Here is a 114031-nt window from a genome sequence, read left to right on the forward strand (position 1 = left end):
GGGCGCCCCGATCGGCTGGCTCGCCACCAGCGCCCCGTCCTCCAGCTCCTCCCAACCCAGGCCGCCCCACGGGCTGTTGACCGGTCTGGGGTTGCCCGACCAGTGCACCTCCACGGTGAAGGCCGCTCCCGGCCGCACCGGCTTGGCGGGCCGGACGCGCAGCCTGCCGCCGCGGTGCGTGTAGTGCGGCTGCCGCCCGTCCACCCGCACCCGGCCGATCCTGAAGTCGGCGAGATTGAGCACGAACTCGGTGAGCGGCGAACGGCCCGCTATGGCGTTGATCCGGGCCGTCCCCGACAGCCGGTTCGGGCCCGGACGGTAGTCCAGCGCGAGCTCGTACCGGTGCACCCGGTACCGCGCGTCACCGTTGTCCGGGAAGTAGGGGTCGGACCCCGCCGCCTGCTGAACCGCCACTGCCTCTTCTGCTCCCTGCGCCGTACTGCCACTCAGAGTGTCGCCCATGGGCTCCGAGTGGCCCGCGCTCAGGGACGCCATGCCTCGATCGGATTGCCGAGCCAACGGGTGTCGTCCGGAACGGACTCCGCGGCCATGACGAGCGACGCGGGACCCAGGGTGGTACGGGCCCCGATCATGCTGCCGGGCAGCACGATCCCGCCAGGACCCAGCGTCGCGCCCTCACGGAGGACCACAGTATCCGTCCGCAAGATCCGGTCGTGGAAGAGGTGCGTCTGGAGCACACAGCCCCGGTTCACCGTCGCCGCGTCCTCCAGCGTCACCAGATCCGTCTCCGGCAGCCAGTAGCTCTCCACCCAGACACCCTTGCCGATCCGCGCCCCGAGCCCCCGCAGCCACGCCGTCATCAGCGGCGTCCCCGGCACCGAACCCGCCAGCCACGGCACCGCCACGACCTCGACGAACGTGTCCGCGAGCTCGTTGCGCCACACGAAGGAGCTCCACAGCGGATGCTCCCCGCTGCGGTGCCGCCCCACGAGCAGCCACTTCGCGACGATCGACAGCAGCGCCGCCGCCGCGCCCGCCGCGAGCAGCACCAGGCCCGACAGGGCCCAGGCCCACCCGCCCAGCGCGCACAGCGCCGCCACCGTCAGCACCCCGAGCGCCGCCGAGCAGAACACCGGCACGATCCGGCACAGCTCCACCAGGCCGCGCGCCCACAGCAGCCGCGCCGGCGGGTCGTACGTCCGGCTCTGGTCACCGTCGGCCGCACTGCGCGGCAGCCGCACCGGCGGCAGCCCCAGATACGAGCTGCCCTTCTTCGCCTTCTTCGGCGTCGCCGACAGCACCCCCACCAGACCCCCGTCCGGCACGGACCGCCCCGGCGCGGTCATCCCCGAGTTCCCGAGGAACGCCCGCCGCCCGATCTCGGCCCGCCCGATCCGCATCCAGCCGCCGCCCAGCTCGTACGGCGCGGTCAGCGTGTCGTCCGCCAGGAACGCCCCCTCACCGACCGTCGTCAGGCTCGGCAGCGCGAGCACGGTCGACACCTCGGCCCCGCGCCCGATCCGCATCCCGAGCAGCCGCAGCCACACCGGCGTGACCAGCCCGGCGTACAGCGGGAACAGCGTCTCGCGCGACCGGTCCATCAGCTGCGTCACCGTCCACGCCTGCCACCCGACCCGGCTGTGCGTCGGATGCGTCCCCTCCCGCAGCCCGAGGCTCAGCAGCCGTACGGCGACCAGGATCAGCAGCGCGTACGCCGCCCCGAAGGCCAGCGTCGCCGGTACGAGAGCCGACGCGGCCCCCGTGAGCGGCGCGTCCGGCGTGAAGAACACCCGGCCCACCCCGAACGCCGCCGCCCCCGCCAGCACCGGCAGCGCGCTCAGCCCGAAGCCGGTCACGCCGTACATCACCCGCCAGTAGGTGCCCTTGCGCGGCCGCTCCTTCGGCCAGTTCCGCTTGGCCTTGCCCAGCTTCACCGCGGGTGCGCCCGCCCATCGCTGGCCCGTCGGGATCTGTCCGGCGACCGCCGAACCCGGCGCGACCTCGGCCCGCTTGCCGACCCGCGCGCCCGGGAAGAGGATGCTGCGGGTCCCGACGACCGCGTGCGCGCCCACCTTGACCGCCCCGACCTCCAGCCGGTCGCCGTCCAGCCACCAGCCGGAGAGGTCCACCTCGGACTCCACGGCAGCGCCCCGGCCCAGCTTGAGCATGCCGGTCACCGGCGGCAGCGAGTGCAGATCGACGTCCGGGCCGATCCGGGCGCCCAGCGCCCGGGCGTACCGCTCCAGCCACGCCCCGGTCAGTCCACTCGCCCCGCTGAACTCGGCCAGCCGCTCCGCGGTCCACAGCCGCAGATGCACACTCCCGCCGCGCGCGTACCGCCCCGGCTTGAGCCCCCTGAGCAGCAGCCGCGCCCCGCCCGCGGCGATCGCGAGCCGCCCCGGCGGACTGAAGAGCACGAGCGCCAGGACCCCGACCAGCCACCAGGGCGCCGTCGGCAGCCAGGCGTACGGCAGTACGTTGCCCAGCGCGGCCGGTACCACTGTCCAGCGCAGCCCCAGCAGCGTGAACAGCGGCACCAGCAGCAGCAGTTGCAGCGCCTTCGCGCGCACCGGAACCGGCTCCACGAACCGCGTGCCGCCGTCGTCCTGCGCCGACTTCTCCAGGCGCCGGGCCAACTTCCGCAGCACCGGCTGCTGGTAGATGTCCAGGACGGCCGCGCTCGGGTAACGGGTGCGCAGGCGCGTGGTCAGCTGCGCGGCGGCGAGACTGCTGCCGCCGATCGCGAAGAAGTCGTCGGACGCGCTCGTGACCGGGATACCGAGGATCTCCGCCCACTGCTCGGCGAGCCAGGCCTCGGTGCCGTACAACTGCTCGGCCGGACCTGCGGTCTCCAGATTCTTCAGTGGCCACGGCAGCGCGTTGCGGTCCACCTTGCCGCTCGTCCGCGTCGGCAGCTCGTCGACCGGCGCGAGCAACGGCACCAGCGCGGCGGGCAGTTCGGCCCGCAGCTTCTCCACGGCCGTCGCCTGGTCCCAGCCGTCCTGCGTGACGACATAGCCGACCAGCAACTGATTACCGCTGCGCGCGGTCCGTACGGCGGCCGCGGCACCGGCGACACCCGGCAACGCCTGGAGCGCGGCGTCGACCTCACCGAGCTCGATCCGCCGCCCGCCGAGCTTGATCTGCTCGTCGGCCCGCCCGAGGAACACCAGCCCCTCGGGTTCCGCCTGCACCAGATCCCCGCTGCGGTACGCGCGTTCCCAGCCGAGCGACTCCAGCGGCGCGTACTTCTCCGCGTCCTTCTCGGCGTCCAGATAGCGGGCGAGCCCAACCCCGCCGATCACCAACTGCCCACTGGCGCCCATGGGGACGGGCTCCCCGGCCTCATCGACGACCGCCAACTCCCAGCCGCGCAACGGCAGTCCGATCCGGATCGGCTCCTCGCCGGTCATCAGCGCGGCGCAGGCCACGACGGTCGCCTCGGTCGGCCCGTAGGTGTTCCACACCTCGCGCCCCTCGGTCACCAGCCGCTGCGTCAGCTCGGGCGGGCAGGCCTCACCGCCGAAGATCAGCAGCCGTACGTCGTTGAGGGTCTCCGGCTCCCACAGCGCGGCGAGCGTGGGCACCGTGGAGACGACCGTGATCTCCTGCTCGACCAGCCAGGGCCCGAGATCGGCTCCGCTCCTGACCTGCGCACGCGGCACCGGCACCAGACAGGCCCCGTACCGCCACGCCAGCCACATCTCCTCGCAGGACGCGTCGAAGGCGACCGACAGGCCCGCCATGACCCTGTCACCCGGACCGATGGGCTCGTCGGTGAGGAACAGCGCCGCCTCGGCGTCCACGAACGCGGCGGCGCTGCGATGACTGACGGCGACACCCTTGGGCTTCCCGGTGGACCCGGAGGTGAAGATGATCCACGCGTCGTGCTCGACCCCGGGCCGCGCGGCGGGTGTCTCTCCGCGCCCGGTGACCGTCAGCTCGTGCCGCGCCCCGATGACGGCCCGTACCTCCGCCTCCCCGAACACCAGCTCGGCCCGCTCGTCGGGATCCTCGGCGTCCACCGGCACATAGGCGGCACCGGCGGCCAGTACGGCGAGAACGGCGACGTAGAGATCATTGGTCCCGGACGGAACCCGTACCCCCACCCGGTCCCCGAGCCCGACCCCGGCCTCCGCGAGCCGGCGCCGCAGCCGCTCCACCTCGACGGCCAGCGCACGGTAGGTGAGACAGGTCGTGCCGTCGTCCAGGGCGGGCTCGTCGGGACAGGCGCGCACCGACGCGTCGAAGATGTCGACGAGCGTGCGCGGAGAGGCCGCAGGCCCCCCGGAGAGACGTGCCGTGTCCCCGAACCGCTCGCGGATCTCCTCGTCGAGCAGGCCGAGAGCACTGCTCTCGTGAATGGCTGCCATCGGTCCTCGCGTCTCGATCCGGAGAGCCCTCCGGGCGCTGGCGGGCCCGCAGGTCTGCCTGGGGTTGTCCGGGGCCAGCTCGTAACAAGCCGGAAATTTTAGTACGACGCTAGGTCCGGGCTCCTGGGGCAGCCACCGGAGAGGCCCGTCCGGGTGGCTACCCGAACGGGCCTCACACCGTCTGACCTGCGGAACCCGGCGGTGGACGAGACATGCCCCACATCACCCAAGAGCTCCGAGAACAGGCGGAGTTGGTGCTTTTGTTTACTGGGCGTACGTCTCGAATTCGGCGACCTGTGGGGTGCCGTTCGCACTGCTGATCACGAAGGTGAGCTTCTTCAGCGAGGTCGAGGCGAAGGAGATCGTGCCCGCGCCCGTGCCCGAGGTCAGCACCGCGCCGGTGTCGCCGTTGAGGACCTGCCAGGAGCCGATGCGGCCGGCAGCGGCCGAGGTCTCCTTGATGACGGCCTTCGAGACGGTGGTGGCCGAGCCCCACTTGATGGAGACGCTGCCGGTCGAGCCGCTCGGCGACCAGTAGGTGCTCGTGTCACCGTCACGGACGTTGCCGTAGCTGGTGCCGTCGGCCTTGCTGGAGCCGTCGGAGCCCGCGCCGATGCTGAGGTTGGTGCCGGTGGGCGCGGTGGCGGTCGCGGTGGGCGTCGCCGTGGGCGTCGTCGTGGCGGTGGGCGTGGGGGTCGTCGCCGTGCAACTGCCGTCCGACACCGCGAGGCCCTTGCCCGCGCCCGCCGTCTTGGCCACGATCGCGGGGACGCAGGACGCCTGGTCCAGCGTGTAGGCGTACGGGATGCTCACCGAGGTGTTGGACACCGGGTTCGGGCCCGCCGGGTTGTTCTCGTCCCCGGGCGAGGACCAGGTCACGTTGTCGAAGACATTGCCGCTGACCTGCCAGTACCCGGCGAGGTCGGTGTAGAAGGTGCCGAGGACGTCCTTGGAGTCCTCGAAGTAGTTGTTGTCCACCTTCGCCTTCGCGCCGGCCCGCGAGTTGATGCCGGACTCGTTCAGGCTCACGTAGTGGTTGTTGTACATGTGCGCCGTACCGCCGCGCAGCAGCGGCGCACGGGAGTCGATGTTCTCGTACAGGTTGTGGTGGAACGTGACATAGCTGCTGGTGAGATCGCTGTCGCTGGAGTTGATGAGCCCACCGCGGCCCGAGTTGCGCAGCGTGCTGTACGACAGCGTGACGTACTGGGTGTTGGCCTTCAGGTCGAACAGGCCGTCGTAGCCCTCCGATTCGCCGCCGGAGGCGAGGAGCGAGACGTGGTCGACCCAGACGTTGCGGACATCGCTCTCCATGCCGATGGCGTCACCGCCGTTGGAGGTGGGCGAGCCCGACTTCTTGACGTTCTGGACGGTCACGTTCTGGATGATGATGTTGCTGGACTCCCGGACGTGGATGCCCAGTTGGTCGAAGACGGCGCCGCTGCCCACGCCGACCAGCGTGACGTTGCTGATCTGCTTCAGCTCGATCACCCCGTCCGCGGTGTTGCAGCTGCCGCCGGAGACCTTGCTGGTGTTGGCGTGGTTGATGGTGCCCTCGACCTGGATGGTGATCGGGGTGCTGCTGCTGGCCCGGCCGCACAGGGCCTGGTGGATCTGGGTGCCGGTGGTGGCCTTGACGGTCGTCCCGCCCGCCCCGCCGGTGGTCCCGCCGTTCTGTGTCGCGTAGCCGGTGGCGCCCGGGGTGGCCGCGGAGGCCTCCGGCATCACCAAGGCAGTGCCGGCCGCGGCCACCAGGCCGAGCCCTGCCATCGCGGCGTACAGCTTCGGGGAACGTGCACGTGCTCGTCTCATCCGCTTCATCCCTGTTCGTCCCTGAAGGGGGGTGCTGGATGGTGCTGTGTGTCAGGGACTGGTCACCGCGGACGGCGCGGAGGTTGCCGACCTGGCGGCGGAGATTTCACGAAGGTTGCGAGAAAAGCAAAAAACCCCTGATCAACAGGGGTTTCAGCTGGTGTCCGAGGGGGGACTTGAACCCCCACGCCCGATAAAGGGCACTAGCACCTCAAGCTAGCGCGTCTGCCATTCCGCCACCCGGACAAGGTGTCTGTCGTGCGGGGTTTCCCTCGCGGCGACAGAGGAAACATTACCAGGCTTTCGAGGTGCCCCGATCACCCCCTCGCTCCCGCGTGAACGGCGTGTGACGGACCGGGTCCGGTCTTGGGCGAAGCCGGTCGGAGAGAGAGGATGAGGGGAACCACCAGCAGGTACAGCGGGAGGAAGCAGCGTGAGCGGGACGGACACGACCAGGCACGTCACCGGCGAGGACGAGGTCGTGGACCTCTGCCGCGAGCTGATCCAGATCGACACCAGCAACTACGGCGACCACTCGGGGCCGGGCGAGCGCAAGGCGGCCGAGTACGTCGCCGAGAAGCTCGCCGAGGTGGGCCTCGACCCGCAGATCTTCGAATCGCACCAGGGGCGCGCCTCCACGGTCGCCCGCATCGAGGGCGAGGACCCCTCCAAGCCCGCGCTGCTCATCCACGGCCACACCGACGTCGTACCGGCCAACGCGGCGGACTGGACCCACCACCCGTTCTCCGGTGAGGTCGCGGACGGGTGCGTATGGGGGCGGGGCGCCGTCGACATGAAGGACATGGACGCGATGACCCTCGCGGTCGTCCGCGACCGGCTGCGCAGCGGGCGCAAGCCCCCGCGCGACATCGTCCTCGCCTTCCTCGCCGACGAGGAGGCCGGCGGCACGTACGGCGCCCGGTACCTCGTCGACAAGCACCCCGACCTGTTCGAGGGCGTCACCGAGGCGATCGGGGAGGTCGGCGGGTTCTCCTTCACCGTCAACGAGAACCTGCGGCTCTATCTGGTCGAGACCGCCCAGAAGGGCATGCACTGGATGCGGCTCACCGTGGACGGCACCGCCGGCCACGGCTCGATGACCAACACCGACAACGCCATCACCGAGCTGTGCGAGGCCGTCGGCCGACTCGGGCGGCACAAGTGGCCGGTGCGGGTCACCAAGACCGTGCGGTCCTTCCTCGACGAGCTCTCCGACGCCCTCGGCACCGAGCTCGACCCCGAGAACATGGACGAGACCCTCGCCAAGCTCGGCGGCATCGCCAAGATGGTCGGCGCGACGCTCCAGAACTCGGCGGCGCCGACCATGCTCGGCGCCGGCTACAAGGTCAACGTCATCCCCGGCCAGGCCACCGCCCATGTCGACGGTCGCTTCCTGCCCGGCTACGAGGAGGAGTTCCTCGCCGACCTCGACCGCATCCTCGGCCCGCGCGTGCGCCGCGAGGACGTGCACGGCGACAAGGCGCTGGAGACCGACTTCGACGGCCGGCTCGTCGACGCCATGCAGACCGCGCTGAGCGCCGAGGACCCGATCGCGAAGGCCGTGCCCTACATGCTCTCGGGCGGCACCGACGCCAAGTCCTTCGACGACCTCGGCATCCGCTGCTTCGGCTTCGCGCCGTTGCAGCTGCCGCCGGAGCTCGACTTCGCGGGCATGTTCCACGGCATCGACGAGCGGGTGCCCGTGGAGGGGCTGAAGTTCGGCGTGCGGGTGCTGGACCGTTTCATCGACGCGTCCTGAACTTGACGTTGCTTATCGGGCGCGCGTACGAGTGCGACTGAGAAGGGTGAATGCGCTCATAAGCTCGTAGCTCCATTACTCCCTCCTCGTTACAGGTGATGCGATCGGCAACACGAGATCGCTTTTGCCAACAAGGAGGAATAATGATCAAGAAGGTCGTCGCCGCTGCGGCTGCCACCGGTGGCCTCGTTCTCGCCGGCGCGGGCCTGGCTGTCGCCGACGCGGGTGCCCAGGGTGCTGCCGTGCACTCCCCGGGTGTCCTGTCCGGCAACGTCGTCCAGGTGCCCGTGCACATCCCGGTGAACGTGTGCGGCAACACGATCTCCGTGATCGGCGTGCTGAACCCCGCCTTCGGCAACACCTGCATCAACAAGTGACGCCGATCCACTGAGGGTCAATTTCACGTCCGTCGGCCTCGGAGCGCGCGCCATGCGCTCCGGGGCCGACCGGTCTTTTCACGAGGATCGCAGGTCGGAAACGAAGGCAGGGGGAATTCAGGAAATGCGACAGGTCACCCGCAAAGGCCTGATGACGGTGGCGGCCGCCACGGGCGTGATCGCCGCGGCCGGGGGCGCCGCCCACGCCGACTCGGGGGCGAGCGGCTCAGCTTCCCACTCACCCGGCGTGCTGTCGGGCAACACGGTGCAGGCGCCGGTGCACGCGCCGGTGAACGTGTGCGGCAACACGGTCGACGTCGTCGGGGTGCTCAACCCGGCGGCCGGCAACAGGTGCGCCAACCAGAGCGGCTCGTCCGGCTCCGGTGGACACGGCTCCGGTGGGTACGGGGACTCCGGTGGGCACGGCGGACATGGGGGACACGGAGGCTCCGGGGGCGGTTCGTCGTCCGGCGGGCACGCCTCGGACTCGCCGGGCGTCGGCTCCGGCAACCATGTCGAGGCGCCGATCGACGTGCCGGTCAACGTCTGCGGCAACAGCGTCGACGTCATCGGGGTCGGCAACTCCACCACGGGCAACGAGTGCGGCAACGGTGGCGGCTACGGCGGTGATCACGGGGGTGGTCACGGGGGTGGCCACCCGGGCACGCCGCCCGGTGGGGGCGGGGACCACCAGACGCCGCCTCCCGGCACGCCTGGGAACCCTGGCACGCCTGAGAACCCCGGTACCCCTGGGAACCCCGGTACCCCTGGGAACCCCGGTACCCCTGGGAACCCTGGTACTCCCGGCACCCCTGGTAATCCCGGGAACCCGGTGGAACCTGGACTGCCCGGCACCCCGGGCACGCCGCCCGCCACGGGTGTCGAGACGCCGGGTGGCGGACCCTCGGGCGGCAGCCACCCGGGGACACAGACCGTCACCCAGCCCCTCGGTTCCGCCCAGCTCGCCCACACGGGCAGCGACCTCCCGCTGGGTCTCACCCTGCCGGTCGGCGCGGGCGCGCTGCTGGCGGGCGCGGTGCTCTACCGCAAGGCACGCGCCGCGGCGTGATGGATCACACACAGAACGGAGCGGGCCCCGCAGCTGCGGGGCCCGCTCCGTTTCCCTGGCCTCACCTCACCAAGTGGCACGCACCTGGCGGATGATCCTGCGGCGCAGCCGCACCCTGCGGCTTCCGTCACGCAGCAGGCTCAGGCGGTCCAACTCCCAGTGTCCGTACTCGGCATGGTCCGTCAGCAGACGTGTGGCGTCCTTGCGGGAGACCCCGCGCGGTACGTACACGTCGACAAATTCGTATTCCGGCATCGCATCTATTGTGCGGGCTGGGGCTCGGTACGGATAGCGTCTGCACTATGTCTGATGCTGTGCAGCCCACCGCTGCCGAGGTACGTGCCGCCGCCGAGGCGGTCAAGACCGCGCTCGACCGCCACCTGGCCGCGGTCGAACGCCGGTCGGGGGAGGACGACCAGGCCGTCTACGAGGCGTTCAACGAACTCGCCGCGGCCGCCGAGGCGTACGACGAGCTGCTCTACGACCGTTATGACGAGGTGACGCCCTTCGAGATCCCCGGCGGGGAGGAAGAACTGCCTCCGTACGCGGGCCCCGAGGAACCCAACGCGCTGAGTGTGCTGATCCGCCGTGACTACGCGGTCGCGGAGCCGCAGCGGCTGCTGGCGCAGGCCCAGCGCATCGAGGCGGCGGACTCCGACGCGGAGGCCTCCGGCACGGTGCACGGGGCGCTGGGGTTGCTGTTCGGTGAGTACGAGCCGGACGAGATCGCGTCGCGGCACAAGGAGTTCGGCCTTGAGGAGGGCGACTCCACGCTCTGGGTGACGGCGGCGGACGAAGCGGCCGATCCCGGGGAGTGGCTGGAGGAGCCGTTCGAGGGTGTGGATCCGCAGCAGGTGGTGTGCCGGTTCGATGTGAGCGCGGTCTTCGACGAGGAGATCGACGACGAGCTGGACGAGCTCGATACGGATCTGGATGAGGACGAGGATCTGGAGCGGCACGCTTAGCTGCGCTGCGCTGCGCTGCGCTGCGCTGGGCTTGAGCGGCGGCGGTCACGGAGGTTCGGCTTCCGTGACCGCCGCAGTTCTTTTGCACGGATCGACGTGGGGGCTTCGGTCGGTGCGTGACTGCGGGGCGGTGGGGGCTCGTCGCGCAGTGCCCCGCGCCCCTAGGTGGGTTGGCCCAGCTGTGGGCTGATCAGTACCGGCAATCGGGTCGTGCGGGGCTTCGGCTGGATTTCGGCTACTGCCCTCGGGAGGGCCTGTTCCGCGCCGTGGACCACCGACAGGTGGCGGGACGCTCTGCCGAAGGCCGTGTAGACCCAGGGGCGGGTGAGGGACTGCGCCGCGTCGCCCGGGAGGACCACGACCACCGCCGGCCAGCGGCCCGCCGCTGCCTGGTGTGCCGTGAGGGCCCAGCCGTGCCGCAGGGACTGTTCCACTCGATCCTTGGGTACGACGAAGTCCTCGCCGGCGCAGGTCAGATGCAGGCCCTCGGCGTCGGCCTTCACCACCTGGCCCGGCACGGTGCGGCCCGGTGCGGGGGAGTAGGCGACGCGGTCGCCGGGGTCGAAGCCGCCGAAGCGGCCGGGGCCCGGGTTGAGGCGTTCCTTGAGAGCCGCGTTGAGAGTGCGGGTGCCCGCCGCGCCGCCGTGGCCCGGCGTGATGACCTGGGTGTCCTCCGGCGGGACGCCGATCGCCCGGGGCACGGAGTCGGCGACCAACTGCACCGTCCGGTGCACGGCCTCGCCCGCGTCCCGCACCGGCACGATCACGATCTCCTTGCCGGGCGCCTCGACCTGGTTCAGCTCGCCGATGCCGATACCGGAGACCAGCTCACCGAGCGGCCCGGGGTCGGGGAGCCGGGAGGCGACCTGGGGACAGACCCGCGCGGCCAGCAGATCGGCGAAGACCCGGCCCGGACCCGCCGACCACAGCACCGTCGGATCGCCGGCCAGCAGCAGCCGCGCCCCGTCCGGCAACGACTCCGTGAGCAGCGCCGCCGTCTCCACGTCCAGCTGGGGTGCGTCCAGGACGACGAGGAGGTCCAGGTCCAGGGCGCCGTCGCTGTCCCGGCCGGGGCCCTCGGCGCCGGAGAGCAGGCCGCCGACCGTGACGACGGTGGTCCTCTCGGCCTCGGACACCAGGGCCGCGAAACGGTCGCGCCCCAGGGAGCCGTGGGCCGCCGCCCAGGCGCGCAGGCCGAGCCGCTGCGCCGCCCGCAGCAGTGCCGCCGGCTCTGCCAGGGACGCCTCGCCGCCGGTGTGCAGGACCAGGCCGTGGCCCCCGACCGCGCGGATCAGCTCACCGGCCGAACCCGGCGCGGAGGCGGCGGCATGCTCCCAGTCCTCGGCCGAACCGTCCTGCTTCGGCGCCGAGTTGATCAGCCGGCCCAGGCCGTCGGCGAGGCTCTCCTCGGCCAGCGCGTACCGCTCCAGACCGACCAGGATCCGCACCGGCCGCTCCTCGTCCTCCCCTTCGGGCTCCGGGGCCCGGGGGTCCAGGGCGTCCTGGAACACCAGCGCCTCGCCCTCCGCGAGGGTGTTCTGTACGGCGGCGTCGGCGTCCGGCACGCCCTGCTTGCCCAGCGCGGCGACGAGCGTGGGCAGTTCGAGCGCCGTGTGCCCGGCCAGCGCGGCCTGCTCCAGGAGCCAGACGGTCACGGCACGGCCGCGGCGCTCGTCGTCCGGGCCGCACTCGGCGCCGAGCAGTGCCCGCGCGAACCCGTCGGCCTGCTCCGGCCGTACGCCGGTGACGCGCAGCAACTGCCAGGGGTCGGCGCGCAACTGCTCGGCCGCGCCCTCTCCGAGGCCGGCGGCGACCTGCGGGACGAGTGCTTCAGGGGCGCCGCCCTCGGCCAGTACGCTCCGCACGGACTCGACGGTCCGGGCGGCGGGGGCCGTGGGCGCGTCCGCCGCGACGGGCCGGGGGCGGCGCACGGGTTCCGGGGCGGGCCTGCGGGGGGCCTGGGGTTCGCTGAAGACCGCCGCCACCGGCTTGGCGCCGCTCTCCACCGCCCGCACGGCGGCGAGCAGATCGGCGGCCTTCCCGCTGAGCTTCGCCCCGGCCTCGACGGGCCCCTGCTTCTCGGCCTTGCGCCGCTCGATCCGCTCCCGTTCGAGCTTCTGCGCCGCGAGCTCGGCCTCGGCCTCGGACAGCTGGGGAGCGGGCTCGCCCGCGCCCTGCTCACCGTCGGCCGTGGAGGCCTCGGCGGCTGCTTCGTCGGCGCCCTCGGCCGAGTCGCCCTCGGCGCCTTCGGACGCGGTGTCCTCAGCGGGCTCCGGCGTGCTCGGCTCGGTCTCCTCCGTGGGCCCCGGCTCCGTGCTCACAGCGTGCTCCAGTCGTGATCGGGATAGCGGTGCACGGGCGCCGACACATCGTCGAGCGCCCGGCAGATCTCGTCAGGAAGACTAAGGGCCTCCACTGACAATGCCGCCGTGAGCTGCTGCGCGTTGCGCGCGCCGACGATCGGCGCGGTCACCCCGGGCCGGTCGCGGACCCAGGCGAGGGCCACCTGGAGCGGGGTCACCGCGAGCCCGTCGGCCGCGGTCTGCACGGCGTCCACGATGCGGCTCGCCGTGTCGTCGAGGTACGGCTCGACGAACGGCGCCAGATGTTCGGAGGCGCCCCGCGAGTCGAAGGGCGTGGCGTCCCCCCGGTACTTGCCCGTCAACACCCCCCGGCCCAGCGGCGAGGAGGGCAGCAGGCCGATGCCCAGGTCCAGCGCGGCCGGCAGCACCTCGCGCTCCACGCCCCGTTGGAGCAGGGAGTACTCCAGCTGCGTGGCGGCCAGCCGGGTCCGGGTGCCCGGTGCCGCCAGTTGCCAGGTCGCGGCCTTGGCGAGCTGCCAGCCGCAGAAGTTGGAGACGGCGGCATAGCGCGCCCGCCCGCTGCCGACCGCCAGGTCGAGCGCCTGGAGGGTCTCCTCCAGCGGGGTGTCGGGGTCATGGGCGTGTACGTGCCACACGTCGACGTAGTCCGTGCCGAGCCGGGCCAGCGAGGCGTCGAGCGCGGAGAGCAGATGCCCGCGCGAGCCGTCGACGCGGCGGTCCGGGTCCGGGACGCTGCCCGCCTTGGTGGAGATGACCAGGTCCCGGCGCGGGACCAGCCCTTCTATGAGGCGTCCGAGCAGATACTCCGCCTCCCCGTCGCCGTACACGTCGGCCGTGTCGACGAGGCTGCCGCCGGCTTCCCAGAACGTCTTCAAGAGGTCCGCGGCGTCGTGCTCGTCGGTGTCCCTGCCCCACGTGAGGGTGCCGAGTCCGATACGGGACACACGCAGGCCGGTACGGCCGAGATGCCTCTGCTCCATGAGCGCCGACATTACTGGCCTGAACCAGTGGTGTGGGGGCCTGTGGACAACCAGTTTCCGTGATCGCCACGGGCGTTGTTGTGGGCGGAAGAACACGACCGCGAACTGCCCCGATCCATGACCCCGCGCTAAGGTCGGCCCACAAGGGACGTTACTGATCGGTAAGGGGAATCGGCCATGCAACTCGGCATCAACCTCGGTTACTGGGGCGCCGGAATGGACGCGGACAATCTCGCCGTCGCCCAGGAGGCCGACCGCCTCGGCTACGCCGTCTGCTGGGCCGCCGAGGCCTACGGCTCCGACGCGCCCACCGTGCTCAGCTGGGTCGCGGCGCAGACCGAGCGCATCGACGTCGGCTCGGCCATCTTCCAGATCCCGGCCCGCCAGCCGGCGATGACCGCGATGACCGCCGCCACCCTCGACTCGCTCTCCGGCGGCCGCTTCCGCCTCGGCCTCGGCGTCTCGGGCCCGCAGGTCTCCGAGGGCTGGTACGGCGTCAAGTTCGACAAGCCGCTGGCCCGCACGCGTGAGTACGTCGACATCGTGCGCAAGGCGATGACCCGCGAGCGGCTGTCGTACGAGGGCGCGCACTGGACGCTGCCGCTGCCCGGCGGCCCGGGCAAGCCCCTCAAGCTGACCGTGCACCCGGAGCGTGAGCACATCCCGCTCTACATCGCCGCGATCGGCCCCAAGAACCTGGAGCAGACCGGTGAGATCGCCGACGGCGCCCTGCTGATCTTCCCCTCCGCCGCACACCTGGAGGAGACCACGATCAAGTACCTGCGGGCCGGGCGGGAGAAGGCGGGCAAGACCCTCGAGGGCTTCGACGTCCACCCGACGGTGCCGCTCGCCCTGGGCGAGGACAAGGACGTGACGGCCCTCGCCGACACCTTCCGCCCCTACACCGCGCTCTACGTCGGCGGCATGGGCAGCGCCAAGCAGAACTTCTACAACCAGCTCGCCCAGCGCATGGGCTTCGAGGCGGCCGCCGCCGAGGTCCAGGAGAAGTACCTGGCGGGCGACAAGCAGGGCGCCGCGGCCGCGATCCCGCACGACCTGATCGACCAGACGACGCTGCTCGGCTCGGTGGACCGTATCGCGGACCGGATGAAGGAGTACGCCGCGGCCGGTGTCACCTCGATGAGCCTCGCCCCCGCCGGGTTCACGCTCGACGAGCGGATCGCCGCCCTCCGCGCCGGGGCCGAGGCCCTGGAGTCGGCCGGACTCGCGTAACACCGGCAGCAGGAGGCCGGAAAGTTTCTGCGGCCGTGGTGGGGGCTCGGGGGTCTTCCCCGCCACGGCCGTCACGCAGAACAACGCGCGCGTGCCCGCCGGGTTACGCCCCCGACGTGACCCCGTGGGTCCTCCTTTTGGCGGAGTTGTCCGACACAGCTGTTGCAGCACCTCTCTCGCCGCATTTGACTCGTTCTTCGCGGAGTGCCGCGGAGCCCCGCAGAGAGGTGCCCACGATGCTTTCGGCCAAGAGTCTGTTCACCGAGATCCTCGACAACGACGATTCCTTCCGCCTGTTCTGTTCCATCGCCGCCAGCGGCGAGTCCCAGGGCGGCTGGGAGAACGCCCGCATCGCCGCGCTCGTCCCGGAGAGCGAGCGCGAACTCGCCCCCAAGATCACCCGGCACGGCGCCGACGAGGACAAACACGGCCGGATCTTCAACGCCCTGATGAAGAAGCGCGGCCTCGACCCCGCCCCGGTGCCCCCCGAGACCGACTACACGATGCTCCTGGAGCAGCACGGCATCGGTCTCGCCCACGACAAGCTCAAGGCCGACCAGCCGCTGACCGTGCGGGACATCGTCACCTACCTCGCCCACAGCCGCGTCACCGAGCAGCGCGCCTCCGAGCAGATGGAGCTGCTGCGCAAGCACTTCGCCGACCACCCCGAACTCGGCCGCGCGGTGAAGATGATCTCCAACGACGAGGACAACCACCTCGCCTACTGCCACGAGGAGCTGCTGCGCTTCGCGCGCGCGGGCCACGGCCGGGACATCCAGCGCATCCTCAGGGAGTGCGCCCTCGCCGAGATCCGCGTCTACCGGGACGTCAGCCTCGCCGTCATGGCCCACATGGGCCGCATCCTGGGCTGGACCAGGGCCAGATCGGCGGTCCTCGCCGCGGGCATCCACGCCGTGTACGCCTACGAACGGGCCGCGGGCTGGCGCCGGATGGTGTCCCTGAAGATGCCCGAACGGCGCGACGCGCTCGGCGGCCCGGCCACCGCGGCCCCCGAGTTCGCCTGACCCCGAGAATCTAGAGCCAGCCGCGGCGTTTGAACGTCCGGTACAGCAGGACCTCCAGGGCGGCCATCAGCGCGATCACCGCCGGATACGACCACACCCAGTGCAGCTCCGGCATGTGGTCGAAGTTCATGCCGTAGATCCCCGCGATCATCGTGGGGATCGCGGCCATGGCCGCCCACGCGGAGATCTTCCGCATGTCGTCGTTCTGCCGGACGCTCATCTGCGCCAGATGCGCCGACAGGATGTCCGACACCAGCCGGTCCAGGCCCTCCACGGACTCGTTCACGCGCGTGAGGTGGTCGTTGACGTCCCGGAAGAAGGGCCGCGCCTTCTCGCTGACGAACGGCACCGAGCCACCGAACTGGCCGAGCCCCGCCAGCCGGGTCAGCGGCAGCGCCAAGGGGCCGGTCGCCCGGCGGAACTCCAGGATCTGCCGCTTGAAGGTGTAGATCCGCGACGCCGTGTGCCGCGAGCCGCCGCCCCCGTCCGGCGAGAACACCTCCGCCTCCAGCTCCTCCAGGTCCGTCTGGAGCTCGGTCGCGACCTCCACATAGTGGTCGACGACGGCGTCCGAGACCGCGTAGAGCACCGCTGTGGGGCCCTTGTGCAGCATGTCGGGCTCCTGCTCCAGACGGCGCCGTACGGCCTTCAGCGGGGCGCCCTCGCCGTGCCGGACGGTCACCACGAAGGAGTCACCGAGGAACAGCATGACCTCGCCGCTGGACACCCGGTCGCTCCTGGGCTCGTACACCACCGGCTTCAGGACGAGGAACAGCGAGTCGTCGTAGACCTCCAGCTTGGGCCGCTGATGGGCCTTCAGGGCATCCTCGACGGCCAGCGGGTGGAGCCCGAACTCCTCGGTCACGAGAGCGAACTCCCGCTCCGACGGCTCGTGCAGCCCGATCCAGACGAACCCGCCCGCGGCCCGCGCCTCGGCGAGGGCGTCGGACAGGTCGTCGGGGCCCTCGGTGCGGTGCCCGTCGCGGTAGACGGCACAGTCCACGATCACGGTGCGTATTCTCCCGTCACTCGCCCGCCGGCGCACACGCGCGTGCGCCTACCCTGGGCCGCATGCCCACGCTGATCCTCGTCCGGCACGGACGATCCACCGCCAACACCGAGGGACTGCTCGCCGGGTGGACACCCGGTGTCGCCCTGGACGAGCGCGGCCGGACGCAGGCCGCCGCGCTGCCCGAGCGGCTCGCCGCGCTGCCCCTCGCCGAGATCGTCAGCAGCCCTCTCCAACGCTGCCAGGAGACCCTCCAGCCCCTCCTGGACGCCAGGCCCGGACTCACCGCGCACACCGACGAGCGGATCGGCGAGTGCCATTACGGCGACTGGTCCGGCCGCAAGCTCGCCGAGCTCAGCGGCGAGCCCCTGATGGAGGTCGTCCAGGCCCACCCCTCGGCGGCCGCGTTCCCCGGCGGCGAGTCGATGCGCGCGATGCAGACCCGCGCCGCCGAGGCCGTACGGGAGTGGAACGCGCGCGTGGAGCGCGACCACGGCGCCGACGCCCTCTACCTCATGTGCTCGCACGGCGACATCATCAAGTCGCTCGTGGCGGACGCGCTCGGACTTCATCTCGACCTCTTCCAGCGGATCTCCGTGGAACCGTGTTCCATCACCGCGATCCGTTACACCCGTCTGCGCCCATTTCTCGTACGCCTCGGCGACACCGGTGATTTCGCGTCCCTGGCGCCGCGCGAGGTGCCCCCCGCGGACGACGCCCCGGTCGGGGGTGGTGCGGGCGCACCGTGATCGTCGGGCGCAGTAGGGTGAAGCGGTCGCAAGCGCGGCGCACCCATCCACGACTCCAGGAGACAGGACGTGTCCCGTCAGGTGTTCCTCTACGACCCCCCGGACCGCTTCGTGGCCGGTACGGTCGGGCTGCCCGGACGCCGTACGTTCTTCCTCCAGGCCACGTCCGGCTCCCGGGTGACCAGTGTGGCCCTGGAGAAGACCCAGGTCGCCGCCCTCGCCGAACGCATGGACGAACTGCTCGACGAGGTCGTGCGGCGCAGCGGCGGCAACGCCTCCGTGCCGGCCATGGCGCCCACCGAGATCTCCGACACCGCCCCGCTGGACGCCCCCGTCGAGGAGGAGTTCCGCGTCGGCACCATGGCGCTGGCCTGGGACGGTGAGGAACAGCGCATGATCGTCGAGGCCCAGGCCCTCGTGGAGCTCGACGCCGACTCCGAGGAGGACCTCGCCGAGGCCGAGGAACGCCTCCTCCAGGACGAGGAGAACGGCCCCCCGATGCTGCGGGTCCGGCTCACCGGCGTACAGGCCAGGGCCTTCGCCAAGCGGGCCCTGGACGTCGTCAACGCCGGACGGCCGCCCTGCCCGCTGTGCAGTCTCCCGCTCGACCCGGAAGGACACGTATGTCCGCGCCAGAACGGATACCGCCGCGGAGCGTGACCACGGCAGAACTGCTCACCGTCGGTGAGCTGACGGTGCGCGGACAGATCCGGGACGCCTCCAACGCGGTGCTGCACTGCTCCGTGGCGCACGACGGCCAGGAGGCCCTCTGCGTCTACAAGCCCGTCCGCGGCGAGCGCCCCCTGTGGGACTTCCCGGACGGCACCCTCGCCCAGCGCGAGGTCGCCGCCTACGAGGTGTCCGAGGCGACCGGCTGGGACCTCGTACCGCCCACCGTGCTGCGCGACGGGCCCTTCGGCGAGGGCATGGTCCAGCTGTGGATCGAGGGCGCGCCCGGCGCCGAGCTGCTCGCCCTGGTCGACGGCGAGGAACCCGAGCCCGGCTGGAAGGCCATCGGCTTCGCCGAGGTCGACGAAGGCAGGACCGCGCTCCTCGTGCACGCAGACGACGAACGGCTGCGGCGGCTCGCCGTCCTCGACGCCGTCATCAACAACGCGGACCGCAAGGGCGGCCATCTGCTGCCCGCGGGCGACCGCCTCTACGGCATCGACCACGGCGTCACCTTCAACGTCGACAACAAGCTCCGCACCCTCCTGTGGGGCTGGGCGGGCGAGCCCCTGACGGGGGAGGCGGTCGACGTCCTCAAGGGCCTCAAGGAGGCGCTCGGCGCCGAGGGAGCCCTGGCCGCGCGTCTCGCCGTACTCATCACCCCCGCCGAACTCGACGCCACGCGCGCGCGGGTCGACGACCTGCTCGCCACCGGCAAGCACCCGGAGCCGAGCGGCGAGTGGCCGGCCATTCCCTGGCCGCCGGTCTAGCAGCACACTGGACGGCAGTCCACAAGAACGCCTTACCGGCCATCTGGCCCGGTCCGGTTCGTATACGGAACATCCGTCCGGTTAGGCTCATGACATGCATGCCTGGCCCGCTTCCGAGGTCCCCGCCCTGCCTGGTCAGGGCCGCGACCTGAGGATCCACGACACCGCGACCGGCGGTCTGGTCCCCCTCGACCCCGGTCCCGTCGCCCGTATCTACGTCTGCGGCATCACGCCGTACGACGCCACCCACATGGGGCACGCGGCGACGTACAACGCGTTCGACCTCGTGCAGCGCGTGTGGCTCGACACCAAGCGCCAGGTTCACTACGTCCAGAACGTCACCGACGTCGACGACCCGCTGCTGGAGCGCGCCGAGCGGGACGCCGTCGACTGGGTCGCCCTCGCCGAGAAGGAGACGGCCCTCTTCCGCGAGGACATGACGGCCCTGCGGATGCTCCCGCCGAAGCACTACATCGGTGCCGTCGAGGCGATACCCGGGATCGTTCCGCTGGTGGAACGGCTGCGGGACGCGGGCGCCGCCTACGAGCTCGAAGGCGACATCTACTTCTCCGTCGAGTCCGACCCGAACTTCGGCAAGGTCTCGAACCTCGACGCCGCGGCCATGCGGCTGCTGTCCGCCGAGCGCGGCGGCGACCCGGACCGGGCGGGCAAGAAGAACCCGCTCGACCCGATGCTGTGGATGGCCGCCCGACCGGGCGAGCCGAGCTGGGACGGCGGCTCGCTCGGCCGCGGGCGCCCCGGCTGGCACATCGAGTGCGTCGCCATCGCCCTGGACCACCTCGGCATGACCTTCGACGTCCAGGGCGGCGGCTCCGACCTCGCCTTCCCGCACCACGAGATGGGCGCCTCCCACGCCCAGGTGCTGACCGGCGAGTTCCCCATGGCCAAGGCGTACGTCCACGCCGGCATGGTCGCCCTGCACGGCGAGAAGATGTCCAAGTCCAAGGGCAACCTGGTCTTCGTCTCCGCGCTGCGCCGCGACGGCGTCGACCCGGCCGCCATCCGGCTCGCCCTGCTCGCCCACCACTACCGCGCCGACTGGGAGTGGACCGACCAGGTGCTGACGGACGCCGTCGCCCGTCTCGGCCGCTGGCGCGCCGCCGTCTCGCGGCCCGACGGCCCGTCCGCCGAGGCCCTCGTCGAGGAGCTCCGCGAGGCCCTCGCGAACGACCTCGACGCGCCGGCCGCGCTCGCCGCGGTCGACCGCTGGGCCGCCCTCCAGGAGGAGTCGGGCGGCACGGACGAGAGCGCCCCGGGCGTCGTCTCGCGCGCGGTGGACGCGCTGCTGGGCGTCGCGCTGTAGGCAGCCGCAGGCATCGGGAAGGGCGTTTCCTCCGGCCAGGAGGAAGCGCCCTTCGTGTCACACGCGACGTCGATCCCCTGGCCAGGACGTGCAGTCCCGCCTGACATGTTCGTCACGTCACAATCCGGCCGAAGCCTGCGGGGGTGACGGTCATGTGATGGGGTGGGAGCGTCTGTTGACCCGTTCGGCCGGCCATCGCCGGCCCCCTGGCAGAAGGACGCACAGTGGCACCCACAGCACGTTCCTTCGCACGTAGAAGACTTCTCACCGGAGCCGCGGCGCTGACCGGAGCGGCGCTCCTCGGCGGCACCGCGGCCGGTACGGCGCACGCGGCCGGAACGGCGAAACCCGCCTGGCCCGACCAGTTCCCGCTGCCCGACGGCTTCCAGCCCGAGGGCATCACCATCGGCAGCAAGCCCTTCGCCTACTTCGGCTCCCTGGCCAACGGCGACATCTACCGCGCGAGCCTCGCCACCGGCCGCGGCTCCGTCGTCAGCAAGGGCCTCGGCACCGGGCATCCCACCGTCGGCCTCAAGACCGGTCACGGCAGGCTGTTCCTCGCCGGCGGCGACAGCGGTGAGATCCGCACGGTGGACCTCCGCTCGGGCGCGATCGAGAAGGTGTACGCCACCGGCGGCACGTTCGTGAACGACGTGATCCTCACTCCCGGCGCGGCCTGGTTCACCGACTCCTTCAAGGCCCAGCTCTACCGCGTGGCCCTCAAGAAGCACGGCGGGCCCGGAGCCCTGACGGCCCTGCCCCTGTCCGGTGACTGGGTCCAGGGCACCGACTTCACCGCCAACGGCATCGAGCGCACCCCCGACGGCCGCGCCCTGCTCGTGGTGAACTGCTTCGCCGACGGCGGCACCCTCATGCGGGTCGACCCGCATACCGGAGCCGCGACCGCCGTCGACCTCGGCGGTGCCAAACTCCCCAACGGGGACGGCATGTTGCTGCTCGGCCGGACCTTCTACGTCGTCCAGCAGGCGCAGAACGCCATCGACGTCTTCCACCTGAACGCGGCCGGCACCAAGGGCACGGCGATCACCCGGATCACCGACCCGCGCTTCCGCATCCCGACGACCGCGGCGGCCTGGGGCGACCGGATCTATCTGCCCAACGCCCGCTTCGACGTGGAACAGCCCACACCGGACACCGACTACGACGCGGTGGCCGTACCGCAGGTGTGACGCCCTCCCCGGGACATGAAAAGGGCGGTGCGCGTGAAACGCACCGCCCTTCCCCGTCCCACGGCTCACTCCTCCGACGAATCCCCTGAATCCTCGCCGTCGGTTCCCGTCTCCGTACCCGGCTCAGGACCCGGTTCAGGGTCCGTGTCCGCGCTCGGTTTCGGCGGCTTCGGCGGTCTGGTACGGCCGCTGGGGCTGTCGCGCAGATACGACGTACCCTCGCCGCTCTCCGTCGCGTGCCCACCCGGCGCGCCGCCGTCCCGGCGCCGCAGATACCGCTCGAACTCGCGGGCGATCGCCTCGCCCGACGCCTCCGGCAGCTCGGCGGTGTCCCGGGCCTCCTCCAGCGTCTGGACGTACTCGGCGACCTCGCTGTCCTCGGCGGCCAGCTGGTCCACGCCCACCTGCCAGGCGCGCGCGTCCTCGGCCAGCTCACCCAGTGGGACACGGACGTCGATCAGGTCCTCGAGCCGGTTCAGCAGGGCCAGCGTGGCCTTCGGGTTGGGCGGCTGCGACACGTAGTGCGGTACGGCCGCCCACAGCGACACCGCGGGCACGCCCGCGTGCGTGCACGCCTCCTGGAGGACACCGACGATGCCCGTGGGGCCCTCGTACTTGGTCTCCTCCAGGTCCATGCGCTGGGCCAGGTCCGGGTCGGACGTGGTCCCGCTGATCGGGACCGGACGCGTGTGCGGGGTGTCACCGAGCAGGGCGCCCAGGATCACCACCAGCTCCACGCCCAACTCGTGTGCGAAGCCGAGGAGCTCGTTGCAGAACGAGCGCCAGCGCATGGACGGTTCGATACCTCGGACCAGGACCAGATCACGCGGCTTGTCACCGCCGACCCGGACCACGGAGAGCCGGGTCGTGGGCCAGGTGATCTTGCGCACTCCGGCGTCCATCCACACCGTGGGCCGGTTCACCTGGAAGTCGTAGTAGTCCTCGGCGTCCAGCGCCGCGAACACCTCGCCCTTCCACTCCCTGTCCAGATGCGCGACCGCGGTGGAGGCGGCGTCGCCGGCATCGTTCCAGCCCTCGAACGCGGCCACCATGACCGGGTCGATCAGCTCGGGAACCCCCTCGAGCTCGATCACCCAGTGCCTCCTTCCGACGTGCCCTCACGTACGCCCCAACCTTACGGCGTCCGGCGGGGGCGACCGCAGCCCCCTTGCACGGGGGAGTGAACGCATCACTGCCCCATTAGCCACCCCGGAACACCCCTCGGTGATCAGCGCCGTGTCGAATCACCCGTTTCACAGTGACGCGCGTAGCCACTGCTCCACGCTCGCGATGTGCACCGTCGCCCACGACCGCGCCGCCTCCCCGTCCCGGTCCCGCAGGGCGGCGAGGATCATGCGGTGCTCGTGCAGCGTGCGGCTGACGGCGTCCTCCTGAGTGAGGCCGCGCCAGATGCGGGCCCGGGTCGTCGGCCCCGACAGACCGTCGAGCAGCGAGCAGAGCACCGAGTTGCCCGAGCTCTGCACGATCCCCCGGTGGAAGTCCAGGTCGCAGGCGACCAGCTCCTCCACCGAAGGGTCGTCGCCGAGCTTGTCCAACTGGGCCGAGAGCGCCTTCAGTTGCTGCTCGCTGATCCGGGAGGCGGCCATCGCGGTCGCGGCCGGCTCCAGGATGCGGCGCACCGCGAGGAACTCCAGGACCGTGTCGTCGCGATGGAAGTCGACGACGAAACTCAGGGCCTCCAGAAGGAGTTGGGGGTCGAGGCTGGTCACATAGGTGCCGTCGCCCTGCCGCACGTCCAGGATCCGGATCAGCGACAGGGCGCGCACCGCCTCGCGCAGGGAGTTGCGGGACAGCCCGAGTTCGGCGGCGAGCTCGGACTCCTTCGGCAGCCGGTCGCCGGGGCGCAGGGCACCGGAGACGATCATGCCCTTGATCTTCTCGATCGCCTCGTCGGTCACTGCCATAACCGGCCTCCCAGTGGTTCACGCGCATGTCCGTCGAGACATCCGATGTCTCAGGCCATTATGGAGGCCGACAGGCCGTTCCGGAGGGGGAATTCCCCGGTCAGAGACGTCAGAAAGGTCAGAACGGTCAGACCGGTCGGACGAGCGCCTCCAGGTCGGCGATCACGGCCGCCTCGTCCAGCGTGGTCAGCACCCGGTCCCGCATCAGCACCCGCCCGTCGACCACGGTGTCCCGTACGTCCGCCGAGTGCGCGGCGTAGGCGAGCGTCGACCACGGGTCGTGCAGCGGCCGCAGATGCGGCGCGTTCAGGTCGAGGACGACGAGGTCGGCCCGCTTGCCCGCCTCCAGCGAGCCCAGCCGCTCCCCGAGCCCGAGCGCCCGCGCACCCTCGACCGTCGCCATGCGTACGGCCTGTTCGGCGCCGACCGCCGTGGGGTCGCCGCCCGCCTTGTGCACGAGCGCCGCCTGCCGCACCGCCCCCAGCACGTCCAGCGTGTTGGAGCTGACGGCCCCGTCCGTGCCGAGCCCGACGGTCACCCCGGCGCTCAGCAGCCGCGCCACCGGCGCGATCCCGCAGCCCAACTTCAGGTTGGAGATCGGACAGTGGGCGACCGAGGTGCCGGTGCGGGCCAGCGCGGCGATCTCCGGGCCGGTCAGGTCCACGGCGTGGGCGAGCAGCACGTCGTCGCCGAGCAGCCCGAGCGAGTCCAGCAACTCCACGGGCCGCTTGCCGTACTTGACCTCGACGGTGGCGACCTCGGTGGTGTTCTCGGCCGCGTGGATGTGGACGAGGGCGCCGAACTCCCGTGCCAGGGCGAAGATCTCGGTGAGCTGGTCGGGGGAGAGGGTGTACGTCGAGTGCGCGAACACCACGGGCCGGTGGCCGGGGCGGGCCGGGCCACGCGCCCGGAGGTCCCGCCGCGCCCAGTCCAGCCGGTCCTCGTACGCGATGCCGTCCGGCGGTCCGGGTACGTCCATGAAGGTCGGCCCGGTGTGCAGCCGCCAGCCCGTCTCCCGGGCCACCTGCTCGGCCGCCTCGTGGAACCAGTACATGTCGAGCGCGGAGGTCACCCCGGCCCGTACGCTCTCGGCGACCGCCAGCCGTACCGCCGCCGCCACGTTCTTCGGCCCCAGCAGCTCGGCCTCGGCGGGCAGCACCCGCTCCAGGAAGCCCTGGAGGGTGACGTCGTCGGCGAGACCGCGCATGAGGGTCATCGCGAGATGGGTGTGCGTGTTGACGAGACCGGGGAGGAAGAGGCAGCCCGACGCGTCAATGGCCTCGGCCGCTGTGAAGCGCGCTTTCAGCTCCTCGGCGGGACCGACCGCGACGATCTCACCCTCGTGGACGGCGACCGCCCCGTCCCGTACGACGGTTCCGGCGTCGTCGACGGTGAGGACGTCACCGCCGTGCACCAGCAGGTCGACGCTCACAGCCCGTACTCCTCCGACAGCACCCGCAGCGCCTCCAGCGACACCACGGCACCCCGCTCCACACCCGCCGCGACGACCTCGCGGTGCGGGTCGTAGGCGCTCTCGCCGCCCTCGTCCACCAGCTCGTCCGCGTTCGCCCCGTCGATCACCAGCACACCGCCCGCGACCAGGCCGCGCAGCGACGCCGTGACCAGCAGGGCGGAGAGCTCCATCTCGATGGCGGCGAGGCCGGCACCGTCGTAGGAGAAGAGCGGCAGCAGACCGGGCTGGAAGGCCGCCCGGGTCCAGACGACGCCTCGGTGGTGCGGGGCGTCGGCGGCGCGGGCCGCGCGCTGGAGCGCGAAGACGGCCTCGGGGGAGGAGACCGCCGGGTACTCCGGCGGCAGCAGCTGCTGGGTGACACCGTCGTCGCGGACGGCCGCCTCCGCGATCACGAGGTCGCCGTCGGCGATCCCCGGCTTCATCGCACCCGCCGTACCGAACCGCAGCAGCACCCGCACGCCCGCGTCCGCGAGCTCCTGGAACAGCAGGATCGCGCCCGGACCGCCCACGCCGTGCGAGGCGACGACGACCGGCAGGCCCTTCCAACTGCCGCTGAACACACGGTACTCGCGGTGGTAGGACACCTCCTCGGCGCCGTCGAGCAGGGCGGCGACGGCCGCGGCGCGCGCCGGGTCGCCGACGACGACGGCGTGGGCCGGCAGGCCGGTGCGGGGTATACGGGTGATGGGCAGCAGGTCCTGCGTCATGAGGCGGCTCCGGTGGGCGACGGGCGGACACGGCGACGACGGCGTGCCGTGGTGAGGAAGAGAGCGCCGAGCGTGACGACGTACGGCGCCGCGTCGGTTGCCTGTTGGGGCAGACCGAGGCCCTGGAGGCGGAAGCCGGCCGCCTCGGCGAGGCCGAAGAGCAGCGCGGCGAGCAGGACGCCGAGGGGCAGGGCGCGGCCGAGCATCACGGCGACGACGGCGATCCAGCCGCGGCCCGCGGTCATGTTCTCGGTGAACAACGTGACGTTGCCGAGCGCGAGTTGGGCCCCGGCCAGACCGCAGAGCACGCCGGAGACGAGCACGGCCGCGTACTTGTACTTGGCGGGGCTCACCCCGAGAGTGGCCGCCGCGTCCGGCGCCTCGCCGACCCCGCGCAGCCTGAGCCCCCACACATGCCGGGACAGCATCAACGCGGCCACCGCGACCGCCGCCCACGACAGATAGGCGAGCGGGCTCAGCCCGCCGATCAGCGGCAGCCCGGCGAGTGACGGGTCGTCGAAAGTGCCCTGCACACCGAAGACCGTACGGAGGAGGAAACTCGTCAGACCCACGGCGAGGAGGTTCATCGCGACGCCGAGAACGACCGCGTCCCCGCGCAGGGTCACCGTCCCCACCGCGAGGATCAGCGAGTACGCCGCCGCGGCCAGCGCCGCCGCCAGCACGCCGAGCCAGGGGCTGCCGGTGAACCAGCTCGTCGCCACCGCCGTGAAGCAGCCCATCAGCATCATGCCTTCGAGGCCGATGTTGAAGACGCCCGCACGTTCGCAGATCGCACCGCCGAGCGCGGCCAGCAGGATCGGGGTCAGCGCGCGGAGCGCCGACATCAGGAGATCGGAGTCGAAGAACATCACACCGCCTCCTTACGACGGTTGAACCACCGGCTGGGGAAGCGCAGTCGGGCCGCCAGGAACACGATCACGATCGCCTGGAGCACCTGGGTCAGCTCGCGCGGCACCTCCGTCGTCCGCTCCATCGCCAGGCCGCCGACCTGGAGGACGGCGAAGAAGAAGGACGCCACGACCGTGCCGAGCGGGGCGGCCGTCGCCAGCAGCGCGGCGGTGAGTCCCGTCCAGGTGTAGCCGGGCGCGGTCAGCGAGCCGTCCACGAAGCGGTACGGGAAGCTCAACACCCCGATGGCGCCCACGAGTCCGGCGGTCGCACCCGAGACGGACATCAACTTCAGGGTGAGACCCCGGCGTTCGACGCCCGCGTAGGCGGAGAAGCGCGCGTTGAGACCCGTCATACGGATCTCGTACCCGATCGCGGTCCGCTGGTCGGTGAACCAGTAGGCGGCCGCCGCGAGGACGACCAGAACCAGCCCCCAGGTGACCGTGGAGTCACCGAACGCGGGCAGCGCCACCCCGTCGGGCAGGGAACGGGTCTGCGGCAGGCTGGAGCCGGGCTCTTTCAGCGGGTAGCGCGCCAGATAGGAGGCGAGCGACACCGCCGGGTAGCTCAGCAGCAGGCTGCTGACCAGCAGCGGGACGCCGAAGTGGTTCTCGCACAGGGCGGCCAGAGCGGCGTACGCGGCGCCCGCCGCCATGCCCGCGAGCAGCGCGAGCACGACGGTCAGCGGGGCCGGAAGCGGGGAGTGGAGGCCGGTCACGGCCGCCGTGATGCCGCCGAGGACCATCTGCCCGTCGCCGCCGAGGTTGATCAGCCCGGCCCGCAGCGGGATCGCCAGCGCCAGCGCCATGCCGAGCACACTGGTGCCGGTCGTCAGGGTGGAGCCGATGCCGTCGGCGCCCAACGAGCCGGTGAGGACCGCCTCGTAGGACGCGATCGGGTCCGCGCCGGTCCCGACGAGGAACAGCGCGCCGATCAGCACGCCCGCGAGCACGGAGAAGGTGATGGGGGAGCGCAGGGCTCCGAGGATCCGGTTGTTCATGTCAGTCGACGGCCTCCACCGTGACGGCTTCCCTTGAGGCGCCGCCCGCCATCGCGAGGCCCAGCGTCCGTTCGTCCGCCTCGTTCTTGTCGTACGACGCCGTGATCCGGCCCTCGTACATGACCAGCACCCGGTCCGCCAGCCCCCGGATCTCGCTCAGCTCGGCCGAGACGAGGAGCACGGCGTGACCGGCGTCGCGATAGGCGATCAGCTGGTCGTGGATGTTCTGGATGGCACCGATGTCCACCCCGCGGGTCGGCTGCTCGACAAGCAACAGCGGTGCCTCGTGCGCGAGTTCACGGCCGATGAGCAGCTTCTGGAGATTGCCGCCGGACAACGCCGAGGCGGCCACCTCGGGGGACGGGGCCTTGATGCCGAAGCGCTCGATCAACCGCCGTGCGTGGGACCGGACTCCGGCCGGGGGCAGCAGGCCGCGGGACGACAGGGTCGTACGGTGATGTCCCATCGCGAGGTTCTCGGCGACGGACGCGGCAGGGGCCGTACCGACCGCGTGACGGTCCTCGGGGACGTACGCGATCCCCTTGAGGCGGCGTTCGGTGGCCGAGGCGTGGGAGATGTCCTGCTGGAGGAGCGTCACCCTGCCCGCCCTGGTCGGCCGCAGCCCGGCCAGCGCCTCGATCAGCTCGCTCTGGCCGTTGCCCGCGACGCCCGCGATGCCGACGATCTCGCCCGCCCGCACCGTGAGCGAGGCCTCGCGCACCCCGTCCGTGGTGAGTCCGGACACGGCCAGGACCACGTCACCTGGGGTGCCCTGCGCATGGATGCGGTCCAAGTCGACCGCGCGGCCGGTCATCGCGGCGGCGATCTCGTCGGCGGAGGTCTCCGCGGTGACCGGACGGGCGACCACCCGGCCGTCGCGGAGGACGGTCACTCGGTCGCTGCCTTCGAGGACCTCGCGCAGCTTGTGCGTGACGAGGATCACCGTACGGCCCTGTGCGGCCAGGGACTTGAGGACCGCGAACAGCGCGTCCGCCTCGGCGGGCGTGAGCACCGCCGTCGGCTCGTCGAGGATCAGTGTGCGGGCGCCACGGTGCAGCAGCTTCAGGATCTCGACGCGCTGGCGCAGGCCGACCGGCAGATCGCCGACGCGTGCGTCCGGGTCCACGGCCAGGCCGTGCTCCTCGGCGAGTTCACGCACCCGGCGGCGGGCCGCGGCCCGGTCCACCAGGCCGAAGCGGCGCGGCTCGGCGGCGTAGACGACGTTCTCGGCCACGCTCAGCGAGTCGAACAGCTTGAAGCTCTGGTGGACCATGCCGAGTCCGGCGGCCATCGCGTCGGCCGGGCTGGCGAAGTCCGCCTCGCGCCCGTCGACGAGGACCGAACCGGCGTCGGCGCGCGTCATGCCGTACAGGATCGACATGAGGGTGGACTTGCCCGCGCCGTTCTCGCCCATCAGGGCGTGGATCTCGCCGCGCCGGACGGTCAGGTCGACGGCGTCGTTGGCGAGCGTGCCGGGGAACCGCTTGGTGATTCCCCGGAGTTCGACGGCGACGTCCTGGGCGTCAGCTCGCGGCGGGGTCATCGACCGTCAGCTTCCCGGACACGATCTGGTCGCGCAGCTCCTTGACCTTCGCGAGGACGTCCGGGTGGTCGGCGATCACGCACTTCGACGTCTCCACGCCGTCCTCCAGGCCGGTCAGGCTGATGCCGCCCTCCTTGAGGCCGTAGGAGACGGTCGTGCCCGTCTTGCCGCCGAGCACCGACTCGATGCCCTTCTCCACGGCGATGTCCGTGCGCTTGATCACGTTGTCGACGACCGTGCCGGGCGCCGCGGTGCACTGGTTGACGTCGACGCCGTAGGCGTAGGCGCCCTTGGCCTTCGCGGCCTCGAACACGCCGTAGTTGCCCGCCGCGGCGGCCGCCATGAACTGGTCGTAGCCCTTGGCGAGCAGGGTGCCCGCCTGCTCCTTGGCGCGGGCCGAGTCGTCGAACGGGGACTGGCCGCCGACGAAACGGGTGTCCGTCGTGGTCTTCGGGGCGACCTTCTTGGCACCGGCCGCGAACGGGTCGCTGTAGCGGCGGAACTGGGGCGTGTCGAGGACGTCGACCGCGCCGACCTTGCCGGACTTGCTGAGCAGACCCGCCTCGGCGCCGGCGAGGTAGACGCCCTCGTGCTCGCGGAAGACCGCGCAACCGACGTTCTTGAAGGTCTTGGTGGTGCAGGCGTCGATGATCAGGAACTGCTGCTTCGGGTTCTTCTCGGCCTGCTGGGCGACGATGTCCGCGAACTCGAAGCCGACCAGCACGACGACATCGGGCTTGGCGTCGACCGCGGCCTGCACGTTCTGCTGCTGGGAGGCGCTGTCGGTGGACTCGTAGACCTTCTGCGTGCCGTCGTGCTTCTTCGCCGCGGACTCGATGCCGGTGACGGCGAGCTTCAGGAACTCGTTCTGGCCGACGGCGTCCGGGGTGACCAGCGTGAACGACGTGTCGCTGCCCGCGCTCGCGCCGGCGGAGTCGCTCTTCGCGGCGGCGTTGCAGGCGGTGGCCGCGGTGACCAGCAGCGCGGAGGCGGCGGCGACCTGGAGGGTACGACGGGATCTGCGAAGCATCGGGGAGACCTTCCGGATACGGCGATGCGCGCTCCGCCGGGAGCGCGTGGGGGTGGATGGGGTGACGCTGCGGGGACGGGGGTCAGCGTCGACAGCCGTCGCCGGCACACCGGCCGAAGTCGAGGAAACGGCGCTTGGTCAGCAGCACGGTCTTTCCTCCTTCGTCTCGGTCTGCGGACTGATCGCTGGACAGTAGCATCCGTTTCCGGACATCTGCTCGACTGTCTCGAACTATGGTTCGTGCAGGTCATGTACGGTGGCGGAGACCACCGGAACATCAGGAGTGTCCCGATATGCCCCAGGAATTGCGCGCGGTCGAGTGGACCGGGGAGAGCCTCGCCCTCATCGACCAGACGCTGCTGCCGCAGCGCACCGAGACGATGGATGTCCGCGATGTGGACACCTTGGTCGACGCGATTCAGCGTCTCGTGGTGCGCGGCGCGCCCGCCATCGGGGCGGCCGGCGCGTACGGAGTCGCGCTCGCGCTCATCGAGGGGCGGCGCGAGGGCTGGTCGGTGGACGAGGTCCGCGCGGCCGTCGCCCGGGTCCGCGCGGCCCGCCCCACGGCCGTCAACCTCATGGTGTGCGTGGACCGGGTCATGACCCGCTTCGAGGAGGGCCTCGACGCGGTGCTCGCGGAGGCCGCGGCAGTCCAGCGCGAGGACGTCGAGGCGAACCGCGCGATGGGCGCGCACGGCGCCGACTGGCTGCTCGACATGGTCGCCGAGGACCGGCCGTTGCGCATCCTGACCCACTGCAACACCGGCGCCCTCGCCACCGCCGGCTGGGGCACGGCCCTGGGCGTCATCCGCGAACTCCACGCGCGCGGACGCCTGGAGGTGGTGTACGCCGACGAGACCCGCCCGCTCCTCCAGGGATCCCGGCTCACCGCCTGGGAGTTGGTCCAGGAGGGCATACCGCACTACGTCCAGGCCGACGGGGCCGCCGCCGGAACCATCCTGCGCGGCGAGGTCGACGCGGCGATCGTCGGCGCGGACCGTATCGCGGCCAACGGCGACACCGCCAACAAGGTCGGCACCGTGGGCGTCGCGCTCGCCTGCGCCGACGCCGGCATCCCGTTCCTGGTGGCCGCGCCGACGACGACGGTCGACCTCGCCACCAAGACCGGCGACGACATCCACATCGAACTCCGCGGCGAGGCCGAGGTGTTGGAGTGGGGCGGGGTGCGGACGGCGCCCGCCGAGTCGCGCGGCCACAACCCCGCCTTCGACGTGACGCCGGGGCGGCTGGTGACGGGACTGGTGACGGAGCGGGGCGTCCTGGAGGTCGCCGCCGGCCAACTGCCGGGCGATCACCTCAAGTAGACGTGAGGCGCAGAAGGGGACCCCCGATCCCGGGGGTCCCCTTCTGCATGTTCTCCGTGCCGCTCAGCGCTGCGACAGCTCCAACTCCAGCAGCCACTCCACCACTTCGGTGTGGTGCCGCGCCTGACGGGGGTCGGCACCCCACACGTACAGCCCGTGCCCCGCGACCACGACGGCCGGCATCCGCGGGTTGCGCGCCTCCTCCAGTCGGTCCCCGAGCACCTTCATGTCCTGGCTGTTGGCGATGACCGGCAGTGTCACCTCGACGTCGTGCGCGGGCTGGCCGACGCCCTTGAGCATCTCCAGGTCCCGGAAGACGATCCCGCCCGGATCGCGCCGCCCCATGGCCACGGACGCCACCGTGTGGACGTGCACGACGGCCCCGGCGCCCGTCAGCGCGGCGACGCGCGCGTGCAGCTCGGCCTCGGCGGACGGCTTGCCGCCCTGGACGGCAGCGCCCTGCCCGTCCACCAACACCACGTCGGCGGGCGTCAGTTCTCCCTTGTCGTGGCCGCTCGCGGTGACCGCGAGCCGCAGCGGGTCACGGGTGAGCACCACGGACAGGTTGCCGGAGGTGCCCCGCATCCAGCCGAAGGCGGCGAAGCGGGCGGACTCGGCGGCGAGGACCGCCCCCGCCTCCTCCAGGTCGAGTGCGCTGATCTCGGCGGTCATGCGGTGCTCCTAGAAACGGTGATCCCGTCGAACGTCCCCGCCTGCGCGTGGTCGCCGACGCCTTGCTCGTAGTACGGCTCCCCGGGCCGCCGGATGCCGACCGCGTGCCAGCCGGCCGCGCGGGCCGCGTCCAGCTCGCCGGGGCGGTCGGAGAGGAAGAGGAGCCTGGAGGGCTCGACGCCGGTCGCCCGCGCGATACGGCGGTACGACTCCGGCTCCTGCTTGGGCCCCGCGTTCTCCGTGTCGTACAGCCCCGAGACGAGCGATGTGAGGTCGCCCTCCGGGCTGTTGGTGAACCACGCCCGCTGCGCGGCCACCGACCCGGACGAGTAGACGTACAACGTGACGCCCGCCGCGTGCCACGCGCGCAGGCGCGGTACGACGTCGTCGTAGAAGTGCGAGACGAGGTCGCCGCGGGCGAAGCCCTCGGACCAGATGATGCCCTGAAGGGTCTTCAGCGGGGTGGCCTTGCGGTCCTCGTCGAGCCAGGCGTTCAGGGCCTTCTCGACGGCCGTCGCGTCCGCGTCCGGGTCGCCGAGCTCCTCGCGGACCTGGGCGACGGCCCGCTGGACGTCCGGATCACCGCTCCGCTCGGAGAGCAGTGCTCCGAAACGTGAGCGGGAGTACGGGTAGAGGACGTCGACGACGAAGCCCGTGGCGCTCGTGGTGCCCTCGATGTCGAGCACCACGGCGTCCACGTCGTACAACAGGCTCATGCGGAAGCCTTGTCCGCCTCGTAACCCGCCGCGATCGTGTCGTAGTCCGGGAAGCGGGACGCGATCGGCGAGCCGGTGAAGTTGCCGATCCAGCCGTCCTCCTCGTGGAAGAAGCGGATCGCGGTGAACGACGGGTTCGTGCCCATGTCGAACCAGTGGGTGGTGCCGCGCGGGACGCCCAGCAGGTCGCCCTTCTCGCAGAAGACCGCGTGCACCTCGCCGTTCACATGGAGGTAGAAGATGCCGGAGCCGGAGACGAAGAAGCGGACCTCGTCATCGTCGTCGTGCGTGTGCTCCTGGAGGAATTTCTCGCGGGCGGCCTTGGCCTTCGCCGGGAACTCCGGGTCGTCACTGGGGTGCAGACCGAGGACGTCGACGGTGGTGAAGCCCTCCTCGGCGTTCAGCTTCTCGATCTCGGGGCCGTACGCCGCGAAGACCGTGTCGCTGTCGGCGTCGAAGGGCACGTCCTCGCGGATCGGCCACTGCTCGTAACGCACACCGAGCGGCTTGAGGGCCTCGGCGATCTCGGCGGGGTCCGAGGTACGGCGGACCTGCGTCTCGGGGCCGGACTCGGACCAGGTGGTCAGCAGCGTCATGGGAACAACTCCAGGAGTCTGGAAGGAAAGTCCGGATACCGAGACAAGCACCGGACTGGCGGGGGAGGAAGAGAGGAGGAAGAGGGAGCGGCGAAACAGGACGGGACAGCCGGTCAGCCGCGACACAGCGCGCGACAACAGCGGCGCATGCAGGGCATACGCAGCGCTTTTGCGGCTGGTGTCGTCATCGGGGCCTCACTGTGCCGGGTCGGGTGCCGGTCCCGCGATGGTAACCCGCCATGTCAGGTCAATCGGGTGTGACGTAGTCGTTGTCTCACGTGCTGAGAAACCGCTTCCGTGCCTTTGACGTATGGCTGAAATCGTTCTCATGATCTGCGTGTGAAGACGCTGCTGCTTGTACGGCGGCTGTACGTGGACCTGCTCCGGACGACCACCGCCAGCTGTCGCTGACCCCTCCCGGAGCCCCGCCCTGCCCTTTTCGCAGTGGCGCATTCCCTCCCTGCTCGCGCTCCGGGCCCGGCACCCCCTTCCTCCGCTCAGCACCACCCCGCACCTGGAGCCCCTCATGTCCCGCACCCGTCTGCCCCTCGCCGCGCTCTCCCTCGCCTCCGTGTCCGCGCTCGTGCTGTCCGGCTGCTCCCAGTCCACCGACGCCTCCAAGGACGCCGGCGACACCGCAGCCTCCGCCTCGGCCGCCACCGGCAAGAAGCCCGCCCCGTTCAGCGCGGGCGCGGTCAAGGTCGCCCTGGTCCGGCAGAGCGGCGCCGGCGACTACTTCGAGCAGTGGGGCAACGGCGCCAAGGCGCAGGCCAAGGCCCTCGGTATCGACCTGACCGTGTACGACGCCCAGGCCGACAACGCCAAGCAGGCCACCGACCTCTCCTCGGCCATCAACTCCGGCGCCAAGGCGATCATCATCGACCACGGCTTCCCGGCCACCATCCAGCCGGAGATCGACAAGGCCGTGAAGAAGGGCATCAAGGTCGTCGTCTACGACGTCGAGACGGCCACCAAGGGCGTCGTCTCCACCAAGCAGGACGACGCCAGCATGGCGCAGGCCGTCCTCGACGTGATGGCCAAGGAGGTCGGCAAGGACGCCAAGGTCGGCTACGTCAACGTCGCCGGCTACGCCGCCCTCGACAAGCGCAACACCGTCTGGGCGAAGGAACTCGCCGCGCAGGGCTGGAAGCAGGAGTTCAAGGTCGGCAAGGTCACCGACTCCACGGCCACTGACAACGTTCCCCTCGTCTCCGCCGCGCTCACCCAGCACGGCGACGTCGCCGGTGTCTTCGCCCCCTACGACGAGCTCGCCAAGGGCACCGTCCTCGCCGTGCAGAACAAGAAGCTCCAGGACAAGGTGAAGGTCTTCGGTGCGGACGTCTCCAACGCCGACATCCAGCAGATGACCGCCGCCGACAGCCCCTGGGTCGCCACGGCCGGCACCGACCCGTCCGCGGTCGGCGCCGCCGTCGTCCGCACCACCGCCCTTGAGCTGGCCGGTCAACTGAACAAGACCTCCGTCGAGTTCCCGGCCGTCGCCATCACACAGGACTTCCTGCGCGAGAAGAAGATCGCGAACATGGACCAGCTGCGCGAGGCGCTGCCCGCGCTGAACCTGGCCCAGGTCTCGACCGCGGACTGGATCTCGAATGTCGCCCACTGAGACGACCGGGACGCCGGCGGTCTCCCTGACCGACGTCAGCATGGCCTTCGGCGGCAAGACGGTCCTGGAGTCCGTCTCGCTGGACATCGCACCGGGCAGCGTCGTCGCGCTGCTCGGCGCGAACGGCGCCGGCAAGTCCACGCTGATCAAGATCCTGTCGGGCGTGCACACGGACCACGGCGGCGAGGTGCGGGTCGCCGGAGAGCCCGCGGCCCTCCAGTCACCGCTGGCCGCCCGGCAGTTGGGCATCCAGACCGTGCACCAGCGCATCGGCGAGGGCATCGTGCCCGGCCTCTCGGTCGCCGAGAACCTCGCCTTCGAGGAACTCGCCCAGCGCCGCGGCAACCCCTTCCTCAACGGCGCCAAGCTGCTGGCCCGCGCCCGCGAGATCCAGGCGGGCCTGGAACTGGGCTGGAGTGATGCCGTGCTCAAGCGGGACGTCACCGAACTCGGCATCTCCGACCGCCAGTTGCTCATCCTCGCCCGCGCCCTGGCCACCCGCCCCCGCCTCCTCATCCTCGACGAGCCGACCTCCGCGCTGTCGGCGGCCGAGGCGGAACGCCTCTTCGCCCTCGTCGAGAAGATGCGCGACGACGGCATCGCCGTCCTCTACGTCTCCCACCGCCTCGGCGAGATCGACGCCCTGGCCGACCGGCTGGTCGTCCTGCGGGACGGCCGTCTCACCGAGGACCAGGCCAAGCCCTTCGACTGGGACGCGGCCCTGCGCGCGATGCTCGCCCAGGCCCAGGAGGCGACCACGGCACGGCCGGTGCGGGAAGGGGCGCCGTCCGGTGAGGTGGTCCTCTCGCTGAGAGGGGTCCGTCTCTTCGAGGGCCGCACGCCCCTCGACCTCGACCTTCGCAGCGGCGAAGTCACCGGCGTCGTCGGACTGCTGGGCGCGGGCAAGACCGAGCTGGCCCGCGGCCTGTTCGGCGCCGAACCCTTCACCAGCGGCGCGATCGAGCTGGACGGCAAGCGGTACACGCCCCGCCGCCCCGCCGACGCGATCCGCGGCGGCATCCACCTGGTCCCCGAGGACCGGCACGCCGATGCCCTCGTCCCCGGCTGGTCGCTCGCCCAGAACATCTCGCTGCCGTTCCTGAAGTCGCTGTCCCGGCTCGGCCTCGTCAACACGGCGAAGGAGGACGCCCTCGGCCGCGACACCATCGACGCCCTCGGCGTCGTCACCCGCGACGAGCACAGCACCGTCGAGGAGCTGTCCGGCGGCAACCAGCAGAAGGTCGTCGTCGGCCGCTGGCTCGCCGAGACACCCCGCGTCCTCATCCTGGACGAGCCGTTCCGAGGCGTGGACATCGGCGCCCGCCGGGACATCGGCCGCCGTGCCCGTGCCCTGGCCGCCGAGGGCGCCGCCGTGCTCGTCCTGTCCGCGGACGTCGACGAGGTGCTGGAGGTCGCCGACCGGGTCGTCGTGCTGGCCGCCGGCGAGATCCACCTCGACGCCTACGGCGAGGACGCGGAACGCGACCGCGTGATCCAGACCATCTCGGCGTCGGTGTGACGCCCGCGCCCGCCGCCGCCGAAGGAAGCACCCCATGACCACAGCCCAGAGCACCCCGGTGAAGACGGCGACCCCGTCCGCCACGGCCACCCCCGCCGCCCGCCTGCAGAACGCCGTCATCAAGTACGGCTTCATCTTCGTGACGGTCGCGCTGTTCCTCTACTTCGCGCTCAGCGAGGGCTCGTTCCGCGAGTCGGCGACCCTCCTCGACACCCTGCGCTATGTCTCCGTGGCCGCCATCCTCGGCCTCGGCGTCACCCTCACCATGGCCGTCGGCGGAATGGACATGTCCGTCGGCGCGGTCGCGGGCCTCGGCGTCTCCGTCGCCGCGCAGACCATGGTCGTCCACAACCAGATCGGTACGGTCGCGATCATCGCGGTGCTCGCGGCCGGTGCCGTGGTGGGCCTGCTCAACGCCCTGCTGATCGTTGTACTGAAGATCCCCGACATGCTGGCGACGCTCGGCACCCTGTTCATCGTCCAGGGCCTCAAACTCGTCCTGGTCGACGGGCAGTCCATCACCCCCGGCATGACCTTGGACGACGGCACCACCGCCCCCGGCAAGTTCACCGAGGGCTTCCTGAAGATCGACCGCGGCACGGTCCTCGGCGTCCCCATCTCGGTCCTCGTCTTCGGCGGACTGACCGTCGTCGCCTGGGTCTTCCTCGCCCGCACCCGCTGGGGCCGGGTGCTGTACGCCATCGGCGCCAACCCCGAGGCGTCCCGGCTGGCCGGCATCCGCGTCGGCGCGTACCGGGCCCTCGCCTACGTCCTGTCCGGCGTCCTCGCCTCCGTCGGCGGCCTGATCCTGGCCTCCCGCATCGGCCAGGGCGACGTGTCCGCCGGCACCTCGCAGCTCCTGGAGGCCGTGGCGGTCGCGCTGGTCGGCACCTCCGTCCTGGGCCGGGGCCGCCCGAACGTGTGGGGCACGGCCCTCGGCGCGGTCCTGATCGGCATCATCACCACCGGCCTGACCATCAAGGGCCTGCCGTACTACACCCAGGACGTCGTCGAGGGCGCGGTCCTCATCCTCGCCCTGGTCTTCAGCTTCACTTTGTCCAAGCGCCGCACGGCTTAAGGAGAGTCATGGGTTACCGCATCCTGGAGACCGAGGACATCCCGGCGTACCTGCGCGAGCGCGGCCACTGGGACGAGGCCGCCGATCCGGAGGTCCGCGAGGTCTCCGACGGCAACATGAACCGCGTCTTCCTCGCCACCGCGCCCGACGGCACCCACAGCCTCGCCGTGAAGCAGGCCCTGCCGTGGGTCCGCGTGGCGGGACCGTCCTGGCCGATGAACCCGGACCGTGCCGACGCCGAGGCCCGCGCCTACGACCAGGTCGCCAAGGTCGCCCCCGACAAGATCCCGGTGATCCACGGCTACGACCCCGAGAACTACGCGCTCGTCATGGAGGACATGTCGGACCTGGAGGTCCTGCGCACGCTCCTCAACGAGGGCGCGGCGTACGGCCCGAACACCTCGGCCCGGGTGGGCGAGTTCGTGGCCCAGCTCTCCTTCGCCACCAGCGACTTCGGGATGCCCTCCGCCGAGCGAAAGGCCCTCATCGCGGCCTCGGTCAGCCCCGAGCTGTGCAAGATCACGGAAGACGTGGTCCTCTCCGAGCCGTACATCGAGCACGAGCACAACCACTGGCACGAGGGCGTCGCCGACCTGGCGGCGGAGTTCCGCGCGGACGCGCGCCTGCGCACGGAGGTCGCCGACCTCCGGCACACCTTCATGACCAGCGCCCAGGCCCTCCTCCACGGCGACCTGCACACCGGCAGCATCATGGTCGGCGACCGCGAAGGCGCCCCGGTCGTCCGGGTCTTCGACCCCGAGTTCTCCTTCGTCGGCCCGATCGGCTACGACCTCGGCCTCTACTGGGCCAACGTGCTGGTGTCCGAGGAACGGGCACGGGCCCTGGGCACGTTGTCCGACCACGCCGACCAACTCCGGCTGTCCTGGCAGGCGTTCGAGACGGAGTTCCGTCGTCTCTGGCCGACCCGCGTCGACACCTTCTTCGACGACGCCTACCTCGATCGCTTCCTGCGTCGCGTCTGGACGGAGTCCGTCGGCTACGCCGGCACGGAGATCGTCCGCCGCATCATCGGCTTCGCCCACCTGACCGACCTGACGACCCTCCCGGACCCGGCCCCGGCGTCCCGCAGGGCGCTGCTGCTGGGCCGCGAACTGATCGTGCGCCGCGCGGAGTTGCGGGACACGGCCGCCGTACGCGAGGTCGTCGCCTCACTGAGCTGACTCGGCGTCGAACGACACACCCGCCACTGACAACGCGGCATGCGAAAGGGGCGGCTCCATCGGCGTGGAGTCGCCCCTCTCGCGTACCGGCCCCATAGGGGAGGAGGGCCGGGCCTCGGTCAGGTCGGTTCCCGTCAGGAGGAACCGCGCCCTTCGAGTCGTAGCGCCTACTTCTTGTCGAGCAGGTCCTGGACCTTCGCCCGCACCTCGTCCGTGGCCAGGCCGCGGATCGTCAGCGTCGTGCGGCGGCGCAGCACGTCGTCCGGCGTCTCGGCCCACTCGGTGTCACGGGCGTACACGACCTGCGCCCAGATCTCGGGGGCGTCGGGGTGGACGCGCTCGCCCAGCTCCGGGTTCTCGTTCGCCAGGCGGGCGATGTCGAAGGCCAGGGAGCCGTAGTGGGTCGCCAGGTGCCTGGCCGTGTCGGCGGCCATGCGCGGGCCGGGGGCCGGGTTGTCGACCAGCAGCCGGTGCGCGACCGCGCGCGGGTTGGCGACACCCGGCAGCGGGAGCTTCTTGGGCAGGGACGAGATCGGTTCGAAGTCGTCGCCCAGCGGGTGACCCGGCAGGGCCTCCAGCTTCTGCATGACCGTACGGCCGATGTGCCGGAACGTCGTCCACTTGCCGCCCGCGACGGACAGCATGCCGCCCCTGCCCTCGGTGACGACGGTCTCGCGCTTGGCCTTGGCGGTGTCGCCGGGCCCGCCCGGCAGCACCCGCAGACCGGCGAAGGCGTACGTGATCAGGTCCCGGTCGAGCTGCTGGTCCCGGATGGAGAACGCGGCCTCGTCCAGGATCTGCGCGGTGTCCTTCTCGGTGACCCTGACGTCCGCCGGGTCGCCCTCGAACTCCTCGTCGGTGGTACCGAGGAGCAGCATGTCCTCCCACGGGAGAGCGAAGGTGATCCGGTACTTGTCGATGGGCGTCGCGAGCGCGGCCTTCCACGGCGCGGTCCGCTTCAGGACCAGGTGCGCGCCCTTGGAGAGACGGATGGAGGGAGCCGCGTTCGGGTCCTCCATCTTGCGCAGGTGGTCGACCCACGGGCCGGTCGCGTTCAGCACCAGACGGGCGTTGACGCCGAACTCGTCACCGGAGGTGCGGTCGCGCAGCTCGGCACCGGTGACCCGGCCCTTGGTGAAGCGCAGGCCGGTCACCTCGGCGTGGTTGAGGACGACCGCGCCCGCCTCGACGGCCGCGCGGACCGTCATCAGCGCCATACGGGCGTCGTTCATCTGGTCGTCGCCGTAGACGGCGACGGCCTTCAGGTTGTCGGTGCGCAGCTCGGGCACGTCCTGCGCCGCCTTGGCGGGGGACAGGAGGTGACCGACGCCGTCACCGAACGCGGAGAGCGCGGAGTAGGCGAAGACGCCCGCCCCGAGCTTCGCCGCGCCGTGCGGCCCGCCCTTGTACACGGGCAGGTAGAACGTGAGCGGGTTCGCCAGGTGGGGAGCCACCTGGCGAGACACCGCACGGCGCTCGAAGTGGTTCTCCGCCACCAGCTTCACCGCGCCGGTCTGCAAGTAGCGCAGACCGCCGTGGAGAAGCTTGGAGGAGGCGGAGGAGGTGGCGCCGGCGAAGTCGCCGGCGTCGACCAGAGCCACCCTCAGGCCGGACTGCGCGGCGTGCCAGGCGGTGGAGATGCCCAGGATGCCGCCGCCGATCACGAGAAGGTCGTACGACGCCTTGGCGAGCTGCTCCCGGGTCTCGGCGCGGCTCGGGTTGGAGCCGGAGGCCGGGCGCGTACCGAGGGCAGGCACGGACTGGAGGGTGGTCTGACTGGTCATTTCGGGTTCTTACTCCTCATCAGAGCGTGCTGAGCCTACGAGTGGCTCTCGTCAGCTCTCTTCGTCCTCGAGCCAGCCCATCGTCCGCTCGACGGCCTTGAGCCAGCTCTTGTACTCACGGTCGCGGGCGTCCGCGTCCATGCGGGGGGTCCACTCGGCGGCCCGGCGCCAGTTGGCACGCAGGTCGTCGGTGCTGGTCCAGAAGCCGACGGCGAGACCGGCGGCGTAGGCGGCGCCGAGGCAGGTCGTCTCGGCGACCATCGGACGGACCACGGGGGCGTCCAGGAAGTCCGAGAGGGTCTGCATCAGCAGGTTGTTGGAGGTCATGCCGCCGTCGACCTTGAGGGCCGCGAGCTCGACGCCCGAGTCCTTGGTCATGGCGTCCGTGATCTCACGGGTCTGCCAGGCGGTGGCCTCCAGGACGGCGCGGGCCAGGTGCGCCTTGGTGACGTACCGGGTCAGACCGGCGATCACACCGCGGGCGTCGGAGCGCCAGTACGGGGCGAACAGACCGGAGAAGGCCGGCACGAAGTAGGCGCCGCCGTTGTCCTCGACCGAGAGCGCGAGCGTCTCGATCTCGGCGGCGGTGGAGATGAGACCCATCTGGTCGCGCATCCACTGCACCAGCGAACCGGTGACGGCGATCGAGCCCTCGAGGGCGTAGACCGGAGCCTGGTCGCCGATGCGGTAGCCGACGGTGGTCAGCAGACCGGAGTACGAGTTGATGATCTTCTCGCCGGTGTTCATGAGCATGAACGTGCCGGTGCCGTACGTCGACTTGGCTTCGCCCTCGGCGAAACAGGTCTGGCCGAACAGGGCCGCCTGCTGGTCACCGAGTGCGGAGGCGACCGGGATGCCGCCGAGCAGCTCGCCCAGCTTGCCGCCGGTGACCTCGCCGTAGACCTCGGCGGAGGAGCGGATCTCCGGGAGCATCGACAGCGGCACGCCGATGGACTCGGCGATCTTCTCGTCCCACTCCAGCGTGTGGAGGTTCATCAGCATGGTGCGCGAGGCGTTGGTGACGTCGGTGTAGTGCTTGCCGCCGTCGACACCACCGGTCAGGTTCCAGATGACCCAGGTGTCCATGGTGCCGAAGAGGATGTCGCCGCGCTCGGCGCGCTCCCGCAGACCCTCGACGTTGTCGAGCAGCCAGCGGGCCTTCGGGCCGGCGAAGTACGAGGCGAGGGGGAGACCCGTCTCGCGGCGGAAGCGGTCCTGGCCGACGTTGCGCCCGAGCTCCTTGCACAGGGCGTCGGTGCGGGTGTCCTGCCACACGATGGCGTTGTGGACGGGCTCACCGGTGTTCTTGTCCCACAGCAGCGTGGTCTCACGCTGGTTGGTGATACCGATGGCCTTGATGTCGTCCCGGGTGATGCCGGCCTTCTGGATGGCTCCGGCGACGACTTCCTGGACGTTGGTCCAGATCTCGTTGGCGTTGTGCTCGACCCAGCCCGGCTTCGGGAAGATCTGCTCGTGCTCCTTCTGGTCGACGGAGACGATCCGGCCGTCCTTGTCGAAGACGATGCAGCGGGAAGAGGTCGTGCCCTGGTCGATAGCGGCGATGAAGGGGCCGGCGGTGTGCGCGTCGGTCACGGTGTGCTCCTGAGGTTCCGTGGATAAGCGGTCTGTCTACGGCTGCTTGCTACGAGTGCTTGTCAGAAGGTGCTGCTTCGGGAAGTGCTGCTTCGGGAAGTGCTGCCTCTAAGCGAAAGCGACGTTGTAGATGCCCGCAGCGATCGCGCCGCCGATCAGCGGACCGACGACCGGGACCCAGGCGTAGCTCCAGTCGGAGCCGCCCTTGTTGGGCAGGGGCAGGAGGGCGTGCACGATACGCGGACCGAGGTCACGGGCCGGGTTGATCGCGTAGCCGGTCGGGCCACCGAGGGACAGACCGATGGAGACGACGACCAGGGCGGTGATCAGGGCGCCCAGGGTGCCCAGACCGTTGCCGCCGTCGTTGAGGCCCTGCGTGAGGACGGCGAGCACCAGCACGATGGTGCCGATGACCTCGGTGGCGACGTTCTGGATGGCGTTCCGGATCTCCGGACCGGTGGAGAAGATGCCCAGCACGGGGCCGGCGCCCTGCTCCTGAGCCTCGACGGCCTTGGCCTTCGTGGCCTGCGCGCCCGGACCGCCGACGATCTCCTTGTCGGTGAGGTGCGCGTGGAACTGGCCGTAGTAGGCGACCCAGACCAGGGTGGCGCCGATCATGGCGCCGAGGAGCTGTCCGCCCCAGTAGGTCGGGACCTGGCTCCACTCGATGCCGTTCTTCTTCAGCGCGAGGGCGAGCGTGACGGCCGGGTTCAGATGCGCGCCGGACAGCGGCGCGGAGGTGTAGACGGCCGTGAGTACGGCGAAACCCCACCCGAAGGTGATGGCGAGCCAACCGGCGTTACGGGCCTTTGAGGCCTTCAGCGTGACGGCCGCACAGACGCCGCCGCCGAGCAGGATGAGTATGGCGGTACCGATGGTCTCGCCGATGAAGATGTCGGAGCTGGACACCCGCGACTCCTTTGTCCTTCGTCCAGGGGAAGCAGAACCCCGGGTCCCACCGGTGGTTCGCGTGCCCTCGGGGGTGAGAGCGTTGCCGGCCCTTGGCGTTGTCACACTCTAGCGCGTATTGCCGGTAGGTGTTCGACAATGCCGACCGATGGACGGGAGTCTTGCTCCGGCGTTACGTGTGCGTCAAGGGTTCTGTTATCGAAAGCACGATCGTTATTGATTGCTGTGAGCTATCGATCTCCGGATGGGACATCCGGGACCTACAGACCGATATGTCCACTTCAGGGTATGGCGAAGGCCGGGATGCCGCCCTGGCGTCCCGGCCTGCTCTTACCGAGTTCTAGAAGCGCCCCGCGCCCAGATCCCGCGACACCGCGCGGGCGCAGTCGCGTACCGCCGCGATCAGCTCGGGCCGCAGCTCGCCGTCCCGGCACAGCCGCTCCACCGCGCCCGTGATGCCGACCGCGCCCACCGGCATCCGCCGCCGGTCATGGATGGGCGCGGCCACGCCGGCCACGCCCTCCCAGGTCTCCTCCACGTCCGCCGCGTAGCCTCGGGCGCGGGAGATGTCGAGGATGTTCTCGAACGCCTCCAGCTCGCACACCGTGCGATCCGTGAACGGTTTGCGGTCCGCCTCGATGGCCTCGCTGTGCGCCACCGGGTCGTACGCCGACAGCACCTTGCCCAGCGCCGTGGAGTGCAGGGGCTGCATGGCCCCGATCTCCAGCACCTGACGGCTGTCGTCCGGCCGGAAGACGTGGTGCACGATCAGCACGCCCTGCTGGTGCAGGACCCCGAGATAGACGCTCTCGCCGCTGGAACGGGCCAGGTCGTCGGTCCACACCAGGGCCCGCGCCCGCAGCTCGTGCACATCGAGATAGGTCGTGCCCAGACGCAGCAGCTCGGCGCCCAGCTGATAACGCCCGGAGGCGTCGTCCTGCTCGACGAAGCCCTCCTGCTGCAAGGTGCGCAGAATCCCGTGCGCGGTGCCCTTGGCGAGGCCCAGGGCCGAGGCGATGTCCGACAGGCCGAGCCGCCGCTCGCCGCCCGCGAGCAGCCGCAGCATCGCGGCCGCCCGTTCGAGCGACTGGATGTTCCGTGCCATCGCCGTCCCTGCCTCCGTCCCCTTCGCCGTCGACCCGCGACGTCGCTGCCGCCGTTCGGCAATGTCGAACACTACTAGTCCATGCCGACCGACCGCCAATAGTCGGACGACACGTTTGCGCCACTCGACGCGCAGTCCTGCGTCACTCGTATCCCGCTGGTGACCTGCCCGTCATCCTCGTCCGCCCCGTGGACGCCCTGACCATCCGGGTCCGGTCCCGGCTACCCTGACGGCGTGCGCCCGCTGTGGGAAGTCCCGCGGCAGGACGCAAAGCCGACAGCCGTCGCACCCAAAGGGAGCCCTTTCATGGCCTCGTTGCCACCGTCCCCTTCCGCCGACAGCCGGACCCGTGTGTCCGCGCTCCGCGAGGCGCTCGCCACCCGTGTGGTGGTCGCCGACGGAGCCATGGGCACCATGCTCCAGGCGCAGGACCCCACGCTTGAGGACTTCGAGAACCTCGAAGGCTGTAACGAGATCCTCAACGTCACCCGCCCGGACATCGTCCGCTCCGTCCACGACGCGTACTTCGCGGTGGGCGTCGACTGCGTCGAGACCAACACCTTCGGGTCCAACCACACCGCCGCCTCCGAGTACGACATCGCGGACCGGGTCCACGAGCTGTCCGAGGCCGGCGCCCGCATCGCCCGCGAGACCGCCGACGAGTACACCGCCCGGGACGGCCGCCAGCGCTGGGTCCTCGGCTCCGTCGGCCCCGGCACCAAGCTGCCCACCCTCGGCCACATCGACTACGCCACGATCCGCGACGGCTATCAGGCCAACGTCGAGGGCCTGCTCGCCGGCGGCGCCGACGCCCTGATCGTGGAGACCACCCAGGACCTGCTCCAGACCAAGGCCTCCGTCCTCGGCGCCCGCCGCGCCATGGAGGCCACCGGCGCCGACGTACCGCTCGTCGTCTCCATGGCCTTCGAGACGACCGGCACCATGCTCCTCGGCTCCGAGATCGGGGCCGCGCTGACCGCGCTGGAGCCGCTCGGCATCGACATGATCGGCCTGAACTGCTCCACGGGACCCGCCGAGATGAGTGAGCACCTGCGCTACCTCACCCGGCACTCCCGCATCCCGCTGCTGTGCATGCCGAACGCGGGCCTGCCCATCCTCACCAAGGACGGCGCCCACTTCCCCCTCGGCCCCGAGGGCCTGGCGGACGCCCAGGAGAACTTCGTACGCGACTACGGCCTGAGCCTGATCGGCGGCTGCTGCGGCACCACCCCCGAGCATCTGCGTCAGGTCGTCGAACGCGTCCGCGACCTCACCCCCGCCGAGCGCAACCCGCGTCCCGAGCCGGGCGCGGCCTCGCTGTACCAGACGGTGCCGTTCCGTCAGGACACGGCGTACATGGCGATCGGTGAGCGGACGAATGCCAACGGGTCGAAGAAGTTCCGTGAGGCGATGCTGGAGGGTCGCTGGGACGACTGTGTGGAGATGGCCCGGGATCAGATCCGTGAGGGCGCGCACATGCTGGACCTGTGTGTGGACTATGTCGGCCGTGACGGTGTGGCGGACATGGAGGAGCTGGCCGGTCGGTTCGCGACCGCGTCGACGCTGCCGATCGTTCTGGACTCGACCGAGGTCGATGTCATCCAGGCCGGGCTGGAGAAGCTGGGCGGGCGTGCGGTCATCAACTCGGTCAACTACGAGGACGGTGACGGCCCCGAGTCGCGGTTCGCGAAGGTCACCAAGCTGGCGCAGGAGCATGGGGCGGCGCTGATCGCGCTGACGATCGATGAGGAGGGCCAGGCCCGTACCCCGGAGACGAAGGTCGCGATCGCCGAGCGGCTGATCGACGATCTGACGGGGAACTGGGGGATCCATGAGTCGGACATCCTCATCGACACCCTGACGTTCACGATCTGCACGGGTCAGGAGGAGTCGCGGGGCGACGGTATCGCGACGATCGAGGCGATCCGTGAGCTCAAGCGGCGCCGTCCGGATGTGCAGACGACGCTGGGTTTGTCGAACATCTCCTTCGGTCTGAATCCGGCGGCCCGCATCCTGCTCAACTCGGTCTTCCTGGACGAGTGTGTGAAGGCGGGGCTGGACTCGGCGATCGTGCACGCGTCGAAGATCCTGCCGATCGCGCGGTTCAGCGAGGAGGAGGTGCGGACGGCCCTCGATCTGATCTACGACCGTCGCGCCGAGGGCTATGACCCGCTCCAGAAGCTGATGGCGTTGTTCGAGGGCGCGACCGCGAAGTCGTTGAAGGCGGGCAAGGCCGAGGAGCTGGCGGCGCTGCCTTTGGAGGAGCGGCTGAAGCGGCGGATCATCGACGGCGAGAAGAACGGCCTGGAACAGGACCTTGCCGATGCTCTCCAGACCCGTCCGGCGCTGGACATCGTCAACGAGACCCTGCTGGACGGTATGAAGGTCGTCGGTGAGCTGTTCGGGTCGGGGCAGATGCAGTTGCCGTTCGTGTTGCAGTCGGCCGAGGTGATGAAGTCGGCGGTCGCCTATCTCGAACCGCACATGGAGAAGTCGGACGCGGAGGGCAAGGGCACGATCGTGCTGGCCACGGTCCGCGGGGATGTCCATGACATCGGTAAGAACCTGGTCGACATCATCTTGTCGAACAACGGCTACAACGTGGTCAACCTGGGCATCAAGCAGCCGGTCTCGGCGATTTTGGAGGCGGCTGAGGAGCACCGGGCCGATGTGATCGGTATGTCGGGGCTGCTGGTGAAGTCCACGGTGATCATGAAGGAGAACCTGGAGGAGCTCAACTCCCGTGGCATGGCCGCTAATTATCCGGTCATCCTGGGTGGTGCGGCGCTGACCCGGGCGTATGTCGAGCAGGATCTGCACGAGATCTACGAGGGTGAAGTCCGTTACGCCCGGGACGCGTTCGAGGGTCTGCGGCTGATGGACGCGCTGATCGGTGTGAAGCGGGGCGTGCCGGGCGCTGTCCTGCCGGAACTCAAGCAGCGCCGGGTGCGCGCCAGTTCCGTACAGGTCGAGGAGGAGCGCCCCGAGGAGGGGCACGTCCGCTCCGACGTCGCCACCGACAACCGCATCCCCACGCCGCCGTTCTGGGACACCCGCGTCATCAAGGGCATCCAGCTCAAGGAGTACGCCTCCTGGCTCGACGAGGGCGCCCTCTTCAAGGGACAGTGGGGGCTGAAGCAGGCGCGCACGGGCGACGGGCCCACCTACGAGGAGCTCGTCGAGACCGAGGGCCGGCCGCGGCTGCGCGGGCTGCTCGACCAGCTCCAGACGGAGAACCTGCTGGAAGCGGCCGTGGTCTACGGCTACTTCCCGTGCGTCTCCAAGGACGACGACCTGATCATCCTCGACGACCAGGGCAACGAGCGCACCCGCTTCACCTTCCCGCGGCAGCGCCGTGGCCGTCGGCTGTGTCTGGCCGACTTCTTCCGGCCGGAGGAGTCGGGGGAGACCGACGTCGTCGGCCTCCAGGTCGTCACCGTCGGCTCCCGCATCGGCGAGCGGACGGCGAAGCTCTTCGAGGCGAACGCCTACCGCGACTACCTCGAACTGCACGGCCTGTCCGTCCAGTTGGCCGAGGCCCTCGCCGAGTACTGGCACGCACGCGTGCGTTCGGAGCTGGGCTTCGCCGGCGAGGACCCCAGCGACATCGAGGACATGTTCGCCCTGAAGTACCGGGGCGCCCGCTTCTCGCTCGGCTACGGCGCCTGCCCCAACCTGGAGGACCGCGCCAAGATCGCCGACCTGCTCCAGCCCGAGCGCATCGGCGTCCACCTGTCCGAGGAGTTCCAGCTGCACCCCGAGCAGTCCACGGACGCCATCGTGATCCACCACCCGGAGGCGAAGTACTTCAACGCTCGCTAGCGGGGTCCTCGAAACCGGCATAAGCGCAGCTCAAGACCGCCCTCCGTGGTACTTGAGATGTGCCCCGGAGCACCTCGATTAAACGAGGCGCATCCTCCGGGACAGTCGTACACTGGACGGTCCATCGCAGGCCGGTTCCCTCCATGGGAACCGGCCTGATCGTCCCTCAAGGAGGTGCGCCTACATGACCAGTACGGTCCCCGCGCTCGGAACCCGTACGGCCGAAGGGTCGGCCCTGCAGGCCGTGCTCCTCGACATGGACGGCACCCTGGTGGACACCGAGGGCTTCTGGTGGGACGTCGAGGTCGAGATTTTCGCCGGTCTCGGCCACACCCTCGACGACTCCTGGCGCCATGTCGTGGTCGGCGGCCCCATGACCCGCAGCGCGGGGTTCCTCATCGAGGCCACCGGCGCCGACATCACCCTCCCCGAACTCACGGTGCTGCTCAACGACGGCTTCGAGGACCGCATCGGCCGCACCCTGCCGCTGATGCCGGGCGCCCTGCGGCTGCTGGCCGAACTCGCCGAGTACGAGATCCCCACCGCCCTGGTCTCCGCCTCCCACCGGCGCATCATCGACCGGGTCCTGACCTCTCTGGGCCCCCAGCACTTCAGCCTCACCGTCGCCGGTGACGAGGTGGCCCGCACCAAGCCGCACCCCGACCCCTATCTCTTCGCGGCCGCCGGGCTCGGCGTGGATCCGGCCAGATGCGCCGTCGTCGAGGACACCGCCACCGGCGTGGCCGCCGCCGAGGCGGCGGGCTGCCAGGTCGTGGTGGTGCCGTCCGTCGCCCCCATCGCCCCCGCCGCCCGCCGCACCGTCGTCGGCTCGCTCGAAGAGGTCGACCTGGCATTTCTGCGCGGTCTGATGACGGAAATGCGCTGAGCGTTCACCCAGCGTGCAGTGTCGATAACGAGGAAATTCCCGGGCTCGCACGCAAAGGAATTCGAATCCAGGCAGAGGTCTTGACCGGTGGCCGAATTCCGGTACGGCTACACCTTGTTGAGCATGTGACGTTCCCCACTTCACAGGAGGTCGACAGGTGGCGCGGCCTGTGCTTGCGGCCCGCAATGAGGGGATTGCGCCGTGCCCTTGTGTCCCGATTGATGGAAACCTGCACTAATCCTTCCCCTGTCGGGTTTTCGGTGTGTCCGCACCCGGTTTCGCTCCGTGATGGCACCTCAACTCCGGTGCCTGCGAACCGCCCTTCGGGCGCGGACTAATCTCGTCGCGAGAACATCACCGCACCCCCCGTGGATCCGCCGCACCACCCATGCATGCCGGATACACGGACTCGACAGCTCTGGAGAAACTCGAGCATGAACCGCAAGACTTTGGTGCTGCCGGCCGTGATCGGTCTGCTCGCCCCGGTTCTCGCCGCGTGCGGCGGATCTGACGGCGGCAGTGGCGGCGGAGACGCGATAGTCGTCGGCACCACGGACGCGGTCACTGCCTCGAAGGACGCCCCCGCCCCGCTCGACCCCGCCTACGCCTACGACGCCGGCATCTGGAACATCCTGCGCCAGACCGTGCAGACCCTGATGATCCAGCCGCGCGGCGAGGGCGAGCCCGTGCCCGAGGCCGCCGAGAGCTGCGGCTTCACCGACACCGGCAACGAGCGCTACGCCTGCAAGCTGCGCGAGGGGCTCAAGTTCGCGAACGGCGACGCCGTCACCGCCAAGGACGTCAAGTACTCCATCGACCGCGCGCGGGACATCAACGCCGAGGGCGGCCCGGTCGGACTGCTGTCCACCATCGACACCGTCGAGACCAAGGGCGACCGCGAGGTGATCTTCCACCTCAAGACGGCCGACGCCACCTTCCCGTACAAGCTGTCGACCCCCGTCGCCGGCATCGTCAGCCCCGACGACTACGAGCCCAAGAAGCTGCGCGACGGCTTCGACGTCGACGGCTCCGGCCCGTACACCATGTCGACCGAGGTCAAGGACGACCAGCTGGTCAGCGTCGTGTTCACCAAGAACCCCAACTACCAGGGGACGCTGAAGGTGAACAACGACAAGGTCGAGCTGCGCACCTACGCGGACGCCGACGCCATGGGCACCGCCCTCGAGGACGGTGACATCGACGTCATGGGCCGCACCATGTCGCCGGAGCAGATCGAGAAGCTCGGCGCGTCCTCCGACAGCGATGTCGACCTGGTCGAGATGCCCGGCCTGGAGATCCGCTACCTCGCCTTCAACACCGACGCCGCCACGGTCAAGACCAGGGCCGTGCGCCAGGCGATGGCCCAGATCGTCAACCGCAGCGAACTCGTCGCCAAGGTCTACGGCTCCGAGGCCGAGCCGCTGTACTCGCTGGTCCCGGCGAGCATCGTCGGCCACTCCAACTCGTTCTTCAACAAGTACGGCGACCCCAGCAAGACCAAGGCCGCCGCCCTGCTGACCAAGGCGAACATCACCACCCCGGTCAAGCTGACCCTGCACTACACGACCGACCACTACGGCTCGGCCACCAAGCTGGAGTTCGAGCAGCTCCAAAAGCAGCTCAACGCCAGCGGCCTGTTCGACGTCAGCATCAAGGGCGAAGCCTGGAAGACCTTCCGCCCCGCCGAGCAGAAGGGCGCGTACGACGTCTACGGCATGGGCTGGTTCCCTGACTTCCCCGACGCCGACAACTACCTCGCGCCGTTCCTCGACAAGGGCAACTTCCTCGGCTCGCCCTACGCCAACAGCGAGATCCGCAACACCCTGATCCCGGAGTCCCGCCGCCAGGCCGACCGGCTGTCCGCCTCCACCAGCCTCACCGACATCCAGGACATCGTCGCCGACGACGTCCCGGTCCTCCCGCTGTGGCAGGGCAAGCAGTACGTCGCCGCCCGCGACGACATCACCGGCACCGCGTACGCCCTCAACTCCTCCTCCACCCTTCAGCTGTGGGAGCTCGGCCGTGGCGTGAGCGGCTGATCCGTCCCCTGCCCGGGGCCCGGGACGGCCGGCCCGGGATTCGACCACCGACGACAAGGCACTCGTACGTGAACATGCGCAACCAGTGGCCAGTCCTGCCGATCATGGCGGGGCTGGCCTCCGGCCTGTTGACCGGATGCGGCACGGAGAACGGGGCATCCGGAAGCGGCGGCTCCGCCGTCGTCATGGGGATGTCCGACGACGTCCTGGCCACCGACCCGGCGTCCGGCTACGACCCCGGTTCATGGCTGCTGTTCAACAACGTCTTCCAGTCGCTGCTGAGCTTCCCCAACGGCGGCACCGAGCCGGTACCCGAACTCGCCGAGAGCTGCGCGTTCAGCGACACCAGGACCAAGGTCTACAAGTGCAAGCTGAAGGACGGCCTGAAGTTCAGCAACGGTGACTCGCTCACCTCGGAGGACGTCAAGTTCTCCTTCGACCGCATGCTGAAGATCAACGACGACGCCGGCCCCGCGATCATGTTCCCCATGCTCGACAAGGTCGAGACGCCGGACGAGAACACGGTCGTCTTCCGGCTGAACACCCCCGACGCCACCTTCCCGAGCAAGATCGCCTCCGGTGCCGGCTCCATCGTCGACCACCGGCAGTACGACGCCGGCAAGCTGCGCGAGGACGGCGAGGCCATCGGCTCCGGCCCCTACAAGCTGGACTCCTTCGGCGACAGCGAGGCCGTCTTCTCCGTCAACGAGAACTACGAGGGCAACGCCGACGTCAAGAACTCCGGCGTCACCCTCAAGTTCTTCCACGGCGACCAGGACGAGCTGAAGCAGGCCCTCACCGACGACAAGATCGACATCGCCTACCGAGGCCTCACCGCGAGCGACATCTCCGACATCGAGAACGCCGGAACCGACGCCGAGGTCGAGGTCGTCGACGGCACCAGCGCCGAGGTCCAGCACCTCGTCTTCAACATGGACGACCCGGTCACCGGCAAACTCGGCGTCCGCAAGGCCATCGCCTACCTGCTCGACCGCGACGCCCTGATGGCCCAGGTCTACCAGGGCACCGCCACCTCGCTGTACTCGATCATCCCGGCCGGTATCGCGGGCCACAACACGGCCTTCTTCGACACCTACGGCGCCCGCCCCTCCAAGGCCAAGGCCGCCGCCGCCCTCGACGCCGAAGGCATCACCGGCAAGGTCAAGCTCACCCTCTGGTCCACCCCGACCCGCTACGGCCCCTCCACCGACCAGGAACTCAAGGCGATCGCCGAACAGCTCAACAAGAGCGGCCTGTTCGACGCCGACGTCGAGTCCGTCGCCTACGACCAGTACGAGAAGGACATAGCCAAGGGCAAGTACGGCGTCTACGTGAAGGGCTGGGTCCCCGACTACCCGGACGCCGACAACTTCACCGCCCCCTTCTTCGGCGAGGGCAACGTGCTGAGCAACAACTACACCAACAGCATGATCACCGACACGCTCATCCCGCGCACCGCCGCCCAGAGCGACCGCTCCGCCACCGACGACGACTACGCCCGCCTCCAGGACACCGTCGCCGCCGAACTCCCCGTCCTGCCCCTGTGGCAGGCCAAGCAGTACGCCGTCGTCCGCGACAACGTCTACGGCCTGGAGTACTGCCTCGACGCCTCGACCGTCTTCCGCTTCTGGGAGATCAGCAAGGGCTGACCCGGCACGGCCCGGGTACGACCCCGGCACGGCAATACAAAGGGCGCCCCCTCCTCGGAGAGGGCGCCCTTCGCCGTCGTATCCATGGTTCCGCTACTGCGCGCCGGGGCGCACCAGCCCACTCTCGTACGCGTACACCGCCGCCTGCACGCGGTCCCGCAGCCCCAGCTTCGTCAGCACATGGCCCACATGCGTCTTCACGGTGGTCTCGCTGACGAACAGATCGGCGGCGATCTCCGCGTTCGACAGCCCGCGCGCCACCAGCTTCAGCACCTCGACCTCACGGTCCGTGAGCGTGTGCAGCGTGTCGGGGACCGGCTCGTCGCCCGACGGCAGATGCGTGGCGTACTTGTCGAGCAGCCGGCGCGTGATGCTCGGCGCGAGCATCGCCTCACCCGCGGCCACCACCCGGATCGCCTGCACCAGCTCATTGGCCGGGGCGTCCTTGAGCAGGAAGCCGCTGGCCCCCGCCCGCAACGCCTCCACCACATACTCGTCGAGATCGAACGTCGTCAGCACCAGTACCTTCGCCGGGCCGTCCCGCCCCGGCCCGGTGATCTGCCGTGTCGCCTCGACGCCGTCCATCCGCGGCATGCGGATGTCCATCAGCACCACGTCGGGCTGCAACGCCCGCACCTGGTCGAGCGCCTGGAGGCCGTCCCCGGCCTCCCCGACGACAGCGATGTCCTGCTCCGCTTCCAGGATCATCCGGAAGCCGGTACGCAGCAGCGGCTGGTCGTCGACCAGTAGGACGCGGATGGCCACGTGACACTCCTTCGCTAGCCCGGCCCCATTCTGCCCTGCTGGGCCTGGCCGGACTCGGCCGCCCTCACCGGCAGCGGATACGGCGGGGGAGTGCCACCGAACTCCGGGCAGTGAGCCTGGTGATCGCACCAGCCGCACAGCTTCGTCGGCCTCGGCCGCCACTCGCCCGTCTCCGTCGCCAGCCGGATCGCCTCCCACAGCGCCAGCAGCTTGCGCTCCACCCGCTCCAGATCGGCCAGAACGGGGTCGTACGTCAGGACGTCACCGCTGCCGAGATACACCAGTTGCAGCCGCCGCGGCACGACCCGCTTCAGCCGCCACACCACCAGCGCGTAGAACTTCATCTGGAACAGGGCACCCTCGGCGTACTCCGGGCGCGGCGCCTTGCCCGTCTTGTAGTCGACGATGCGCACATCCCCCGTCGGCGCCACGTCCACCCGGTCGATGATCCCGCGCAGCTTCAGCCCGGACTCCAGCTCGGCCTCGACGAACAACTCCCGCTCGGCCGGCTCCAGCCGCGTCGGATCCTCGAGACTGAACCACCGCTCCACCAGCTGCTCGGCCTCCCCGAGCCACCGCGTCAGCCGCTCACCCTCCGGATCGTCGGCGAACAGCTCCACGACCTCGGGCCTCGACTCCCGCAACCGGTCCCACTGACCGGGGATGAGCGACTTCGCCCGCGGCGGCGTCCGCTCGCCCGCCGGAGCGTCGAACAATCGCTCGAGCACCGCATGCACCAAGGTGCCCCGCGTCGCCGCCTCACTCGGCTTCTCCGGCAGCCGGTCGATCACCCGGAACCGGTACAGCAACGGGCACTGCATGAAGTCGCTCGCACGCGACGGCGACAACGACGCGGGCGCTATGGCGACACGCGCCTCGGCCGTGACCGTCACGTCCTGTGCCGTCGCCGCCTGCTCGCCCACGACCGGTGGGGCCACATCCGCGACCCCGCCGCCGGCGGCCTCGGCCGCGCCCTCGGTGCTCGTCTCCATGACCACAGACCATACGGCCCACCACTGACAGTGACCCACTCGCGGCCGCGCCCGCGCACGACAGCCACGGAAACACAGGGGGTGCCGGGGCGGAACGTGCCACGGCCGCCGCATACCATCGACCACGAGACCCTTCCGCCGGCAGGCGCGGAAGACGCTTCGAACGAGGGGACACCGTGGACGAGAGCGGCGGGAGCGGGCAGCCGCGGTCCGGCAACGACGAGCCGACCCAGCACGCAGGCCCTACGGCCCCGGCCGCCGACCCCGCGTCCCCTCCACCGCCCGCACCCGAGCAACCCCCCGCGGACGCGACGGACACCGCCGACGGCACCGGGACAGCGGACGAGGCACCCTCGAAGACCGGAACGCCGCAGCCCGACGACACGACCACCGCCCCGGACGCCACCGCCTCCCCGGCCCCTCCGACCCCGACGGACGCCTCGCCGAGCGAGGACACGGACGCCTCGCAGACCGGGCGCACGGACGCCTCGCCGAGCGAGGGGACGGCTTCCTCACCTACCGGGGGCACGGAAACTCCGGCTTCTCCGACCGGCACCCCTACCTCCCCGCCCCGCGCCACGGCTGAGCCCACCTCGGATCGCGCCGCCCCGGAGAGCACCCCGGTCGCCGAGGCGCACCGGCAGGACAAGGCGACGGAAGCCCCCGCGGCCGACGGCACGACCGACACGCCCCCGCCCGCACCCCCCACCGACGCCCACCCGGCCCCGAACAACCCCACCCCGCAGGACCACCGCACCCTCGCCCACGCCGGCACCACCAAGAGGCGCCCGCCGCGCCGCCCGCGCGAACCCGGGGGCGGCATCCTCATGGGACGCCCCTTCGGCGTACCCGTGTACGTCGCGCCCAGCTGGTTCCTCGTGGCCGCGCTCATCACCTGGGTGTTCGGCGGACAACTCGACCGCGTCCTGCCCGAACTCGGCGCCGCCCGGTACCTCGTCTCCCTCTTCTTCGCCGTCGCCTTCTACGCCTCGGTCCTCATCCACGAACTGGCCCACACGGTCGCCGCCCTCCGCTTCAAGCTGCCCGTGCGCCGCATCCAGCTCCAGTTCTTCGGCGGCGTCTCCGAGATCGAGAAAGAGGCCGAGACCCCCGGCCGGGAATTCGTACTGGCCTTCGTCGGCCCGCTGCTCTCCCTCGTCCTCGCCGGCGTCTTCTACGTCGCCCTCCAGCCCGTCGAACCCGGCACGGTCCCCGGAGTCCTGCTCGCCGGCCTGATGATCTCCAACCTCATCGTGGCCGCCTTCAACCTCCTGCCCGGCCTGCCCCTGGACGGCGGCCGCATGCTCCGGGCCGTCGTCTGGAAGATCACCGGCAGGCCCATGAGCGGCACCATCGCCGCCGCCTGGGTCGGCCGCGCCCTCGCCGTCTCCGTTCTCATCGGCCTTCCGCTGCTCACCCAGTCCGGAGCCCTCGGCTCCAACGCCGAGGACAACGTCGGCATGGACACCGTCATGGACGCCCTGCTCGCCGCCATCCTCGCCGCGATCATCTGGACCGGCGCCGGCAACAGCCTCCGCATGGCCCGCCTGCGCGAACACCTCCCCGAACTCCGCGCCCGCAACCTCACCCGCCGCGCCGTCCCCGTCGAGACCGACACCCCCCTCTCCGAGGCCCTGCGCCGCGCCAACGAAGCCGGCGCCCGCGCCCTCGTCGTCGTCGACGCCGACGGCGAGCCCCTCTCCCTCGTCCGCGAGGCCGCCATCGTCGGCGTACCCGAACACCGCCGCCCCTGGGTCGCCGTCAGCGGCCTCGCCCAGGACCTCACCGACGGCATGCGCGTCTCCGCGGAACTCGCCGGCGAAGACCTCCTCGACACCCTGCGCGCCACCCCCGCCACCGAGTACCTCGTCATCGAGGACACCGGCGAGATCTACGGCGTCCTGTCCGCGGCCGACGTCGAGCGCGCCTTCGTCAAGGCCATGGCCCGCCCCTCCTAGTGGTCGGCGGCCTCCACAAACCCCGGTAGGCTGTTCACATGTCCGAACCGACCGGTGCCGCCCGCAGGCGCGGGCCCTTCAAGGTCGGGGACCAGGTTCAGCTGACCGACCCCAAGGGCCGCCACTACACGTTCACGCTCGAGGCCGGGAAGAACTTCCACACCCACAAGGGTTCCTTCCCGCACGACGAACTGATCGGCGCTCCCGAGGGCAGCGTTGTCCGCACCACCGGGAACGTCGCCTACCTCGCGCTGCGCCCCCTGCTCCCCGACTACGTCCTGTCCATGCCCCGCGGCGCTGCCGTCGTCTACCCGAAGGACGCGGGACAGATCCTCGCCTTCGCCGACATCTTCCCCGGCGCACGCGTCGTCGAAGCCGGCGTGGGCTCCGGCTCGCTCAGCAGCTTCCTGCTGCGCGCCATCGGCGACCAGGGCATGCTGCACTCCTACGAGCGCCGCGAGGACTTCGCCGAGATCGCCCAGCAGAACGTCGAGCGCTACTTCGGCGGCCCGCACCCCGCCTGGCAGCTCACCGTCGGCGACCTCCAGGACAACCTGTCCGACACCGACGTCGACCGCGTCATCCTCGACATGCTCGCCCCCTGGGAATGCCTGGAGGCCGTCTCCAAGGCGCTCGTCCCCGGCGGCATCCTGTGCTGCTACGTCGCCACCACCACCCAGCTCGCCCGGACCGTCGAGTCCATCCGCGAGATCGGCTCCTTCAACGAGCCGACCGCCTGGGAGTCGATGATCCGCAACTGGCACATCGAGGGCCTCGCCGTCCGCCCGGACCACCGGATGATCGGCCACACCGGCTTCCTCCTCACCGCCCGCCGCCTCGCGGACGGCGTCGAGCCGCCCATGCGCCGCCGCCGCCCCGCCAAGGGCGCCTACGGCGAGGACTACGCCGGCCCCAACGCCGACGGAGGCTCCGGCCGCTGAGGCGGCCCCGTGCCGCGTACAACGCAACCGCGCCGCGGCCGAGTTCCCGACACCAGCTCCGGAACTCGGCCCCGGCGCCTTTTCGTTGCCGACACCGCGGAACCCGAGACCTCGGACGGACAAGCACTGACCCCGCCGTTCCGCTCCCCTGTGACGTGTGGCACCATGCGGGACACCCCCACCGCCACAGCCCTCTCGGGAGTCACCCCTAGTGCAGCAATCCGCGGTTCCGGAACTCGCTCACACGCACACCCGCCCCATCCACTGGGTCGCCACCGCCACGGCCGTAGCAGGCGTCGTCGCGCTCTCCTCGGTGCTCCAGCCGAACCCGGCCACCGCCGCACAGGCCGCCGGTCCGCAGACCCAGAAAGCCCCCGCGAGCGCCACCGCCCCGAACGCCGCCCGCGTCGACTTCCCGATCGACTGCGGCCCGGTCAAAGCCCTCGTGGTGAAGAAGGCCACCGGCGACCTCGACGGCGACGGCCGACCGGAGACCGTGGCCGTCGTCCACTGCGACGCCCCCATGGGCACCCCGCCCGACGGCGTCTACGTCCTGACCCAGGCCGCGGACACCAAGACCCCCCGCGTCGTGGCGACCCTGATCGACCCCAAGGACCGCACCACCGTCAAGACCCTCACCGTCTCCGACGCGACCGTCCTCGCCGACACACTCGGCTACTCCTCGGACGCCGTACCCAGTTGCTGTCCGGACGTGAAGGCCAGTGTGAAGTGGCAGTGGAAGAACGGCGCGTTCGTCCGCTCCACCCCCGCCGGCGCACAGAGCGTCTGACGCCCGCGCCCACCGGCTCAGGTCATCCCGCGTCGGGCCCGAACACCTCGACCCGGTCCGACACCCGGCGCACATGGATGCACTCGCCCGGACACTCCTTGGCCGAGTCCACCACATCCGTCAGCAGCGGCAGCGGAACCGGCGTCGTCGCGCCCTCGGCCTGAAGCAGCTCGTCGCCCGCGCCCTTCACGTACGCCAGACCGTCGATGTCCAGCTCGAACACCTCGGGCGCGTACTGGACACAGATGCCGTCGCCGGTACAGAGATCCTGGTCGATCCAGACCTCCAGAGCCTCACCGTCCACCACGGCCTCCTGCTGCACGCTCACGTCTCCCGCCACCTCCAGTGCTCAACACCCCCGACCCTACCTCCGCCGACTGACAGACCCCCGTCGAGGAGCCTGGGCCCAGGGGGTCGCCTGGAAGACACGTCGAGCACCCTTCGCAAGCACCTCGAACCCCACTCGCACACCGGTCGGACAAGCCCCCGGCCCACACCAGTGCGCCCCCCGTGCCACCGCCCCGACGGCCCACCCCGACCCCCCAATGAGCCGACCCGCCATGACGCAGCCCACCCGCCCGCACACGCTCCGTCATCACCACCCCGCCACCACCCGACCCACGCCACGCCCCCGCGGGGCGGCCGCCGAAGGCCCGATCGGCCGGAGCCACAGCCCCCCGACCGGCGGCGCTGCGAGCAACTCGCGCCCGCCATGGAACATTTCGAGCACTCCCGCCTTGGAACAGTCCGCTTCTGAATGGCGTTGACTGGGTATTCAGACGGCGTGAGGGAGAGCGCAGGGTGACCGACGACACACCTTGACACTGTTTGTGATCTAGGGGTTTCAATCGACACCCACCCAGGTAGGGTCTGGAAGCGTCCAGCTCCCCTTGGAGGAGGTGAGGACCGTGGCAGCCCACGACGACGACATGAACCGCGGCATCCGCCCGGGACGAGGGTCCGACGACCCGGCCGGGCAGATTGCCTACCTTGAGCAGGAGATCGCCGTCCTGCGACGCAAGCTCGCCGACTCTCCGCGGCACACGAGGATTCTCGAAGAGCGGATCGTCGAGTTGCAGACCAATCTGGCCGGCGTGTCCGCCCAGAACGAGCGACTCGCGAACACGCTCCGCGAGGCCCGCGACCAGATCGTGGCCCTCAAGGAAGAAGTCGACCGGCTCGCACAGCCCCCGGCCGGCTTCGGAGTGTTCCTTCAGGCCAACGAGGACGGCACCGCCGACATCTTCACCGGAGGACGCAAACTCCGGGTGAACGTCAGCCCCAGCGTCGACCTCGAAGAGCTCCGGCGCGGCCAGGAACTGATGCTCAACGAAGCGCTCAACGTGGTCGAGGCCATGGAGTTCGAGAGCGTCGGCGACATCGTCACCCTCAAGGAGATCCTTGAGGACGGCGAACGCGCCCTCGTGCAGGGGCACACCGACGAGGAGCGGGTGGTGCGGCTCGCCGAGCCACTGCTGGACATCACCATCCGCCCCGGCGACGCCCTGTTGCTCGAACCCCGTTCCGGCTACGTCTACGAAGTCGTTCCGAAGAGCGAGGTCGAAGAACTCGTCCTCGAAGAAGTCCCCGACATCGGCTACGAACAGATCGGCGGCCTCGGCGGCCAGATCGAAGCCATCCGCGACGCGGTCGAACTGCCGTACCTCTATCCGGACCTGTTCAAGGAGCACGAACTCCGCCCGCCCAAGGGCGTCCTGCTCTACGGACCCCCCGGATGCGGCAAGACGCTCATCGCCAAGGCCGTCGCCAACTCGCTGGCCAAAAAGGTCGCCGAGGTCACCGGCCAGGCCCAGGGCAAGAGCTTCTTCCTCAACATCAAGGGCCCCGAACTCCTCAACAAGTACGTCGGCGAGACCGAGCGACAGATCCGCCTCGTCTTCCAGCGTGCACGTGAGAAGGCCTCCGAAGGCACCCCCGTCATCGTCTTCTTCGACGAGATGGAATCCCTCTTCCGCACCCGCGGATCCGGCGTCAGCTCGGACGTGGAGAACACCATCGTCCCCCAGCTCCTCGCCGAGATCGACGGCGTGGAAGGCCTGCAGAACGTGGTCGTCATCGGCGCCTCCAACCGCGAGGACATGATCGACCCCGCCATCCTGCGCCCCGGCCGCCTGGACGTGAAGATCAAGATCGAACGTCCCGACGCCGAGGCCGCCAAGGACATCTTCGGCAAGTACCTCACCGAACGCCTCCCGCTCCACTCCGACGACCTCGGAGAGCACGGCGGCAGCAGGACGACCACCGTCGAAAGCATGATCCAGACGGCCGTCGAGCACATGTACGCCGAATCCGAGGAAAACCGCTTCCTGGAAGTCACTTACGCCAACGGCGACAAGGAAGTCCTCTACTTCAAGGACTTCAACTCCGGCGCCATGATCGAGAACATCGTGGGCCGCGCCAAGAAGATGGCGATCAAGGACTTCCTCGACCACAACTCGAAGGGCCTCCGCGTCTCCCACCTCCTCCAGGCGTGCGTGGACGAGTTCAAGGAGAACGAGGACCTCCCCAACACCACCAACCCCGACGACTGGGCCCGCATCTCCGGAAAGAAGGGCGAACGGATCGTCTACATCCGTACCCTCATCACCGGAAAGCAGGGCGCCGACACCGGACGCTCCATCGACACGGTGGCGAACACCGGACAGTACCTGTAAAAAACAGGGCGGCTGCGGGTGCCCTCACCGGGTACCCGCAGCCGACTGTTTTTCAGGACACCGTCCCACCAAGAGCATGCAAGGCAATGACGCAAATGATCTCCCCACCAGCGCAAAGCCGTTCTAGGCTCTTCGGTACCGCCGAGTCGCGCAGTGCGGGGACGGGCACCGCACACGCACCGGAGCGCCAGCGGTACTTGAGCGCCGCCCCCGACCGAGGGCGCCGCCGGGCAAGGAGGGCCGCATGACCGTACGGCGAGTAATGGGCATCGAGACGGAGTACGGGATCTCCGTCCCCGGCCACCCCAACGCCAATGCCATGCTCACCTCGTCCCAGATCGTCAACGCCTACGCGGCGGCGATGCACCGGGCCCGCCGGGCTCGCTGGGACTTCGAGGAGGAGAACCCGCTACGGGACGCGCGAGGCTTCGACCTCGCCCGCGAGGCCGCCGACTCCAGCCAGCTCACCGACGAGGACATCGGCCTCGCCAACGTCATCCTCACCAACGGCGCGCGCCTCTACGTCGACCACGCACACCCCGAATACAGCGCCCCCGAAGTCACCAACCCCCGCGACGCCGTCCTCTGGGACAAGGCCGGCGAACGCATCATGGCCGAGGCCGCCGAACGCGCCGCCCAGCTCCCCGGCGCCCAACCGATCCACCTCTACAAGAACAACACCGACAACAAGGGCGCCAGCTACGGCACGCACGAGAACTACCTGATGAAGCGGGAAACCCCCTTCTCGGACATCGTGCGCCACCTCACCCCCTTCTTCGTCTCCCGCCAGGTCGTCACCGGAGCGGGCCGCGTCGGCATCGGCCAGGACGGCCACGAACACGGCTTCCAGATCAGCCAGCGCGCCGACTACTTCGAGGTCGAGGTAGGCCTGGAGACGACCCTCAAGCGCCCGATCATCAACACCCGCGACGAGCCGCACGCCGACGCCGAGAAGTACCGCCGCCTGCACGTGATCATCGGCGACGCGAACCTCTCCGAGATCTCCACCTACCTGAAACTCGGTACCACGGCCCTGGTGCTGTCCATGATCGAGGACGGCTTCATCGCCGTGGACCTGGCCGTGGACCAGCCCGTCCGCACCCTCCACCAGGTCTCCCACGACCCGACCCTGCAACGGCTGGTCACCCTCCGCAGCGGCCGGACACTCACCGCGGTCCAACTCCAGATGGAGTACTTCGAGCTCTCCCGCAAATACGTGGAGGAGCGCTTCGGCGCCGACGCCGACGAACAGACCAAGGACGTCCTCGCCCGCTGGGAAGACACTCTCAACCGACTCGAGAACGACCCCATGAGCCTCGCGGGCGAACTCGACTGGGTCGCCAAGCGGGAGCTCATGGAGGGCTACCGCCGCCGGGACGGCTTGGACTGGGACGCGGCGAAGCTCCACCTCCTGGACCTCCAGTACGCCGACGTACGCGCCGAGAAGGGCCTCTACAACCGTCTCGCGGCTCGCGGCCGCATGAAGCGGCTCCTGGACGAGGCCGACGTCGAGCGCGCCCGTACCAAGCCCCCGGAGGACACCCGCGCCTACTTCCGCGGCCGCTGCCTGGAGCAGTACGCCGACGACGTCGCCGCGGCCTCCTGGGACTCGGTCATCTTCGACCTCCCGGGCCGGGACTCCCTCCAGCGGGTCCCAACCCTCGAACCACTACGCGGAACGCGAAATCACGTCAAGGAGCTCCTGGACCGCTGTCGCACGGCGGAAGACCTGGTCAGGGTCCTTTCGGGCGGCTGAGCGGGTACCCGGGCAGTGTCGGCCGGGCAGGGTGGAAATCCCCCTGTCCGGGAATCATCGAGATGGCTCCCGCACGTTGAGGAAACTGCGGGGCCGATGTCAGACCCGGCTTGTAGGGTCTGATCATCACCGATCGGCGGATAGCCGACCTGGCGACCATGTCGGGCGAAACGAGCGGGGTGAGGGTTATGGCGACCAAGGACACCGGCGGCGGCCAGCAGAAGGCGACGCGCTCCACGGAAGAGGCCGAGGAGCAGACTGCGGAAGCGCAGGGCTCCGAGGACCTCAAGGAGCGCCACGAGAAGCTGAGCGATGACGTGGACTCCGTTCTCGATGAAATCGATGACGTACTCGAGGAAAATGCCGAGGACTTCGTGCGCTCATTCGTGCAAAAAGGTGGAGAGTAAAGGTCATTTGGCTTCCTTGCCTTCGAAGTGAAGGTGGCAGGGGAGTAGGGTGGCTGACGAGTCGAACGCGAAGCAGTGCAGAAAGTGCCGGCGAGAGCTGCCGCTTGCTGCATTTGCGCGGGACAGGAATCGGCTTGATGGCCTCCAGGTGCACTGCCGGGAGTGCGTGGCGGAGTACAGCGCCGCGCACTACCGGCGGCGCCGGGAAGCCATGGGCAAGGCGGTTCGAGAGCACGTGGAAGTCCCGGCCGGGCACAAGCTCTGTCGGACATGTGGCGAGGTCAAGCCGCACAGCGAGTGGCATCGCAACGCAACAGCGTCCGACGGCCTGTCGACACGCTGCAAGGCGTGCCGGGCGGTCCAGGGAAGACAGGACCACCTGAAGCGTCAGTACGGCATGACCGAAGCCGAGCGTGACGAGATGGTCGCCCCTTAGATGGGGCTCTGTGTGATCTGTCTGAAGGCTCCGGCCGTGCATGTGGATCATTGCCACAAGACGGGTAGGGTCCGAGGCGTACTGTGCTTCAACTGCAATTCGGCCATCGGCAAGTTGGGAGACGATCCCGACGCCGTCCGTCGGGCCGCCGCTTACTTGGAAGGAATCGCGTGGAAGCCAACACTCGTATCACCGGGCGTCTACCAGCTGCCTTCCTGACGCCTGGGTCCTCGTCCTTCATGGACTTCCTCTCCGAGCACCAGCCGGAGCTGCTGCCCGGTAAGCGTCAACTCCCGCCTGTGCAGGGTGTGATCGAGGCGCCGCACGGGACGACCATCGTGGCTGTGACGTTCCCCGGGGGCGTCGTGCTCGCGGGTGACCGGCGGGCGACGATGGGGAACGTCATCGCGCAGCGGGACATCGAGAAGGTGTTCCCGGCGGACGAGTACTCGGCCGTCGGTATCGCAGGCACCGCCGGCCTCGCCGTCGAGATGGTGAAGCTCTTCCAGTTGGAGCTGGAGCACTTCGAGAAGGTCGAGGGTGCTCAGCTGTCGCTGGAGGGCAAGGCCAATCGGCTGTCGACCATGATTCGGTCCAACCTTGGTATGGCGATGCAGGGGCTGGCCGTCGTGCCGCTCTTCGCGGGGTACGACGTCGACCGGGAGCGGGGTCGGATCTTCTCGTACGACGTCACGGGTGGCCGTTCCGAGGAGCAGAACTACGCTGCGACCGGTTCGGGCTCGATCTTCGCGCGCGGTGCGATGAAGAAGCTGTTCCGTGACGATCTGAGCGAGGAGCAGGCGACCACGCTCGTGGTGCAGGCTCTGTACGACGCGGCTGACGACGACTCGGCGACCGGTGGTCCCGATGTCGCGCGCCGGATCTATCCGATCGTCACCGTGATCACCGAGGACGGTTTCCGTCGGCTCACCGACGAGGAGTCGTCCGAGATCGCCCGTTCGATCCTGGAGCGGCGTCTGGAGCAGCCGGACGGTCCGCGGGCCGCGCTGCTGTAGGCGCGGGGCGTTCTGTTCTTGTCCGGGTGATCGCAGTGACTTCTACAGAAAGGGACGGATAACCGGTGTCGACGCCGTTCTATGTCTCCCCCCAGCAGGCGATGGCCGACCGGGCGGAGTATGCCCGTAAGGGCATCGCGCGTGGTCGCAGCCTGGTTGTGCTGCAGTATGCCGACGGCATTGTGTTCGTCGGTGAGAACCCGTCCCGTGCGCTGCACAAGTTCAGCGAGATCTATGACCGGATCGGTTTCGCGGCCGCCGGTAAGTACAACGAGTACGAGAACCTGCGGATCGGCGGTGTGCGGTACGCCGATCTTCGTGGGTACACCTATGACCGTGACGACGTGACGGCGCGTGGTCTGGCGAACGTCTACGCGCAGACGCTGGGCACGATCTTCTCCTCCGCGGCCGAGAAGCCGTACGAGGTGGAGCTGGTCGTGGCGGAGGTCGGTGACACGCCTGAGGGTGACCAGATCTATCGGCTGCCGCATGACGGTTCGATCGTGGACGAGCATGGTTCGGTCGCGGTCGGTGGCAACGCTGAGCAGATCAGCAGCTATCTGGATCAGCGTCATCAGGACGGTATGAGTCTGGCCGAGGCGCTGAAGCTCGCGGTGCAGGCGCTGTCGCGGGACACGAACGGCACGGAGCGGGAGATTCCGGCGGAGCGGCTGGAGGTCGCGGTGCTGGACCGTACGCGGCCGCAGCAGCGGAAGTTCAAGCGGATCGTGGGTCGTCAGCTGGCGCGGTTGCTGGAGACCGATGGTGCGGAGACCGAGGCGGAGAGCTCCGAGGAGGAGTAGTAGTCCGGTCTCGAGGATCGGCTTCGGTTGTTCCGAGCGTTTTCCCTTCTGTGCCCCGGCCCGGGTCTCCCGGCCGGGGCACAGGGCGTTCAGAGGGTGCCGGGTGGGGCTGTGGAGGCTCGGACGACGAGTTCGACCGGGATGTCCCCGCCGTCCGGTGTGCGGCCGTCCAGGACGGACAGGAGGGCTTGCATGCCGCGTTCTCCGAAGAGTTCGGCGTCCAGTCGTACGGTCGTCAGTTCGGGGTCGAGGGCGGCGGCGAGGGCGATGTCGTCGACGCCGGTGACCGAGACGTCCTCGGGGATGCGCAGGCCCTGGCGGCGCAGGGCTTTGTAGGCGCCGGCGGCGAGTTTGTCGTCGTCGCAGACGAGGGCGGTGGGGCGGGGGCCGGGGGCCGCGAAGGCCGTCTCCGTGGCCGCCAGGGCGCCTTCGATGGACATCGGGGTGGGGGCCGTGCGCAGGGATGTTCCGGGTACGGCGTCGAGTCGTTCGGCGAGGGCGCGTGCGCGTACCTCGAAGGTCCAGGACGGGATGTCGGCGGCCAGGTGCAGGAAGTGGCGGTGGCCGAGGCCGAGGAGGTGGTCGGCGACCTGGCGGGTGCCGTCGGTGATGTCGAGGTTCACGGTGGCGGCGCCGAGGCTGCCTTCGGGGTCGCTGTCGAGCATGACGAGGGGGAGCTGGTCGCCGCGGATGGCGGTGAGGGCGTCGGCGGCCATGGAGGAGGCGAGGACGCCGTCGAGGGCGGCCTGGGCGGAGGCGAAGGGGTTTCTGGCGGGGCCGACGCCTTCGGGGGAGGGGTAGAGGACGACGCCGAAGCCGTGGGTGGCGGCGACGCGGGCGGCGCCGGTGTAGACGCCGGCGAAGAACTCGGTGGTGAGGGCGGGGACGACCAGGAGGACGGTGCGGGTGCGGCCTAGGCGGAGGTTGCGGGCGGCGAGGTTGGGGCGGTAGCCGAGGTCGCGGGCGGCTTCGCGGACGCGTTGCGCGGTCTTCTCGGAGACCCGGCCGCGCCATTTGTCGCCGAGGACGAGGGAGACCGCGGCCTGGGAGACGCCGGCGGCCTGGGCCACGTCACGGCTGGTGGGGCGGGTGCTGCCTCCTCGTGCCACCGGGTGCCTGCTCTTTCGTCTGGACTGGGGAACAGCGCACATGGTACGTATGACGACGGACGTTATACGTAACACTTCGGTGCTGTCGCCGACGGGAAGGTGGATCATGGCCGCGGGCTACGGGGAGATCCTCAGGGCGAGGCATGCGACGCGGCTGCTCGTCGGCACGCTCGTGGGGCGGCTGCCCAACGCCATCGCGGCGATCGCGATCGTGCTGTTCATCCGCGCCGAGGGGGGCAGCTACAGCCTCGCGGGCGCGCTGGCGGCGGTGTACGGCGTCGCGAACGCCGTGGGCCAGCCGGTGCTGGGGCGGCTGGTCGACCTGTACGGGCAGCCGCGGGTGCAGCTGCCCGCCGCCGTCCTGTCGGCACTGGCGATGACCGTGTTCGCGTTCACCGGTACCGAGCCGCTGGGCCTCTCCTATGCCGCCGTGGCCGCCGCCGGTCTGTTCACCCCGCCGCTGGAGGGCGGTCTGCGGGCGCTGTGGTCGACGGTCCTGCCCAAGGAGGACCAGGTGCACACCGCTTACGCCATGGACGCGGTGGCCCAGGAAGTCATGTTCACCGTGGGGCCGTTGCTGCTGACGGTGTGCGCGTCGCTGTGGTCGGCGCAGGCGGCGTTGCTGGTGCTGAACGTCCTCGGGGTGCTGGGCGCGCTCTCCGTGGTCGTGTCGCCGCCCTCGCGCGCGTGGCGGTCGGCGCCGCGGGAGGCGCACTGGCTGGGCGCGTTGCGCTCGCCGGGGCTGCTGGCGCTGCTGGCGGCCTTCCTGTTCGTGGGCGGCGCGCTCGGTTCGGTAGCGGTCACCTCCGTGTCGTACGCGGACGAGCACGGCGGTGACGCGGTGTACGGCTGGATGATGGCGGGCCTGGGGCTGGGTGCCCTGGTCGGCGGCACGGTGTACGGGGCGCGGCGGTGGACCGGTGAGCCGGCGCGTCGACTCCAGGTGCTGGTCGCTCTTCTGGCGGCGTGTCAGGTGCCGTTGACGCTGCTGCCCGGCCCGGTTCCCATGGTGCTGCTGACGGTGCTCGCCGGGCTGTTCCTGGCGCCTGCCATCGCGTGTGCGTTCGTGCTCGTGGACCGGCACGCGCCGCGCGGTACGGTCACGGAGGCGTTCTCCTGGCTCGTGACGACGTTCACGGTGGGTTCATCGGTCGGAACGGGCCTCGCGGGGCCGGTCGTGGAGCGGGGCGGGGCCCTGTGGGGATTCGCCGTGCCGGGCATCGCCGGGGGCGTGTCGTTGCTGGTTCTGCTGGCCACCGGACGGGTCCTCGCAGCTCCCGGCAGGGGGGCGGTGGTTGCGGCTTCATCGGAAAATGATCCAAACCGTGCTGCCGAACCCCGTTTCAGCACAGGGGATCGGGCGTAATGTTCACTCATGGACCGCCGCATTTTCGGGCTGGAGAACGAGTACGGCGTCACATGTACGTTCAGGGGACAGCGCCGCCTGTCTCCCGACGAGGTGGCGCGGTACCTCTTCCGCCGTGTCGTGTCATGGGGCCGCAGCAGTAACGTCTTTCTGCGAAACGGCGCCCGCCTCTATCTCGATGTCGGGTCACATCCGGAATACGCGACTCCCGAATGTGACAACGTGACGGAACTGGTCACGCACGACAAAGCAGGCGAGCGCATTCTCGAAGGACTCCTGGTGGACGCCGAACGACGCCTGCACGAGGAAGGAATCGCGGGCGACGTCTACCTCTTCAAGAACAACACCGACTCGGCTGGTAACTCCTACGGCTGCCACGAGAACTATCTCGTCGCACGTCACGGGGAGTTCTCCCGGCTCGCGGACATCCTCATTCCGTTCCTCGTCACGCGACAGCTTCTGTGTGGTGCCGGCAAGGTGCTCCAGACGCCGCGGGGCGCGGTCTACTGCGTGAGCCAGCGGGCGGAGCACATCTGGGAGGGCGTCTCCTCGGCGACGACCCGCTCGCGCCCGATCATCAACACGCGTGACGAACCGCACGCGGACGCCGAGCGGTACCGTCGTCTCCACGTCATCGTGGGCGACTCGAACATGTCCGAGACGACCATGCTGCTGAAGGTCGGCGCGACCGATCTGGTGCTGCGCATGATCGAGGCGGGCACCGTGATGCGTGATCTGACGCTGGAGAACCCGATCCGGGCGATCCGTGAGGTCAGCCATGACATCACCGGCCGGCGCAAGGTGCGTCTGGCCAGCGGCCGGGAGGCCTCCGCGCTGGAGGTGCAGCGCGAGTACTACGAGAAGGCCGTGGACTTCTGTGAGCGCCGGGGCATCCGCACCGGCACCGTGGAGCAGGTCCTGGAGCTGTGGGGCCGCACGCTGGACGCGATCGAGGCCGAGGACCTCGACCGGATCGGCACCGAGATCGACTGGGTGATGAAGTACAAGCTCATCGAGCGGTACCGGGCCAAGCACAACATGACCATGTCGCATCCGCGGGTCGCGCAGATAGACCTCGCGTATCACGACATCCACCGCCGTCGTGGGCTGTACTACCTTCTGGAGCGGAAGGGGCAAGCGGCCCGTATCTGCAACGACTTGAAGATCTTCGAGGGCAAGTCCGTGCCGCCGCAGACCACTCGGGCCCGTCTTCGCGGTGACTTCATCCGCCGGGCCCAGGAGCAGCGCCGGGACTTCACGGTCGACTGGGTCCATCTCAAGCTGAACGACCAGGCGCAGCGCACGGTGTTGTGCAAGGACCCGTTCCGTTCGGTGGACGATCGGGTGGAGAAGCTGATCGCCGGTATGTGAGTCGGGTGTTCCGGTCGGATTGCCGGAACACAACACGGGCGCCGTACGTTTTCCGTACGGCGCCCTTCTCACGCCGTAGAGTTGCGCGCACGCCATCAACAAGATCGATCGATTACGAGGCCTCCACCGTGCGCCGACGCTCACTTCTCATTGCCGTACCCGCAGGAATGGCCACGCTCGCGGCGTGCAACGACGACGAGGGGGCGAGCGAGTCCAAGGCGAGCGACAGTCCTTCCCCGTCGGCGTCGGCGACGTCCGCCGCGCCGGCGCCGAAGATCGTCGACGGTCCGCTGCCGGCGATCACGGCGGGGACCAAGTTCGGCGAGAAGCCCACGGTCGCCAAGGGCAGCGGTGACCCGTCCGACCAGGTCGCGGTGAAGACGGTGATCGCGGGCAACGGCCAGACGGTCGCGGAGAACGACTTCATCCAGGCGAACTACCTGGGTCAGATCTGGGACACGGCGAAGGTCTTCGACAACTCCTACGACCGCAAGACGCCGCTGGTGATCCAGCTCGCGCAGAGCGCGATCATCGACAGCTGGCGTTACGCGCTTGCGGGCAAGAAGGTGGGCAGCCGGGTGCTGCTGTCCACCGCGCCCACGTGGGGGTACGGCAAGGAGGGCAACTCCTCGGCGGGGATCAAGGGCACCGACACGCTGGTCTTCGTGGTCGACATCGAGGGCACGTTCAACGCGAAGAGCTCGGCCAAGGGCAAGACGGTCGCGCAGGACGACAGCGGCCTGCCGAAGGTGAGCACCAACACCGACGGCAAGGCGCCGACCATCGACGTCCCCAAGGCGGACGCGCCGAAGAAGCTGGTCGCGGAGTACGTGATCGAGGGTGACGGTGACGAGGTCAAGGCGGAGAACACCGTCCTCGTCCAGTACAAGGGCGTGCTGTGGGACACCGGCAAGGAGTTCGACTCGACGTACAGCCGCAAGGCGCTGACGTCGTTCTCGTTGCAGCAGGTCGTCAAGGGCTGGGCGCAGGGGCTGACCGGCAAGAAGGTCGGCAGCCGCGTCCTCATCGTGATTCCGCCGGACCTGGGCTACGGCGACAACCCGCCGAGCGGCAGCGGCATCTCGAAGGACTCGACGCTGGTCTTCACCGTGGACATCCTCGCGAAGATGTGAGCCCTGCCGGGGTGTAAGACTGTCCCTGTTGCCTTTCCGTGAACAAGCAGGAGCTAGTGACGTGAGCATCGACAAGCCCGAGATCGACTTCCCGGGCGGCGAGCCCCCGGCGGACCTTGAGATCAAGGACATCTGGGAGGGTGACGGCGAGGTCGCGCAGGCCGGTCAGAACGTGACCGTGCACTACGTGGGTGTCGCCTTCAGCACCGGCGAGGAGTTCGACGCCAGCTGGAACCGCGGTACGCCGTTCAAGTTCCCGCTCGGTGGCGGCCGGGTCATCAAGGGCTGGGACCAGGGCGTGCAGGGCATGAAGGTCGGTGGCCGTCGCCAGCTGACCATCCCCGCGCACCTCGCCTACGGAAACCAGAGCCCGACCCCGGCGATCAAGCCGGGCGAGACGCTGATCTTCGTGGTCGACCTGATCGCCGTCTGATCGTCCTGTCTGACGTGTGATCGTCGCACGATCGGTCTCGATCGGCTGGGGCCCATGCCTGTCCGGGCATGGGCCCTCGGCTTTTGCCTCGCCACCGCGGGGCGGTACGGTCGTCGTCGTCAAGCACATAGGGAGGCGAAGGGCGTCGATGGCCATTGCCAAGGCCGAGCGGCTGATGAACCTGGCGCTGTGTCTGCTGGGGACGCGCAGGCCGCTCAGCAAGCGTGAGCTGCGTGAGTCCATCGAGGCCTACCTCGAAGCAAGTTCCGATGACAGCTTCAACCGCATGTTCGAGCGCGACAAGGACGATCTGCGCGAACTCGGACTCGTCATCGAGACCGTGGAGAACCTCGACGGCGAGGTCGGCTATCTCGCCCGCAGGGACAGCAACCGGCTGCCGCCCATCACGCTCGACGCCGAGGAGGCCGCGGCCCTGGGCCTGGCCGCCAAGGTGTGGCAGCAGGCGCGCCTCGCGGGCGCGGCCAGCGGCGCGTTGCAGAAGCTGCGCGCGGCCGGACTGCCGGAGGACGTCGACCCGTACGAGGCGCACGGCGCCCTGGAGCCCCGTATCCCGGTGCACGAGGCCGCGTTCGAGCCGCTGATGCTGGCCTGCCGCGACCGGCGCCCGGTCGTCTTCGACTACCGCAAGGCCACCGCCGCCCACCCGGAGACCCGGCATGTGGAGCCGTGGGCCCTGGAGTGCTGGCGCGGGCACTGGTACCTGGCGGGCTGGGACCGCGACCGGGGTGCCGAGCGGGTCTTCCGGCTGTCGCGGATCACCGGCAAGGTGCGCTCGCGCGGCAGCAGCTTCACCGCGCCGGTGCCCGATGTCGTCACCGTCCGGGAGACCGTCGCGAGCTGGGCGGGGGAGACCGCCGACCGCAGCGCGCTGATCCGGCTGCGCACGGACGCCGGTTATCCGCTGCGGGCGAAGGCCACCGAGGTGCGGGAACTCGGGGACGGCTGGGACGAGTTGGAGATTCCGTACGGCCACGGCCTGGACGCCTGGCTGGTGGAGTTCGGTCCTGACGTGGTCGTCCTGGAGCCGGCCGAGCTGCGGGCCGACGTGGTGGACCGGCTGCGTGCCGTGGCCAAGGGCTGAGGGGGAGCGGGAAACAACTGTGGCAGGCAAACCGGTCAGGCCCGTCAACGCCATCGACCAGACCCGGCGGATGCTGTCGCTGGTGACCTATCTCAAGGAGCGGCCCGGCGCCCGCGTCGAGGACGTGGCCCGTGCCTTCGGGATCACCGAGGACGAGCTGGTCTCGGACCTCGACGTGCTGCCCATGTGCGGCACCAGCTTCCGTGGCGGTGACCTCCTCGACATCGACACCGACGGTGAGCGCATCTGGTGGCACAACCCGGCCGCGCTCGGTGAGGAGACCGCCGAGCCGCTGAGGCTCGCCGCCGACGAGGCCACCGCGTTGCTCGTCGCCGCCCGCGCGGTGTCCACGCTGCCCGGTCTGCGCGAGGGCGACCGGCAGGCGCTGCTGCGGGCCACCGCCAAGGTGGAGGCCGCCGCCGGTGAGCAGGCGGGGGCGAGCTCCCGGCTGTCGGTGACCTTCGAGTCGGAGGGCGGTGTCTTCGCCGACGTCGACCGCGCGATCTCCGAGCGGCGCCGGCTGTGGATCCGCTACTACTCGCCCGCCCGCGACGAGCTCAGCGAGCGCGAGATCGACCCGATCCGCCTGGTCAGCGTCGGGCACACCTACGTAGAGGCGTGGTGCCGCCGCTCCGAGGCGCGCCGCACCTTCCGGCTCGACCGGGTCGCGGAGATCAGGATCCTGGACGAGCCGTCCGCGCCGCCCGAGATCGAGCTGCGGGACCTCTCCGAGGCGCTGGTGCAGCCGGCCGCCGAGGACCCGGAGGTCGTCGTCGAGGTGGGCCCGGGCGGTCGCTGGGTCGCCGAGTACTACCCGCACGACAGTGCGGATGAGCTTTCGGACGGCGGGCTGCGTATCACCCTGCGCACCCCCGATCCGGCCTCGCTGCGTCGGCTGGCGCTGCGGCTCGGCCGGGACGGCCGCATCGTCTCGCCGAGCGGGCTTGCCGACAGTGCCCGGCAGGCGGCCCGTGAGGCGCTGGCGGCGTACGACGGGGTCGAGGTGCAGGTCGACGTACGGGTCGACGGCCAGGACGACAGGCAGGAGCAGGGGCTTTGAGCGAGTCGGCTACCTCCGGTGCGGCTACCTCCGGTGCGGCCACCTCCGGTACGGCTTCCCCCGGTGCGGTGGGGATGTCCGTGGCGGCTGCCTTCTCGGGGATGAGAAGCGTCTCCCCGATGGTGTTCCGGGCCGGCTGCCCGGACTGCCGGGGGCGCTTCGAGCTCGCCGCGAGCGCTCTGCGGCTGGCCATCGGCGCCACCAGCAAGACCACGTTCTACTCGTTCACCTGCCCGGACTGCGGGGTTTCCGTGCGCAAGCCGGCGGGGGAGCGGATCGTGGAGCTGCTCACCGGCGGCGGGGTCAGGACACTGCGCCTGCACTCCACCCTCTAGGGTCGACTCCATGTTCTGGTCGATGTTCGCCGTCGCTGTGGGCTTCCTGGGGATCGCCGTGCTCGGCGTGCTCGCCGTACGGGTCTTCCTGGAGGCGCAGCGCCTCGGACGGCAGGTGACGGACTCCGCGCAGCGCATCAGTCGGGCCGCGGCGGACCTCGAACAGGCCGCCGAGAGCACCGCCCGCTCTGTGGACGCGCTGTGAGACCTGCTGTGCAGCGCATGTGAGTCCTGCGCCGCAAGCGTTTTGGGTCACTTCGCCCTGTCACCCGGATGGCATGGGCAGGTACGCTGCTGGTCGCGGACCGGAGAACGAGGCCCGGACCGCGGACCGGGAGTACGCACGGGGATTGCCTCACGTTTACCCCTGAGCGTTACGATCGCTGACAACACGATCGTTCGGACACCTGTCCGACCGGTCGGACAGCACCCCACCCCAGCCGCCTCGGTGAGAAGGTAAAGACTTATGTTCGGAAGGCTCGGCGCCCCCGAGATCATTCTCATCCTCGTCGTCATCATCCTGCTGTTCGGCGCGAAGAAGCTTCCCGACATGGCGCGCTCGCTCGGCAAGTCCGCCCGCATCCTCAAGAGCGAGGCGAAGGCGATGAAGGACGAGGGCAAGACCACCCCCGCCCCGGCCGACCCGCCCCACACGGACGACCAGCAGGCTTCGGCGCAGCGCATCATCCAGGCGTCTCCCGGCGACGTGACCAGCTCCCGCCCGGTCACCGAGCCGACGGACACGACCAAGCGCTGACGCAGGGCCGGTGACCTCCGGCCCGCCGCACGAGATGGGAACGTGGGTTGCTGAAGTCTGCCCGCAAAGAGGAGAAGGATCCCGAGGGGCGGATGCCCCTTGCGGATCACCTTCGTGAGCTCCGCAACCGGCTTGCGAAGGCCCTGCTGGCCATCGTCGTCGTCACGATCGTCGCCGCCTTCTTCTACAACGACATCATCAACTTCCTGACGAAGCCGATCCTCGACTCGATCGGCTGCTCGCAGAGTTTTGCGGAACTCGCCAGGTCGGGGTCTTCCGACGAAGCCGCCGAGAAGTGCGCCCGGATCACCATCAACGGTCTGCTCGCGCCCTTCAACCTGGCCCTTCAGGTCTCGCTGATGGCCGGTATCGTGATCGCCTCGCCGATCTGGCTGTACCAGCTCTGGGCGTTCGTCGCCCCGGGTCTGCACCGGCACGAGAAGAAGTACGCCTACGCCTTCGTCTTCACCGGTGCCCCGCTGTTCATCGGCGGCGCCTACTTCGCGTACTCGGTGCTCCCCACCACCGCGAAGGTGTTGATCGACTTCACCCCCAACGGCAGCATCGACAACCAGCTGCCGCTCGACGATCTGCTCCAGCTCGTCACGCGCATGGTGATCGTCTTCGGTCTCTCCTTCGAGCTGCCCCTGCTGCTGATCTTCCTGAACCTCACCGGGATGATCACCGGCAAGCGGATGCTCGGCTGGTGGCGTGGGATGATCATGGGTATCACCGTGTTCGCCGCCGTCGCGACACCGAGCACGGACCCGCTGAGCATGCTCGCGCTGGCCGGACCGATCTGGGTGCTGTACTTCGGTGCGACGTTGTTCTCCCTGGTCAACGACAAGCGTCGGCGTCGCCGCGACGCCCTGGGCCCCGCCGACGACGAGGCCTCCGACCTGGATCTCACCCCCGAGGACATCGGCGAGGTCGAGACGGTCTCCGCGAGCCGGGGGGCGCCCGAGCAGTCGTCGGGTCCGGACCGGGTCAACGGTTATGACGACGTGACCTGAAGATCCCGAAGCGGCTCGTAGGGTCAGTGACGTGACCAGCGAGATCACCCTCTTCGTCAACCCCACCGCGGGCCGCGGCCGGGGCGCCCACGCGGCGCAGCCGGCCGCTTCCGCGTTGCGGGCGGCCGGCTTCCGTGTGCGCACGGTCCTCGGGGAGAACGCCGAGGACGCCCTCACACGCGCGCGTGCCGCCGTCGCGGACGGCACCGGAGCCCTGATCGCCGTCGGTGGCGACGGCATGGCCAACCTCGCACTCCAGGCCGTCGCCGGCACCCGCACCCCGCTCGGCCTGGTCGCCGTCGGTACCGGCAACGACCTCGCCCGCGCCCTGGGCCTGCCGGTGCGCGACCCCGCCGCGGCGGGCCTGCGGATCGCCGAGGACCTCAAGGGCGGCCACCTGCGCGACATCGACCTCGGCCAGGTCGACGGCCGCTGGTTCGGCACCGTCCTCGCCTCCGGCTTCGACTCCCGCGTCAACGACCGCGGCAACCGCATGAGATGGCCCACCGGCCGCTTCAAGTACGACCTCGCGATGCTCGCCGAACTGGCCGCGTTCCGCCCCTTCCCGTACCGCGTCCGCCTCGACGACGGCGAGGTCCGGGAGGTCGACGCCACCCTCGTCGCGGTCGGCAACGGATCGTCGTACGGCGGCGGCATGCGCATCTGCCCCGGCGCCGACCTCACCGACGGCCTGTTCGACGTCACCGTCGTCGGGGACTGTACGCGCGCGACGCTGCTGCGGGTCTTCCCGAGCGTCTACAAGGGCACCCACGTCGACCATCCCAAGGTCAGCGTGTACCGGGCGGCGAAGGTCGAGATCAGCGCGCCCGGCATCACCGGGTACGCGGACGGGGAGCCGCTCGGGGCGCTTCCGCTTCTCGCGCGCTGCATCGGCGGTGCCGTGCGCGTCGTAGGCCTGTGAGCTGCGTAAAGACAAGGTTTCAGCGGGCCGGATCCGGATAATGATCGTCCTGTTGTCAGTGAGGCCCGGTACGCTCGAAAGCACGATGACAGAGGACCTCTCACCGGCCGAGCGGTACGCGGCTGCCCGCCTGCGGGCTGCCGAGCAGGCCACCGCGCTCGCGGGCTTCCGCGAGATGTACGACTTCGGCCTCGACCCCTTCCAGATCGAGGCCTGCCAGGCGCTCGAGGCGGGGAAGGGCGTGCTGGTGGCCGCCCCCACCGGCTCCGGCAAGACGATCGTCGGCGAGTTCGCCGTCCACCTCGCCCTGCAACAGGGCAAGAAGTGCTTCTACACGACGCCCATCAAGGCGCTGTCGAACCAGAAGTACGCCGACCTGTGCCGCCGTTACGGCGCCGACAAGGTCGGTCTGCTCACCGGCGACAACAGCGTCAACTCCGAGGCGCCGGTGGTCGTGATGACCACCGAGGTGCTGCGGAACATGCTGTACGCGGGCTCGCAGACCCTCCTCGGACTCGGCTACGTGGTCATGGACGAGGTGCACTACCTCTCCGACCGCTTCCGTGGTGCCGTCTGGGAAGAGGTGATCATCCACCTGCCCGAGTCGGTCACGCTCGTCTCGCTGTCGGCGACCGTGTCCAACGCCGAGGAGTTCGGCGACTGGCTCGACACCGTCCGCGGTGACACCGAGGTGATCGTCTCCGAGCACCGGCCCGTGCCGCTGTTCCAGCACGTGCTCGCCGGACGGCGGATGTACGACCTGTTCGAGGAGGGCGAGGGTCAGAAGAAGGCCGTCAACCCCGACCTCACCCGGCTGGCCAGGATGGAGGCCCAGCGGCCCTCCTACCAGGACCGCAGACGCGGCAGGGCGATGCGCGAGGCCGACCGGGAGCGGGAGCGCAGACAGCGCTCGCGGGTGTGGACCCCGAGCCGTCCCGAGGTCATCGAGCGGCTCGACGCCGAAGGGCTGCTGCCCGCCATCACGTTCATCTTCAGCCGAGCCGCCTGCGAGGCGGCCGTACAGCAGTGTCTGTACGCCGGGCTGCGGCTCAACGACGACGAGGCGCGGGGCAGGGTGCGCGCGTTGGTCGAGGAGCGCACCGCCTCCATCCCGACCGAGGATCTGCACGTCCTCGGGTACTACGAGTGGCTGGAAGGCCTGGAGCGCGGCATCGCGGCCCACCACGCGGGCATGCTGCCGACGTTCAAGGAGGTCGTCGAGGAACTGTTCGTGCGTGGCCTGGTCAAGGCCGTGTTCGCGACGGAGACCCTCGCGCTCGGCATCAACATGCCCGCCCGCTCCGTGGTGCTGGAGAAGCTCGTCAAGTGGAACGGCGAGCAGCACGCCGACATCACGCCCGGCGAGTACACCCAGCTGACGGGGCGTGCGGGGCGGCGCGGCATCGACGTCGAGGGCCATGCCGTGGTGCTGTGGCAGCGCGGCAGCAGTCCCGAGCACCTGGCCGGCCTGGCGGGCACGCGCACGTATCCGCTCCGGTCCAGCTTCAAGCCGTCGTACAACATGGCGGTCAACCTGGTCGAGCAGTTCGGGCGGCACCGGTCGCGCGAACTGCTGGAGACGTCGTTCGCGCAGTTCCAGGCCGACAAGTCCGTCGTCGGCATCTCGCGGCAGGTACAGCGCAACGAGGAGGGTCTTGAGGGCTACAAGGAGTCCATGACCTGCCACCTCGGCGACTTCGACGAGTACGCGCGGCTGCGGCGGGAACTGAAGGACCGCGAGACCGAGTTGGCCCGCCAGGGCGCCAACCAGCGGCGTGCGGAAGCCGCGACGGCGCTGGAGAAGCTCAAGCCGGGCGATGTCATCCATGTGCCGACCGGCAAGTACGCCGGGCTGGCGCTGGTGTTGGACCCGGGGCTGCCCGCCGGCCGGTCCAACGGGCATCGCGGGTTCGAGCAGCATGACGGGCCGCGGCCGCTGGTGCTGACCGCCGAACGGCAGGTCAAGCGGCTGGCGTCGATGGACTTCCCGGTCCCCGTCGAGGCCTTGGACCGGATGCGGATCCCGAAGTCCTTCAACCCGCGCTCGCCGCAGTCCCGTCGGGACCTGGCGTCCGCGCTGCGCACCAAGGCCGGGCACATTCCGCCGGAGCGGGCCCGCAAGAAGCGGTCGCAGGCCGCCGACGACCGTGAGATCGCACGGCTGCGGACGGAGATCCGGGCGCACCCCTGCCACGGGTGCGACGAGCGGGAGGACCATGCGCGCTGGGCCGAGCGGTACCACCGGCTGCTGCGGGACACCTCGCAGCTGGAGCGCCGCATCGAGGGCCGAACGAACACCATCGCGCGGACCTTCGACCGGATCGTCGCGCTGCTGACCGAGCTGGACTATCTGCGGGCCGACGAGGTCACCGAACACGGGAAGCGGCTTGCGCGGCTCTACGGCGAGCTCGATCTGCTGGCCAGCGAGTGCTTGCGGGCGGGAGTCTGGGAGGGGCTTGCTCCCGCGGAGCTGGCCGCGTGTGTCTCGGCGTTGGTGTACGAGGCGCGGGTCGGTGACGACGCGATGGCACCGAAGGTGCCGACCGGTGCGGCGAAGGCCGCGCTCGGGGAGATGGTGCGGATCTGGGGGCGGCTCGACGCCCTTGAGGAGGACTTCCGGATCACGCAGTCCGAAGGGGTCGGGCAGCGTGAGCCGGATCTCGGGTTCGCCTGGGCCGCGTACATGTGGGCCAGTGGGAAGGGACTGGACGAGGTGCTTCGGGAGGCTGAGATGCCGGCCGGGGACTTCGTGCGGTGGTGCAAGCAGGTGATCGATGTGTTGGGGCAGATCTCGGCCGCGGCGCCTTCTCGGGAGGGGTCTTCTGTGGCCAAGACAGCGCGTAAGGCTGTGGATCAGTTGCTGCGGGGGGTTGTGGCCTACTCGTCGGTGGGGTGAGGGTTTGGAGGGCGGGTTCCCGCGCCCCCTAGGCTCGTCATCTGCCCGTGTGCTTCAGGTAGTTCCGCCAGCTGCCGTGTGCCGTGATGTCCTCGGCATCGCGTAGGGCAGTGGGTTCGCAGAGGAAGCCTGGGACCCGGCTGCCGTCCGCCAGTTCCACGCTGCCCAGGGTCATCGGGCGGGGGAGTGCGGACAGGAGGCGGCCCAGGCCCTCTGCCGGGAGGCGCCAGATCTCTGTCTCGATCGGCGCTCCTTCCTTGCCCACGTGCACCAGGCCCGGCTTCGGTGGGGTCGTCCGCAAGGCGTGCAGGCGGTAGGCCGGGGCCGTTGTGGTCGTGCGTTCCAAGCGGGCGCCCAGCGACAGGAGCTGGGGGTTCAGGGGCTGGCCCGACAAGTGGGCGCCCACCACCGCAAGTCGGGTCCGCGGCTGGAGCAGGGCCGCGATCCTCGTCAGGCGTTCGTCCGTGAACGCCGGGCCGATCAGCATCACGCCGAACGGGAGGCCGTTCACCTCGCCCGCCGGTGCCGCCACCGCCGCCAGGTCGAAGAGGTTCGTCGAGTTGGTGAAGCGGCCCAGGCGGGCGTTGGTGGCGAGGGGATCGGCGGCCACTTCGGCCAGGGTGGGGTGACCCGGGGTCGTGGGAAGCAACAGGGCGTCCGCGTCCGAGAGTTCCGCCAGGGCTCGGGTGCGCAGGGCGGACAGGCGGTCCAGGTCGGCGTAGAGCTGGTGGGCCGGGATGTCGCGGGCCCGGGTGATGATGCCGGCGACGGTCGGGTCCAGGCCCTCACCTCCCTCCGCCAGCAACTTGTCGACAAAGCTCCCCACCGCTGTGTAGCGCTCGGCCACGAACGCGCCCTCGTAGAGCATCGCGGCCGCCTCGGTGAACGGGGTGAGGTCGAGGGGCTGGATCTCGACGCCCGTGGATGCCAGCTGCGCCACCGCCGCCTCGTAGGCCTCCGCCCAGCCCTCGTCCAGTTCGCCCAGCTGGTCGAGGGACGGGACCGCTGTCCGCCAGGGGCCGGGTGGCCGGCCGGGGACGGGCGGTGGGGTGGCCGTCGTCATGTGGGACAGGGCCTGCTCCGCCTCCGCGAGGGTGCGGGCGAAGACCGTCACGCAGTCCAGGGAGGCGCAGGCCGGGACCACTCCGGCCGTCGGGACCAGGCCCCGGGTGGGTTTGAGGCCGACGATGCCGTTGAACGCGGCCGGTACCCGGCCCGAGCCCGCCGTGTCGGTGCCCAGGGCGAAGTCGACCAGACCGAGGGCCACCGCGACCGCCGAGCCCGAGCTGGAGCCGCCGCTGACGCGGGACGGATCATGGGCGCCCCGGACGGCGCCGTTCGGGGAGCGGGTGCCCACCAGGCCGGTCGCGAACTGGTCCAGGTTCGTGGTGCCCAGCACGATCGCGCCGGCCGCGCGCAGGCGGGCGACCACGGGAGCGTCCGCCTCGGGATGGTAGGCGTACGCCGGGCAGCCCGCGGTCGTCGGCAGGCCCGCCACGTCGATGTTGCCCTTGGCGGCGAACAGACGCCCGGCCAGCGGGAGGCCCTCGCGGGCGTCGACGGCACGGGCCTCGGCCTCGACCTCCTCCTGCGGGCGCAGGTCGATCCAGATCTCCGGTCGGTCCACGGCCTCGATACGGGCGTAGGCGGCGCGGACGCGGGTGAGAGCGTCGGTCATGGGGTTCCTCTCAGTTCGCGGGCGCGAGGACCAGCAGTGCCGTCCCCGCCTCCACCTGGTCGCCCGGTCTGGCCAGGATCTCCGCCACCACGCCGTCGACCGGCGCGTGCACCCTGGACTCCATCTTCATCGCCTCCAGTGCGAGCAGCGGCTGTCCGGCCGTCACCTCGTCACCGGGTGCGACGTTCAACTGCCATACGGAGGCGGCGAACTCGGCCTCGATCAGGCTTCCTCCCGCGGGGACCGTCACCTCGGCCGGGGGAGCCGGTACGGCCGCCGTCTCCGCCCTGGTGAACTCGCCGGCGGCCTCCCACGCGTCGCGCTCCGCGGTGAACGCCGACTGCTGCCGCGCCTTGAACTCCCCTATGGACGCGGCGTTCTCGGCGAGGAAGCCCTGGTACTCGGCGAGCGAGAAGGTGCCCTCCTCGATACGGGGCACGAAGCGGCCCGAGGCGATGTCGGCCCGCAGGTCGAGGAGTTCGTCCGGGCCGACCGGGTACCACTTGATCCGGTCGAAGAAGCGCAGCAGCCAAGGGGCCCCCGGCTCGAACGCGCCGCGTTGCTGCCACCCCGACCACACCTGGGTCGTGCGGCCCACGAACTGGTATCCGCCGGGCCCCTCCATGCCGTAGACGCAGAGGTAGGCGCCGCCGATGCCGACGGAGTTCTCGGCGGTCCAGGTGCGGGCCGGGTTGTACTTGGTGGTCACCAGGCGGTGGCGGGGGTCGAGGGGGGTGGCGACGGGGGCGCCCAGGTACACGTCTCCCAGGCCCAGGACGAGGTATTCGGCGGCGAAGACCGTGTCGTACACGTCGTTCACGGACGCCAGGCCGTTGACCCGGCGGATGAACTCGATGTTCCAGGGGCACCAGGGCGCGTCGTCGCGGACGCCCGCCATGTAGCGGGCGATCGCCTCGCGGGTCGCCGGGTCGTCCCAGGACAGGGGGAGGTGGACGGTGCGGGAGGGGACGACGAGCTCGTCCGTGGGCGGGAGACCTGCGGTGATCTCGCGTACGGCGGCCAGGAGTCGGGGTGGGGAGAGACGGGTCGGGTCCGTCTGGATCTGGAGGGAGCGGATGCCCGGGGTGAGGTCCGTGATGCCCTCGGGGCCGTCCGCGGCCACCGCTTCCATCAGGGCGTGGACGCGCATGCGCAGCGCCAGGTCGAGTTGCATGGGGCCGAATTCGACGAGCAGGTTGTCGTCGCCGCTGCGGCGGTACGTCACGTCCCCGTCGCGGGCGAGGATGCCGCCGTCCACGATCTCCGGGCGGGGGGAGCCGTCCACGGTCACGGGAGTGAAGCGCACGGTGTCCCCCGGGCGCAGCTGGCCCAGCTTCCAGCGCTCGGTGCTCAGGACCGTCGCCGGGCACACGAAGCCGCCGAGGGACGGTCCGTCGGGGCCGAGCAGTACCGGCATGTCGCCGGTGTAGTCGACGGCGCCGACCGAGTAGGGGGTGTCGTGGATGTTGGACGGGTGCAGGCCCGCCTCGCCGCCGTCGGTGCGGGCCCAGCGGGGCTTGGGGCCGACGAGACGGACGCCGGTGCGGGCCGAGTTGAAGTGCACCTTCCAGTCGGCCGCGTAGAAGTCGCGGATGTCGTCCTCGGTGAAGAACTCCGGTGCCGCGTGCGGGCCTTCGACGGCGCCGATGTGCCAGGTCGAGCCGTAGGAGGGGCGGTCGGTGACCGGGGTTCCGGTGGTCCGGGTTCCGCCGTGCAGGACGTCACCGGTGCGCAGGGCCCTGCCGCCGTGGCCGCCGAAGCGGCCGAGGGTGAAGGTGCTCGCGCTGCCGAGGAAGGCAGGGACGTCGAGGCCGCCGGCGACGAGGACGTAGGTGCGCAGGCCGTGTTCCCGAGGGGCACCGATGGAGAGCGTCGCGCGCGCGGGCACCGTCACCGGTTCCCATTGCGGGACCGGGACACCGTCCACGGTGACCTCGGCCGGGGCGCCGGTGACACAGACGGTGGTGGGGTGGGTGAACCTCAACGAGGGGCCCTGGAGGGTGCATTCGAGGCCGGGGGCGCCTTCGTGGTTGCCGAGCGCCTGGTTGCCGAGTCGGAAGGCGCGGTCGTCCATCGGGCCGCACGGAGGGACGCCGACCTGCCAGTAGCCGGTGCGGCCGGGCCAGTCCTGCACGGTGGTGAGGGTCCCGCCGGAGACGACCTCGATGCGGGGGGTGGGGTCGGCGATGCTCGCCAGGGTCGCGGTCGAGTGCGTCGCCTGGGTGAAGCGCGGGTCCGCGAGGGCGGCGCGGACCAGGCCGAGGTTGGTCTCGATGCCGTCGACACGGGTGCGGGCCAGCGCCTCGTCGAGCCGGCGCAGTGCGTGCGCGCGGTCCGAGCCGTACGCGATGACCTTCGCGAGCATCGGGTCGTACGACGTCGTCACCTCGGTGCCGGTCTCCACCCAGCCGTCGACGCGGACGCCGGGCGGGAACTCGACCCGTGTCAACAGGCCCGCGCTGGGCCGGTGTTCGCGAGAGGGGTCCTCGGCGTAGACGCGGGCCTCGACGGCGTGCCCGCGCGGTGGGCCGGGGGCGCGGACGACGTCCCTCTCACCGCGGGCCAGACGCAGCATCCAGGCGACGAGGTCGACGCCGTAGATCTCCTCGGTGACCGGATGCTCCACCTGGAGACGGGTGTTGACCTCCAGGAAGTACGCCTCCTCGCGCGCGGCGTCGTAGACGAACTCGACGGTCCCGGCGGATCGGTAGCCGACGGAGGCACACAAGTCGCGTGCGGAGTCGCTGAGTTGTCGGCGCACGTGGTCCGGGAGTCCGGGGGCCGGTGCCTCCTCCAGGACCTTCTGGTTGCGGCGTTGCAGGGAGCAGTCGCGGTCGCCGAAGGTGACGACCCGGCCCGTGCCGTCGCCGAAGACCTGTACCTCGACATGGCGGGCGTGCTCGACCAGGCGCTCCAGGAAGACGCCCGCCGAGGAGAAGGAGGCGGCGGCGACGCGCTGCACCCGCTCCCAGGCGTCGGTGAGTTCGGCGGCGGAGCGGCAGGCCGACATGCCGATGCCGCCGCCCCCGCCGGTCGCCTTGAGCATGACGGGGTAGCCGATCGCGGACGCCTGTGCGCGCGCCTCCTCCAGGGAGGCCAGCAGGCCCGTCCCCGGCGCCAGTGGCACCCCCGCGGTCTCGGCCGCCGCCCGCGCGGTGTGCTTGGCGCCGAACAGCTCCAGCTGCTCCGGCGTCGGGCCCACGAACACGATCCCGGCGGCCTCGCAGCGGCGCGCGAACTCGGCGTCCTCGGACAGGAAGCCGTACCCGGGGTGGATGGCCCCCGCCCCGGAGTCCTTGGCGGCCTTCAGGACCAGGTCGGCGTCGAGGTAGGACTCCTTCGCGGGCGCCGGGCCGAGTCGAACCGCTTCGTCGGCAAGTCGGACGTGGGGTGCCGAGCGGTCGGGATCGGAGTACACGGCGACCGTGCGCAGGCCCAACTCCCGTGCCGTACGGATGATCCGTACCGCTATCTCGCCCCGGTTCGCGACCAGCAGCGTGTCGAAGCTCATTCGGCGGCCCCGATCGTCATTTCCACCGCGGTCGGCTCGAAGCCGTTGCAGGGGTTGTTGATCTGAGGGCAGTTGGAGACGAGGACGAGGACGTCGCGGTCGGCGCGCAGGGTGAGGGAGAGACCCGGCGCCGAGATGCCGTCCACGATGCCGAGGGTGCCGTCCTTCTCGACGGGCACGTTCATGTACCAGTTGATGTTGGAGACCAGGTCCCGCTTGCCCAGACCGTAACGGGCGCCCTCGGCGAGGAAGTTGTCCACGCAGGCGTGCTGCGACCAGGTGTGGTGGCCGTAGCGGAGGGTGTTCGACTCCTTGGAGCAGGCGCCGCCGACCGTGTCGTGGCGGCCTACGTCGTCGGCGACGACCGTCATCAGCGGTGTGTGCTCGTTGGACATCAGCACGCTGCCCGTGGTGAGGAAGATGCCGCCCTGGGCGTGGATGGTGTCGGGCGCGCTGTAGCGGACGGACGTGTCGTGGGCGTCGTAGACGAGGAAGTCGACGGCCTGGTTGCCGTGCAGATCGGTGAGGGTGAGCGTCTCGCCGGAACGCAGGACGGCGGACCAGGCGGCGCGAGCGGGAACGACGGCCTTCACGGGACCGACGGCCTTCGCGGGAATCACGGACGTCATGCGAGCCCCCTCGCGGCGAGGAATTCGGCGGTGTTCAGGAAGGCGCGGCGGCCCTCGGGCGTGGCCTCCCAGAGCGGGTCGCCGGGTGCGGTGGGTCCGGCGCGCCAGGCGAGGACCTCCAGCGGGGTGCTGACGTAGTCGGGGCGCGGGTCGGCCGGGTGCGGGACGTTGGCGATCAGCACGGTGACGTCCTGCTCGGTGCGCAGGGTGACGTGGGCGCCCGCTCCGGCCGAGCCGGTGAAGTCCAGGGCGCCGTCCTCGCGGACCTCCACGCCCTGGAAGAAGGAGAGCGAGGGCGGCAGATCACGGGGCTCGAGACCGTTCTTGGCCGCCGCCAGCTTGAACAGCTCGCGTCCGGCGGGGGAGGGGGACTGCGGGGTGCCGTCGCCGTACCGCTCGGTGTTGCGTACGAGGCCGGAGGTGCCGCACAGCGTGTCGTGCCGGCCGGAGGTGTCGGCGACGACGGTCGCGAGGACGCGGCCCTGGTCGGACAGGAGCAGCCGGCCCTCGCCGAGGTAGGCGTTCCACTGCACCTTCACCGTGTCGGCGACGTTCAGCCGCTCCCAGGGGCGGTCCGCCGCGTACAGCAGAAGGTGGGCGCAGGCGTCGCCGCGCAGGTCGGTCAGGCGCAGCTCGGTGCCGCGGGCGAGGAGGCGGTGGGTGTAGTTGCCGCCCGCGACCGTCTCGGCCCACACCAGATGGCCCGCCTCGCAGGGGGGATCCGGCCAGTCGGCGGCCGGTACCACCGGCATGGTCTCGGTGCGCGTGCCCTGCTGGGCGCGGGCGTGATCGCGCGCTCCGTATGTGGTCGCTGTGGCCATCGCGGGACCTCCGGCTCCGGTCTATTTCTGTCGTGCGACAGAAATTAGGGGCGGGGTGGTTCGCTCGGGTTGCCCGGGTGTTGCGGGGCGGTTACCGAGGGCTCACCCCCCGGTCGGCCCGAGATCACCGGGCGGCGCCCTGTGCGAGGATCGAACCCATGGGAGCGACAGGTGGGCGACGGGTCGGCAGGCCGCGCGCCGCGCAGCGGCCGGACAGCGGCCTTGAGCCGCGCGACGAACTCCTCGCCGCCGCCGCGGAGTTGTTCACCACCCGTGGCTACGCGGCCACCACCACCCGGGCCGTCGCCGAGCGCGCGGGTATGCGCCAGGCCTCCATGTACCACTACGTCTCCGGCAAGGAGGAACTGCTCGCCCAGCTCCTGGAGTCCACGGTCACCCCGTCCCTGGCGTACGCGCGTGAGCTCCTCGCCGACGACGCGACACCGGCCGGGGACCGGCTGTGGGAGCTGTGCCGCGCCGACGTCGAGGTGCTGTGCGGTGGCCCGCACAATCTGGGCGGCCTGTATCTGCTGCCCGAGGTGCGCGCCGAGAGGTTCGCCGGGTTCCACGCCGTGCGCGCCGAACTCAAGGACGCCTACCGTCAGTTGCTCGCCGCGACCGTGGCCGGGGGCGCGCTCGCCAAGAGCGAGCTGGATCTGCGCACCGACCTGGTCTTCGGGCTGATCGAAGGCGTCATCCTCGTCCACCGCTCCGACCCCGAGCGCCCGGTGTCGGTGTTCGCGGAGGCGACGGCCGATGCCGCCCTGCGTATCGCCGGGGTCTGAATCTCCCTACGGGAAGCGGCTCTTCACTCGTCACGGTGAGTGGTTTTCGCATGTCTGTTCACGGTGACACACCGTGTGCGAATGGCGGCTCAGCGTGTAAATGGAGCTGAGAGTACTCCTGTCGCGAGGTGCGTTTCAGGCGCTTGCCGAATATGACACGGCGATGATCCGGTCGGACTAAGCTCGCCCGCAGCGCACCGAGTTGAGATGTATTCGGGCGCTTGTTCCCCAAATATGCGCCTCCCAGCCGATATGTTTCAGAGGGCCTACATGGTGAGTGTTCAATCCCCACCCGGACGCCGTGAACTTCCCTACGCGCGCGTGCTGTTGCTGCCCGCGATACTGATGGCCGCGGCGACCGGAGCCGCAGCCGCCGCAGTGTCGGAGCCCGCCCGCACAGCCGTCGGCTGGTGCGGCGGCGTCGCCATGCTCCTGGTGCTCGCGGCGGCGGCCGAAGCGGTACGTCGCGGCCGGGCCCTGCGTGACCTGCGGGACGAGCACGCTCGTCACACCGCGTATCTGGAACGCCGGGTCGCCTCCCACGAGGGCGAGATGCTCCGCTTCGCCAAGGAGATCGCGCCCGCCGCGATCCACCGGTTGCGATCCGGAAATTCGCCCGGTGAGGTGATTCGCCGCATCGGCGACATCGACCCCTCCTACCGCGAACTCCCCGAGTCGCAGCTGATGGTGCTCAAGACGGTCCTCGACATCATCGACCGCGAGGAAGCCCTGCGCGACTCCGCCCAGCGGTCCTTCGTCAGCATCGCCCGCCGCGTCCAGGCCATCGTCCACCAGCAGAACAAGGAACTGCGGGAGATGGAGGAGGACCACGGCCGCAACCCCGAGGTCTTCGACGACCTCCTGCGCATCGACCACGGCACCGCGCTGATCGGCCGCCTCGCCGACTCCATCTCCGTGCTCGGCGGCGGCCGCCCAGGCCGCCAGTGGCCCGACCCCGTCCCGCTCTACAGCGTGCTGCGCGGCGGCATGTCCCGCATCCTCGAGTACCGCCGCATCAAGCTGGACTCCATCGCCCAGGTCAACATCCGCGGCATCTCCGTCGAGCCGGTCATCCACGCGGTCGCGGAACTCCTGGACAACGCCACCCGCTACTCGCCGCCGCAGACCAAGGTCCACGTCACCGCGACCGAGGTGCAGACCGGCGTCGCCGTCGAGATCGAGGACGCCGGCGTCAGCTTCAGCGAGGAGGCCCGCAACAAGGCCGAAGGCATGCTGGAGCGGGCCCAGGCCGGCGTCGACCTCCAGGACCTCGGCGACTCCCCGCGCCTGGGCCTGGCCGTCGTAGGGCGCCTGTGCTCGCAGTACGACATGCAGGTCTCGCTGCGCAGTTCGGCGTACGGCGGTGTCCGCGCCGTCCTCGTCGTGCCGCGCGAGATGATGACCAGCGAGCCCGCCCCCGGACTCGCCCACGGCATCGGCGCCGGCGCCGTGCCGAAGACCGAAGGTGCGCTCGAGGGTCCCAAGCGCGCACCCAAGAGGCGCCGCCCCACCAGCCCCCGCATCCCGGCCACCATGTCCATGGAGGACGAGGTCCCCGAGGTGACCGAATGGACCGCGGGCGGGCTGCCGCAGCGCCGCAGTCGGGTCAAGATCCCGCTCAGCCAGCGGCTCGCCGAACAGGCCGCCGCCGAGAAGGCCGAGCGGGAGGGCAAGCCGTCCATCTGGTCGACGCCCGCCCCCGCCCCCGTGCCGGAGCAGAAGGAACCCGAACCCGGCCTGTGGGTCGAGGCGTTCTGGAACGGACTCAAGGGCGACCCGGACCCGACCGCACTCACCCAGCAGACCACCGAGCCGGCCCGCATCGAGGCCGACGACGAGAGGGACCACAAGTGATCCAGCAGCGCGCCAACTTCGACTGGATGCTCAAGGATCTCGCCGATGGCGTACCGGGCATCGAGATGATCGTGGTGCTCTCCGCCGACGGACTGCGCATCGCCCGCCACGGCGGCGACCCGGACGCGGCCGACCGGGTCGCCGCGGCCTGCGCGGGGCTCCAGAGCCTGGCCGGAGCCGTCGCCCACGAGATCCCGGGCAGCGACGGCCGGATGAAGATGGTCCTCATCGAGATCAACGGCGGCTACTTCTATCTGATGGCCGCGGGTCCCAACGCGTACCTCGCGGTCCTGTCCGACGTGGTCGCCGAACCAGGACTGATGAGCAACAGAATGCGCGACCTGGTCGTCCGGATCGGGGCCCATCTGACCAGTCCGCCCAGGCGCAACGGCCAGACCGTATGACTCCTCCGCAACGCCAGCGGCGATACCCCAGTCCCGAAGTCGTCGAACCGGTCCCCAAGCCCGAGGGGGAGGGCGGCGGAAAGCGCCCTCCGGAACGCCTGTACGTGGTCGCCGGACCGGACGGCGAGCGCGCCGACCTCGACCTCGTCACGTTAATCGTGGCGCGCGCCGACCCACCGCCCTCCGCGACGCCCGAGCAGACGGCGATGCTCCGGCTCACCACGGCACCCCTCTCGGTGGCCGAGCTCTCGGCCTATCTCAACCTGCCGTTCAGCGTGGTGACCGTGCTGCTCACCGAGATGCTGACGGCCGAACTGGTGCAGGCGCGCTCCCCGATCGTCCGGCAGGCGCTCCCCGACCGTTCCCTTCTCGAAGCGGTGATGCATGGACTTCAAAGGCTCTGACACCATCCCCGGACCACGCACGGAGGATCATCTGCCGCACACGGCCCAGGCCGCGGTGAAGATCGTGATCGTGGGCGGCTTCGGAGTCGGCAAGACGACGATGGTCGGCTCGGTCAGTGAGATCCGGCCGCTGACCACCGAGGAGACCATGACGCAGGCCGGGATCGGGGTCGACGACAACTTCGGCTCCGACACCAAGACGGCCACCACCGTCGCCATGGACTTCGGCCGGATCAGCATCACCGACCAGCTCGTGCTGTACCTGTTCGGCACCCCGGGCCAGGAACGCTTCTGGTTCCTGTGGAACGGCCTGTTCGAAGGCGCGCTCGGCGCGGTGGTCCTCGTGGACACCCGCCGCCTCGAAGTCAGCTTCGACGTCATAGGACGGCTGGAGGAGCGCGGAGTGCCCTTCGTCGTCGCCGTCAACAGCTTCCCGGACGGGCCGCGTTACCCCGTCGCGGACCTGCGCAGCGCGCTCGACCTGGCCCCGGAGATCCCCATCGTGGAGTGCGACGCGCGCCGCCGCGCGTCCAGCCGCGATGTGCTGATGACCCTGATGCGTTTCCTGCACTCGCTCGCGATGACGGGCGCGCTCACCTGACGTCCTGAACTTTGCCGGGCGCCGCCACCCGACCTCAACTCACCTGCAACCGGATCCACTTCGGAGCGATCACTGTGACGCCTGAATCCCACTCCCTGACCGGTGCCGGCCCCGTGGCCGGCCCGCCCCCCGGCTGCCCCGCCCACGGCCGCGGCCCCGGAGGACTGCACCGGCTGTACGGCCCCGAGGCGGAGGACCTCGAAGGGCTCTACGAGCAACTCCGCCAGGACCACGGCCCGGTGGCGCCCGTGCTGCTCCACGACGACGTGCCGATGTGGATCGTCCTCGGCCACGCCGAGAACCTCCATCTGGTGGGCACGCCCTCGCACTTCTGCCGGGACAGCCGCATCTGGACCCCGCAGATCGAGGGCATGGTCAAGCCCGACCACCCGATGATGCCGCACATCGCCTGGGCGCCCATCTGCTCCTACGCCGAGGGCGACGAGCACCTGCGGCTGCGCGGCGCGGTCACCGGCGCCATGTCGACCATCGACTACCGCTCCATCCGCCGCCACATCAACCGTTACACCCAGCGCCTGGTGAACGACTTCTGCGAGAGCGGCGAGGCCGATCTCATGAGCCAGTTCGCCGAGCATCTGCCGATGGCCATCCTGTGCGAGATCCTCGGCATGCCGGACGAGTACAACGACCGGCTCGTCCAGGCCACCCGCGACCTCCTCAAGGGCACCGAGACGGCCAACGCCAGCCAGGGGTACGTCATGGGCGTCCTCCAGCGGCTCGCCGAACGCCGCCGCAGGGAGCCCCACGACGACTTCGCCAGCCACCTCGTGCTGCACCCGGCGAAGCTCACCGACGACGAGGTCACCACCCACCTCTGGCTCGTCCTCATGGCCGCCTACGAGGCCACGGTCAACCTCATCGGCAACGTCATCCGCATGGTCCTCACCGATCCGGGCTTCCGCGCCCAGCTGAACGGCGGCCAGATGACGGTGCAGGAAGCGGTCGAGCAGTCCCTGTGGGACGAGCCGCCGTTCAGCACCGTCTTCGCCTACTACGCCAAGCAGGACACCGAGCTGGGCGGCCAGCGCATCCGCAAGGGGGACGGCCTGCTGTTCGGCATCGCGCCGGGCAACGTCGACCCCCGGGTCCGCCCCGACCTCAACGCCGGTATGCAGGGCAACCGTTCCCACCTCGCCTTCGGCGGCGGTCCGCACGAGTGTCCCGGACAGGACATCGCCCGTGGCATCGCGGACACCGGTGTCGACGCGCTGCTGATGCGGTTGCCGGACGTCCAACTCGACTGCGAGGAGGACGAGTTGGAGTGGCGTCAGTCGATCTCCTCGCGGCATCTGGTGGAACTGCCGGTCCGGTTCGCGCCCAAGCCGCAGCAGGACATCATGCAGAAGCCGGGCCACGCTCCGGTGCCGCAGCAGCGGCCCGCCTGGCAGCTCGGCACGGAGCCGACGGCACCGGAGACACCGGCGGTGGTGGAACCCCAGCCGGCCGCCGCGCCGCCGCAGCCGCCCACGCCCGAACCCGTCCGGCCGATGGGTGCCTGGCGGCGGTTCCTGCGCTGGTGGCGGGGCTACTGACCGGCCCAGTCGGCGTACGAGGACCAGGCCTCCAACACTCCGGTGCTGCGGAACCGGTGTTCCGTCCCCGTGACCGGGTCGGTGAACTCCAGTGAGCGTGCGAGAAGTTGCAGCGGTCGCCGGAAGTCACCGGCCGGCACGGCGTCCGTCACCACGGGATACAGCGGATCACCGAGCAGGGGCAGACCCAGCGCGTTCATATGGACCCGCAGCTGATGGGTCTGCCCGGTGGCCGGCAGCAGCCGGTACCGGCCGAGTCCGTCGCGGTGGTCGATGAGTTCGACGCCGCTGACGGCATTGGGCTCGCCCTCCACCTCGTAGGCGGCCAGCACCCCGCGTTCCTTCACGATCCGGCTGCGCACGGTCCGGGGCAGGGCGAGCGTCGGGTCGTACGGTGCGATCGCCTCGTACTCCTTGCGCACCCGCCGCCTGGCGAACAGCGTCTGGTACGCGCCCCGTTCCTCGGGGCGCACCGTGAACAGCACGAGTCCGGCGGTGAGCCGGTCGAGGCGGTGGGCGGCGCCCAGCGCCGGGATGTCCAGGTCCCGGCGCAGTCGGGCGAGCGCGGTCTCGGTGACATGGCTGCCGCGCGGAGTGGTGGCCAGGAAGTGCGGCTTGTCGGCGACGACGATGTGCTCGTCCCGGTACACGACCCCGAGCGGGAACGGCACCGGCACCTCGGGCGGCAGCTCCCGGTGGAACCACACGTACAGGCCGGGGACGTACTCCGCGTCGGGCGCCACCGCCCGTCCGTCCGCGGCGACGACCTGCCCCGCCGTGAACATCCCGTCGACGACCCCGGCCTCCGCCCCGCTGAGCCGCTGCACGAGGTACTCCCGGACCGTGCCCCACGGTCCGTCCGGGGGCAGCCGGACCCGCACCGGGTCCACCCCCTCACGCTGGGGGAGGGGAGCGGGCGGGATCCGGTTCTTGCGTCTCATCACCGGCCAGGGTAGATCGTCAGGCCGGGGCGACGGCCTCCACGGGGAGCGTCGACCGGGCCTTGCGGACCCGGTAGGCCACACCCGCCGCGACGGTGACGACGAGGAACAGCACCGTGAACCACTGGAAGTACCAGTGGCCGCCCGCCGGGTCGTACACCGCGGCTCGGGGCCAGGCCAGGTTGACGGCCATGAGGAGGCCGTAGACGAGGGCGAGGGCGTTGACCGGGACACCCCAGCGGCCGAGGGAGAAGAGCGGCGCGCCCGTCTCGTCGGTGCCGTCCGTGCCGTCGGTGGTGAAGCGGCCGCGCAGCCGGGCGACGAGGAGCGGGCCGGTGACCATCGCGTACGCCAGGTACAGCATCACGATGCAGGTGGTGCCGATGGCCAGGAACGCCTCCGGGGAGGCGAAGTTCAGCAGGAGCAGGGCCGCTGCGAGGACACCCACGACGAGGGCGGGCGCGGTCGGCATGCCGGTGCGGGGGTTGACCCGGGCGAGCCGGGCCGAGAAGGGCAGTTGCCGGTCGCGGGCCATGGAGAACAGCATCCGGCAGGCCGCCGTCTGGATCGCGAGGGTCGCCACCGCGATCGCCACCACCACGTCGGCCAGCAGCACCTTGCCCACGCCGTCGCCCAGGCTGCTGGTGAGGACGTAGCTCAGCCCGTCGACCGCGAGGCGCCCGTCCGTGAGGCTGGGCGCCGCCAGCAGGCCGCCCAGCACGATCAGCCCGCCGAGCAGCCCCGCCGCGCCCAGCGCGGTGAGGATCGTCCGGGGCGCGGTACGGCGGGGACGGTGCGTCTCCTCACTCATCTCGCCCGCGCTGTCGAAGCCGATCATCACGTACGCGGCCGTGAACGAACCCACCAGCAGCGCCCCCAGCAGTCCGCTCTGTGCGGCGCCCTCGGTGTGGAAGGTGATGCCCGGAGTGCGCTCGGAGTGGGTGAGCAGCAGGACGACGATCAGTACCGCGCCGATGATCTCGGCGGTCACGCCGACCCGGTTGATCACGGACATCACGCGGTTGTCCAGGACGTTCACCAGGGTCGTCAGCGCCAGCAGGACCACCCCGAGCAGCGCCGCGTTGGCCGCGCCGTCCGCCGAGGTCGGTGCCGGGTCGGTGCCGACCAGTTGGAAGCCGGACCAGATGGCGGGCAGCACCATCTGGAGCGCCAGGGCCGCCGCGGCGACCACCACGATCTGTCCGATCACCATGATCCAGCCGGCGAACCAGCCGAAGGTGAGGTTCGAGAGGCGGGACGACCACTGGTAGATCGCGCCGGAGATCGGATAGCGCGCCGCCAGTTCGGCGAAGCAGGCGGCGACCATCAGCTGGCCGAGCAGGACCGCGGGCCAGGCCCAGAAGAAGACGGGTCCGCCGAACGCGTACCCGAAGGCGAAGAACTGGAAGACCGTCGTCAGGACGGAGATGAAGGAGAACCCGGCCGCGAACGAGGCGTACCGGCCGAGGCTGCGGTGCAGCTCCTGGCGGTAGCCGAACGCGGTGAGGGAGCGGTCGTCGGGGGAGTGCGGTGGATCGGGGCGGACGTCGGACGGGGTGGTGGTCGTCACGGAGGCACCTGCCTTCGACGTGGAATTCCTGTCAGGCGACAGAAATTAAGGAGGGGCTGTTTCGCCCCGATGACGCGGCCATGTCGAAGGCGGTCCCAAGTCCTCACGCCCTTGCGCGGCCCGCCGAAACGCGATACATCGTGTCCATTGACGGGTGGCTTCAGATCGCGATATGTTCGGCTACGGATATTCGTACACGGGTGGGCAGCGAGGTGAGCCGGACTCATGCGACGACGTAAGCTCCGCAACCCCCTGGCGCTCGCCGTGCTGGCGACGCTGTGGCAGAAGCCCATGCACCCCTACGAGATCGCCCAGACCCTGCGCCGCCAGGGCAAGGACTCCAGTACGAAGATCAACTACGGCTCGCTCTACACCGTCGTGCAGAGCCTTGAGAAGCACGGCTTCGTCGAGGTCACGGACGTGGAGCGACAGGGCAACCGCCCCGAGCGCACGGTCTACGGCATCACCGCCGCCGGCCGCCAGGAGACCACCGAGTGGATGTCGGACCTGGTCGCCTACCCGGCCAAGGAGTACCCGATCTTCGAGACCGCGCTCTCACTGCTAGGTGTGCTGCACCCCGACGACGTGGTGACGCTGCTGGAGGAACGGCTCGACGCCCTGCTGGTCCAGGCGGCGAGCAGCCGCGGCGCGCTGGAGAAGCTGTACGAGACGCTGCCCCGGCTCTTCCTCGTGGAGAACGAGTACCAGCTCCACATGGTGGAGGCGGAGGCGGCGTGGGTGCGTGGCTTTCTCGACGAGATCAAGGCGGGCGCACTGCCCGGCATCGAGGAGTGGAAGGCCCTGCACGAGAAAACGTGACCTGAAGCAGAACAAGAACAGGCCCCGGCACGGCTGTTGCAGCAGCGGTGCCAGGGCCTCGAACCCCGAGCTGAATCCGCCGTGAGGCACATCCAGGCGATCGAGGTGCGGCACACCCAGGATAGCCCGGTGCCCCTTCGGCGGATCAGCTGTCATCCGCTCACCCAGGAGAGCACCTGCCATGAACACCCCTGCGCCCGCAGTCGAGGCGCGTCAGCTGATCAAGACCTACCCCGGTGACGTCACCGCCCTCAACGGCCTGGACATCACCGTCGAACCCGGCACGGTCTTCGGGCTCCTCGGCCCCAACGGCGCCGGCAAGTCCACCACCGTCAAGATCCTCACCACCCTGGCCCGTCCCGACTCCGGCGCGGCCACCGTCGCCGGACAGGACGTACTGCGCCACCCGGACCGGGTCCGCCGCGCGATCGGCGTGGTCGCCCAGAACTCCGGCGCCGACCCCGTCGCCACCGGCCGCGAGAATCTGCGACTCCAGGGCAGGCTCCACGGCGTGAAGGGCGCCGCCCTCGACCACCGGGTGACCGAGCTGCTCGACCGCTTCAGCCTCTCCGACGCCGCGAACCGCCAGGTCAAGGGCTACTCCGGCGGTATGCGACGCCGACTCGACGTCGCCCTGGGTCTGGTGCACCGCCCCGAGGTCCTCTTCCTCGACGAGCCCACCACCGGCCTCGACCCGCAGGCCCGCGGCGCCATGTGGGACGAGATCGGCCGGCTCGCCGGCGAGGAGGGTCTGACCATCCTGCTCACCACGCACTACCTCGAAGAGGCCGACCGGCTCGCCGAGCGCGTCGCGATCGTCGACCGGGGCCGGGTCGTCGTCGAAGGCACCCCGGACGCCCTCAAGGGCGAACTCCGCGGCGACGCCGTCCACCTGGAACTGCGCGCCACGGTCGGTGAGGCCGGTCGTACGCTGCTGGGGGGCGCCCTCGGCGGACTGCCCGGGGTGCACGAGGTCCTGATGGACGGCCGGCGTGTCAGTGTCCGAGCCGACGACGGGGCGGCCGCGATGCCCGCCCTGCTCGGCGCCCTGGAGCGGGCCGGTGTCGGTGTCGCCGCCGCGACCGTCGCCCGCCCCTCGCTCGACGACGTGTATCTGCGCTACACGGGCCGGCGTTACACGGAGAGCACGGAAACCGTGGACACCGAAGAGCTGGTTCCCGCGGGAGGTGCCCGATGAGCACCGCCGTCTCCCAGACCTGGTACATGACGCAGCGCCAGCTCATGGTGTTCGTGCGGCAGCCCGCCTACGCGATCATCACGCTGATCCAGCCCGTGATCTGGCTGTTCCTCTTCGGCAGCCTGTTCCGCGACGTCGTCGAGCTCGGCGGCTTCGGCACCACCTCCTACCTCGACTACCTCGTCCCCGGCGTGGTCGTGATGAGCGCGCTGAGCTCCAACATGTGGGCGGGGATGACCACGCTCGACGAGATCCAGCGCGGCACCCTCGACCGCTTCCTGACCACCCCGGTCAGCCGGGCCGCCCTGATGAACGGCAACGTCGTCAACAACGGTCTGGTCACCGCCCTCCAGTCGGTCGTCATCGTGCTGCTCGGACTGCTGGGCGGCGCGGACTACCCCGGCGGGATCGCGGGCGTCGTCGTCCTGGTCGTCGCCTCGGTCCTGCTCGGCACCGTCTTCGGAGCGCTGTCCAACGCGCTCGGGATGCTGGTGCGGGAGCGCGAGTCGATCATCGGCATCAACACCTTCCTGCTGCTGCCGCTGACCTTCCTCTCCAGCGCCTTCATGGCACCGAGTCAGATGCCGTCCTGGATGCGGCACATCGCCGACTTCAACCCGCTCGACTGGGCGATGGTGGCCGGTCGTTCCGCACTGTCCGACAGCCCGGACCGGGGTGCGGTGCTGGGGCGCGGCGGGGCGCTGCTGGCGCTCGCGGTGGCGGCGGTGTGGCTGTCGATACGGACGTTCAGGTCGTATCAGCGCTCGGTGTGAGGGCGTCGGGACAGCGAAAGCGGCCCGTGCGTCGTGCTGCACGGGCCGCTTCTTTGGAGTCACGCCGCCGGCGTGCCCTCCTGCTCGCTCTCGATCCGGGCGTTCCACTCCCGCTTCGAGGCCTGCCAGCCGTCCTCGTTGTGGCCGAGCCGCCAGTAGCCGGAGATCGACAGGTCCTCGCGCGAGATCTCGCGCTCGACGCGCAGCAGCTGCCGCAGCTCCTTCACGAAGTGCGCCTCGCCGTGGACGAACGCGTGCACCCGCCCCTCGGGGAACTCCAGCGCGCGCACGGCCTCGGTCAGCGCCTCGCCGACCGGCCGGTCCCCGCGGTGCAGCCAGACGACCTCGACATCGGAGTCGATCTTCTGCTCCTCCTCGGGTCCCGACACCTCGACGAAGGCGTGCGCCGTGACACCGTCGGGCAGGGATTCCAGGGAGCGGGCGATGGCGGGCAGCGCGCTCTCGTCGCCGACGAGCAGATGCCAGTCGGCGGCGACATCGGGGGCGTAGGCGCCACCGGGGCCCATGAAGCGGACGGTCTCGCCCGGCTGTACACGCACCGCCCAAGGACCCGCTAGGCCCTCATCGCCGTGGATCACGAAGTCCAGGGTCATCTCGCGGTGTTCGGCGTCCCAGTGGCGGATCGTGTAGGTCCGGGTCACCGGCCACTGCTCGCGCGGGAACTCCTCGCGGATCCGTTCCATGTCGAAGGGCTCGGGATAGACGGCACCCCCCGCCGGGAACAGCAGCTTCACGTAATGGTCGGTGCAGGTGTCCGCCGCGAAATCGGCGAGCCCCTCGCCACCGAGCACGACCCGCTGCATGTGCGGGGTCAGTCGCTCGGTGCGGACGACCTGCGCGGAATGCGGCTTCCGCGGCTTGCGTCCCGGTCGTTCTGCCATGGCGGCCTCCCTGCTTCCCTGCTTAGGCTTACCTAAGTTAGCATCTCCCCCCTACTTAACACCCCTTGTCTGAGGGCAAGATTAAGCCAAACGTGAGAGTGTGGTTCCCCTCGGATGAGAGGGTGATTCGCTCAGCGGAGAAGATGATTTACGGAGCCAGGGTCGTCAGCAGCCGCTGCAACGAGCCGCCCAGGCCCCAGCGTGCCGCCAGCTCCTCCACCGCGGCCGGGTCCCGCGGGCCGCGCGGCAGCGTCGGGTCGACGTCCGGCAGCGGCACGTCGTCGGCGACCTTCACGACCGTCGGCGCCACCGCGACATACGGCCGCGACTCGTCGAGGCGCTTGCGCTGCGACGGCGTGAGCTTCGCCTTCGGGTCGTCGACCGCCGCCATGATCCCGGCCAGGTCGCCGAACTCGGCCAGCAGCTTGGCCGCCGTCTTCTCCCCGATGCCGGGCACCCCCGGCAGACCATCGCTCGGGTCGCCGCGCAGCAGCGCCAGATCCGCGTACCCCCGTCCGTCGACCCCATACTTCTCGCGCAGCCACGCCTCGTCGGTGAGCTGGAGCGTGCCCACGCCCTTGAGCGGGTACAGCACGCGGATGCCGCGGGCGTCGTCCACCAGCTGGTACAGGTCGCGGTCGCCGGTGACGATGTCGACCGGGCCCTTCGCGCGCGCGGTGAACGTGCCGATCACGTCGTCCGCCTCGTAGCCCGCGACGCCCACGCGCGCGATGCCCAGCGCGTCCAGGACGGCCTCGATGACCGGCACCTGCGGCGACAGCGTGTCCGGCACCTCCTCCTCGTCCGGTCCCATCTCGTGCTCCTCGGCGACGCGGTGGGCCTTGTAGGAGGGGATCAGATCGACCCGCCACTGGGGACGCCAGTCGGCGTCCATGCAGGCCACCAGCTCATCGGGGCGATGGTCCTTGACCAGGCGGTCGATGAACTCCAGCAGTCCGCGCACGGCGTTCACCGGCGTGCCGTCCGGGGCCTTCACGGACTCCGGGACGCCGAAGTAGGCGCGGAAGTAGAGCGAGGCGGTGTCGAGAAGCATGAGTCGTCCGGTCACGCCTCGCATCATGCCGTACGGCACCGACACTCACCCGCCGGCGCCAACGCCGGTCAGCAGCCACCGCCGGCGCGGCCGCTCGGTGACCAGCGTCGCCGCGGCCAGCGCCGACACGACGACCGCCGCCCACACCGGCCAGGCCCACCACGCCGCGACCACCGCCGTGACGAGCTGGAGCAGCACCAGCAGGATCGTGACCACGCCGGGCACCGGGACGATCACCTGCGCCTTGTCGCCCGGTGTGGAGAACACGGTCGGCAGACCGATGAGGACCACCACCGCGAGGACGGCGAGCGCCCAGGAGTACGGGGCCAGAGCCCAGGGCGCGGCCACCCACGCCACCAGCTCCGTCGCGAAGCGCAGCACGGATGCGCGTCGGTCGTCCGGTCGTTCCACAGCTGTCCCCCCAGCACCGATGTGAAGCGTCGACGGTGATCCTACGGACTGGTACGGCGATCCTGCGGACTGGTTGTGAACTGAACCACTTCCCGGTTTGTCCTGGTCGGCCGGGGGCAGGCGCCGCCACTGACCCCCGCCCCCGACGCAAGAGGTACGCGTGTCAGCCAGCCTAGAGGCCGAACATCTCTACAAGGTGTTCGGCAGACGACCGAGTGAGGCAGTCGAGAGACTGCGCGACGGAGCCGACCGGGAGGAGCTGCGCACCGACGGCACGACCGCCGCCGTCATCGACGCCTCCTTCACCGTGGACCCCGGCCAGATCTTCGTCGTCATGGGTCTGTCCGGATCCGGCAAGTCGACGCTGCTGCGCATGCTCAACGGGCTGCTGGAACCGACCGCGGGCAGCGTCCGCTTCGACGGCCAGGACCTGACCGCGCTCGGCGACCGGGAACTGCGCGAGGTCCGCGCCCGCAAGATCAGCATGGTCTTCCAGCACTTCGCGCTGTTCCCGCACCGCAGTGTCCTGGAGAACGCCGCCTACGGCCTCGCCGTGCAGGGCGTCGCCAAGGCCGAGCGGACGAAGCGGGCCACCGAGGCGCTGGAGCTGTGCGGCCTCGCCGGCTGGGAGAAGTCCTGGCCCGACGAGCTGTCCGGCGGTATGCAGCAGCGCGTGGGACTGGCCCGCGCCCTGGCCACCGACGCCGACCTGCTGCTGATGGACGAGTCCTTCAGCGCCCTCGACCCGCTGATCCGCCGGGACATGCAGGACCAGCTGCTCCAGCTCCAGCAGACCCTGAAGAAGACGATCGTCTTCATCACCCACGACCTCAACGAGGCCATGCGCCTGGGGGACCGGATCGCCGTCATGCGCGACGGCCGGATCGTCCAGAACGGCACCGCCGAGGACATCCTCGTGCGGCCCGCGAACGACTACGTCGCCTCCTTCATCCAGGACGTCGACCGCTCCCGCGTGCTGACCGCGTCCGCCGTCATGGACACCGACGTGCGCGGCGACGAGGCCGACTGCGGCTGTACGAGCGGCTGCGAGACCGCGACGCCCGACACCCCGTTCACCGAACTCTGCGCGATGAGCGCCCGCTCGACGCACCCCGTGGCGGTGCTGGACGACAGCCGCCGCCTCGTCGGCGTGGTCCCCGGCAGACGGCTGATCGGCTTCCTCGCCGACGGACAGGCCATCCCCGCGCCCCGGGAGGGCGACGACAGGGCGGAGGCGGTGGCCCGTGCCTAGGATTCCGCTCGGCGACTGGGTCAACGACGCCGTCGACTGGCTGCTCGGCCACATGGCCTGGCTCTTCGACTTCCTCAAGACCGTCTTCACCGGCGCCTACGACGGTATCGACGCCGTCCTCCAGGCGCCCGAACCCCTGCTCCTCGCGGGCATCTTCGCCGTGGTCGCCTTCTGGCTGCGCGGCACCACGGCCGGCCTGCTCACCTTCGTGGGCTTCGCCTTCATCGACTCCCTCGAACTGTGGGACGACGCGATGGTGACCCTCTCCCTGGTCCTCGTCGCCACGCTCATCGCCCTGGTGATCGCCGTACCCGTGGGTATCTGGGCGGCCCGCTCCGACCGGGTCAGCGGACTGGTCCGGCCGGTCCTGGACTTCATGCAGACGCTGCCCGCGATGATCTACCTGATCCCGGCGATCCTCTTCTTCGGCACCGGCGCCTCCGCGGGCATGGTCGCCACCCTGATCTTCGCGCTCGCCCCCGGCGTGCGCATGACCGAGCTGGGCATCCGCCAGGTCGACAAGGAACTGGTCGAGGCGGCCGAGGCGTTCGGCACGACTCCCAGGGACACCCTGCTGCGCGTCCAGCTGCCGCTCGCCCTGCCGACCGTCATGGCCGGCGTCAACCAGGTCATCATGCTCGGCCTGTCCATGGCCGCGATCGCCGGCATGGTCGGCACCGGCGGCCTGGGCGGCCGGGTCAACGAGGCCATCGGCCAGCTCGACGTCGGCCTCGGCTCCGAGGCGGGCGTGGCCATCGTGATCCTCGCGATCTACCTCGACCGGATGACCGGCGCCCTCGGCACCCAGGTCTCCCCGCTGGGCCGCCGCGCCGCCGCCCGGGCCCGCGCGGCACAGGGGCTGAAGATCCGGTCGTACCGCCCCCGCCCCCAGGTCGCCGTGATCGGCATCGTGATCCTCGCCCTGGTCGCGGGCGGCATGGGCATGTTCGGCGGCAGCGGCGCCGGCACGGCTCCGGTCGCCGACGGCAAGGACGTCGGCCAGGGCAAGAAGGTCAGCATCGGCTACGTCCCCTGGGACGACGGCGTCGCCTCCACCTTCCTCTGGAAGGAGATCCTGGAGCAGCGCGGCTTCCAGGTGGACGCCAAGCAGCTCGACGCGGGCCCCCTCTACACCTCCGTCGCCTCCGGCAACGCCGACTTCATGACGGGAGCCTGGCTGCCGACGACCCACGAGCAGTACTGGAAGAAGTACGGCAACCAACTGGACGACCTGGGCGCCTGGTACGACAAGACGTCGCTGGAGCTGAGCGTGCCGTCGTACATGAAGGACGTCGACTCGCTCGACGACCTCAAGGGCAAGGCCTCCGAGTTCGGCGGGAAGATCACCGGCATCGAGTCGAGCGCCGGTGAGATGGCCCTGCTGAAGAGCAAGGTCCTCAAGGCGTACGGCCTCGACAAGGAGTACAAGGTCGTCGACAGCTCCACGCCCGCCATGCTGGCCGAGCTGAAGCGGGCGTACGCCCAGAAGGACCCGATCGTCGTCACGCTCTGGTCGCCGCACTGGGCGTACAACGACTACGACCTGAAGAAGCTCAAGGACCCCAAGGGGGCATGGGGTTCCGGCGACGGCATTCACACCGTGGCCCGCAAGGGCTTCGCCGCCGACAACCCGGTCGTCGGCAAGTGGCTGAAGGACTTCAAGCTCGACGAGAAGCAGCTCACCAGCCTTGAGGCCGAGATCAACAAGGCCGGCAAGGGCAAGCAGCAGGACGCTGTCCGCGCCTGGCTGAAGGACAACCCCGGCGTGGTCGACAAGCTGGCCCCGGTCGCGAAGAGCGCGGCCACCCCCGCAGAGGCCAAGAACCCGATCGACGTGGCCTGGTTCCCCTGGGACGAGGACATCGCCGTCACCCACCTGTGGAAGAACGTCCTGGAGCGGCGCGGCTACCGGCTGAACCTCAAGCAGATGGACGTCGGCCCGGTCTACACCGGCCTCGCCTCCGGGGACCTCGACCTCAACTTCGACGCCTGGCTGCCGTACGCGCAGGCGAACTACTGGGACAAGAACAAGGACAGACTCGCCGACCTCGGCACCTGGTACCGCCCGACCTCGCTGGAGGTCGCCGTCCCCTCGTACGTCAAGGGGATCAAGTCCTACGAGGACCTCAAGGGCAAGGCCGACCTCTTCGACGGGAAGATCATCGGCATCGAGCCGGGCACCGGCGAGATGAACCTTCTGAAGAACAAGGTCCTGCCCGGCTACGGCCTGGACAAGGAGTACGACGTCGTCGACGGCTCCACGCCCGCGATGCTCGCCGAGCTCAAGCGCGCGTACGCCAGGAAGCAGCCCGTCGCCGTCGTGCTCTGGTCGCCGCACTGGGCGTACAGCCAGTACGACCTCACCAAGCTGAAGGACGGCAGGAAGCTCTTCGGTGAGGGGAACACGATCCGCACCATCGCCAACGAGGAGTTCCCGGCGCGGTATCCGCAGCTCACCAAGTGGATCAAGGGCTTCCATATGAGCGAGGACGAGCTCGGTACCCTGGAGGCCGCGATCAACGCGCACGGCCAGGGGCACGAGGACGAGGCGGTCGAGGACTGGCTGAAGAAGCACCCGGACATGGTGGAGCGGATGACCCCGCAGTAGCCGCGACCAAAAGAAACCGGACAACCACATACAGCTACGTCGTCACCTGAGCCTCATCCGGCCGTCGTGGTCAGGCCGTTCGTCCTGACGGAGGAATCCCCTCACACGGCGGCCGGAGAGCTGATCTACTGGCCGGAGTTGGCGAGAATGCCCGCTCCCGGCTTACGGCAATGTGACGGGCGCATGAAACGGTTTGCCGAACATGCGTAGGGTGCAGACAACTCGACAGAGACATGTTCAGCAACGGGTGCCGAGCGACGAGCGAAGGAGGGAGCCGGAGCGATGGGCGACCACAAAGAACAGCCCCTGCGGGTGGGCGCGGCCGTACGGCGGCGGCGTCGCGCGCTGGAACTCACCCTCGCCGTCGTGGCCGAACGCAGCGGCCTGTCGGTCCCCTTCCTGAGCCAGATCGAGAACGAACGGGCCCGCCCCAGCCGCAGCTCCCTGGAGAAGGTCGCCGACGCCCTGCGCACCACCGCCGTCGAACTCCTCGCCGCCGCCGACCCGGCGTGCAGCGTCGACGTCGTGCGCGCCGACTGCGCGGAGGCGGAACCCCAGCCCCGGGTGCGTTCCCTGGTGCGCGGTCACCATCAGATGCACGCCCAGGAGTTCACCGGCGACCATGACGCCCGGCGTGAATTCCAGTACCGCAACGACCAGTTGATGTACGTCGCCGACGGCGCCGTGGAGATCGAGGCGGAGGGCCGGGCCTACCGGCTCGGCCGGGGCGACACCCTCTACCTCACCGGCGGGGTGCGGCACCGCTGGCGGGCGACCGTGTCCGACACCCGGGTGGTCGTCGTCGCGGTGGCCGAACACATCGAGGCGGTCCAGGACCGGCCACGTCAGTGAGGGTCGTGTCCCTGGTCCCGTCCCTCACGGAGGCGGTGGCCGAGACCGTCCCCGGCGCCCTGGTCGGCGCCACCGACTGGTGCACGCATCCGGCGGAGCTGGACGTGACGCGGATCGGCGGTACGAAGAACCCCGACCTCGACGGCGTCCTCGCCCTCGCCCCCGACCTCGTGATCGCCAACGAGGAGGAGAACCGCGCCCCCGACCTGGCGGCCCTGCGCGCGGCGGGCGTCGAGGTCCAGGTGACCGAGGTGCGGGACGTGCCACAGGCCTTCCGGGAGCTGGCCCGCGTGCTGACGGCGTGCGGGGCGCGGGGACGGCCGCGCTGGCTGGACGAGGCGGAGGAGGCCTGGTCGGGGCCGCCTCCGACGGTTCGGGAGACGGCGGTCGTGCCGATCTGGCGCCGCCCCTGGATGGTGCTGGGCCGGGACACGTTCGCGGGCGACGTGCTGGCCCGCCTGGGCGTGGACCACCTGTACGCGACGCACCCCGACCGCTATCCCCGCATCCCCCTCGACGCGTTGCGGGCGAGGCGACCGGACCTGGTGGTCCTCCCGGACGAGCCGTACCGCTTCACCGCGGACGACGGCCCGGAGGCGTTCGCGGGGATCCCGGCCGCGCTGGTCAGCGGCCGTCACCTCACCTGGTACGGCCCGTCCCTCCGGGAAGCGCCACGGGTCCTGACCGAGGCCCTGCGAGCAGCTCACCGCTGACGAGCCCCCGTACGGTGTGCAGGGCGGCGACACCCCAGGCGGCGAGGAGGACCACGTACAGCCCGACCGCGAGCCCGTCGAGGACGACCAGTCCGGTGTGCCGGGCCAGCCCCTCCGCCCCGGTGACACAGGTCCCGACCGGGAACGTGAACGCCCACCAGGTCATCGCGAACCCCATCCCCGCCCGGCGGGCCCGCACGACGTGCGCGACCGCGAGCGCGAACCAGAGCAGCGCGAACCCCATGACGGGGACGCCGTAGAGCACGGCGAGAACCGAGAAACCACCGCTGTACGGGTCCGGCACGACACCGGGGGCGACGTCCGCGAACTTGTTGACCGCGGTGGTGGACTGCCCGAGCGGACCCAGGACGAGGAACAGGGTCGGGGTGAGGGCGAGCGGCAGCGGCCCGCCCGTGATCAGCCGGCCGAAGACGAGGGGCAGCATGAGCAGCGTCGCGAGCAGCGAGACCCCGAACAGGGCGACGCAGGCGAGCAGCAGGGTCTCCTGCGCCTGACCCGCCGGGAGATGGGGCACGAGGAGCGGGCCGAGCGCCGCGGACACCATGGGCGCGACGAGGGGCAGCAGCCACACGGGGGTCGCCTGTCCCGGCTCGATGCGATGGCGTACGGCCATCAGATAGGGGACGGCGACGGCGGCCGCGAGCCCGACGGCCGTTCCGGTGGTGAACAGCACGGCGTCCAGTGCCACCGCCGCCTCGGTGCCGATCCAGTCGACGCCGACGGTGAGGGCACCGCCGCCGACGGCGAGCAGGGCCATGGCCGGACAGCCGTAGAAGGGGGCCATCGCCGGGTCGAGCAGATGGGCGCGGGCTTGGTCGCGATGGTGGGCCCAGTGCAGGGCGCGGGCGCCGAGGAGGGTGAGGAGCAGGACGAGGGAGAACGCCCAGACGCCGGTGAGGGCGGTGCGCAGACCGGGCACGGAGACGGGCAGCCCGGCTCCGGCGGTGGCGACGATGGCGGTGCCCATGACGGTGGCGTACCAGTTCGGTCCGAGGTGACGGACGGCTGTGGCGCGCGGGGGTCGTGCGGTGGCACGGGTGGTGAGGAGGGGCTGGGCTGCGGTGACCATGCTTCGAGCGTCGCGTGGCTCGGCGCTCCCCACCAGGGACGATGTCTCTATGAGGACATAAACTGGGCTTATGAGCAGTGAGGGAACGGTCACCGGCACGCTGGCACACAGAGTCCCTGACCTGGGGGCGCTGGAGCTGCTGCTGGCGGTGGCGCGGCTCGGCAGTCTCGGTGCGGCGGCCCGCGAGGTCGGCATCACCCAGCCCGCGGCCAGCAGCCGCATCCGCTCCATGGAACGGCAACTCGGCGTGGCGCTGGTGGACCGCTCGCCCCGCGGTTCGCGGCTGACGGACGCCGGGGCGCTGGTCACGGACTGGGCGCGGCGGATCGTGGAGGCGGCGGAGGCGTTCGACGCGGGGGCGCAGGCGCTGCGTGACCGGCGTGACTCCCGGCTGAGGGTGGCGGCGAGCATGACGATCGCCGAGTATCTGCTGCCGGGCTGGCTGCTCGCCCTGCGCGCCCAACGCCCCGACACCGCTGTGTCGTTGCTGGCGGGCAACTCCGCGGCGGTCGCGGAACGCCTGCTGACCGACGAGGCGGACCTGGGCTTCGTGGAGGGGCTGACGGTCCCGACCGGCCTCGACTCGGTCGTCATCGCCCATGACCGCCTCATCGTCGTCACCGCCCCGGCCCACCCCTGGGCCTGCCGACGACGCCCGCTGGCCGCCGAGGAGTTGGCGTCGACGCCGCTGATCCTGCGGGAGAAGGGGTCGGGAACGCGGCAGGTCCTGGACACCGCGCTGGGCGGCCTGGCGCGGCCGCTGATCGAGCTGTCGTCCACCACGGCGGTGAAGGCGGCGGCGGTGAGCGGGGCGGGGCCGGCGGTACTCAGCGAACTGGCGGTGGGGGAGGAGCTGGCGATGCGGAGGTTGGTGGCGGTACCGGTGGAGGGCGTCTCCCTGGCCCGTGATCTGCGGGCGGTATGGCCGACGGGGCATCGGCCGGTGGGGCCGGCGCGGGAGTTGTTGTCGTTGACGCGGGGGTAGGGGCGGCAGGGGCGAAAATCCTTGGTGCGTCACCGCCCCCGACCCGCACCATGCCTTCCATGGCCCCCACCGCCCCGCCCGCCGCAGGCGTCCGCACCCCCTGGGAACACCTCCCGCCCCACGTCCACGCCGCCGTCGCCGACATCCTCGGCGCCCCCGTCGTCCACGCCACCACCCAACCCGGCGGATTCTCCCCGGGCACGGCCGCCCGGCTCCGTACCGCCCACGGCCACCGCGCCTTCGTGAAGGCGGTCAGCGCGCAGGTCAACGCGACCAGCCCGGTGTTCCACCGCCGGGAAGCCCGGCACACCGCCGCGCTCCCGTCCGCCGTCCCCGCACCCCGCCTCCTCGGCACTCACGACGACGGCACCTGGATGGTTCTGGTACTCGAGGACGTCGAGGGGCGTCAGCCCCACGTCCCCTGGCGGCAACCGGAGTTGAGGCGCGTCCTGGATGCCGTCGGTGAGCTCTCGCACGCCCTCACCCCGGCCCCCGTACCCGACGCACCCCTCGCCGCCGAGTCCCTCGCCGACCAGTTCGACGGCTGGCGGCGGCTCCTCGACCAGCCCACGCCCGAGGCGCTCGATCCCTGGGTCGCGGCCCGTCTCCCGTACCTCGCCGAACTCGCCGCCCCCTGGCCCGAGGCCGTCGCCGGCGACACCCTCGCCCACGGCGATCTCCGCGCCGACAACATGCTGCTCACCGACGACGACCGCGTCGTCTTCGTCGACTGGCCGCACGTCGTCCGCGGCGCACCCTGGCTCGACCTGCTGCTGATGCTCCCCTGCGTCAGGGCCCAGGGCGGCCCGGACCCCGAGGAGTTGTTCCGTACCCACCCCCTGGGCCGTGCCGCCGACCCGGACGCGGTCACCGTGGCCCTCGCGGGCCTCGCCGGCTACTTCGTCCACCGCGGTCTGCAACCCCCGCCGCCCGGCATCCCCACCGTCCGCGCCTTCCAGCGCGCCCAGGGCGAGGCGGCGTCGGAGTGGCTCAGGAAGCGGCTGTGACCAGCGCCCGCACCACCCGCAGATCCTCACCCATCTCCGGATGCCACTGCACCCCCAGCACCCACCCGGCGGCGGACGGCAGTTCCACCGCCTCCACCGTCCCGTCCGCAGCGTGCGCCGACGCCACCAGACCGGCGCCGAGGCGGTCCACGGCCTGGTGGTGATACGTCGGTACCGACGTCTCCTCCGGCACCGCATCGGCGTACAGCGTCCCCGGCACCGGCTTCACCCCGTGCCGTCCGAACACGCCGACCACCTCCGCGTGCCCGTCGATGTGCTGGACGAGGGTGCCGCCGACGGCGACGTTCAGCAGTTGCATGCCACGGCAGATCCCCAGGAGCGGTATCCCCGCCGCCAGGGCCGCGTCGATCAACGCCAGCTCCCACGCGTCCCGTTCCCGCGCGGGCGGGCCGGTGCGGGGCTCGCGCTCGGCGCCGTAGTGGACCGGCTCCACGTCCGGACCGCCCGCTATCACCAGGCCGTCCAGGCGGGCCACGGTCGCGGCGGCGTGCTCCGGCGCGTCCGGCGGCAGCATCGCCACCAGCCCGCCCGCCCGCTGCACCAGGCGCGGGTACCCGGCGGGCAGCAGCGCCGCCTCCAACTCCCACACGCCCCAGCGTGCCCCGGCCTCCAGATACGTACTGATGCCGATCAGCGGCCTGCCCGCCATATGTAGTCCTCCAGCTCCCCGCAATGGATTGCCGTCATACCTTTGCCGAGCCGAGCCGCGTACGGCAAGACCACGCCGGTCACAGTCCTACGCCAGGAACCCCCTCAGCAGCGCCGCCGTCCCCGCGCAGTGCTCCCGCATCATCTCCCGCGCCCCGTCCGCGTCCCCGTCGAGGACCGCCTCCACCAGCGCGCTGTGCTGACGCTGCGAGTGCTCCAGGTTCCGCACCAGGAGCGGGATGCAGTCCAGCAGGTCGTTCACCGTGGCCCGTACCGCCGCGTACTGCGCCGTCAGCGTCGGCGAACCGCACAGCTCGGCCAGCGTGAGGTGCAGGAGGGTGTCCAGGCGTCGGTAGTCCGGCAGTGGCGCGTCCTGGGTCCTGGCGAGGGCCTCGCGCAGGCGGTCCGCCTGCTCGTCGGTCAGACCGTGTGCCGCACACAGGCCCGCCGCCCCGACCTCCAGCACCTCCCGGAAGCGGAGCACGTCCTCGATGTCGACCTCGGCGATCCGCCGCCGCAGCTCGCCCTCGCCGAGGTCGCCCGCGTCCGCGCGCGGCAGCACGAACGTGCCGCCGTACCGCCCGCGCCGCGACTCGACCAGCCCCTGGTCCTGAAGCACCTTCAGCACCTCGCGCAGCGTCACCCGGCTGATCCCGAGCCGCTCCGCCAGCTCCCGCTCGGCCGGCAGCCGCTCGCCCCCCGGCACCAGACCGAGCCGTACGACCTGGAGGATCTGCTCCAGCGCCTCCTCGAACCCGTTGCCCGCCCGCACCGGCCGCAGCACCGGCGTCAGACGGTCCTCAAGGCGGCCCTCCGGACCGCCCTCCGGATCCAGCGACATCCCGCCGCACCCCCTTCCCAAGCAATGGTTCTCCGCAATACCTTATGGCTTCCGGCCCGGCCGAAAAAGCGCGAAGAAGCCGAAGGAGCGTTCCCGTGGCAGACCGCACAGCCCCGCTGAGCGTCGAGGAGCTGCACGCCCTCGTCGCGAGCGGTGAGATCGACACCGTCGTCCTGGCCTTTCCCGACATGCAGGGAAGACTCCAGGGCAAGCGGTTCGCCGCCCGCTTCTTCCTCGACGAGGTACTCCACCACGGCACCGAGGGCTGCAACTACCTCCTGGCCGTGGACACCGAGATGAACACCGTCGACGGGTACGCCATGTCGTCCTGGGACCGGGGCTACGGCGACTTCGCCATGCACCCCGATCTGAGCACCCTGCGCCGCGTGCCCTGGAACGCCGGCACCGCCATGCTCATCGCCGACCTCGCCTGGGAGGACGGCTCCCCGGTCGTCGCCGCGCCCCGGCAGATCCTCCGCCGCCAGCTGGAGCGGCTCGCCGAGCACGGGTACACCGCCCAGGTCGGCACCGAGCTGGAGTTCATCGTCTTCAAGGACACCTACGAACAGGCCTGGGACAGCAACTACCGGGGGCTCACACCGGCGAACCAGTACAACATCGACTACTCGGTGCTGGGGACCGGCCGGATCGAACCGCTGCTCCGCCGGATCCGCAACGAGATGGCGGGCGCCGGACTGACCGTCGAGTCCGCCAAGGGCGAGTGCAACCCGGGGCAGCACGAGATCGCCTTCCGCTACGACGACGCGGTGGTCACCTGCGACCAGCACGCCATCTACAAGACCGGCACCAAGGAGATCGCCGCCCAGGAGGGCGTCTCGATCACCTTCATGGCCAAGTACAACGAGCGCGAGGGCAACTCCTGCCACATCCACCTCTCCCTCGCGGACGCCGCCGGCAACAACGCCATGGCCGAGAACGGCGGCATGTCGGAGGTCATGCGGCACTTCCTCGCCGGGCAGCTGGCCGCCCTCAGGGACTTCTCCCTGCTCTACGCGCCCAACATCAACTCGTACAAGCGCTTCCAGCCCGGTTCCTTCGCCCCGACCGCCGTCGCCTGGGGGCACGACAACCGGACCTGCGCGCTGCGGGTCGTCGGCCACGGCCGTTCGATGCGCTTCGAGAACCGGCTCCCGGGCGGTGACGTCAACCCGTACCTGGCGGTCGCGGGCCTCGTCGCCGCCGGGCTGCACGGCATCGAGCAGAAACTGGAGCTGCCCGACGCCTGTGCGGGCAACGCCTACACCGCCGAGTACGCCCACGTTCCCACCACCCTCCGCGAGGCCGCCGAGCTGTGGGAGAACAGCCCCATCGCCAAGGCCGCCTTCGGCGACGAGGTCGTGGCCCACTACCGCAACATGGCGCGCGTCGAGCTGGACGCCTTCGACGCCGCGGTGACCGACTGGGAGCTGCGCCGCTCCTTCGAACGTCTGTGAGGCATCTCTTGTCACAACCGTATGAACTGGACATCCTCAACCCCGCGACGGAAGAGGTGATCGCGACCGTCCCGGGCGCCGTCGAGCAGGACGTGAACGCCGCCGTCCACCGCGCCGGCCTGGCGCAGCGCGCGTGGGCGGCCGTCGCGCCCGCCGACCGGGCCAGACTGCTGCGCCGGTTCGCCGTCGTCGTCGACGAACACGTCGAGGAACTCGCCCGGTTGGAGGTCCGGGAAGCCGGCCACACCCTCGGCAACGCCCGCTGGGAAGCGGGCAATGTGCGCGACCTGCTCGACTACGCCGCCGGTGGCGTGGAGCGGCTCGCGGGCCGCCAGATCCCCGTGCCCGGCGGTCTCGACGTCACCCTCCTCGAACCCCTGGGCGTCGTCGGCGTCATCGCGCCCTGGAACTTCCCCATGCCGATCGCGGCCTGGGGTACCGCGCCGGCCCTCGCGGCAGGCAACGCCGTCGTCCTCAAGCCCGCCGAGACGACGCCGTTGACCGCCCTCCGTCTCGCCGAACTCGCCCTGGAGGCAGGGCTCCCGGAGAACCTCTTCCAGGTGGTGCCTGGACTCGGGCACATCGCGGGTGAGTCCCTCGTGCGGCAGCCCGGCATCGCCAAGGTCGTCTTCACCGGCTCCACCCGGACCGGCAAGCGCGTCATGGCGCTCTGCGCCGACCAGGTCAAGCCGGTCACCCTCGAACTCGGCGGCAAGAGCCCCAACGTCGTCTTCGCCGACGCCGACCTCAAGACCGCCGTCGACCCCTTCTCCTTCCTCGACAACGCCGGCCAGGACTGCTGCGCCCGCACCCGCATCCTGGTGCAGGATTCCGTGTACGACGAGGTTCGCGAGCTGCTGGCCGACGCGCTGGCCGCCGTGGTCGTGGGCGATCCGGCCGACGAGAAGACCCAGATGGGCCCGCTGATCTCCCGTCAGCAGCTCGACCGCGTACGGTCGTTCGTGCCGGACGACGCCCCGGCCCTGCGCGGCAGCGCCCCCGAGGGGCCGGGCTTCTGGTTCCCGCCGACCGTCCTCACGGGGGAGCGGCACGACTCCGAGGCGGCCCGCGAGGAGATCTTCGGCCCGGTCGCCGTACTCCTGCCCTTCACCGACGAGGAGGACGCGATCCGCCTCGCCAACGACACCCCGTACGGCCTCTCCGGCTCCATCTGGACCCGGGACGTCGGCCGCGCGCTCCGCGTCTCCCAGGGGGTCAGGGCCGGGAACCTGTCCGTCAACTCCCACTCCAGCGTCCGCTACTGGACCCCCTTCGGCGGCTACAAGCAGTCCGGTGTCGGCCGTGAGCTCGGCCCGGACGCCCTCGCCGCCTTCACCGAAACCAAGAACGTCTTCATCAGCACGGAGGGCCCCGCACAGTGACCTCATCCACCGAGGAAATCGTCTGCCGCCGCCTGGTCGGCCGCACCGCCGTCATCACCGGCGCCGGCAGCGGCATCGGCCTCGCCACCGCCCGCCGCCTCGCCTCCGAAGGCGCCCATGTCGTCTGCGCGGACGTCGACGAGGCCCGCGGCAAGGCCGCCGCGGACGAGGTCGGCGGCCTCTTCGTGAAGGTCGACGTCACCGACGCCGAGCAGGTCGAGGCGCTGTTCAAGACGGCGTACGACACCTACGGCAGCGTCGACGTCGCCTTCAACAACGCGGGCATCTCTCCGCCCGACGACGATTCCATCCTGGAGACCGGGCTGGAGGCCTGGAAGCGCGTCCAGGAGGTCAACCTCACCTCCGTGTACCTGTGCTGCAAGGCGGCCATCCCCTATATGCGGCAGCAGGGCAAGGGCTCGATCATCAACACGGCGTCGTTCGTGGCGAGGATGGGCGCGGCCACCTCGCAGATCTCGTACACCGCCTCCAAGGGCGGCGTCCTGGCCATGTCCCGTGAGCTGGGCGTGCAGTTCGCACGGGAGGGCATCCGCGTGAACGCCCTGTGCCCGGGCCCGGTCAACACCCCGCTCCTCCAGGAGCTGTTCGCCAAGGACCCCGAGCGGGCCGCCCGCCGCCTCGTCCACATCCCCGTCGGCCGGTTCGCCGAGGCCGAGGAGATCGCCGCCGCCGTCGCCTTCCTGGCCAGCGACGACTCCTCCTTCGTCAACGCCAGCGACTTCCTGGTCGACGGCGGAATCTCCGGGGCTTACGTCACGCCGCTGTAGACCGCGGCCTACAGTGCCGGGATGAGCATGACGCCCCCGCCCGGCTGGTTCCGCGACCCCCACGCCCCGCACCTGGAGCGCTGGTGGGACGGCACCGCGTGGACCGAGCACCGGCGTGAGCCCGCACTCCCGGGCCCGTCGGTGCCGGCCACCGCCGACGGCGACTCGGGGCGGGCCAAGGCGATCGCCCTCACGACCGCCGGGGTGGTCCTGGTCGCCGCGATCGTCACGGGCGCGTTCGTCCTGCGCGAGGACGACGACGGCGCGGACTCCGGCGTCGACGTGGCCGTCACCGAGTCCGTCACCCCCACCTACGCACCGACCGGCGAGACGCCCTCCCGGTCCGCCACCGAACCCTCGGCGGACGACCCGGCCGTGGTCGAGGACCAGCTCAACGGCATCACGGTGCCGCTTCTCGACGGCTGGGTACGGCCCCAGTACGTGGTCGACGACGACATCCTCATGACCACCGACGGCACCTACGACTGCCCCGGCGACCCCGGCACCTGCCGGCACGGCCTCGTCATCTCCCGCACGGTCACCGACAACGACGAGACCTCCCCCGAGGCCCTCGCCAAGGCCGACATCTCCGAAGCCGCCGACGCCGCCTACGACCGCGACCTCGTCGGCCAACGGCCCTTCGGCGGCATCGAGTCCCACCAGCTGGTGAAGTCGGGGCCGGTCGCGGTGGCGGGCCGCGCGGGGTATTACGTGCGCTGGCGCGTCAGGACCGCCGAGGGGCCCGGCGGTTACGTGCAGTCCCTCGCCTTCCAGTCCAGCGTGGGCACCGAGTCGCCCGTCGTCGTGCGCTACGTCTTCGACGCGGGCGAGGACGGGCCGCCGCTCGCCGACATGGACCGGATCACGAAGGGCATCCGGTCCACGGCCGACACGGCGGGCGGCGGGGTGGGCAGCAGCATCGGCCCCACGGGATGACCTACAGGAAGGTCTGACCTTCCCCGCGATACGTCGGTACGGTCGCCGTCACCGCGTCCCCCTCGACGAGATGCAGCGCGTCGAACCGCTCGCACAGCTCACCGGCCTTCGCGTGCCGGAACCACACCTTGTCGCCGATGAGCAGGTCGTCGGCGGGGGAGCCCAGCAGCGGCGTCTGCACCTCGCCGGGACCCTCCTGGGGGTCGTACTTCAGCCCCTCGGGGAGGTAGGGCACGGGGAGCCGGTCGGGCCCGGGCGCACCGGAGGCCGGATACCCGCCGCCGAGGACCGTCACGACGCCCACACCGGGCCGCCGTACGACGGGCTGCGCGAAGAGCGCGGCCGGACGCCCGGCGAAGGACGTGTAGTTGTCGAACAGGCGTGGGACGTACAGCCCGGACCCGGCACCGATCTCGGTGACCGCGTCCTCGGCCGCGGTGGTCTGCACACTGCCCGTGCCGCCACCGTTGACGAACTCCAGGTCCGGCACCACGGCCCGCACCGCCCGCACCACCGCGGCCCGCCGCTCGGCGAGCTCCTTGCGCGCGGTGGCCTGCATCAGCCGCACGGCACGGGACCGGAACGGCCGCCCGGCGACGGAGTCGCCCACACCGGCGATATGACCCTCGTACGCCATGATCCCGACGACCTTGAACCCGGGCCGTCGGGCCACCGCCCGTGCCAGGTCGGCGACTTGGGCGGGGGAGTGCAGCGGGGAGCGGAGCGCGCCGACGCGCACCCGGCCGCCGAGGAGCTTGAGCGAGGTGTCCAACTCCAGGCACACCCGCACGACTTCACGTCCGCCGTCCCGCGCGCGGTCGATGAGATCGAGCTG

The 114031-nt window shown here is 70.5% G+C and carries 98 protein-coding genes, 1 tRNA gene and 1 pseudogene (2 of these 100 running past the window's edge); 60 read left to right on the forward strand and 40 right to left on the reverse strand.

Translation table 11 applies throughout. From position 1 onward, the window contains the following. The 4 genes from ACIHIX_RS20100 to ACIHIX_RS20115 all read right to left on the reverse strand — a co-directional run. On the reverse strand, positions 1-414 hold the 5' end (the start) of the coding sequence (locus tag ACIHIX_RS20100; RefSeq protein ID WP_399957744.1) for a M1 family metallopeptidase. 930 nt of this gene lie to the left of the window's left edge; the window shows 414 of its 1344 coding nt (coding positions 1-414); the start codon lies at positions 412-414; the stop codon falls past the left edge of the window. A gap of 68 nt (positions 415-482) precedes the next feature. After that, positions 483-4334 carry a Pls/PosA family non-ribosomal peptide synthetase gene (locus ACIHIX_RS20105; protein ID WP_399957747.1) on the reverse strand — a complete coding sequence of 1284 codons (3852 nt, stop codon included), beginning with the start codon at positions 4332-4334 and terminating at the stop codon, positions 483-485. 264 nt (positions 4335-4598) lie between these two features. Continuing rightward, complete coding sequence (locus ACIHIX_RS20110) at positions 4599-6146, reverse strand: polysaccharide lyase family 1 protein (protein ID WP_399957750.1); 1548 nt, start codon at positions 6144-6146, stop codon at positions 4599-4601. A gap of 158 nt (positions 6147-6304) precedes the next feature. Then, positions 6305-6392: transfer RNA gene (locus tag ACIHIX_RS20115), tRNA-Leu, on the reverse strand. Positions 6393-6579: 187 nt separating this feature from the next. On the opposite strand from ACIHIX_RS20115, the gene ACIHIX_RS20120 reads away from it, so the two are divergent. The 3 genes from ACIHIX_RS20120 (at position 6580) to ACIHIX_RS20130 (ending at position 9351) form a co-directional block, all read left to right on the forward strand. Beyond that, positions 6580-7905 (forward strand): M20/M25/M40 family metallo-hydrolase, encoded by a 1326-nt coding sequence (locus ACIHIX_RS20120; RefSeq protein WP_059196582.1) that lies wholly within the window; start codon positions 6580-6582, stop codon positions 7903-7905. Positions 7906-8048: 143 nt separating this feature from the next. Then, complete coding sequence (chpH, locus tag ACIHIX_RS20125; RefSeq protein WP_399957754.1) at positions 8049-8282, forward strand: chaplin ChpH; 234 nt, start codon at positions 8049-8051, stop codon at positions 8280-8282. A 124-nt stretch (positions 8283-8406) separates the two neighbouring features. Continuing rightward, positions 8407-9351, forward strand: coding sequence for a chaplin family protein (locus ACIHIX_RS20130; protein WP_399957757.1), 945 nt, complete (start codon positions 8407-8409; stop codon positions 9349-9351). A gap of 66 nt (positions 9352-9417) precedes the next feature. Here ACIHIX_RS20130 and ACIHIX_RS20135 read toward each other — a convergent pair whose 3' ends face one another. After that, a complete protein-coding gene (locus ACIHIX_RS20135) occupies positions 9418-9606 on the reverse strand; it encodes a DUF5703 family protein (protein WP_005485166.1) in 189 nt (62 codons plus the stop codon). A gap of 47 nt (positions 9607-9653) precedes the next feature. Between ACIHIX_RS20135 and ACIHIX_RS20140 the strand changes: the two genes are divergently transcribed. Then, a complete protein-coding gene (locus ACIHIX_RS20140; RefSeq protein WP_399957760.1) occupies positions 9654-10316 on the forward strand; it encodes a hypothetical protein in 663 nt (220 codons plus the stop codon). A gap of 161 nt (positions 10317-10477) precedes the next feature. Here the strand turns inward: ACIHIX_RS20140 and ACIHIX_RS20145 are convergent, their stop codons facing one another. Next, on the reverse strand, positions 10478-12637 hold the full coding sequence (locus tag ACIHIX_RS20145; RefSeq protein ID WP_399957762.1) for a helix-hairpin-helix domain-containing protein: 2160 nt from the start codon (positions 12635-12637) through the stop codon (positions 10478-10480). Next, the gene (locus ACIHIX_RS20150; RefSeq protein WP_399957765.1) at positions 12634-13620 is read right to left on the reverse strand and encodes an aldo/keto reductase; all 987 of its coding nucleotides are present in this window, start codon (positions 13618-13620) and stop codon (positions 12634-12636) included. Before ACIHIX_RS20150 ends, ACIHIX_RS20145 begins: the two co-directional genes overlap by 4 nt. A gap of 177 nt (positions 13621-13797) precedes the next feature. Between ACIHIX_RS20150 and ACIHIX_RS20155 the strand changes: the two genes are divergently transcribed. Both ACIHIX_RS20155 and ACIHIX_RS20160 read left to right on the forward strand, forming a co-directional pair. Then, positions 13798-14853 (forward strand): LLM class F420-dependent oxidoreductase, encoded by a 1056-nt coding sequence (locus ACIHIX_RS20155; protein WP_399957767.1) that lies wholly within the window; start codon positions 13798-13800, stop codon positions 14851-14853. A gap of 236 nt (positions 14854-15089) precedes the next feature. Continuing rightward, entirely contained in the window at positions 15090-15878 is a 789-nt protein-coding gene (locus ACIHIX_RS20160; RefSeq protein ID WP_399957770.1) for a ferritin-like domain-containing protein, read from the forward strand. Between the two features lie 10 nt (positions 15879-15888). Here ACIHIX_RS20160 and corA read toward each other — a convergent pair whose 3' ends face one another. Then, a complete protein-coding gene (corA, locus tag ACIHIX_RS20165; protein WP_399957773.1) occupies positions 15889-16887 on the reverse strand; it encodes a magnesium/cobalt transporter CorA in 999 nt (332 codons plus the stop codon). Between the two features lie 62 nt (positions 16888-16949). Between corA and ACIHIX_RS20170 the strand changes: the two genes are divergently transcribed. The 5 genes from ACIHIX_RS20170 to ACIHIX_RS20190 all read left to right on the forward strand — a co-directional run bounded on the left by ACIHIX_RS20170 (position 16950) and on the right by ACIHIX_RS20190 (position 21589). Next, positions 16950-17636, forward strand: coding sequence for a histidine phosphatase family protein (locus ACIHIX_RS20170; RefSeq protein WP_399957775.1), 687 nt, complete (start codon positions 16950-16952; stop codon positions 17634-17636). Between the two features lie 69 nt (positions 17637-17705). After that, complete coding sequence (locus ACIHIX_RS20175; RefSeq protein WP_399957778.1) at positions 17706-18296, forward strand: DUF3090 domain-containing protein; 591 nt, start codon at positions 17706-17708, stop codon at positions 18294-18296. Next, positions 18260-19075, forward strand: a complete 816-nt coding sequence (locus ACIHIX_RS20180) for an SCO1664 family protein (protein WP_399957781.1) — start codon at positions 18260-18262, stop codon at positions 19073-19075. The genes ACIHIX_RS20175 and ACIHIX_RS20180 overlap by 37 nt, the downstream gene beginning before the upstream one ends. Positions 19076-19169: 94 nt before the next feature. After that, positions 19170-20399, forward strand: coding sequence for a cysteine--1-D-myo-inosityl 2-amino-2-deoxy-alpha-D-glucopyranoside ligase (gene mshC / locus ACIHIX_RS20185; RefSeq protein WP_399957784.1), 1230 nt, complete (start codon positions 19170-19172; stop codon positions 20397-20399). A gap of 224 nt (positions 20400-20623) precedes the next feature. Continuing rightward, positions 20624-21589 carry an SMP-30/gluconolactonase/LRE family protein gene (locus tag ACIHIX_RS20190; protein ID WP_399957787.1) on the forward strand — a complete coding sequence of 322 codons (966 nt, stop codon included), beginning with the start codon at positions 20624-20626 and terminating at the stop codon, positions 21587-21589. 65 nt (positions 21590-21654) lie between these two features. Here ACIHIX_RS20190 and ACIHIX_RS20195 read toward each other — a convergent pair whose 3' ends face one another. From ACIHIX_RS20195 to ACIHIX_RS20230, 8 genes are all read right to left on the reverse strand, one after another. Then, positions 21655-22683, reverse strand: coding sequence for a PAC2 family protein (locus ACIHIX_RS20195; protein WP_399957790.1), 1029 nt, complete (start codon positions 22681-22683; stop codon positions 21655-21657). Positions 22684-22842: 159 nt separating this feature from the next. Continuing rightward, complete coding sequence (locus ACIHIX_RS20200) at positions 22843-23514, reverse strand: FadR/GntR family transcriptional regulator (protein ID WP_399957793.1); 672 nt, start codon at positions 23512-23514, stop codon at positions 22843-22845. Positions 23515-23641: 127 nt separating this feature from the next. Continuing rightward, positions 23642-24946, reverse strand: a complete 1305-nt coding sequence (locus tag ACIHIX_RS20205) for an amidohydrolase (protein ID WP_399957795.1) — start codon at positions 24944-24946, stop codon at positions 23642-23644. After that, on the reverse strand, positions 24943-25695 hold the full coding sequence (locus ACIHIX_RS20210; protein WP_399957798.1) for a nucleoside phosphorylase: 753 nt from the start codon (positions 25693-25695) through the stop codon (positions 24943-24945). The genes ACIHIX_RS20205 and ACIHIX_RS20210 overlap by 4 nt, the downstream gene beginning before the upstream one ends. After that, on the reverse strand, positions 25692-26564 hold the full coding sequence (locus ACIHIX_RS20215; protein ID WP_399957801.1) for an ABC transporter permease: 873 nt from the start codon (positions 26562-26564) through the stop codon (positions 25692-25694). The genes ACIHIX_RS20210 and ACIHIX_RS20215 overlap by 4 nt, the downstream gene beginning before the upstream one ends. Further along, positions 26564-27604: an ABC transporter permease gene (locus ACIHIX_RS20220; protein WP_399957804.1), complete on the reverse strand. Its 1041-nt coding sequence runs from the start codon at positions 27602-27604 to the stop codon at positions 26564-26566. The genes ACIHIX_RS20215 and ACIHIX_RS20220 overlap by 1 nt, the downstream gene beginning before the upstream one ends. Position 27605: 1 nt before the next feature. Next, the gene (locus tag ACIHIX_RS20225) at positions 27606-29147 is read right to left on the reverse strand and encodes an ABC transporter ATP-binding protein (protein ID WP_399957807.1); all 1542 of its coding nucleotides are present in this window, start codon (positions 29145-29147) and stop codon (positions 27606-27608) included. Further along, positions 29128-30177, reverse strand: coding sequence for a BMP family ABC transporter substrate-binding protein (locus ACIHIX_RS20230; protein ID WP_399957810.1), 1050 nt, complete (start codon positions 30175-30177; stop codon positions 29128-29130). The genes ACIHIX_RS20225 and ACIHIX_RS20230 overlap by 20 nt, the downstream gene beginning before the upstream one ends. A 293-nt stretch (positions 30178-30470) precedes the next feature. On the opposite strand from ACIHIX_RS20230, the gene mtnA reads away from it, so the two are divergent. Then, positions 30471-31502 (forward strand): S-methyl-5-thioribose-1-phosphate isomerase, encoded by a 1032-nt coding sequence (mtnA, locus tag ACIHIX_RS20235; RefSeq protein ID WP_399957813.1) that lies wholly within the window; start codon positions 30471-30473, stop codon positions 31500-31502. A 63-nt stretch (positions 31503-31565) separates the two neighbouring features. On the opposite strand, the gene mtnB is transcribed toward mtnA, so the two are convergent. The 3 genes from mtnB to ACIHIX_RS20250 are packed head-to-tail and all read right to left on the reverse strand — an operon-like array spanning position 31566 to position 33486. Next, positions 31566-32174: a methylthioribulose 1-phosphate dehydratase gene (mtnB, locus tag ACIHIX_RS20240; RefSeq protein WP_399957815.1), complete on the reverse strand. Its 609-nt coding sequence runs from the start codon at positions 32172-32174 to the stop codon at positions 31566-31568. Next, positions 32171-32890: an acireductone synthase gene (mtnC, locus tag ACIHIX_RS20245; RefSeq protein ID WP_399957818.1), complete on the reverse strand. Its 720-nt coding sequence runs from the start codon at positions 32888-32890 to the stop codon at positions 32171-32173. Before mtnC ends, mtnB begins: the two co-directional genes overlap by 4 nt. Beyond that, positions 32887-33486: a 1,2-dihydroxy-3-keto-5-methylthiopentene dioxygenase gene (locus tag ACIHIX_RS20250; protein WP_399957821.1), complete on the reverse strand. Its 600-nt coding sequence runs from the start codon at positions 33484-33486 to the stop codon at positions 32887-32889. The genes mtnC and ACIHIX_RS20250 overlap by 4 nt, the downstream gene beginning before the upstream one ends. 526 nt (positions 33487-34012) lie before the next feature. On the opposite strand from ACIHIX_RS20250, the gene ACIHIX_RS20255 reads away from it, so the two are divergent. Genes ACIHIX_RS20255 through mtnK form a run of 4 tightly spaced genes read left to right on the forward strand, consistent with a single transcriptional unit; the run spans position 34013 to position 38888 of the window. Further along, complete coding sequence (locus tag ACIHIX_RS20255; protein ID WP_399957824.1) at positions 34013-35110, forward strand: substrate-binding domain-containing protein; 1098 nt, start codon at positions 34013-34015, stop codon at positions 35108-35110. Next, positions 35097-36629 carry a sugar ABC transporter ATP-binding protein gene (locus ACIHIX_RS20260; protein ID WP_399957827.1) on the forward strand — a complete coding sequence of 511 codons (1533 nt, stop codon included), beginning with the start codon at positions 35097-35099 and terminating at the stop codon, positions 36627-36629. Before ACIHIX_RS20255 ends, ACIHIX_RS20260 begins: the two co-directional genes overlap by 14 nt. A 34-nt stretch (positions 36630-36663) precedes the next feature. Then, the gene (locus tag ACIHIX_RS20265; protein WP_399957830.1) at positions 36664-37707 is read left to right on the forward strand and encodes an ABC transporter permease; all 1044 of its coding nucleotides are present in this window, start codon (positions 36664-36666) and stop codon (positions 37705-37707) included. Positions 37708-37715: 8 nt separating this feature from the next. Continuing rightward, the gene (gene mtnK / locus ACIHIX_RS20270; protein ID WP_399957833.1) at positions 37716-38888 is read left to right on the forward strand and encodes an S-methyl-5-thioribose kinase; all 1173 of its coding nucleotides are present in this window, start codon (positions 37716-37718) and stop codon (positions 38886-38888) included. A 167-nt stretch (positions 38889-39055) separates the two neighbouring features. Here the strand turns inward: mtnK and ACIHIX_RS20275 are convergent, their stop codons facing one another. The 4 genes from ACIHIX_RS20275 to ACIHIX_RS20290 form a co-directional block, all read right to left on the reverse strand. Beyond that, positions 39056-40672: an FAD-dependent oxidoreductase gene (locus tag ACIHIX_RS20275; protein WP_399957835.1), complete on the reverse strand. Its 1617-nt coding sequence runs from the start codon at positions 40670-40672 to the stop codon at positions 39056-39058. 51 nt (positions 40673-40723) lie between these two features. Continuing rightward, complete coding sequence (glpK, locus tag ACIHIX_RS20280) at positions 40724-42265, reverse strand: glycerol kinase GlpK (protein ID WP_399957838.1); 1542 nt, start codon at positions 42263-42265, stop codon at positions 40724-40726. 108 nt (positions 42266-42373) lie between these two features. Next, on the reverse strand, positions 42374-43174 hold the full coding sequence (locus tag ACIHIX_RS20285) for an MIP/aquaporin family protein (protein WP_399957841.1): 801 nt from the start codon (positions 43172-43174) through the stop codon (positions 42374-42376). A gap of 340 nt (positions 43175-43514) precedes the next feature. Beyond that, positions 43515-44279, reverse strand: a complete 765-nt coding sequence (locus ACIHIX_RS20290; protein ID WP_399957844.1) for an IclR family transcriptional regulator — start codon at positions 44277-44279, stop codon at positions 43515-43517. Between the two features lie 306 nt (positions 44280-44585). On the opposite strand from ACIHIX_RS20290, the gene metH reads away from it, so the two are divergent. The 4 genes from metH (at position 44586) to ACIHIX_RS20310 (ending at position 52675) form a co-directional block, all read left to right on the forward strand. Then, on the forward strand, positions 44586-48101 hold the full coding sequence (gene metH, locus ACIHIX_RS20295) for a methionine synthase (protein WP_399957847.1): 3516 nt from the start codon (positions 44586-44588) through the stop codon (positions 48099-48101). 184 nt (positions 48102-48285) lie between these two features. Further along, complete coding sequence (locus ACIHIX_RS20300; RefSeq protein WP_399957850.1) at positions 48286-48987, forward strand: HAD family hydrolase; 702 nt, start codon at positions 48286-48288, stop codon at positions 48985-48987. Between the two features lie 434 nt (positions 48988-49421). Further along, positions 49422-51026, forward strand: coding sequence for an ABC transporter substrate-binding protein (locus ACIHIX_RS20305; RefSeq protein ID WP_399957853.1), 1605 nt, complete (start codon positions 49422-49424; stop codon positions 51024-51026). 68 nt (positions 51027-51094) lie between these two features. Then, entirely contained in the window at positions 51095-52675 is a 1581-nt protein-coding gene (locus tag ACIHIX_RS20310) for an ABC transporter substrate-binding protein (RefSeq protein WP_399957856.1), read from the forward strand. 93 nt (positions 52676-52768) lie between these two features. Here the strand turns inward: ACIHIX_RS20310 and ACIHIX_RS20315 are convergent, their stop codons facing one another. Together ACIHIX_RS20315 and ACIHIX_RS20320 are read right to left on the reverse strand one after the other, a co-directional pair. Further along, the gene (locus ACIHIX_RS20315; protein WP_020141342.1) at positions 52769-53440 is read right to left on the reverse strand and encodes a response regulator transcription factor; all 672 of its coding nucleotides are present in this window, start codon (positions 53438-53440) and stop codon (positions 52769-52771) included. A 14-nt stretch (positions 53441-53454) separates the two neighbouring features. Further along, the gene (locus ACIHIX_RS20320; protein ID WP_399957859.1) at positions 53455-54432 is read right to left on the reverse strand and encodes a RecB family exonuclease; all 978 of its coding nucleotides are present in this window, start codon (positions 54430-54432) and stop codon (positions 53455-53457) included. Between the two features lie 176 nt (positions 54433-54608). On the opposite strand from ACIHIX_RS20320, the gene ACIHIX_RS20325 reads away from it, so the two are divergent. The 3 genes from ACIHIX_RS20325 (at position 54609) to ACIHIX_RS20335 (ending at position 58121) form a co-directional block, all read left to right on the forward strand. Continuing rightward, positions 54609-56390 (forward strand): site-2 protease family protein, encoded by a 1782-nt coding sequence (locus ACIHIX_RS20325; protein WP_399957862.1) that lies wholly within the window; start codon positions 54609-54611, stop codon positions 56388-56390. A 38-nt stretch (positions 56391-56428) separates the two neighbouring features. Beyond that, positions 56429-57331: a tRNA (adenine-N1)-methyltransferase gene (locus tag ACIHIX_RS20330; protein ID WP_399957865.1), complete on the forward strand. Its 903-nt coding sequence runs from the start codon at positions 56429-56431 to the stop codon at positions 57329-57331. A gap of 211 nt (positions 57332-57542) precedes the next feature. Then, positions 57543-58121 carry a hypothetical protein gene (locus tag ACIHIX_RS20335; RefSeq protein ID WP_399957868.1) on the forward strand — a complete coding sequence of 193 codons (579 nt, stop codon included), beginning with the start codon at positions 57543-57545 and terminating at the stop codon, positions 58119-58121. A 22-nt stretch (positions 58122-58143) separates the two neighbouring features. Here the strand turns inward: ACIHIX_RS20335 and ACIHIX_RS20340 are convergent, their stop codons facing one another. Continuing rightward, positions 58144-58449 carry a ferredoxin gene (locus ACIHIX_RS20340; protein WP_399957871.1) on the reverse strand — a complete coding sequence of 102 codons (306 nt, stop codon included), beginning with the start codon at positions 58447-58449 and terminating at the stop codon, positions 58144-58146. A 580-nt stretch (positions 58450-59029) separates the two neighbouring features. Between ACIHIX_RS20340 and arc the strand changes: the two genes are divergently transcribed. The 6 genes and pseudogenes from arc (at position 59030) to prcA (ending at position 65214) form a co-directional block, all read left to right on the forward strand. Further along, a complete protein-coding gene (gene arc, locus ACIHIX_RS20345; RefSeq protein WP_399957874.1) occupies positions 59030-60796 on the forward strand; it encodes a proteasome ATPase in 1767 nt (588 codons plus the stop codon). 244 nt (positions 60797-61040) lie between these two features. Next, positions 61041-62552: a depupylase/deamidase Dop gene (gene dop, locus ACIHIX_RS20350; RefSeq protein ID WP_399957877.1), complete on the forward strand. Its 1512-nt coding sequence runs from the start codon at positions 61041-61043 to the stop codon at positions 62550-62552. A gap of 188 nt (positions 62553-62740) precedes the next feature. Then, the gene (locus tag ACIHIX_RS20355; protein WP_329341088.1) at positions 62741-62959 is read left to right on the forward strand and encodes a ubiquitin-like protein Pup; all 219 of its coding nucleotides are present in this window, start codon (positions 62741-62743) and stop codon (positions 62957-62959) included. Between the two features lie 49 nt (positions 62960-63008). Continuing rightward, a pseudogene (locus ACIHIX_RS20360) lies at positions 63009-63614 on the forward strand (endonuclease VII domain-containing protein). Then, on the forward strand, positions 63566-64411 hold the full coding sequence (prcB, locus tag ACIHIX_RS20365) for a proteasome subunit beta (RefSeq protein ID WP_399957882.1): 846 nt from the start codon (positions 63566-63568) through the stop codon (positions 64409-64411). The pseudogene ACIHIX_RS20360 and the gene prcB overlap by 49 nt, the downstream one beginning before the upstream one ends. 65 nt (positions 64412-64476) lie before the next feature. Next, positions 64477-65214 (forward strand): proteasome subunit alpha, encoded by a 738-nt coding sequence (gene prcA, locus ACIHIX_RS20370; RefSeq protein WP_329341091.1) that lies wholly within the window; start codon positions 64477-64479, stop codon positions 65212-65214. Positions 65215-65303: 89 nt separating this feature from the next. Here prcA and ACIHIX_RS20375 read toward each other — a convergent pair whose 3' ends face one another. Beyond that, positions 65304-66365 (reverse strand): LacI family DNA-binding transcriptional regulator, encoded by a 1062-nt coding sequence (locus ACIHIX_RS20375; RefSeq protein WP_399957886.1) that lies wholly within the window; start codon positions 66363-66365, stop codon positions 65304-65306. Positions 66366-66429: 64 nt separating this feature from the next. Here ACIHIX_RS20375 and ACIHIX_RS20380 point away from each other — a divergent pair, with 64 nt between their 5' ends. The 12 genes from ACIHIX_RS20380 (at position 66430) to ACIHIX_RS20435 (ending at position 78711) form a co-directional block, all read left to right on the forward strand. Next, entirely contained in the window at positions 66430-67689 is a 1260-nt protein-coding gene (locus ACIHIX_RS20380; RefSeq protein WP_399957889.1) for an MFS transporter, read from the forward strand. A gap of 9 nt (positions 67690-67698) precedes the next feature. Then, the gene (pafA, locus tag ACIHIX_RS20385; protein WP_059196529.1) at positions 67699-69060 is read left to right on the forward strand and encodes a Pup--protein ligase; all 1362 of its coding nucleotides are present in this window, start codon (positions 67699-67701) and stop codon (positions 69058-69060) included. Positions 69061-69188: 128 nt separating this feature from the next. Then, complete coding sequence (locus ACIHIX_RS20390; protein WP_399957893.1) at positions 69189-70193, forward strand: FKBP-type peptidyl-prolyl cis-trans isomerase; 1005 nt, start codon at positions 69189-69191, stop codon at positions 70191-70193. Between the two features lie 61 nt (positions 70194-70254). Next, positions 70255-70626 (forward strand): FKBP-type peptidyl-prolyl cis-trans isomerase, encoded by a 372-nt coding sequence (locus ACIHIX_RS20395; RefSeq protein ID WP_079311559.1) that lies wholly within the window; start codon positions 70255-70257, stop codon positions 70624-70626. 148 nt (positions 70627-70774) lie between these two features. Continuing rightward, positions 70775-71728, forward strand: a complete 954-nt coding sequence (locus ACIHIX_RS20400) for a helix-turn-helix transcriptional regulator (protein ID WP_399957895.1) — start codon at positions 70775-70777, stop codon at positions 71726-71728. A gap of 19 nt (positions 71729-71747) precedes the next feature. Then, entirely contained in the window at positions 71748-72788 is a 1041-nt protein-coding gene (locus ACIHIX_RS20405; protein WP_399957898.1) for a helix-turn-helix transcriptional regulator, read from the forward strand. A 74-nt stretch (positions 72789-72862) separates the two neighbouring features. Then, complete coding sequence (locus ACIHIX_RS20410; protein WP_399958567.1) at positions 72863-73123, forward strand: hypothetical protein; 261 nt, start codon at positions 72863-72865, stop codon at positions 73121-73123. Positions 73124-73133: 10 nt separating this feature from the next. Continuing rightward, positions 73134-73328 (forward strand): hypothetical protein, encoded by a 195-nt coding sequence (locus ACIHIX_RS20415; protein ID WP_399957901.1) that lies wholly within the window; start codon positions 73134-73136, stop codon positions 73326-73328. A gap of 261 nt (positions 73329-73589) precedes the next feature. Then, entirely contained in the window at positions 73590-73880 is a 291-nt protein-coding gene (gene tatA, locus ACIHIX_RS20420) for a Sec-independent protein translocase subunit TatA (protein WP_329341106.1), read from the forward strand. Positions 73881-73927: 47 nt separating this feature from the next. Further along, positions 73928-74893, forward strand: coding sequence for a twin-arginine translocase subunit TatC (gene tatC, locus ACIHIX_RS20425; protein ID WP_399957904.1), 966 nt, complete (start codon positions 73928-73930; stop codon positions 74891-74893). A 31-nt stretch (positions 74894-74924) separates the two neighbouring features. Further along, positions 74925-75815 (forward strand): diacylglycerol kinase, encoded by an 891-nt coding sequence (locus ACIHIX_RS20430; RefSeq protein WP_399957907.1) that lies wholly within the window; start codon positions 74925-74927, stop codon positions 75813-75815. Positions 75816-75855: 40 nt separating this feature from the next. Then, positions 75856-78711: a DEAD/DEAH box helicase gene (locus ACIHIX_RS20435; protein ID WP_399957910.1), complete on the forward strand. Its 2856-nt coding sequence runs from the start codon at positions 75856-75858 to the stop codon at positions 78709-78711. A 37-nt stretch (positions 78712-78748) separates the two neighbouring features. On the opposite strand, the gene atzF is transcribed toward ACIHIX_RS20435, so the two are convergent. The 4 genes from atzF to ACIHIX_RS20455 are packed head-to-tail and all read right to left on the reverse strand — an operon-like array spanning position 78749 to position 85350. Further along, entirely contained in the window at positions 78749-80389 is a 1641-nt protein-coding gene (atzF, locus tag ACIHIX_RS20440; protein ID WP_399957913.1) for an allophanate hydrolase, read from the reverse strand. A gap of 10 nt (positions 80390-80399) precedes the next feature. Beyond that, entirely contained in the window at positions 80400-83900 is a 3501-nt protein-coding gene (locus ACIHIX_RS20445) for a 5-oxoprolinase/urea amidolyase family protein (protein WP_399957916.1), read from the reverse strand. Next, positions 83897-84529 carry an urea amidolyase associated protein UAAP2 gene (locus ACIHIX_RS20450; RefSeq protein ID WP_399957919.1) on the reverse strand — a complete coding sequence of 211 codons (633 nt, stop codon included), beginning with the start codon at positions 84527-84529 and terminating at the stop codon, positions 83897-83899. Before ACIHIX_RS20450 ends, ACIHIX_RS20445 begins: the two co-directional genes overlap by 4 nt. After that, on the reverse strand, positions 84526-85350 hold the full coding sequence (locus ACIHIX_RS20455; protein WP_399957922.1) for an urea amidolyase associated protein UAAP1: 825 nt from the start codon (positions 85348-85350) through the stop codon (positions 84526-84528). The genes ACIHIX_RS20450 and ACIHIX_RS20455 overlap by 4 nt, the downstream gene beginning before the upstream one ends. A gap of 158 nt (positions 85351-85508) precedes the next feature. Here ACIHIX_RS20455 and ACIHIX_RS20460 point away from each other — a divergent pair, with 158 nt between their 5' ends. The 6 genes from ACIHIX_RS20460 (at position 85509) to ACIHIX_RS20485 (ending at position 90951) form a co-directional block, all read left to right on the forward strand. Then, a complete protein-coding gene (locus tag ACIHIX_RS20460; RefSeq protein WP_399957925.1) occupies positions 85509-86135 on the forward strand; it encodes a TetR/AcrR family transcriptional regulator in 627 nt (208 codons plus the stop codon). A gap of 270 nt (positions 86136-86405) precedes the next feature. After that, positions 86406-87989: a sensor histidine kinase gene (locus tag ACIHIX_RS20465; protein WP_399957928.1), complete on the forward strand. Its 1584-nt coding sequence runs from the start codon at positions 86406-86408 to the stop codon at positions 87987-87989. Next, complete coding sequence (locus tag ACIHIX_RS20470; protein WP_059196512.1) at positions 87986-88393, forward strand: roadblock/LC7 domain-containing protein; 408 nt, start codon at positions 87986-87988, stop codon at positions 88391-88393. Before ACIHIX_RS20465 ends, ACIHIX_RS20470 begins: the two co-directional genes overlap by 4 nt. Then, positions 88390-88797 (forward strand): DUF742 domain-containing protein, encoded by a 408-nt coding sequence (locus ACIHIX_RS20475; protein WP_399957931.1) that lies wholly within the window; start codon positions 88390-88392, stop codon positions 88795-88797. The genes ACIHIX_RS20470 and ACIHIX_RS20475 overlap by 4 nt, the downstream gene beginning before the upstream one ends. Further along, a complete protein-coding gene (locus ACIHIX_RS20480) occupies positions 88778-89398 on the forward strand; it encodes a GTP-binding protein (RefSeq protein ID WP_399957934.1) in 621 nt (206 codons plus the stop codon). The genes ACIHIX_RS20475 and ACIHIX_RS20480 overlap by 20 nt, the downstream gene beginning before the upstream one ends. Before the next feature lie 74 nt (positions 89399-89472). Beyond that, complete coding sequence (locus tag ACIHIX_RS20485; protein WP_399957938.1) at positions 89473-90951, forward strand: cytochrome P450; 1479 nt, start codon at positions 89473-89475, stop codon at positions 90949-90951. Here the strand turns inward: ACIHIX_RS20485 and ACIHIX_RS20490 are convergent. Together ACIHIX_RS20490 and ACIHIX_RS20495 are read right to left on the reverse strand one after the other, a co-directional pair. Then, positions 90945-91892 (reverse strand): pseudouridine synthase, encoded by a 948-nt coding sequence (locus tag ACIHIX_RS20490; protein WP_399957941.1) that lies wholly within the window; start codon positions 91890-91892, stop codon positions 90945-90947. The genes ACIHIX_RS20485 and ACIHIX_RS20490 overlap by 7 nt on opposite strands. Before the next feature lie 19 nt (positions 91893-91911). Further along, entirely contained in the window at positions 91912-93462 is a 1551-nt protein-coding gene (locus ACIHIX_RS20495; RefSeq protein ID WP_399957943.1) for an amino acid permease, read from the reverse strand. Positions 93463-93687: 225 nt separating this feature from the next. Between ACIHIX_RS20495 and ACIHIX_RS20500 the strand changes: the two genes are divergently transcribed. From ACIHIX_RS20500 to ACIHIX_RS20510, 3 genes are all read left to right on the forward strand, one after another. After that, positions 93688-94281, forward strand: a complete 594-nt coding sequence (locus tag ACIHIX_RS20500) for a PadR family transcriptional regulator (RefSeq protein ID WP_399957946.1) — start codon at positions 93688-93690, stop codon at positions 94279-94281. 181 nt (positions 94282-94462) lie between these two features. Next, entirely contained in the window at positions 94463-95479 is a 1017-nt protein-coding gene (locus ACIHIX_RS20505; RefSeq protein ID WP_399957950.1) for an ATP-binding cassette domain-containing protein, read from the forward strand. Beyond that, positions 95476-96252, forward strand: coding sequence for an ABC transporter permease (locus tag ACIHIX_RS20510; protein WP_399957953.1), 777 nt, complete (start codon positions 95476-95478; stop codon positions 96250-96252). Before ACIHIX_RS20505 ends, ACIHIX_RS20510 begins: the two co-directional genes overlap by 4 nt. Positions 96253-96311: 59 nt before the next feature. Here the strand turns inward: ACIHIX_RS20510 and ACIHIX_RS20515 are convergent, their stop codons facing one another. The 3 genes from ACIHIX_RS20515 to ACIHIX_RS20525 all read right to left on the reverse strand — a co-directional run bounded on the left by ACIHIX_RS20515 (position 96312) and on the right by ACIHIX_RS20525 (position 98619). Then, positions 96312-97154 (reverse strand): siderophore-interacting protein, encoded by an 843-nt coding sequence (locus ACIHIX_RS20515; RefSeq protein ID WP_399957956.1) that lies wholly within the window; start codon positions 97152-97154, stop codon positions 96312-96314. A gap of 148 nt (positions 97155-97302) precedes the next feature. Continuing rightward, positions 97303-98232: a 5'-3' exonuclease H3TH domain-containing protein gene (locus ACIHIX_RS20520; protein ID WP_399958570.1), complete on the reverse strand. Its 930-nt coding sequence runs from the start codon at positions 98230-98232 to the stop codon at positions 97303-97305. 21 nt (positions 98233-98253) lie between these two features. Further along, the gene (locus tag ACIHIX_RS20525; protein WP_399957959.1) at positions 98254-98619 is read right to left on the reverse strand and encodes a hypothetical protein; all 366 of its coding nucleotides are present in this window, start codon (positions 98617-98619) and stop codon (positions 98254-98256) included. A gap of 160 nt (positions 98620-98779) precedes the next feature. On the opposite strand from ACIHIX_RS20525, the gene ACIHIX_RS20530 reads away from it, so the two are divergent. The 4 genes from ACIHIX_RS20530 to ACIHIX_RS20545 all read left to right on the forward strand — a co-directional run bounded on the left by ACIHIX_RS20530 (position 98780) and on the right by ACIHIX_RS20545 (position 104044). Beyond that, the gene (locus tag ACIHIX_RS20530) at positions 98780-99871 is read left to right on the forward strand and encodes a glycine betaine/L-proline ABC transporter ATP-binding protein (RefSeq protein WP_399957962.1); all 1092 of its coding nucleotides are present in this window, start codon (positions 98780-98782) and stop codon (positions 99869-99871) included. Continuing rightward, positions 99864-102479: an ABC transporter permease/substrate binding protein gene (locus tag ACIHIX_RS20535; protein WP_399957965.1), complete on the forward strand. Its 2616-nt coding sequence runs from the start codon at positions 99864-99866 to the stop codon at positions 102477-102479. Before ACIHIX_RS20530 ends, ACIHIX_RS20535 begins: the two co-directional genes overlap by 8 nt. Before the next feature lie 282 nt (positions 102480-102761). Beyond that, entirely contained in the window at positions 102762-103331 is a 570-nt protein-coding gene (locus ACIHIX_RS20540; protein ID WP_399957968.1) for a helix-turn-helix domain-containing protein, read from the forward strand. Next, positions 103328-104044, forward strand: a complete 717-nt coding sequence (locus ACIHIX_RS20545) for a helical backbone metal receptor (protein WP_399957971.1) — start codon at positions 103328-103330, stop codon at positions 104042-104044. Before ACIHIX_RS20540 ends, ACIHIX_RS20545 begins: the two co-directional genes overlap by 4 nt. Here ACIHIX_RS20545 and ACIHIX_RS20550 read toward each other — a convergent pair. Beyond that, entirely contained in the window at positions 103971-105134 is a 1164-nt protein-coding gene (locus ACIHIX_RS20550; RefSeq protein ID WP_399957974.1) for a TDT family transporter, read from the reverse strand. The two genes, ACIHIX_RS20545 and ACIHIX_RS20550, sit on opposite strands and share 74 nt — an antisense overlap. Before the next feature lie 70 nt (positions 105135-105204). Between ACIHIX_RS20550 and ACIHIX_RS20555 the strand changes: the two genes are divergently transcribed. Both ACIHIX_RS20555 and ACIHIX_RS20560 read left to right on the forward strand, forming a co-directional pair. Further along, positions 105205-106119, forward strand: a complete 915-nt coding sequence (locus ACIHIX_RS20555) for a LysR family transcriptional regulator (RefSeq protein ID WP_399957977.1) — start codon at positions 105205-105207, stop codon at positions 106117-106119. Between the two features lie 59 nt (positions 106120-106178). Beyond that, a complete protein-coding gene (locus ACIHIX_RS20560) occupies positions 106179-107126 on the forward strand; it encodes a phosphotransferase family protein (protein ID WP_399957980.1) in 948 nt (315 codons plus the stop codon). Here the strand turns inward: ACIHIX_RS20560 and ACIHIX_RS20565 are convergent. Both ACIHIX_RS20565 and ACIHIX_RS20570 read right to left on the reverse strand, forming a co-directional pair. Beyond that, a complete protein-coding gene (locus ACIHIX_RS20565) occupies positions 107110-107796 on the reverse strand; it encodes a gamma-glutamyl-gamma-aminobutyrate hydrolase family protein (RefSeq protein ID WP_399957983.1) in 687 nt (228 codons plus the stop codon). The two genes, ACIHIX_RS20560 and ACIHIX_RS20565, sit on opposite strands and share 17 nt — an antisense overlap. A gap of 87 nt (positions 107797-107883) precedes the next feature. Then, positions 107884-108636 carry a FadR/GntR family transcriptional regulator gene (locus ACIHIX_RS20570; protein WP_399957986.1) on the reverse strand — a complete coding sequence of 251 codons (753 nt, stop codon included), beginning with the start codon at positions 108634-108636 and terminating at the stop codon, positions 107884-107886. 95 nt (positions 108637-108731) lie between these two features. Here ACIHIX_RS20570 and ACIHIX_RS20575 point away from each other — a divergent pair, with 95 nt between their 5' ends. From ACIHIX_RS20575 to ACIHIX_RS20590, 4 genes are read left to right on the forward strand one after another with little or no spacing between them, the layout of a single operon-like run. Beyond that, positions 108732-110090, forward strand: coding sequence for a glutamine synthetase family protein (locus ACIHIX_RS20575; protein ID WP_399957989.1), 1359 nt, complete (start codon positions 108732-108734; stop codon positions 110088-110090). A gap of 8 nt (positions 110091-110098) precedes the next feature. After that, complete coding sequence (locus tag ACIHIX_RS20580; protein WP_399957992.1) at positions 110099-111472, forward strand: aldehyde dehydrogenase family protein; 1374 nt, start codon at positions 110099-110101, stop codon at positions 111470-111472. Beyond that, positions 111469-112260 (forward strand): 3-oxoacyl-ACP reductase, encoded by a 792-nt coding sequence (locus ACIHIX_RS20585; protein WP_399957995.1) that lies wholly within the window; start codon positions 111469-111471, stop codon positions 112258-112260. Before ACIHIX_RS20580 ends, ACIHIX_RS20585 begins: the two co-directional genes overlap by 4 nt. A gap of 27 nt (positions 112261-112287) precedes the next feature. Further along, complete coding sequence (locus tag ACIHIX_RS20590) at positions 112288-113196, forward strand: DUF2510 domain-containing protein (RefSeq protein WP_399958573.1); 909 nt, start codon at positions 112288-112290, stop codon at positions 113194-113196. Between the two features lies 1 nt (position 113197). Here the strand turns inward: ACIHIX_RS20590 and ACIHIX_RS20595 are convergent, their stop codons facing one another. Then, positions 113198-114031 carry the 3' portion of an amino acid deaminase/aldolase gene (locus ACIHIX_RS20595; protein ID WP_399957998.1) on the reverse strand. 369 nt of this gene lie beyond the right edge of the window, so only the last 834 of its 1203 coding nucleotides appear in the window; the start codon falls outside the window, past its right edge; it ends in the stop codon at positions 113198-113200.

The organism is Streptomyces sp. NPDC051913 (genome assembly GCF_044593635.1).
Classification (GTDB): Bacteria; Actinomycetota; Actinomycetes; order Streptomycetales; family Streptomycetaceae; genus Streptomyces.

What these genes read in the sequence shown, in the direction of transcription:
- ACIHIX_RS20250 (WP_399957821.1), bottom strand. Translation starts at nt 33,486, where the DNA reads ATGACGCTGCTGACCACCTGGTCCGAGTCCGGCCCCGAGACGCAGGTC.
- ACIHIX_RS20515 (WP_399957956.1), bottom strand. Translation starts at nt 97,154, where the DNA reads ATGGCAGAACGACCGGGACGCAAGCCGCGGAAGCCGCATTCCGCGCAG.
- ACIHIX_RS20220 (WP_399957804.1), bottom strand. Translation starts at nt 27,604, where the DNA reads ATGAACAACCGGATCCTCGGAGCCCTGCGCTCCCCCATCACCTTCTCC.
- ACIHIX_RS20135 (WP_005485166.1), bottom strand. Translation starts at nt 9,606, where the DNA reads ATGCCGGAATACGAATTTGTCGACGTGTACGTACCGCGCGGGGTCTCC.
- mtnK (WP_399957833.1), top strand. Translation starts at nt 37,716, where the DNA reads ATGGGTTACCGCATCCTGGAGACCGAGGACATCCCGGCGTACCTGCGC.
- ACIHIX_RS20590 (WP_399958573.1), top strand. Translation starts at nt 112,288, where the DNA reads ATGACGCCCCCGCCCGGCTGGTTCCGCGACCCCCACGCCCCGCACCTG.
- ACIHIX_RS20255 (WP_399957824.1), top strand. Translation starts at nt 34,013, where the DNA reads ATGTCCCGCACCCGTCTGCCCCTCGCCGCGCTCTCCCTCGCCTCCGTG.
- ACIHIX_RS20555 (WP_399957977.1), top strand. Translation starts at nt 105,205, where the DNA reads ATGAGCAGTGAGGGAACGGTCACCGGCACGCTGGCACACAGAGTCCCT.
- ACIHIX_RS20320 (WP_399957859.1), bottom strand. Translation starts at nt 54,432, where the DNA reads ATGGAGACGAGCACCGAGGGCGCGGCCGAGGCCGCCGGCGGCGGGGTC.
- ACIHIX_RS20200 (WP_399957793.1), bottom strand. Translation starts at nt 23,514, where the DNA reads ATGGCAGTGACCGACGAGGCGATCGAGAAGATCAAGGGCATGATCGTC.
- ACIHIX_RS20475 (WP_399957931.1), top strand. Translation starts at nt 88,390, where the DNA reads ATGACTCCTCCGCAACGCCAGCGGCGATACCCCAGTCCCGAAGTCGTC.
- ACIHIX_RS20415 (WP_399957901.1), top strand. Translation starts at nt 73,134, where the DNA reads ATGTTCTGGTCGATGTTCGCCGTCGCTGTGGGCTTCCTGGGGATCGCC.
- ACIHIX_RS20455 (WP_399957922.1), bottom strand. Translation starts at nt 85,350, where the DNA reads ATGGCCACAGCGACCACATACGGAGCGCGCGATCACGCCCGCGCCCAG.
- ACIHIX_RS20265 (WP_399957830.1), top strand. Translation starts at nt 36,664, where the DNA reads ATGACCACAGCCCAGAGCACCCCGGTGAAGACGGCGACCCCGTCCGCC.
- ACIHIX_RS20300 (WP_399957850.1), top strand. Translation starts at nt 48,286, where the DNA reads ATGACCAGTACGGTCCCCGCGCTCGGAACCCGTACGGCCGAAGGGTCG.
- ACIHIX_RS20435 (WP_399957910.1), top strand. Translation starts at nt 75,856, where the DNA reads ATGATCGTCCTGTTGTCAGTGAGGCCCGGTACGCTCGAAAGCACGATG.
- mtnA (WP_399957813.1), top strand. Translation starts at nt 30,471, where the DNA reads ATGCCCCAGGAATTGCGCGCGGTCGAGTGGACCGGGGAGAGCCTCGCC.
- ACIHIX_RS20170 (WP_399957775.1), top strand. Translation starts at nt 16,950, where the DNA reads ATGCCCACGCTGATCCTCGTCCGGCACGGACGATCCACCGCCAACACC.
- ACIHIX_RS20260 (WP_399957827.1), top strand. Translation starts at nt 35,097, where the DNA reads ATGTCGCCCACTGAGACGACCGGGACGCCGGCGGTCTCCCTGACCGAC.
- mtnB (WP_399957815.1), bottom strand. Translation starts at nt 32,174, where the DNA reads ATGACCGCCGAGATCAGCGCACTCGACCTGGAGGAGGCGGGGGCGGTC.
- ACIHIX_RS20510 (WP_399957953.1), top strand. Translation starts at nt 95,476, where the DNA reads ATGAGCACCGCCGTCTCCCAGACCTGGTACATGACGCAGCGCCAGCTC.
- ACIHIX_RS20180 (WP_399957781.1), top strand. Translation starts at nt 18,260, where the DNA reads ATGTCCGCGCCAGAACGGATACCGCCGCGGAGCGTGACCACGGCAGAA.
- ACIHIX_RS20490 (WP_399957941.1), bottom strand. Translation starts at nt 91,892, where the DNA reads ATGAGACGCAAGAACCGGATCCCGCCCGCTCCCCTCCCCCAGCGTGAG.
- ACIHIX_RS20460 (WP_399957925.1), top strand. Translation starts at nt 85,509, where the DNA reads ATGGGAGCGACAGGTGGGCGACGGGTCGGCAGGCCGCGCGCCGCGCAG.
- ACIHIX_RS20290 (WP_399957844.1), bottom strand. Translation starts at nt 44,279, where the DNA reads ATGGCACGGAACATCCAGTCGCTCGAACGGGCGGCCGCGATGCTGCGG.
- ACIHIX_RS20230 (WP_399957810.1), bottom strand. Translation starts at nt 30,177, where the DNA reads ATGCTTCGCAGATCCCGTCGTACCCTCCAGGTCGCCGCCGCCTCCGCG.
- pafA (WP_059196529.1), top strand. Translation starts at nt 67,699, where the DNA reads ATGGACCGCCGCATTTTCGGGCTGGAGAACGAGTACGGCGTCACATGT.
- ACIHIX_RS20215 (WP_399957801.1), bottom strand. Translation starts at nt 26,564, where the DNA reads ATGTTCTTCGACTCCGATCTCCTGATGTCGGCGCTCCGCGCGCTGACC.
- chpH (WP_399957754.1), top strand. Translation starts at nt 8,049, where the DNA reads ATGATCAAGAAGGTCGTCGCCGCTGCGGCTGCCACCGGTGGCCTCGTT.
- ACIHIX_RS20520 (WP_399958570.1), bottom strand. Translation starts at nt 98,232, where the DNA reads ATGCGAGGCGTGACCGGACGACTCATGCTTCTCGACACCGCCTCGCTC.
- mtnC (WP_399957818.1), bottom strand. Translation starts at nt 32,890, where the DNA reads ATGAGCCTGTTGTACGACGTGGACGCCGTGGTGCTCGACATCGAGGGC.
- ACIHIX_RS20330 (WP_399957865.1), top strand. Translation starts at nt 56,429, where the DNA reads ATGTCCGAACCGACCGGTGCCGCCCGCAGGCGCGGGCCCTTCAAGGTC.
- ACIHIX_RS20275 (WP_399957835.1), bottom strand. Translation starts at nt 40,672, where the DNA reads ATGACCAGTCAGACCACCCTCCAGTCCGTGCCTGCCCTCGGTACGCGC.
- ACIHIX_RS20225 (WP_399957807.1), bottom strand. Translation starts at nt 29,147, where the DNA reads ATGACCCCGCCGCGAGCTGACGCCCAGGACGTCGCCGTCGAACTCCGG.
- ACIHIX_RS20130 (WP_399957757.1), top strand. Translation starts at nt 8,407, where the DNA reads ATGCGACAGGTCACCCGCAAAGGCCTGATGACGGTGGCGGCCGCCACG.
- ACIHIX_RS20160 (WP_399957770.1), top strand. Translation starts at nt 15,090, where the DNA reads ATGCTTTCGGCCAAGAGTCTGTTCACCGAGATCCTCGACAACGACGAT.
- ACIHIX_RS20565 (WP_399957983.1), bottom strand. Translation starts at nt 107,796, where the DNA reads ATGGCGGGCAGGCCGCTGATCGGCATCAGTACGTATCTGGAGGCCGGG.
- dop (WP_399957877.1), top strand. Translation starts at nt 61,041, where the DNA reads ATGACCGTACGGCGAGTAATGGGCATCGAGACGGAGTACGGGATCTCC.
- metH (WP_399957847.1), top strand. Translation starts at nt 44,586, where the DNA reads ATGGCCTCGTTGCCACCGTCCCCTTCCGCCGACAGCCGGACCCGTGTG.
- ACIHIX_RS20105 (WP_399957747.1), bottom strand. Translation starts at nt 4,334, where the DNA reads ATGGCAGCCATTCACGAGAGCAGTGCTCTCGGCCTGCTCGACGAGGAG.
- ACIHIX_RS20570 (WP_399957986.1), bottom strand. Translation starts at nt 108,636, where the DNA reads ATGTCGCTGGATCCGGAGGGCGGTCCGGAGGGCCGCCTTGAGGACCGT.
- ACIHIX_RS20150 (WP_399957765.1), bottom strand. Translation starts at nt 13,620, where the DNA reads ATGGAGCAGAGGCATCTCGGCCGTACCGGCCTGCGTGTGTCCCGTATC.
- ACIHIX_RS20400 (WP_399957895.1), top strand. Translation starts at nt 70,775, where the DNA reads ATGGCCATTGCCAAGGCCGAGCGGCTGATGAACCTGGCGCTGTGTCTG.
- ACIHIX_RS20500 (WP_399957946.1), top strand. Translation starts at nt 93,688, where the DNA reads ATGCGACGACGTAAGCTCCGCAACCCCCTGGCGCTCGCCGTGCTGGCG.
- mshC (WP_399957784.1), top strand. Translation starts at nt 19,170, where the DNA reads ATGCATGCCTGGCCCGCTTCCGAGGTCCCCGCCCTGCCTGGTCAGGGC.
- ACIHIX_RS20110 (WP_399957750.1), bottom strand. Translation starts at nt 6,146, where the DNA reads ATGAGACGAGCACGTGCACGTTCCCCGAAGCTGTACGCCGCGATGGCA.
- tatA (WP_329341106.1), top strand. Translation starts at nt 73,590, where the DNA reads ATGTTCGGAAGGCTCGGCGCCCCCGAGATCATTCTCATCCTCGTCGTC.
- ACIHIX_RS20465 (WP_399957928.1), top strand. Translation starts at nt 86,406, where the DNA reads ATGGTGAGTGTTCAATCCCCACCCGGACGCCGTGAACTTCCCTACGCG.
- ACIHIX_RS20550 (WP_399957974.1), bottom strand. Translation starts at nt 105,134, where the DNA reads ATGGTCACCGCAGCCCAGCCCCTCCTCACCACCCGTGCCACCGCACGA.
- ACIHIX_RS20445 (WP_399957916.1), bottom strand. Translation starts at nt 83,900, where the DNA reads ATGAGCTTCGACACGCTGCTGGTCGCGAACCGGGGCGAGATAGCGGTA.
- ACIHIX_RS20560 (WP_399957980.1), top strand. Translation starts at nt 106,179, where the DNA reads ATGGCCCCCACCGCCCCGCCCGCCGCAGGCGTCCGCACCCCCTGGGAA.
- ACIHIX_RS20375 (WP_399957886.1), bottom strand. Translation starts at nt 66,365, where the DNA reads ATGTGCGCTGTTCCCCAGTCCAGACGAAAGAGCAGGCACCCGGTGGCA.
- ACIHIX_RS20155 (WP_399957767.1), top strand. Translation starts at nt 13,798, where the DNA reads ATGCAACTCGGCATCAACCTCGGTTACTGGGGCGCCGGAATGGACGCG.
- ACIHIX_RS20355 (WP_329341088.1), top strand. Translation starts at nt 62,741, where the DNA reads ATGGCGACCAAGGACACCGGCGGCGGCCAGCAGAAGGCGACGCGCTCC.
- ACIHIX_RS20210 (WP_399957798.1), bottom strand. Translation starts at nt 25,695, where the DNA reads ATGACGCAGGACCTGCTGCCCATCACCCGTATACCCCGCACCGGCCTG.
- ACIHIX_RS20305 (WP_399957853.1), top strand. Translation starts at nt 49,422, where the DNA reads ATGAACCGCAAGACTTTGGTGCTGCCGGCCGTGATCGGTCTGCTCGCC.
- ACIHIX_RS20480 (WP_399957934.1), top strand. Translation starts at nt 88,778, where the DNA reads ATGGACTTCAAAGGCTCTGACACCATCCCCGGACCACGCACGGAGGAT.
- ACIHIX_RS20450 (WP_399957919.1), bottom strand. Translation starts at nt 84,529, where the DNA reads ATGACGTCCGTGATTCCCGCGAAGGCCGTCGGTCCCGTGAAGGCCGTC.
- ACIHIX_RS20505 (WP_399957950.1), top strand. Translation starts at nt 94,463, where the DNA reads ATGAACACCCCTGCGCCCGCAGTCGAGGCGCGTCAGCTGATCAAGACC.
- atzF (WP_399957913.1), bottom strand. Translation starts at nt 80,389, where the DNA reads ATGACCGACGCTCTCACCCGCGTCCGCGCCGCCTACGCCCGTATCGAG.
- ACIHIX_RS20410 (WP_399958567.1), top strand. Translation starts at nt 72,863, where the DNA reads ATGTCCGTGGCGGCTGCCTTCTCGGGGATGAGAAGCGTCTCCCCGATG.
- ACIHIX_RS20540 (WP_399957968.1), top strand. Translation starts at nt 102,762, where the DNA reads ATGGGCGACCACAAAGAACAGCCCCTGCGGGTGGGCGCGGCCGTACGG.
- ACIHIX_RS20380 (WP_399957889.1), top strand. Translation starts at nt 66,430, where the DNA reads ATGGCCGCGGGCTACGGGGAGATCCTCAGGGCGAGGCATGCGACGCGG.
- ACIHIX_RS20140 (WP_399957760.1), top strand. Translation starts at nt 9,654, where the DNA reads ATGTCTGATGCTGTGCAGCCCACCGCTGCCGAGGTACGTGCCGCCGCC.